Here is a 111,776-nt window from a genome sequence, read left to right on the forward strand (position 1 = left end):
CCGACCAGGGAAGCGCCACGGTGAAGGTGCTGCCGACGCCCACCCGGCTGGCCACCCGGACCTCGCCGCCCTCCAGCCGGGCCAACTCGTGCACCAGGGCCAGGCCGATGCCGGTGCCCTCGTGGCTGCGTGAGCGGGCGCCCCGCACCCGGTGGAAGCGTTCGAAGAGTTTCGGCAGGTCCTGGTCGCCGATGCCGATGCCGGTGTCGGCGACGGTGAGGCGTACCTCCTCGTCGTCGGTGTCCAGGGTGACCCGGATCCGGCCGATGAACGTGTATTTCAGAGCGTTGGAGAGCAGGTTGGTGACGATGCGTTCCCAGTTGACCGGGTCGATGGTGACCGGCCGTGGCAGCGGTGGGCAGGCCACCTCCAGGGTCAGCCCGGCCCGCTCGACGGCGGCCCGGAACACGCCGGCCAGCTCGGTGGTGAGCGCGGACAGGTCGACCGCGCGGGCCTCGCTGCGGGCCCGCCCGGCCTCCAGGCTGCTGAAGGTGAGGAGGCTGTTGACCAGCGTCAACAGTCGGGTGGCGTTGCGCCACGCGGTCTCCACCCGCTCCCGCTGCACGGGGGCCAGGGGCGCTGTGGCGTCGGTGAGGGCGTCGGCCAGTGGGCCGAGCATGAGGGTCAACGGGGTACGGAACTCGTGGCTGACGTTGGCGAAGAAGTCGGTCTTGACCCGGTCCAGTTCGGCCAACGCCTCGACCCGGCGCCGCTCCTCCTCGTACTCCTGGGCGTTGCGCAGCGCCACGGAGATCTGCTGCGCCAGCAGCTGGTTGAAGGACCGGTACGCCTCGTCGAGCCCTCGGCTGGGGCTGATCCCCGCCAGCAGGACACCGAGCGGCTGGTCCTCGTCGCCGGAGGGCAGTGGCAGCGCCAGCGCGGTGCGGACCAGGTCGCCCCACGGGCCGGCGGGCAGTGGCAGTCGGTCGGCCACGTCGGTCACCTGGGTCGGGCGGCCCTCGGCGGCGTCCGGCAGCCCCCAGGCGTACGCGACCGGGCCGGGGTCGGCCAGCCCGACGGTGTCCGGGAGTGCCCCCTCGTGTTTCTGGCCGCCGAGGGTGCAGGCGAGCCGCCGCAGCACCGTGCCGTCGCGCAGGTAGATGGCGGCGAACGGCACGTCCAGCGGGTGGCTGTCGATCGTGTCGATCAGCCGGGCGGCGGTGGCGTCCACGTCGACGGTGCGTCCGTCGCCGAAAACGGACAGGTCGCGCAGCAGGCGCAGCCGGCGTTCGCCGACCACCTGCTCGGTGACCTCGCTGCACACGGTGAACACCCCGACCGTGCGGCCCTCGTCGTCGCGGGCCGGCGCGTGCGAGACGCTGAAGTACGCCTCCTCGCGGTAGCCGGCCCGCTCCAGCAGCAGTTGCAGCGCGGGGACCCAGCTGGCCACCCCGGTCGCCATGGCCTGCTCGATCAGCGGGGCGAGCACGTCCCAGCCCTCGGCCAGTGTCACCCGCACGTCGTTGCCGAGCGCTGCGGGGTGTTTGTCGCCGATCAGGGTGGAGTACGCGTCGTTGTAGAGCTGGGAGAAGTCGTCGCCCCAGAGCAGCAGCATGGGGTAGCGGGAGGAGAGCACGAGCCGGACCGCGGCGCGCAGGCTCTGTGGCCATCCGCTGACCGGACCCAGTGGCGTACGGGCCCAGTCCAGCTCCGCCATCAGCCGACCGGTGTCACCGCCGCCGCTGAACAGGTCGATGCTGGGTCGTGTCACGCTCGACCCGGCCCCATCGCTAGCCCCCGTTCCGGGCCCGACGACCCCTGCTGGCGTTACCTACCCATCCTGGCACCTCTACTCACCTGTGCCGCCGCCGGTACCCACCGTCGAAGCGGCGGCGGTTCGGGACGAACGACCGATGCCCAATGGATCGACATCTGTAAGTGTCTCGGGTATCTCTCCAACCCCCGAGGAGCCCCCATGAGAGGCAGAACGCTGAGCGCGGGAATCGCGCTTGCCGTGTTCGCCGGAATGACGGTGACGCTGGCTGCCCAGCCGGTAGCCGCGTCGCCCATGACCACGATGACGGAGGCCCGGCCGATCGCCGCGACCGCCGCCGCGTTGGCAGCACCGGACATCTCCGTCAGCAACGTCCAGGCCCACCTCACCCAGTTCAACAGCATCGCCACCAGCAACGGCGGTAACCGCAGGGCCGGCTCGGCCGGCTACACCGCCTCGCTGGCGTACGTCAAGACCAAGCTCCAGTCGGCCGGCTACACCGTCAGCGAGCAGTACTGCTCCAGCTGCACGTACCCCTCGAACAACCTGATCGCCGAGTGGCCCGGCGGCCCGACGGACCAGGTGGTCATGTTCGGCGCCCACCTCGACGGCGTCTCGGCCGGCCCGGGCATCAACGACAACGCCACCGGCTCGTCCACCCTGCTGGAGAACGCCCTGGTCCTGGCCGCGCAGAACCCGACCATGACGAAGAAGGTCCGGTTCGCCTGGTGGACCGACGAGGAGCAGGGGCTCAACGGCTCCCGGTTCTACGTCAACTCGCTCAACACCACCCAGCGCGGCTACATCAAGGGCTACTACAACTTCGACATGGTCGGCTCGGTCAACGGCGGCTACTTCATCAACCGGGTCACCTCGACCACTGCGGCGCCGCTGAAGGCGTACTGGGACTCGTTGGGCCTTGCGCCGGAGGAGAACGTCGAGGGCCAGGGCCGCTCCGACGACTACTACTTCCAGCAGGCCGGCATCCCCACCTCGGGCTACGCCGCCGGGGCCAGCGCCCGCAAGACCAGCTCCCAGGCCGCCAAGTGGGGCGGCACCGCCAACTCGGCGTACGACCCCTGCTACCACCGTGCCTGTGACACCACCGCCAACGTCAGCGCGACGGTGCTGAACAGGGCGGCCGACGGTGTCGCGTACGCGCTGTGGCAGCTCGCCGTGGGCGGCGGCACCCCCACCAACGACTTCTCCGTCGCGGTGAGCCCCACGACGCGCACCGTCGCGCGGGGCGCCAGCACCACCGCCACGGTCTCCACCGCCACCACGGCCGGCTCGGCGCAGTCGGTCAGCCTTTCCGCCTCCGGCGCGCCCAGCGGGGTGAGCGTCTCGTTCAGCCCGTCCTCGGTGACCTCCGGCGGCTCGTCGACGATGACCCTCACCGCGTCGTCAAGCGCCGCGACCGGCACCTTCACAGTGACGGTCACCGGCACCGGCTCGGTCACCCGCAGCGCCACCCTCACTCTCACCGTGACCGGCACCGGCGGCTGCGCCGCCACCCAGGTGATCGGCAACGGCGGCTTCGAGAGCGGCGCCACGGTGTGGACGGCGTCCTCCGGCGTTATCACCAACTCCAGCAGCAAGCCGGCCCGGACCGGGTCATACAAGGCGTGGCTCAACGGGTACGGCAGCACCCGCACCGAGACCCTGTCCCAGTCGGTGACAGTGCCGGCCGGCTGCGCCAGCTACACGCTGTCGTTCTGGACTCGCATCGACACCGCCGAGACGACCACGTCCACGGCGTACGACAAGCTGACCGTGCGGATGGGCTCGACCACGCTGGCGACGTACTCGAACCTCAACGCCTCCACCAGCTACGTCCAGCGCACGCTCAACGTTGCCGCGTACGCCGGGCAGACGGTGACGCTCACGTTCACCGGCACCGAGGACTCGTCGTTGCAGACCAGCTTCGTGATCGACGACGTGACGTTGCAGGCGAGCTGACCGCGTACCCGCAGAAGCGAGCCGCCGCCGGGGTTTCCCGGCGGCGGCTCGTCGCGTTGGGGGTCAGGGGAGCTGCGGGTAGAGCGCGGCGACGCCGCCGGCCAGCCCGGCCTGCACCTGGCGGCTCAGGTCGTCGGCGAGGATCTCGTACGCGTCGGCCTCGATGCCGTCCACCCCGATCCGGGCGATCGTCGCCGGGTCCAGTTTCGGGCCGGTGACGTCGGCGGCCATGTCGGTGTCCAGGTAGCCGACGTGCAGGCCGGAGACCCGGATGCCCCGCTCGGCGAGCTGGACGCGCAGGACGTTGGTCATCGACCACTCGGCGGACTTGGCGGCGCTGTAGGCCCCGTGGATCGGCAAGCCGAACCAGGACAGCACGGAGAGCACGTTGAGGATCGTTCCGCCGCCGTTGCCGGCGATGACCGGCGCGAACGCCCGGACCGTCGAGAGGGTGCCGATGTAGTGGGTCTCCAGCTCCAGCCGGACGAGGTCCAGGTCGCCGTCGAGCAGATCGGTCCGGGTGTCGATGCCGGCGTTGTTGATCAGCAGGTTCACGTTCCCGGCCAGCTCGGCGGCTGCGGCCACCGAGGCGGGGTCGGTGATGTCGAGGCGGACCGGTGTCACGCCGGGCAGGTCGACGCTGTCGGGGTTGCGGGCGCCGGCGTAGACGGTGGCGCCCCGGGCGAGGAGTTCGGCGGTCAGGTGGCGGCCGAGGCCACGGTTGGCGCCGGTGACGAGTGCGGTGCTTCCAGCGATCTTCATGGCCGTCACGCTATCCGACCTGACTTGCGTTCACCAAAGTCAGCTACGTCACGACGGTGACCCCCCTGAATCGGGAATGCGACCCCGAGGCGGCCACAACCCTGCCGGTGACGGCTCGTATCCTTTCCGCGAACCTCCGCACGAGCCGAGATGGGAGACGGTGTGAGCAACCAGGCCGAAACGTTGGAATTCCAGGCCGAGGCGCGTCAGCTCCTCCAGTTGGTGGTCCACTCGATCTATTCGAACAAGGACGTCTTCCTGCGGGAACTCATCTCGAACGCGTCCGACGCCCTGGACAAGCTGCGACTGGCCACGCTTGTCGACAAGGACCTCGTCGCCGACACCGACGACCTGCACGTCGCCCTCGAGGTCGACCGGGACGCCCGCACCCTCGCCGTGCGGGACAACGGCATCGGGATGACCCGCGACGAGGTCGTCCAGCTGATCGGCACCATCGCCAAGTCGGGCACCGCAGAGCTGCTGCGCAAGCTGCGCGACTCCGCCGACGCCCACGCCTCGCAGGACCTGATCGGCCAGTTCGGCGTCGGCTTCTACGCCGCGTTCATGGTCGCCGACCGGGTCACCCTGCTGACCCGCAAGGCCGGCGAGACCGGCGGCACCCGCTGGGAGTCCACCGGCGAGGGCACCTACTCGATCGAGTCGGTCGACGAGGCGCCGCAGGGCACCACGGTGACCCTGCACCTCAAGCCGGTCGACACCGAGGACAACCTGCACGACTACACCGCCGAGTGGACCGTCCGGGAGATCGTCAAGCGATACTCCGACTTCATCGCCTGGCCGATCCGGATGAGCGTCGAGCGGCCCGGCGCCGACGGCGAGGCCGCCACCAGCGAGGTGCAGACCCTCAACTCGATGAAGGCACTCTGGGCTCGACCCCGCGACGAGGTCGACGCCGCCGAGTACAACGAGTTCTACAAGCACGTCAGCCACGACTGGGCCGACCCGCTCGAGGTCGTGCACATGAAGGGCGAGGGCACCTTCGAGTACGAGGCGCTGCTGTTCCTGCCCAGCCACGCCCCGCTCGACCTGTTCTCCCCGCAGGGCCGCCGCGGTGTCCAGCTCTACGTCAAGCGCGTCTTCATCATGGACGACTGCGAGGCGCTGGTCCCGACCTACCTGCGCTTCGTCAAGGGCGTGGTCGACGCGCACGACCTGTCGCTGAACATCTCCCGCGAGATCCTCCAGCAGGACCGGCAGATCCAGATCGTCCGCCGTCGCCTGGTGAAGAAGATCCTCGCCACGGTCAAGGACCTCAAGGCCAACCACGCCGAGAGGTACCGCACCTTCTGGACCGAGTTCGGCGCGGTGGTCAAGGAAGGGCTGATCGACGACACCGACAACCGCGACACCCTGCTGGACCTCCTGTCGGTCGCCTCCACCCACGACCCCGCCGAGCCCACCGACCTCGCCGGCTACGTCTCACGGATGAAGGACGGCCAGAGCGACATCTGGTACGCCACCGGCGAGTCCCGGGCCGCCATCGAGAACTCGCCGCACCTGGAGGCGTTCCGGGCCAAGGGCCACGAGGTGCTGCTGCTCACCGACCAGGTCGACGAGGTGTGGGTCGAGCGGGTCGGCGCGTACGACGGTCGGCCGCTGCGGTCCATCGCCAAGGGCGAGATCGACCTGGACACCGACGAGGAGAAGCAGCAGGCCGAGGCCGAGCGCGAGCAGCAGCGGCAGGAGTTCGCCGCCCTGCTCGACTGGCTGGGCACCACCCTGACCGACAGCGTCCGGGAGGTGCGTCTGTCGTCGCGACTGACCACCTCGCCGGCCTGCGTCGTCGGCGACGCCCACGACCTCACGCCGACCCTGGAGAAGATGTACCGGGCGATGGGGCACGAGGTTCCCCCGACCAAGCGGATCTTGGAGATCAACCCCGGTCACCCGCTGGTGTCCGGGCTGCGCAAGGCCCACGAGCAGGGCAGCGACCCCTCGGCCCTGACCGAGACCGCCGAGCTGCTCTACGGCCTGGCGGTGCTCGCCGAGGGCGGTGAGCTGACCGACCCGGCCCGCTTCACCCGGACGCTCGCCGACCGGCTGGCGCGCACCCTGTAGCTGGCGTACCCCCTCAAGCGGCGGGCTTCCCGGGTCACCGGGGGGCCCGCCGCCGGCGGTGGCCGGCTACCAGCGGTTCCAGTGGGCGAACCCGTCCGCGTCGGCCCGCGGACCGGGCTTGAAATCGGTGCCCAGGGTGTACGCCACCGGCGTGAGCGCCACCTGCACGACGGTGTCGTAGGGGATGCCGAGCAGGTCTGCCATCTCCCTTTCGTAGCTGAGATGGCTCGTGGTCCACGCGGTGCCGAGCCCGCGTTCCCGGGCGGCCAGCATGAAGCTCCAGAACGCCGGGATGACCGAACTCCAGGCCCCGGCCTGCCCGCGCACGCTGGCCAGCTCGGCGCGGGACTCGACCCGCAGGCAGGGGATGAGCAGCAGCGGCACCTCGTGCAGGTGATCCGCCAGGTGTTGCAGGCTGCCGGCGATCCGGCCCCACTGCTCGGAGGCGAAGTCCATCCGGCTGAAGGCCGGCCCGGTGCCGCCCGACGCGGGTGGCGGTGCCATCAGCCCGAGTCGCCACAGTCGGGCGACGGCGGCCCGGGTCTGCGGATCCTCGACGAAGATGAAGTCCCAGCGTTGCCTGTTGCGGCCGCTGGGGGCCTGAAGCGCGATGCGCAGGCAGTCCTCGATCACGTCGCGGGGGACCGGGCGTCCCAGGTCGAGACGCTTGCGGACGGCGCGGGTCGTGCTCAGGACCTCGTCGGCGGACAGGCCCAGTGTGCGCGGCCCGCTCGGCCGGGCCGGTCTGGTGTCGCTCATGCGGGAACTTCCACTCGTTCGGTCAGGTCGAGGTTGGCGATGACCGCGGGAAGGAGCCCGGGAAACCGGTCATTGATGTCGTCCGCACGCAATTCGTGTCTGCGGAAGCTGCCGTTGGGCGTGACGCGGAGGACGCCGGCTGCCCGCAGCACCTTCAGGTGATGCGACAGCGTGGACATGCTCACCTCGGACAACGCGTCGAACTTCCCGCAGACGACCCCACCGGCCTGCGCCAACTGTCGTACGACACTCAGGCGCACCGGGTCGGCGAGGGCGCCGAGCACGGTGGCGAGGTCGACGGAAGCGAGATCGGGATGATGCAGGGCTCTCATGGACGCCATGCTAGCTTTGGTTTAGTGATTTCGAAAATCGTCCAAATGAAGAGCGGAGCACGGTCATGCCGGTCGACACAGTGATCTTCAGCGGGGAGGGCCCGCACGCCGATCCCTGGCACCCGTTGGCCGAGACCAGCGCGGCGATCGCCCAGCTCGTCGGCGACGCGGGCCCGGTGGCGATCGTGACCACCGTCGACCAACTCGCGACCGCACTCGACGGCGCCCGCCTCCTGGTGGTGAACGCCAGCGCCGACCGCACGGCCCCAATCCCGCAGGACGAGGAGTTCGGCCGCGTTCTCGACGCCTTCCTGGCCCGTGGCGGCAGCCTGCTCGCCACGCACAGCGCGACGATCGCGTTTCCCCAGCTCGCGACCTGGCGGTCCACGGTCGGCGCCGCCTGGGACCACGGTCGGACCTTCCACCCGCCGATCGGAACCAGCCTCATCCGACGCACCGACATCGAGCACCCGATCACTACCGGTCTCGTGGACTTCGAGGTGCACGACGAGCGCTACACCGACCTGGAGTTGCTCGACGGCGTCGACGTCGAGACTCTCTACGTCCACGACGAGGGTGGCGACACCCAACCGCTCGTCTGGGCGCGCACGGCCGGGAGCAGCCGGATCGTCTACAACGCACTCGGTCACGACACCCGGTCGTACGAGTCGCCGGGACACGTCGAGCTGCTGCGGCGCATCGTGCTCTGGCTCCGTCACCGCATCTGATCCGCAACGGTCCACGGTGGTCACTGCACACTGACCACCCGCCCGCAACCGCTGCGAGTGACGCCCCGCGTACCCCGGTGAAGAACTTCACAGGGGTTGGGCGATCGTCACCGACCGTGCCTAACGTCGGTCGGGTTCGCCACTGCGGACACCACGGCCGGCAACGCCAAATCCTGCCCCCGGTCGGTGGAACCCAGTCACCCGGGCAGGAGCGGGGGACCCAAACGTTCCTCGGTGCACGTCACCTCGGGGTGAAGCCGCCATCGTGCGGCCGGGCTCCTCGGCCCGAACCCGACAGCTCACCTCGCCGGCGTGGAGGAAGTTCACATGACGTCTGTCTACACGCCCCGTCACCGACGGGTCACCACCCGCCGTCTCGCCGTCGGCACCCTGGCCGTCGGTGCGGTCACCGGTGCTGTCGCCCTCTTCGGCCCGGCCGCCCCCGCGCAGGCCGCGGTCAACTGGGACGCGATCGCCAAGTGCGAGTCCGGCGGTAACTGGAAGATCAACACCGGCAACGGCTACTACGGTGGCCTGCAGTTCTCCCAGAGCACCTGGGCCGGCTACGGCGGCAAGAAGTACGCCGCCCGTGCCGACCTGGCCAGCCGCGGCGAGCAGATCGCCATCGCCGAGAAGGTGCTCGACGGGCAGGGCATCGGCGCGTGGCCGACCTGCGGCAAGAAGGGCGGGTCGTCCGGCGGCTCCACCGCGAAGCCGTCGACGAAGTCCACCGCGAAGCCGTCGACGAAGTCCACGCAGAAGCCCACCGAGCAGCAGGAGCGGCCCTCGCGGCGGGAGCAGCCGGCGACCCGCAACCACGAGCGCACCGCGCCGACCACGGGCGGCCAGACGTACCTGGTCAAGCCGGGCGACACCCTGTCGGAGATCGCCGACAGCCACCGGGTGACCGGCGGTTGGCAGGCGCTCTACGAGCACAACCGGCAGCTGATCGGGGCCGACCCGGGCCTGATCTTCCCGGGTCAGCGGCTCAGCCTCTGACGGTCTTCCCGCGTCAGCGGCTCAGCCTCTGACGGATGACACACGAACGCTCGGCCGGGTCACCGGCCGAGCGTTCGTACGTGTGGTGCGATCAGCCCGAGCGCCCGTACCCCGGGGGGAAGCCGTCACGCCGCGGAGGCGGATGCCTTCGACCCTCGGTGCGACGTGACCGGGCCGGCGTTCCAGCCCCAGCGGGGCGCCGGTGCGCTGCCCTCCCCGGACCAGCCCGTGCCGCCCTCCTCGTTGTCGCCGCCGTCGACGGTCATCTCGACCGGGGCGGGTGTGCTGCGGGCCAGTCGCATCGACTGCTCCGCGCCGGCGCGGGCCGCGCACGGCCAGGACTGCCCGGCGCACTGAAGGTTGCGGCACTGACCCTCGTCGTCCGGCTCGTGGGCGCTCAGCACGTCGATCGCCAGTTGCCAGAGCAGCGGGTCGGTTACGTCGTGCGGCCGTTCGGCAGTGCGACTCGGCCGGTTGCTGGTGTCGTCGTCGGACATTGTGGGTCCCCCCTTGTCAGGCTGTACCCCACAAGGGTCACCCGTGAGCCGCTGGTTAAACCGCCGACCTGCTGTGATGTGTCTCCGGTCGCAGCGGTCGCCGGGACGCCGCACGCAGATCGGTCAATCCGGCAGCAGCGGCATCTCGACGCCCGGCTCCCGGCCGAGCAGGACCGCTCGGGTCAGCGCCGTTGAGCCGAACCGGTCACGGACCGCGTCCACCGCGGCGTCCAACTCAGCGCCCGGATTGCGGTGAAACGGCAGCTCCGGTTGCACGGGGTTGTCGTCCAGGTTGCCCACTGAGACACCGATCAGTGTGACACCGCGACGATCGATATCGGTCAGTGCGGCTCGCAGCAACGCGCGTGCGGCGGCGAGCAGCGGCGTCGTGTCGGCGGTCGCCTTGCCGATGGTGTGCGAGCGAGTGGCCCGGGTGTAGTCGCCGAAGCGCAGCCGCAACACCACGGTGCGACCGGACCGCCCCGCCGCCCGCATGCGGCGGCTGACCCGGTCGACCAGGCCGGCGAGGATGGCATCCAGCTCCGCCGGGGCATGCGGCGTGCGGCTCAGCGCATGCTGCGCGCCCATCGAGCCGCGCCGCCGGCCGACCTGCACCGAGCGAGGATCGCGGTTGTGCGCCAGGGCGTGCAGGTGCCTGCCGGCGCCCGACCCGAGCAGCGACACCAGGGCGGCCTCACCGAGCCGGGCCACCTCACCGACCGTACGGATCCGGCGTTCCCGCAGCTTCGCTGAGGTGACCGGCCCGACGCCCCACAACCGCTCGACCGGCAGCGGGTGCAGGAACGCCAACTCGGCGTCCGGTGCGACCACCAGCAGACCGTCCGGCTTCGCCACCCCACTGGCCACCTTCGCCAGGAACTTCGTGCGGGCCACACCCACCGTGATCGGCAGGTGGACCCGTTCACGAACCTCCCGGCGCAGCCGCTCGGCGATCTCGGCCGGCGACCCGACCAGCCGCCACAGGCCACCGACGTCCAGGAACGCCTCGTCGATGGAGAGCCCCTCGACCAGTGGCGTGGTCTGCCGGAAGATCTCGAAGACCGCCCGGCTCGCCGCCGTGTACGCCGACATCCGGGGCGGCACCACGATCGCGTCCGGACAGAGGCGGCGCGCCTGCTGACCACCCATCGCGCTGCGTACGCCTCGCGTCTTCGCCTCGTAACTGGCCGCGAGAACCACGCCGCCGCCGACGATCACCGGCCGCCCCCGCAGGCGCGGGTCGTCACGCTGCTCGACCGACGCGTAGAAGGCGTCCAGGTCGGCGTGCAGGATGCTGGCGCCGGGCGACACGTACACATGTTCGCATGGCAGGTGGCCATCTCTGCAATGAGCTGGGCGAACGCCCGATCAGTCGAGGCAGAACTCGTTGCCCTCCGGGTCGGCCATGACGAGGTGACCGGCACCCAGTGGGGGAGCGGGCTCGTGGCGACTGAGTCGGGTGGCGCCGTATGCGGCGAGTCGTTCCGCCTCCGCCTCCAGCGCCGCCATCCGCTCGTCACCCGTGAGCCCGGGAGCGGCCCGCACATCGAGGTGTACGCGATTCTTCACCCGCTTGGGCTCGGGCACCCGCTGGAAGAACAGGCGCGGTCGCACGCCCTCGGGGTCGACCACCGCCGAGGCGTCGTTGCGGTTCTCCGGCGGGACCCCCATCGCGTCCAGCGCCTGCTCCCACGACTCGAAGTTTCCGGGCGGTCCCTGCAACTGGTAGCCGAGGGCCTCCGCCCAGAACTCGGCCAACCCGGCGGGGTCGGCGCAGTCGAACGTGATCTGGACGTCGCGGGCCATGTCAGCTCCCTGTCTCGTGATCGGGTCGGTCATGATCCCAGCCTCTCGTGAATAGCGGACAGGGTCGTTCCGCGATCCGTGCGACGATCGGCGTGTGACCGTCGAGGCAACGACCGAGCGGGTGCTGCGGTTGCTGGCGCTGCTCCAGCGGCGACCATCCTGGACGGCCGCCGACCTCGCTGCCGAGCTGGGCGTCACCGACCGCTGCGTCCGCCGCGACGTGCAGCGACTGCGCACGCTCGGCTATCCCGTGCAGGCGGTGTCGGGCGTCGGCGGTGGCTACCAGCTTGGCGCGGGCACCCGGTTGCCGCCGTTGCTCCTCGACGACGAGGAGGCCATCGCGACGGCGGTTTCCCTGCGCCTCGCCTCGGGCGGCACGATCGCCGGAGCGGGCGAGGCGGCCCTGCGGGCGCTCGCGAAGCTCGACCAGGTGATGCCGTCGCGGTTGCGTGCCGAGGTGCGGGCGGTGCACGGCGCCACGGAGACGCTCCTGGGCCCGGTGGCCGAGATCGACGCGGAGCTGCTGGTGACACTGGCGCGGGCCTGTCGCGACGCGGTGCGGGTCCGCTTCACCTACGCCGGCCGCGACGGTGGGGACCGCGAACGGACGGTGGAACCGATCCGGATGGTCACCACAGGTCGCCGCTGGTATCTGATGGCCTGGGACGTCGACCGCGACGACTGGCGTACGTTCCGGCTCGACCGGATGGGCGCGGCGACCGCGACGACCTGGCGCTTCCGAGCGCGCGAACACCCGGATCCCGTCGCGTACGTGCAGCGGTCGGTGACCGAGGCGCCGTACCGGTATCTCGCCCGCGTGCGGGTGCACGCCCAGCCGGACCGGGTGCGGGCGTTGGTGCCACCGCAGGTCGGGCGGGTCGAGGACGACCGCGACGGATGGTGCGTGCTGGTCGTCGGCGGCGAGAGCCTGGACTGGCTCGCCGCGCATCTGGCACGCCTCGATCACGAGATGGAGGTGCTGGAGCCTCCCGAGTTGCGCGAGGCCGTCGGCCGCCTCGCCCGTCGCCTCGCCGTGCTGGCGGGTGGGCCATCGGAACCGGGCGGGTAGTGGCGCAGGGCGTAGTGCCGCAGCGACACCGGGCTGCCGTCCGTGGCGGTCCATGGTGCCGTGCTCGTCCCAACGTGCCGCCAGCCGGTGCGCTCGTAGAGCGCGGCGGCCGCGGCACCACCGGCGGCCAGCTCCAGCACCAGGTCCGTACCGCGTCTGCTCGCCCACTGGCGGGCACGGTCTAGCAGCGCGCTGCCCAGCGCCAACCCTCGGGCGGACGGCACCACGAAGAGGCGAGCCACCTCGGCTGTCGGCCGGGCCGGCGGCCCGCCCACCGGGTCGGGGATCCGATGCACCGCGACATGCCCCACGACGGCCCCGTCGGCGTCGACCGCCACCCAGGCGCGCGCCGGGTGCGGCTCGCGCAGCCAGCGGTGCGGGTCGGCGGGCCAGTTCAGCGGGTACCTGTCGACCCGGTGAACCTCGGCGAGCCCCGCGACGCAGCCGTCCAGGTCGGTGGCGCGCCGTCGGCGGATCCGGGGCTGGTTCACAGCTCGTCGAACGGGCCGGCGTAGCGGAACTCACCGCGGATCGACTCCCGCCACGCGGTCAGCGGCCGGGCCTGGAAATACTGCGGCCCCCACGGCTGCGGTGGGGTGACGCCCAGCTCGACGGCGGGCCGGAACCCGAAGCGCGGGTAGTAGTCAGGGTGCCCGAGCAGCACCACCAGCGGCTCGTCCCGCGCGTCGGCCGCGCCGAGCACCGCGTGCATCAATGCGTGGCCCACCCCGCGGCGCTGCCAGTCGGGCAGCACACCGAGCGGCCCCAGCCCGAGCGCCAGCGGCTCGCCGGCCACCCGGCCGCGCGTGGCCACCACGTGCCCCACCACCTGGCCGTCCGAATCGGTCGCCACCAGGGAGTACGCGGGCAGCCAACCCTCGTCGGCGCGGAGCGCGTCGACCAGGGTCGCCTCGACCGGTAGGCCAGCGCCGTCGGTCCTGGCGAAGGCGGCGGAGTGAACCGCCCGAATGGCGTCGGCGTCGGCGTCCGTCTCGCGTCTGATCAGCACCGCGCCACCATAGGCCCACCGTGTCGCCGGCTCCACGCCTTTATCACCTGCGCCGACGTCGACGGCGTCGCTGCGGCGTCGCTGCGGTGTCGTCGTGCCGACGGTCGTCGCTTCGGAGTTATGCCGGCGGGCACGCCCGGCGGGCATGACGCGAAAACGACTGATGACTGTGAGGCATAAATATGCCTCACAGTCATCAAGCTCATGGGCCCAAGGGCTCGGACCTGGGACCTCAGCCCACGGCGGTGGCCGAGGGTGGGGCGCTGCCGCCCTGGGGCACCTCCGGAGTCATCAGCCGGATGATCTCCGCCCGGTCGGCCGGCGAGGGCATACCCCATTCGGGCCGGTAGCCGTACACCTCATGCAGTGGGGTTGAGCAGGTGCGGCCGTTCAGGATCTCCACGGCGTCGGTGCCGATCAGGCCGGGGTGTTCGACGCCGCAGGCCTCGGCGACCTTGGTCAGGTCGCGGCGCAGCGTCTGCAGGTAGTTGGCCGCCCGGACCGACTTCAAAGTCGGGTCCAGGCCCCGGGTGAGCCACGTGTTCTGCGTCGCGACACCGGTGGGGCAGGTGTCGGTGTGGCACTTCTGTGCCTGGATGCAGCCGATCGACAGCATCGCCTCCCGGCCGACGTTGACCAGGTCGCAGCCGAGCGCGAAGGCCACGATGGCGTTGTCCGGCAGGCCGAGTTTGCCGCCGCCGATGAAAACCACCTGCTCGTGCAGGTCGTGCTCGGCGAACACCTTGTAGACCCGGGAGAAGCCCTGCTGGAACGGGAGCGACACCGAGTCGGTGAAGATCAGCGGCGCGGCGCCCGTCCCACCCTCTCCACCGTCGATGGTCACGAAGTCGACGCCTCGGCCGGTGTCGCGCATCAGGGTGGCCAGCTCCTGCCAGAAGCCCAGGTCACCGACCGCCGACTTGATGCCGACCGGCAGGCCCGTCTCGGCGGCCAGCAGCTCCACCCAGTCGAGCAGGCTGTCGCAGTCGGAGAACTCGGCGTGCCGGGACGGGCTGACGCAGTCCTGACCGGCCGGGATGCCCCGGGTGGCGGCGATCTCGGCGGACACCTTCGCCCCGGGCAGCAGCCCGCCGAGGCTCGGCTTGGCGCCCTGGCTCAGCTTGATCTCCAACGCCTTGACCGGTGCGCCGGCCACCAGGTCCTTCAGTCGGTCGAGGCTGAACCGGCCGTGTTCGTCGCGGCAACCGAAGTACGCCGTTCCGAGTTGGAAGACCAGGTCACCGCCGTTGCGGTGGTACGGCGACAGGCCACCCTCGCCGGTGTTCTGCAGGCATCCGGCGAGTGCGGCCCCCTTGTTCAACGCGGTGATGGCGTTGCCGGAGAGCGAGCCGAAGCTCATGCCGGAGATGTTGACCACCGACTCCGGGCGGAACGCGCGGGCCCGCCCCCGGGCCGCGCCGAGCACCTTCGCGGACGGCAACCGCACGTCGTGCCCGGCGGCGGGTGTCGACGGTGGCACGGCCCTGCCGAACGTGCGGTGCTTGATGATCGGGTAGCCGGGGGTGTACTCGATGTCGTTGTCAGTGCCGAAGCCGAAGTAGTTGTTCTCCTGCTTCGCCGACGCGTACACCCAGCGGCGTTGGTCGCGGGTGAACGGCCGTTCCTCGTTGTTGCCGGCGACGATGTACTGCCGCAACTCCGGGCCGATCGCCTCCAACAGGTAACGGGCGCGACCGAGCACCGGATAGTTGCGCAGCAACGCGTGGTCGCGCTGGATCAGGTCCCGCGCGGCGAGCGCCGCGACGGCGGCGGCGACAGCGGGTACGGCTCGACGGGCCCATTTCATGCCCGGCACTCTTTCCGCCCGCACCTCCGGCCAAACCGGCCCCGCCGATCCAATGCGCTGGTCAGGACCGGGGCGGGGACCAGGAGGCGCGCCCGGCGGCGGTGCGGGGCGTGCCCGCACCGCCGCCCCGAGGCTCAGCGGCGCCGGAAGGACTCGCGGACCGACCCGCCGACCACCGTGCACCACGTGCTCGTGCTCAGCTTGCCGTTGCGGGGCAGGCCGTGCAGCGCCTGGAGGTCCTGCACCGCGGCCCGGGTGGCGTGGTCGTAGGCCCCGGTGACGGTGACCGCGTACCCCTTGGTGGCGAGGATTTCCTGCACCGCCGTGACCGGCGCGCCGGTGGCGTGCTGGTTCAGCTCGGGGACCAGGGTCTCCCAGGTCGGCGTGGTCAGGGTGGCGTCCACGTCCACCGCGATGCCGTTGCGGGCCTGCCAGTCCTGCACGGCCGCCACTGTCGCGGCGTCGAACGTGCCGCTGACCGTGACCGCGTAGCCCCGGAACGCGAGCAGGTGCTGCACCACCCGGACCGAGGGGGAGTTGACGAACCGCCACAGGTCCGGCCAGCGGCGGGCCGGCACCTCGCCCAGCGTCGTGCCGAGGGCGGCGTGCACCCGCCGACGCAGCTCCGGGAACTGCCGGTAGAAGGCCGCGCCCGGGCACTCGGTGGTGCGGAAGTCCCAGTGGCCGAAGATGTCATGGGCGTGCAGCCCGTACTGCCGGCAGATCGCGACACAGAGCTTGACCAGCGAGTCGGTCAGCGCCTTCGGCGGCGTCTCGGTGACGTAGGTGCCCTCGTTCTCGATGCCGATGGCCCGGCCGTTCTCACCCGGGCAGTGCGCCGAGATCATCTGGCGGTCGCCGGCTTCGAGGCGCTCCAGGCTGCCCCGGCGACCCTCCAGCACGTAGCCGCCGCGGCTCACCGTGAAGTGCTGGCCGGTGTCCGACCAGCCGTTGCCGTCCATGTGCAGGTCCTGGCACTCGTGGGCCAGTTTGACCGCCTGCTCGCGGGAGTAGTCGGTGACGTTCGGAAACGCCATGTGGTGCACGATGATCTTGTTGGTGGCGATGGCGCTGACCGACAGCGGGTCCTTCGGCGGACGGGCGGCCCACTCGTCGCAGCTGATAATCCAGTCCAGGTCGGCGCCGGGGGCGGCGGCCTGCGCCGAGGTGGGGAAGGCCAGTTCGCTCCCGATGACGGCGACCGTGGCGGCGCCGAGACCGGCTCGCAGCAGTGTCCGGCGATCCACTTCGGAATGGTCGACGTGCATGACATCTCCTCCTGCGGCCGACGGCGGGGGATGAAAAGTAGCTCCAGTGGCCGCACGCACTCCGGAGAATATTGCCAAGACTCGGCGCGCGCCAGAGGTCCGCGCCACCTCATGATCACTTGGGTTTCCGCGACTCGGGTCGGGGGTAGGTCGGGGCTGACCATCCCGGCTGCCCGCATGAAGGAATGACCATATGAGTGACAACGTCAGCGACGCGGTGGGCGACGCCCTCCGATCGGTGATGCTCTTCCTGCCCAAGGCCGTCGCCTTCCTGGCGATCCTGGTGGCGGGATGGCTGATCGCCAAGGCCGTACTGAAGATCGTGGAAAAGGTCCTGGAACGGGTGGGCTTCGACCGCGCCGTCGAACGCGGCGGCATCCGCCGCGCGTTGAGTCGCTCCCGGTACGACGCCAGCGACATCGTCGCGAAGCTCGTCTACTACGGGTTGCTGCTGTTCACCCTGCAACTCGCCTTCGGCATCTGGGGGCCCAACCCGATCTCCGACCTGCTCGGCGCGGTGATCGCGTGGCTGCCGCGCGCGTTCGTCGCGATCGTCATCGTCGTGGTGGCCGCCGCGATCGCCAACGCGGTCAAGGACATCATCAGCGGCGCGCTCGGCGGCCTGTCGTACGGCCGGGTGCTGGCCACCATCGCCTCGGTGTTCATCCTCGGCCTCGGCGTCATCGCCGCGCTGAACCAGATCGGGGTGGCCACCGCGGTCACCACCCCTGTTCTGATCGCGGTGCTGGCCACGATCGGCGGCATCCTCGTCGTCGGGGTCGGCGGCGGCCTCATCCGTCCGATGCAGAATCGTTGGGAGGCGTGGCTGACCCGCGCCGAGCAGGAGTCGCAGCAGATCGCCGCGCACGCCCGCGCCTACCGCGAGGGACGCCGCGACGCCGAGGCCGAGCTGGCCCGGGCGTCCGCCGCCCCCGCCGAGCCGGCCCGGCCGCCGTTCGTCGCCGACGACCCGGAGCGCACCCAGATGCTGACGCGACCGACCGACACGGAGGCCACCCAGGTGGTGCGTGCACCCTCCGACCCGGAGGCCACCCAGGTGGTGACCCGCCCGGCCGACGCGGAGGCCACCCAGGTGGTCAGCCGGGGCGGCGACACGGACACGACCCAGGTGGTCGGCCGCGGTGATGGCGACTCGGACACGACCCAGGTGGTGAGCACCGGCACCGGTGGTGCGGTTCCCGGTCCGCGTACCAGCGACGACAGCGAGACCACCACTGTCATCCCGCCGGTGGACCGGCGCTGACCAGCAGTCGTTGAAGCGGGGCGGGACCGATATGGTCCCGCCCCGCTTCGCGTTGCTCGCCCCGCCGAAAGTGCTTTCCGGCGCGCCGGTGCGCGTCTAGCATCGCTGACATGACCTGGCGACATTGATCCAGCAGAGCAGGCCGATCCCGTGGGCCACCACCGGCACCGCACGTCCGGTGTCCGTCTCCACTCCCACGGGAAGGCCCCATGATTCACCTCGCCTCGCGCGTGCTCGACCCTGCGGTCCGTCGTCTGACGGCCACCCTCTACGGGTACGCGTTCCTCAGCGACCTCGTCCTGCTCTACCCGCTGTACGTGGTGTTCTTCGCCGACACCGGGTTGTCGGTGGGGCAGATCTCGTCGCTCTTCGTTATCTGGTCGGCCGCCGGCATCCTGTTCGAGGTGCCGTCCGGCGCGTGGGCCGACGTGGTGTCCCGTCGGCTGCTGTTGTGCCTTGCCCCGCTGGTGACCGCCGCCGGGTTCGCCCTCTGGGTCCTGCTGCCGTCGTACCCCGCGTTCGCGGTCGGGTTCCTCCTCTGGGGCGCCGGCGGAGCGCTCGTCTCCGGTGCCCTGGAGGCGCTGGTCTGGACCGAGTTGGAGCGGCTCGGCGCGGTCGGCCGATACGCCCGGGTGCTCGGGCGCGCGCGGACGGCCGGTGTGCTGGGCGTGGTGGTCTCCGGAGTGCTCGCCGGCCCGGTGCTCGCCGTCGGCGGGTACCCGGCGGTCGGCGCGGCCAGCGTGCTGGCCTGTCTGCTCGCCACGATCGTCGCCGCCCGGTTCCCGGAGCACCGCCCACCGGTCGACGCCCCGGTCGGCGCGCCCGTCCAAGCTGGCGTGCCCGTCCCGGCCAGCGGGCACGACCCGGCCGCTGCGGTACGGCCGGTGGCTGCGGCCATGCCCGGGGATCGCGAGCCGGACGGCTCCCCAGCGGACGACGAGGGCGACCTGGGTTGGTGGGACACACTGCGGGCCGGAGTGACGCAGGTGCGCACCCGCCCTCCGGTGCGGTCAGCCGTGCTGCTGGTCGCCGTGGTCGCCGCCGACTGGGGCGCCCTGGACGAGTACTCCCCGCTGCTGGCCCTGGACACCGGGGTGCGGGCGGAGGTCGTACCGCTGCTGCTCCTGCTGCTCTGGGCCGGGGTGACAGTCGGCGGGCTGCTCGCCGGAGTGGGGGAGCGGTTGGGCCGCCGCGGCTACGCCGCTCTCCTGGGCCTGGTCGGTGTCGGGTTGGCCGGTGGCGCGTTGACCGGGCGACCGGCCGGCTTCGTGCTGCTCGCGCTGGGGTTCGGTGCCGCGCAGTTGGCCACCGTGCTGGCCGACGCGCGGCTCCAGGCCAGGATCACCGGCAACAGCCGCGCCACCGTCACGTCGCTGGCCGGGATGGCCACCGACCTGCTGATCATCGGGACGTACGCCGGTTATGGCCTCCTGGCCACAGTGGTCGGCAACGCGGTGGCGTTCGCGGCGACAGCCGGCCCGTACCTCGTGCTGGGCCTGGTGCTGTTGACCCGCCGGCGCCCGACGGTCGTGCCCGCCAGCAGCGCGGCGGCTGCGGCGCACGGCCCGCGATGACCGGGGACCCGGCGGCGGCCGACGTGGCCGCCGCCGGCCCTCGCTCAGCTGGACAGGTGCAGGAAGGACCACTGGTGGCCGTCGAGGTCGCGGAAACCGCGCATGTACATCGGCCCGTTGGCCATGCCGGGCCCGAGCGACTGCCCGCCGGCGACAGCCGCCCGGTCGACCTGCTCGTCGACCTGCTCGCGGCTCTGCGCCGACAGCCCGACGACGACCTCCCGGCTGGTCTCCGTGTCGGTGGCGGCGACACCGGTGTACGACTCGAAGCCGGAGCGGAGGTGCAGCACCAGGCGGGTGCTGTCGGAGATGGTGAACACCATGGTGTCCCCGTCCAGGTCGGCCTGGTCACTGGTGAACCCGAGCGCCCGGTAGAACTCGGCGGCAGTGGTCAGGTCGCGCACCGGCAGGTTGATGAACGTCATGGTCATCGGTTGTCTCCGTTCGACTCGAGCAGTGCCTTCAACGCGGCGAGCCGCTCCCGCCAGTACGCCTTCAGCTCGGCGGCCTGCTCGGCTCCGGTCAGCTTCTCGTGCAGCACGCTGACCCGGGCCTTCGACTCGCCGACAGCGTCGAAGCCGACGACGATCCGGGTGGGACCACCGGCCCAGTCGCCCGGAAACTGCGGGGCGCGGTGGTGGTGCGGACGCGTACCTCGACGTCGGGCAGCCACCTGGCGCGTGCCGTCTCGTCGGCGAACGCCTCGTACAGTCGCGCCGCCGGCACCGCCACCGTCCGGCTGGCAGCGGCGGAGAAGCCCCCGTCGCGTTGCTGACCGGGCGCGCGCAGGCCACGCGCCTGCTCGTACCCGACGGTGATGGTCTGTGACCACCAGCCCGGCACGTCGTGCTCGGTGACCAGGTGGCGGGCGATCTGGGTGTGGGTCCGCTCGGTGGCCTTGTTGATCAGGTGTCGGCGGGCGGTGGTATAGCTCTCGCCGGTCTTCTCCATCCGGGCGCGGACCCGGGTCTTGAACGATCTCTGGTTGGTCATCACATGCTCCCGGTCAACGGCACGGTCACCGGGACCCACGCTCCCGCCGACCCCGCCGCAGTGGGGCATGTGGCACCACGTCCCGAGGGCTCAGGGCCCCCTTTGCCTCCGCGTTGCCGGCGGCGTGAGCGCCGGGAGGGAGGTGCGGCGCAGGACTACGCCAAGGAGATCCTACGCCAACTCGACCGTCAGGGCTGGTCACCGTCGAGGTAGACCCACCGGCCGTCCTCGCGGACGAACCGGCTGTGTTCGGTCAGGGTTCCGGGCCGTCCCGCGTCCCGGTAGTGGGCGTGGAACGTCACAGTGCCGGCGGCGTCGAGCAGGCCGCCCCGCTCGGTCTCGACGATCTCCAGTCGGGTCCACCGCTGCCCCGGGTCCAACTCCAGGGAGGCGGGCCGGGTCGAGGAGTGCCAGCTGCGCAGCAGGTAGCCGGTGTCGCCGAGGGCGAAGGCGCTGAACCGGGAGCGCATCAGCGCCTCGGCCGTCGCTGCCGGGCTGTCGCCGCTGTGCGCCGGGGCGCAGCAGTCCGCGTACGCCTGGCCGGAGCCGCACGGGCAGGCCCGTCCCGTCGTCGTGTTCGCCCGTCGGCGTCCTGCACCCTTACCCACGTCGTCATCCTGCCCCACCGCCGGGCGTCGATCGGCGACGACTCCCGCCGGTCGGGGCGGCCGGAGCGGTCAGAGCCAGCCGGAGCGGCGGAACAGCCGGTACAGGAAGAGGGCGGCCGCCGCCATCAGGGCGAGGGCACCGGCGTATCCGTAGCGCCAGGCCAGCTCCGGCATGTGGTCGAAGTTCATGCCGTAGATGCCGGCGATGCCGGTCTGGGTGGCCGCGATGGCCGCCCATGCCGCGATCTTGCGCATGTCGTTGTTCTGCTCCACGGCGAGCTGCGCCAGTCGCGACTGGACGATCGAGGTGAGCAGGTCGTCGTACGCGGCCACCCGGTCCACCGCCCTGCTCAACCGGCCGTCCACGTCCACGAACCAGCGGTGCAGGGCACGCGGCGGGCCGTCGGGGTCGAGCAGCGTACGCATCGGCGCCTGCAACGGCAGGACCGCCCGCTTGAACTCCACCACCTCCCGTTTGAGCTGGTAGATGTGCTGAATGTCGGCCCTGCGGTCGCGGGCGAACACCGCCTCCTCGACCCGTTCCAGGTCCCGTTCGACGTGCCCGGCCACCTCCAGGTAGGAGTCGACCATCCGGGCGCAGACCGCGTACGCCACCGCCCACGGGCCGGCAGCCAGCAGCGCGGGGCGGCCCTCGATGTCGGCGCGGACGGTGCGCAGCGCCCCGGCGGCGCCGTGCCGCACGGTGATGGCGAACCGGTCCCCGAGCAGCACCATCACGTCCCCGGTGTCGATCACCTCGGAGGTGTCGGTCAGCTCGGCGTGCTCCACGTACCCGGCGGTGCGCAGCACCAGCAGCGTGACCGACCCGTGGCGTTGCACTGTCGGGCGGTGCCCGTCGGCGAGCGCCTGTTCGACGGTCAGCTCGTCCAGGCCGAAGGTGCGGCCCACGGCGGCGAGCACGGCCGGGCCCGGGTCATGCAGTCCCAGCCACACGAAGGCGTCGCGACCGTGCCGCGCGCGGGCGTACGCGTCGTCGTAGTGCGGGCGGCCGGCCTCGCGCCGACCGTTGACGTAGACGGCGCAGTCGACCACGGCGTCCGGGTTGGACCGGCGGGGGCTGGGGGCGACGCTCTCGGGTCGGCCGAGCAGTCGACGGGCCAGCGCGCGTACGCCCTGACCGGCCCGGTCCCGTACCGGTCGCTGATCCACCACGTGCCTCCCGCCGCCCGCGCACCGCCCCGGTCACGGTGTGCTCGCGGGAGATGGTGCCACCGCATTCTGCCGAGCAGGGTCCGGCTCCCGACAGCGGGGCGGGTGGCTCAGGCCGTGCGGGTGGCGAAGACGACGATGTTGTCGACGTAGTTGCCGGTCGAGGCGTCGAACCGGCCGCCGCAGGTGATGAGGCGCAGCCCGGCCGCGTCCGCCGGGCCGTAGACCAGCGTGCTGGGAAAGCGGTCCTTGGAGTACGCCTGGACGTCGTCCACTGTGAATGTGGCGACCTGCGCGTCGGCGCGGGTGACCTGGATCTGCTCACCGGCGCGCAGTCGACCGAGGTCGAAGAAGACCGCCGGGCCGGCCGGTGAGTCGACGTGTCCCACCAGGACGGCGTTGCCGGTTTCGCCAGGGCTCACCCCGTGCCGGTACCAGCCGGCGAGGGTGGGCCTGTCCAGTGGCGGCACCTCCAGCACCCCGGAGGCGTCCGCGCCGATCGGGACGACCTCGGCGCGTACGCCGATGGCGGTGATCTGCACCCGGACCGGCGCGGCGCGTGACAGCGGCGCCAGGTCCGGTGCGGGATGGGTGCGTCGCGGCGCGTCGGCCGGCGGTCGTGGTGGCCGCGCCGGGTCGGCGGTGAGGCCGACGGTGATCAGCCCCAGCCCGGTCACGCCGAGCAGGGCCACCACGGCCGGTAGGGTCCGCCGCCACCACACGTGGTTACCTCCGCGCTGGATCGTCCGGGTGCCCGCGCCGGTGTCACCGGCGCGGGCACCCGTCCTCAGGGATGGAGCAGTCGCCGATCAGGCGACAGTGGACACCGGACGTCGCCGGCGGATCAGGATCACCGCGCCGGCCAGGGCGGTGCCGAGCAGCGTGCCGCCGGCGGCCAGGGTGCCGGTGTCGCGGCTGTCGCCGCCGGAACCGGCGGGTGCGCCGCCGATCGGGGTGACGGTGAACGTGGCCGTGCCGGCCGAGCTGCCGTCGCCGCAGGTCGCCGCGACCGTGTACGTGCCCAGGGTGAACCCGGCGGTGAAGAGTTCGGCGCTGAGCCCGCCGCCGGCCGCGGCCGTGGTGGATCGGACGTTCTGGTCGCGGTTGGGGCCGGTGACCCGGAAGAGGGCGTCACCCGACTTCGGGTTGCAGGTCGTCGCGGTGAGCACGACGGTCCCACCGACCGGGGTGGTGGCCGGTGACACCGTGGTGTCGGCCAGTGCGGCGCCTGGCAGCAGGAGCGTGCCGAGGCCCACGCCGAGCGCCGCCGAGCAGAGTGCTGTTGAGACCTTCATACGCGTCTTCCCTCACTTTTCGTCCGCTGACTGCGTGGGACGTCGTTCGGGTGGCCAACTCCGTGACTAGCACCGGTGTGCCCAACACTAGGTGGGTTGGGCCCACGATCAGGTGAAAATGAGAATTCCTCGTTGCCGTCACGTGTCCACCCGAAGGCGGGGAGAGCTGCGGAAAGGCCCGGACGGCCCGACCGGCACCGGTGCTCCGATCGATGTCCGCTCCGCCCGGGCTGTCGCCGCTGGGTCGATGGCGAGGTATGGCGTCGGCTGTCCAGGACCTGCTGGGCTGCCCACGGCTCGGCCGACCGGGCTTCTGCCGCTCGGATAAATCCGGGTGGAGCCGGGGGAGGCGCTGATAGGTTCGCTCGCCGTGACACAGGACAACACGACGGCCGGTCTGGGAACGGTGTTCGCCCGCCTCTGGGCGGCCAGCACCCTCTCGGCCCTGGGCAGCGGGCTGGCCACCGTCGCCGCACCGCTGTTCGTCGCCTCGCGTACCGACGATCCGCTCGTGGTGGCCGCGGCGTCCGCCGTGGCCTGGCTGCCGTGGTTGCTCTTCGCCCTGCCGGGCGGCGTGCTGGTGGACCGGATGGACCGACGCCGCCTGATGATCATCATCGACCTGGTCCGGGTGGTCGCGCTCGCCGTCCTGGCCACGGCGATCATGAGCGGTCGGGCCGGGGTGGTGCTGCTGTACGTGGTGCTGTTCGTGGTCAACACCGGTGAGATCGTGTTCCGCTCGGCCAGCCAGGCGATGTTGCCGACCGTGGTGCCCCGGCACCGCCTGGAGCGCGCCAACGGCTGGCTCGGCGGTGGCACCACCCTCATGAACGGGATGCTCGCCGGGCCGCTCGGCGGGTTCCTGTTCGCGCTCTCGGCGGGCAGCCCGTTCCTCGTCAACGCCGTCACGTACGCCCTCAGCGCGGTGCTGGTGGCGCTGATCGGCGGTGACTTCCGGGCCACCGCGACCGACACCCGCGTACGGTCGACCCGATCGATGCGCGCCGAGATCGTCGAAGGGCTGCGCTGGCTGGCCCACCAGCGGTTGTTGCGCACGATGGCCGTGCTGATCGGCCTGCTCAACGTGACCCTCACCGCAGCGCTCGCCGTGCTCGTGCTGCTCGCCGCCGAGCGGCTGCGACTCGGGTCCGTCGGTTACGGGCTGCTGTTCACCTGCATGGCCGTCGGCGGGGTGCTCGGCGCGCTCCTCGGCGACCGGCTCATCGCCTGGATCAGCCCCACCTGGACGATCCGGGCCGGTCTGCTGATCGAGGCGGGGTTGCACCTGGCGCTGGCCGCCTCACGCAGCACCATCGTGGTCGGGATCGCGCTATTCGCCTTCGGCGTGCACAGCGCACTGTGGAACATCGTGGCGAACTCCCTGCGCCAACGACTCACCCCACCGACACTGCAGGGACGGGTGGCCAGCACGACCCTCTTCGTGGCGGCGGGGGGCAACTGCGTCGGCGCACTGCTCGGCGGGCTGCTCGCCGCCCGGTTCGGCATCACCGCGCCGTACTGGGTCGGGTTGGTGGTGGCCATCGGCGTCTCCACGGCCACCTGGCGGGTCTTCGACCGCGCGACGGTGGCACGCGCCTACGCCGATCCGCCCCCGGTCGAGCAGCGGCCCACGCCGGTGCCCTGAGTGCTGTGCCGGGTGGCGGCGCGCGGCCGCCCGCGGCGGTGTGGCAGCGTGGTGCGGTGACCGATTCCGCGCCGCTCGATGTCGACCTCGCGCTGCTCGGCGGTGGCGGCGCGGCGTCGTTGCTGCTCGCCGCACTGGACCGGCGCGATGTGCGGGACCTGCGCATCGCCGTCGTCGATCCGGTCCGCCGGCGCGGTCAGGACCGCACCTGGGCGTTCTGGGGCCACCCGGGCACCGATCTGGACCCACTGCTCAGCGCGAGCTGGCAGCAGGTCGAGGTGGCGACGACGGCCCGGCGCCGCGTCCTGGACCTGACCCCACTGAGGTACGCCATGCTCCGCTCCGGCCCGGTCTACGACCGGGCTGCCGCAGCCGAGCGCCGGCTGGACGCCACCCGGATCGTCGCACCCGCCGAGACGGTGACCGACGACGGCACTCGGGTGCTGGTGCGCACCGGCGACGGGCGGACCCTACGGGCCGGCTGGGTGCTCGACTCCCGCCCCCGCCCGCCGGTGCGAGCCGGGCGGACCACCTGGTTGCAGCACTTCCGCGGCTGGTGGTTGGAGGCCGACCGGCCCGTCTTCGACCCGGCGCGCGCGGTGCTGATGGATTTCCGCACCCCGCAGCCGCCCCGGGGCGTCTCCTTCGGCTACGTGCTGCCGGTGAGCGACAGGTACGCCCTGGTCGAGTACACCGAGTTCTCGCCCGACCTGCTCACCGACGCCGGGTACGACGCGGCGCTGGCCGGCTACCGGGACCTGCTCGGCCTGGACCCTGCCGGGCTGCGCGTGCGCGAGGTGGAGAACGGGGTGATCCCGATGACCGACGCGCCCTTCCCGGCCCGGCCCTCACCCCGGGTGGTTCGGCTCGGTACGGCCGGAGGTGCGACCCGCCCCTCCACCGGCTTCACCTTCTCCGCAATGTACCGACAGGCCGACCAGGTGGCCCGTGCCCTCGCGGCGGGACGACCCCCGGTGCCGCAGGCGGCGTACCCGCGCCGGCACCGTTGGATGGACGCGGTGGCCCTGCGGGCGCTGGACCGGGGCGGGGTCGGCGGTCCGGACTTCTTCGACCGGCTCTTCGACCGCAACCCGGCCGAGCGGGTGCTGCGCTTCCTCGACGGCGTCACCACCCCGGCCGAGGAGGTCGCGATCATGAATTCGACCCGGCTGCTGCCGATGATCACCGCCACCGCTGGCGACGCGGCGCACCGCGTCCGCGACCGGCTGCGCCCGACCCGCCCGGCGCCGGCCGTCCCGCCCGCCGTGGTGGGCGACCCGTCGTCCTGACCTGACCGGCGTCGTCTCCTGCGCCGCCTGTCGAGCTGCCCCGGGAATGGGGCACCGTGCGCGGTGCCGCCGCCTCGACGCCGGCCCTGCGCGCTGGGCCTCCGTCTCGGCGCCGGCCCTGCGCGCTGGGCCTCCGTCTCGGCGCCGGCCCTGTGTGCGGGGCCTCCGTCTCGGCGCGCCGGCCCCCCGAGAGGGGAGGACGAGGTCACCGCCCGGTAGGTTGCCGGGCATGGTGGACGCGGCGGCCGGCAGGGGCGTGCAGATCTGGACCGACGGGGCGTGCAGTGGCAACCCCGGGCCGGGCGGTTGGGGCGCGCTGTTGCGCTACGGCGACCACGAGCGGGAGTTGTGCGGTGGCGAGGCCACGCCGACCACCAACAACCGGATGGAGCTGATGGCGGCCATCCAGGCGTTGGAGAGCCTGACCCGGCCGGTCACCGTCGAGCTGCACACCGACAGCACGTACGTGCGCAACGGCATCACCAGTTGGCTGGCGTCCTGGAAGCGCAACGGTTGGCTGACCGCCGCGAAGCAGCCGGTGAAGAACGCCGACCTGTGGCAGCGGCTGGAGGCGGCCTGCGAGCGGCACCAGGTCACCTGGCTGTGGGTCAAGGGGCACAACGGTCACCCGGAGAACGAGCGGGCCGACGGGCTGGCCAACAAGGGCATGACGGAGGCGCGAGCCGCACTGGCCAGCCGCTGAGCCGGGTCAGCGGGCCGCGTCGGGGTGCCCCGGCATGCTCGACCCGCCGCCGCTGCTGCCGGACGAGCCGCCGGTCATGCCCGCGCTGTTGTCCTCGGTGACGATGTCCGGCCGTACGTCGGTGTCTTCCGGCGCCGGGACCTCGGTGTCCGCCTCGACCTGCACCAACGGCACCTGGCCGGCCTCGTCCTCGCTGTGCTGCGGGTCGCCCGGCAACTCACCGTCGCGCTTTCGGTAGCCCACGCCGTGCCTCCCGTCGATGCCGGTCCGCGTCGGCGCTGGCTACCCGGCGTCGTCACGGCCGAAACCTCGCCCGCCAGGGGTGACCGCCGGTCCGAGAGTCTCGGCGGGCGGGGGAGCAGCCGGCAGCCGCAGCGTCCGGCGACGGCTGAGCGCCACGGTCAGCGCCACCGCCAGCGCGCCGCAGACCACCAGGAACGCCGGGAGTGTTACCGAGGTGGTCGTTGACCGCGCCGCTGGTCGCGGAGCCGGCGGCGATGCCGAGCTGACCCGCCGTCTGCAACCAAGGCCGCTATCGGCGCCGGCCGCGACGGGCCGTGGCCCGGGACGGCTGGCGGACCGGGGTGAGCGGCAGCGCCGTCCAGTGCGGTGGCCGGGTGCGGGTCGCCGGCAGGCCGGTGCGTGCGTCGCCCCGAGCGGCGTCCAGCTGGGACTGGTGCAGGAAGAGGGTGTTCCGCAGGTCGCTGCCCCGCAGGTCGGCACCGCGTAGGTCCGCGCCGGTGACGTCGGCGAGGCTCAGGTCGACGCCGCGCAGGTCGGCGCCGATCAACAGCGCCCCGCGCAGGTTGGCCCGGCGCAGGTCGACCCGGCGCAGGTCGGCGCCGGGCAGGTGTGCGCCCCGGTGATCGACGCCCCCGGGGGAGCGGGCCGTGTCGCTGGCCTGGGACAGCAGGGGGTTGACCCGGTCCCGGTGCGCGGCGACGTCCACCGTGCGCAGGCGTGCCGGGTCACCCTCGGTGAGTGCCGCCGTCTCGGCGCGGGCGCGGGCCAGCTCGTCGCGCAGGTCGGCCGGCGGGTGCAGCGTCAGCGCCTCGGTGACGTACCAGAGCAGTTCGTGCAGGGGCCGCAGCACGGCGAACGCCTCCGCCATGGCCGGCAGCGTCTCCGGCGCGCCCCGCCAGTCGCGCCCGCCGAAGGTGACCTGGGAGACCTGCTGGCCGGCACCGAAGCAGTCGAACACCGTGCAACCGGGGAACCCGCGTTGCCGCAGCTCGGTGTGGATGCCGCAGCGGTGGTCCGGGCCCAGGTTGGGGCATGCCTGCCCGGCCGGCTTGTCGATGGCGAAGTCCGCCGATCGGGCGAACGCGGGCACCACGCAGCAGAGGCCGAAGCAGCGTCCGCAGTCGGCGCGCAGCTGCGCCGATCGGGGAGGCGGTGCGGGGCTGGGCGACACGTGGCCGGTCCTCCTGGTGTCCGGGGCGAGGCCACCATTGTTTCGCGCGCCGAGCCGACCGGTCGGCTCGGGGTCACCGTCCGTGCGTGTCGCCGGCCGCCGCCGAGCGGGGAGCCGGGGTACGGGAGTGGCCCGGTGGCGGCACCAACCGGTAGATCGCCCGGTCCCCGTCGTCGTGCCCGTACTTCTGGTCGAAGTGCCGTTTCACTGCGTCGGCCGGCGTGTGGTCGCCGTCGGCGGGCTCGGCCAGCGCGAACACCGCGGGGGACGCCCCGGGCGCGCGGGGCGGCAGCATGGCCCGCACGGTCAGCGGCCCGGTCACCCGGAACCCGCGGCAGTCGACGTAGTGCTGCCCGTCCACCGTCACGTACGGCACGCGCACCTCGACCACGTCCGAGTCGTCGTGGCGCAGCGTGACCACGACCGACCAGTACCGCTCCAGGTTCAGGGTGGCCTGCTCGTGCTCCCACAACTCCTCGAAGCGGGCGTGCACGAACCCGCCCCACGGGCTGTCCATGTCCACCTCCAGCTGAGGCACGTTGAACGACAGCTTCCCGATCGGGAAGAACGAGATCAACGCCCGCCCGTCCCACTGGTAGAGCTGGATCGACGGGGACGCGTCGTAGAGCCGGACCTGCAGGCGCTGCCGTAGCCGGGAGTCGAGGGCGTCGCTGAAGGCGGCCAGGTGGCGCAGGTTGGTGCGGATCTGCCGGGGCACGTCCACCCGCTGCCGCTCCAACTCCTCGGAGCGCTGCTGGGCGGCGGTGCAGTCCGGGTCGAGCAGGAGCAACTGCACCTGGGCGCCGTTGCCGAGCGCCGCTCGTATCGCGGTCAGGGTCTCCTCGCGGTGCCGCTGCTCCAGCAGGATCGTCCAGGTGTCGAGGATGCGCACCCGGCGTCCGGAGCGGTTCAGCCGGCTCACGAACGCCTGCTGGTCGAAGCTCAGGTGCTCCTGCACCCGCGCCTTGCGGGCCTCCTCGAACAGCGGGTCGAAGATGACGTACGAGATGGCCGCGAGCACCACGCTGGCACCGAGGTTGAGCAGCAGGTCGCTGAGGAAGCCGGTGCTGCGCCAGGCGCCGACCAGCATGACGACGGCGACTCCGAGCAGTGCCCCACCGACGACGAAGGCGCGTCGTTGCCGCCCGCCCCGACCAGCCCACTCGGGCATCCGGTCCCCTTCCCTCGTCGGTCGGCCCACCGCCGCCCGCAAATCACCAGGATGCGGAGGATACGTGCCCGGTTTGCTGCTCGCTGTCCCGTTCGGGGCCAGCGGGTTCGTCGACCGGACCGTCACCACCGCTCATAGGGTGACGGTAACGGTGGCGCGCGACTACGCAGGGTGGGCTCTGATGAACGACAGTGAACGCGAACAGGCGCTGCTGACCGCCCTGACCACCGAGCACTTCGCGCTGGAGACCGCCCGCTCGGGCACCGTCGCCGAGTCCACCGGCCGGGCCACCATCTACCTGTCCGTCCTGTCGGCAGCCCTGATCGGGCTGGGCTTCGTGGCCAGCAACGACAAGCTGGTCCGGCCCTACCTGGGCGCGGTGCTGCCGACCCTGGTGGTCATCGGGCTGCTGACCTTCCTGCGGCTCGTCGAGACGACAGTCGAGAACTCGTTGGACCTGTGGAGGATCCAGCGCATCCGCGCGTACTACCACCACCGGTTCGCCGGCCAGCACGACTTCTTCGCCGACGCCGTGACCGACGAGGGCACGATGCGATCGGCCTGGTCCCTGGTGGGCGTCGAGCGCGGGCGTTGGGAGTTCCTGCTGACCACTGCCGCGCTGGTGGGCGCGGTCAACGCGTTGCTGGTCGGGCTCGGGGTCGCCCTGCTGGCCGGCCTGGCCGGAGTCGGGCACACGCTCGCGATCCCGGCCGGGGTGGTGGTCGCGCTGGCGGTGTTCGCCGCGCAGTTCCTCTACATCCTGCGCACGGCAGCGGCCGAGCGGAACTGACCGCCGCTCAGACCGAACGCCAGTCGTCGCTGGTCAACGAGTTGGCCTGCGGGCCCATCAGCAGCATCCCGCCGTCGACCGGCCAGGACGCCCCGGTGACGTAGCTGGCGGCGGGGGAGGCGAGCAACGCGACCACTGCGGCGACCTCGCGAGCGTCGCCCGGTCGCCCCACCGGCACGCCGGGCCGGTCCTGGGTGTACGGGTCGACGTCCTCCATGCCGGTCATCGGTGTGGCGATCTCACCCGGGGCGACCGCGTTGACGGTGATCCCCTCGGCGGCCAGCTCCTGTGCCATCACCCGGGTCAGCAGACCCAGCCCACCCTTGGCGGCGCAGTACGCGGCGGAGCCCACCCGGGGCGCGTGCTCGTGCACGCTGGTGATGTTGATGATCCGCCCGCCGGTGCCGGCGGCCCGCATCCGTCGCGCGGCCCGTTGTGCGCACAGGAACGGCGCGTCCAGGTCGACGGCGAGCACCTCGCGCCACTGCTCCCAAGCGGTGTCGACGAACGGCGTCGAGGCGCCGGTGCCGGCGTTGTTGACCAGCACTCCGATGCCGTCCAGTCGGTCGGCCAGCTCGTCCACGACCGCCGCCGCCTCCGGTAGCCGGGTCAGGTCCACCTCGGCGACCTCGCAGCGACGACCGGTGGCGCGGACCTCGGTCGCGGTCCGTTCGGCGCCGTCGGGGTCGCCGTACCAGGTGATGCCGATGTCGAAGCCGGCCTCGGCCAGCGCGACCGCGCAGGCCTTGCCGATGCCGGAGTCCGCACCGGTGACCACGGCGATCCTCGGGTAGTTCTCGTATCGCTGGGGCATGTGGTTCGCACTACCCCGAGCGGGCCGACCCAATCGCCACGCCCCGCCCGTGCACGGCGTACCGTCGCCGGATGCGGATCACCCGATTCACGCACGCCTGTGTCCGGGTCGAGCACGACGGCGGGGTGCTGGTCATCGACCCGGGCACGTGGAGCGAGCCGCGCGCCCTGGTCGGCGCGGACGCCGTCCTGGTCACCCACGAGCACACCGACCACGTGGACGTCCTGCGGCTCGCCGGCCTCGGCGTCCCGGTGTACGCCCCCGAGGGCGCCCGACTGCCGGATCTCGCGCCGCTGCCGGTGACCCGGGTCCGCGCCGGGCAACGCTTCACGGCGGCCGGCATCGAGGTCAGCGCCCACGGCGGCCGGCACGCCGCCATCCACGAGGGGCAACCGGACTGCCCCAACCTCGGCTACCTAATCGGTGCCGAGCTCTATCACCCCGGCGACTCACTGCACGTGCCGGACGAGCCGGTGCACACACTGCTCGTCCCGGCCCAGGGGTCGTGGCTGCGCCTCGACGAGGCGATCCGATTCGCCGCCGCCGTGGGCGCTGCGGCGGCGTACCCGATCCACGACGCGCAGCTCAACGAGCGCGGCCTGGCAAGCGTCGCCGGCTGGTTCACCGAGACGATCCCCGGCTACCGCCACCTCGTGCCCGGCGACACCGCCTGACTCCTGTCATTCGGGAGGGCGAGGGTCACGCCGAGCGTCTCAGCGTGGATCCGCCCGGCCTCAGCCCAGGAACAGTTGGACGAGCACCAGCACGGCGAGCAGCGCCGGCCCGCGTGAACCCTGTCGCATCAGGTCGACCGGGATCATCCCGAACGGGGTGTTGACCGTCGCGCCGCCGTAGTTGATCGGCGGGCGGGTGCCGGCCCGGAACGCGGCGAGCACCACCCCGACCGCCAGAGTCGGCGCGAGCCAGGCCGGCCCCGGGTCGACCGTCGGCAGGGTCAGCAACCACCACAGACCGGCGCCGATCGCCGGCACCACCACGTGGATCCCTCGCAGCAGGGTGTCGCTGCCACCGAGCGCCCGGCGGAGCCCGGGTGAGCGGCTGACCGACCGCAGACCACCCGTCAGCCGGTCGACGGCGAGGTAGGCGAACACCACCTGCGCGGCCCCGGCCAGCCCGGGCAGGGCGAGCGCGGCAGCATACTGCACCCCGATCAGGGCGGCCCAGATCAGCACGGCGCTCGGGTGGCGGCGCAACCGGCGTACGTCGGCCTGAAGCAACGCCCACCAGCCGGGGCCGGGCAGGAAGCGGCTGCTGCGAACCCGGCCGATCCGACGCCAACGCCGGCTCTCCACCAGGCCGGCGAGCAGGCTCGGGTCCAGCAGGATCATGGCCGTGGAGGCGGCGTTGGCGAACTGGGCGCCGGTGGTCAGCGTGGCCCGGTCGACCCGGGGCAACGCGCGTACCGCGAGGATGGTGCCCGCGCCCACGAGGGGCACCGCCGCGGCGAACAGCGCGACCGTCGGCATCGTCGCCGGCCGGGGCAGCCCGTCGCCGAAACGACCGACGAGCACCACCAGGGCGGTGATGGCCGCAGCGGCCACCATCGGCACCGCACCGACCAGTGTCGGCCACCGCCGACCCGCCCGGCTGCTCTGGGCGACGACGCTGAGCGCCAGCGCGGCCGCACCCCACCCCGCACCTGCCCCGGCCGCCCAACCCAGCGCCGCCAGGTCGGTGACACCGCCGAGCGCCGCCACCGCCACCCCGAGCGCCGCGGTGCCGGCCGCAGCACCCACCAGCAGCAGGGCGAAGCGCGGCGCCAGCCAGGCCCGCCGGTCCACCGGCGCACTGGTCGCCCAGCTCTGCGTGGCCGGGGTGACCAGCAGCGGCCCGAGCGCGCGCAGACCACGCCAGGCGAGCCCGGCGCCGGCCAGCAGCGCGGCGACCGCCAACCACCACCGCACGCCCGGCTCGGCCCGCCCCACCGTGGGCGAGTCCAGCAGGTCGCGGCTCGCGCTGATCGCGAACCAGCCGTACATGGCCCCGAACAGGACCATGACGTACGCGTCACCCAGCACGTCGCCGAGGGAGTGGTCGTGGTGTCGGCTGCGTGCCTTGCGCAGGTGTGTCCGCAGCTGCCGGGCGGTAGGCACCCCGGCCGGCGTGTCGGCGATCGTGGCCGGCGGGGCGGTCACCGGCCGATCTCGATGCGCTCGTCGACCACCGCGTCGATCAACTCCGGGTCGTGTGAGGCCAGCAGCACGGCAGTCCCGGCTGCGCGTTCCCGCAGCAGCCGCTCGGCGAGCCACTGCCGCCCGCGCACGTCCAACCGCTGCTCGGGCTCGTCCAGGATCAGCACCCGGCGCGGCCGAACGAAACACGAGGCCAACGCCAGCCGGCGGCGCTGCCCGCTGGACAGGGTCACAGGCAGCTGGTCGCGGGCCGGCTCCAGACCCAGCTCGGCGAGAACCTCCTCGACCGGCTCGGCGTCACCCCCGTGGGCGTACGCCACCAGCTCCAGGTGCTCGACCACGGACAGGTCGGGGAAGAAGTCGATGTCGTCCAGGGCCGCCGCCACCAGCGCCCGCACCTGCGGGTCGGTCTCGTCGGCCCGGCGGCCCTGCACCCGCACCTCGCCCGCATCCGGGCGGTCCGCGCCGACGACACAGCGCAGCAGGGTGGTCTTGCCGCTGCCGTTGGGGCCCAGCACCACCGCGATCCGGCCCGCCGCGAGCGTGAAGCTCACGTCGTCGAGCACGACCAGGTTGCCGAAGTTGCGACTGAGTCCCCGTACCGAGAGCGCGTCCACGATCACAGAGTCTCCCAGAGCCGTGCCACCGACCAACCTGAGCGACCTACGTCACGCGGTCCGTGGCGTCGGCCTCAAGTCGGGCGTCGGCCGCGGCCAGCCCCTGATCGTCGGAGACCTCCTCGGCGACCGCCGCCGCGTCCGCCCAGTGCCGCCGCGCGTCGGCATGGTCGCCCAGCGCGGCGGCAGCGTCACCCAGGTAGAGCAGGGTGCGCGCCAGCCCCGCCGTGGGCCGTGCCTCCTCGCGCAGACGCCGACTCTCGGCCAGCAGCTCGTACGCCGTGTGCGCCTGCCCCGGCGTGCTGCTCAGCAGCGTCGCCCCGGCGTTGAGCAGCGCCGTCGCCCGGCTGGTCGGGTCGTTGACCGACTCGTACTCGTGCAGCGCGGCCCGCCACGCCTGCGCGGCGTCCAGGTGCTCGCCGAGCGCCGCGTGCACCAGCACCAGGTTGGTCAGCGCCGCCGCGTAGCCGCGCGCGTCACCCACCGACCGGAACGTGTTGGCCGCCCGGACCAGGTGGTGGTGTGCGATGTCCAGCTCACCGCGGGCCAGCTGCGCCGCGCCCAGACCCAGGTCGGTGAGGGCGTGCCCGGCGCGGTCGGCCCCCGAGCGGTGCCGACGCGACATCTCCAGGTGCTCCACCGCGTCGTCGAGCTGCCCCAGGTCCAGCAGCGCCAGGCCCAGGTTCATCCGCGCCTGGGCGGTGCCCCGGCGCCCACGCTCGTTGACCGCGAGGGTGAGCGCGGCCGCCGCCCCGTGTGGGTCGTGGCGGCGACGGCGCAGCACACCGAGCTCGTTGTGCGCCCACCCGGCGATCTCCGGTCGGTCGTCGGCCGTCGGGGTGGCCAGCACGGTGCGGCAGACCTGCTCCCACTCGTCGAGCCGCTCGGCGTACGCCAGCCAGCCGCAGAGCGCCACGGCCAGCCGGAACCACCACCGGCGCACCCGGCGGGGCAGCGTCTCGGCCGCGCCGGCCGGCACCCGCACCACCGCCAGCAGCAACTCCTGGTGCAGGTCGAACCATCCGTACGGGTCGTCGTCCAGCGGCAACGACCACTCCCGGTCCGGTGGGGTGCCGAGCACCGCCAGGTTGGCCGCGTGCCGTTCCGCTCTGCGGGCCAGGTGTCGTGTCAGTCGGGCCTGCGCGGCGACCCGGGCCCGGGCCGGATCCGCGTCACGCAGGTGCAGCCGGGCGCTGGCGGCCAGCAGCGGGCGGATCTCGTACCGGTCGCCGGGCGCGCCGACCACGAACGCCGCGGCGGCCAACTGGTCGAGCAGCGCGGTCACCCGCTCGGGGTGCCGCCCGGCCAGCGCGGCGATGGTCGGCCGGTCCACCGGGGCGGGGGTCAGCGACATCACCCTGTACAACCGTCGGGCCCCGCGGGTCAACGCCCGGTACGCGGTGTCCCGTTCGGTGATCAGACGTGCGGCCGGCGAGACGGCGAGCCGCTGGTGTGGCGGTGTCTGCACGGCACGACGGAGCGCGTCCAGCAGGTCGGAGTGCCGCCAGCCGTGCTGCGCGGTGCGGTAACCGAGCGCACGGACGGTGCGCGGCTGACGGCCGCACAGGTCGACGATCTCGCGGACCTCCGGGTCGTTGCGGGGATCGGCACGGCGGACCCGGGCGGCGGGGGCGGCCCCACCGGCGGCGGCGAAAAGCTCGACCGCCTCGGAGGTGCCCGGCTCGGCGATCCAGTGTGCGACCACACCCTTGAGCCCCACCAGCGCCGGGCCGCCGGCGAGCAGCAGCCGGCAGGTGCGCGCGGTGGGTGGCAGCAGTGGCCACACCTGCTCGGGCCGGTCGACGTTGTCGAGCACCAGCAGGATCCTGCGGCCGTCGAGCTGACCGCGCAGGGCGTCGGCGGCGGCGACGAGCGCGTCCGGCCGGCCGGAGACCGGCGGGGCGGTGCCCAGGATCCGGGCCAACGCGGTGAGCACCTGCCGGGCCGAGTGAGCTCGACCGCGCTGCCGCAGGTCGAGGTAGTACTGCCCGTCGGGGAAGTCGTCCCGGCACAGGTTCGCGGCCTGCACCGCGCACGCGGAGGTGCCCACCGCGCGGCGGCCCAGCACGGCCACCGCGTGCTCGCGGGCGAGCAGCCCGAGCACCGCCTCGACATGGTCCTCGCGGCCGGTGAACTCGGCCGTGTAGGGCAGGGTGGGCGCGCCGGTGGACGGCGCGGTGAGCACATCCGTCGGTTCGGGGTCGACCTCCCGGTCGGCCCGGCGGCGACGCACCTCGTAGACCACGAAGCCGACGATGCCCCCGACGGCGAGGGCGATGCTCGTCGGCCCGAGCACGCTGGCCGCCAGCCCGGAGAGCAGGTCGCTGGCGAGGTTGCTGACCACGTTAGCGAGGACACCGCTGACCACCCCGCCGATCGCGATCAGCGCCGGCCAACGGGAGCTGCGGCGGCCACCGCCCGGCCGGGTCAGCGGACACCTCCAGAGACGAGCCCGGCGACCAGGTGTCGCCGTGACAGCACCACCAGCACCACCGGCAGCACCGAGGCGAGCACCGAACTGGCCGCCAGCGCGCCGCTGTTGCTCACGAAGCTGCGGGTCTGCTCGGCCAGGAACGGGCCGAGCGGCGACGCCCCCGGCCCGCTGAACAGCCGACCCACCACCAGGTCGTTCCAGACCTGGACGAACTCCAGCACGGAGACCGCCACCACCGCCGACAGGTTGTGCCGGGCCAACCGGCGCAGGGTGTGCCACCACCGACGCCCGCCCAGCCGGGCGTCGCGCACCTGCTCGACCGGCAGGTCAGCGAATGCGTTGCGCAGCACCAGCACCGCGAACGGCACACCCAGCGCGATGTGCACCAGGGCCAGGCCCTGGGCCGTGCCGGAGGAGAGCACCAGGCCCAGCACCTCATTGACCGGCCCGGCGATGACCTGGATCGGCACGACGCTGGCCGCCAGCAGCACCAGCCCGGTGGCCTGCGCGGCCGGTCCGGTCAACCAGGCCAACGGGTACGCGGCCAACAGCGCGACCACCAGCACCGTTGCGGTCACCGCGGAGGCCAGGAGCAGCGTGAAGCCCAGCGTGTGCCACAGCTCGGTGCCGGTGACCAGGTCGCGGTAGGACTCGCCGTTCGGCGGCGCCGACCACCAGCCCCGCGCGGCGGCGTCCACCCTGCCGTGTGCCGACGTGGCGACCAGCACCCCCAGCGGCACCAGCCAGGCGATCGCCGCGCCCGCCGCGAGCAGCCGGAACACCCGCCGGGGCGGGGCGACGGGGCCCGGCTCCGGGGCCGCCTCGGCGCGCGGCGGGGGCCAGGCCTGTCGGACGAAGAGCGCGGCCACCATGATCCCGCCGACGACAGCCACCAGCCACACCACTCCGAGCGCCGCGCCGTCGCCGGTCGTGGTGCCGCCCGACGTCTGCCAGATCCGCAGCGCGAGCACGGAGGCCTCGTCCCGGACCGAGCCGGGCGTCATCACCAGGATCAGGTCGAACGTGCGGCTGGTGCCGACCGCCACCAACGCGAACACCACAGCGGTCGTGCGCAGCAGCAGTGGCCGCCACTGCGCGTCCCACAGGACATGCCGACGCCCCCCGCCGTAGGCGCGGACCGCGTCGGCGAGACTCGACGGCACCGCGTCCAGCGCGGACCGGAAGACCAGCACGGCCAACCCCACCCAGGCCCAGACGAACGCCGACATCAGCGCCACGGTGACCAGCCCCGGCCCGAGCAGCTGCGGCGCGTCGTCGTACGAGCGGCCGGTCAGCCGGGCCGCGACCAGGGTGGCCAGCCCCCGGCGCGGGTCCGGGTCGTACATCAGCCGGAAGGTGACCCCGGTGACGACCAGCGGCAACGCCACCGGCACCAGGAGGATCAACCGGACCAGCCCGCCCTCCTGGGAGCGGCGGGAGGCGGCGGCGAGCAGATAGCCCAGTGCCGTCACCACCGCCGGCACCAGCAGTGCCCAGAGGACCGTCCGGCCGACCACCGCGCCGGTGCCCGGGGCGGCGAGCGCGGTGCGGAAGTGTTCCGCGCCGACCCAGCGGCCATCGGTGGTGACGCTGGCGTGCATGGTCCGCAGCACCGGCCAGAGCACGAGCCCACCGAGCAGCACCGCGGCCGGCAGCAACAGTGCGGAGGTCGCCCCCGCCGCCGGATAGGCCCGGCCGCGCCGGGGCGGCCCGACGTCGTCGAGCACCGCCAGCTCGCCGAGCACCCGCACCTGGCTCATCGGCCGCCACCCGCGCTGCGGGCCGCCAGAGCGAGCTGACCGGTGGCGCGGCGGATCGCCTCGTCGGCGCCGACGCCGTCGGTGACGTCGGCGAAGAAGCCCTGCATGATCCGCCAGATGCCGACCCCGTCCGAGCCGGTGAACGCGCCGCGCAGCTGGTCGGAGAGGTCGAAACGCAACGTGCCGGGCGCCTGCATCTCCCGGGCCAACTGCTGGCCGACCGGGTCGGTGTAGCTGCTGATCGGGACGTTGGTGTTGGGCGAGAGATAGCCGCCGGCGCGCAGCCACGGCCCGAACGAGCCGGCCCTGGTGAGCCACTCGACCAGCTCGACCCCGCCCTGGGCGCCGGTGAACGCCACCGCGGCGTCCCCGCCGACGATCAGTGGGCCGCCGCCCGGCTGGGCGCCCGGGAACGGGAACGTGGTCGGTGCCTCCGGGCCCCGCTGGAACGGGCCGACGACGTCGGCGGTGAAGTCGGCCCCGAAGAGCATCACCGCACGCCGGGTGTGCACCACCTGGATCACCGACTCCTCGTACTGGGTGAGCAGGGCCCGACGCCCGCCGCCGAGGAACGCGCCGTCGACGCTCCACAGCTCGGCGAGCCGACCAAGGGCGTCGCGCACCGGCCTGGCCTGCCAGTCGGCGTCCGGCCGGGCGAGGATGTTGTAGCTCTCGGGCGCCACGTCGGCCAGCACGTTCTCGAACCAGTCGGTCAGCACCCACCCGTCCGCCGCGCCGATGGCCAGGGGCGCCGGGCCGCCGTCGCGCCGGGCGGCCGCGCCGAGCCGGCGGGTGAGCGCGACCAGCTCGTCCCAGTTGGCCGGCTGCTCGGACAGCACGGACGGCAGGTGCCAGACGAGCGACTTGTGCGCCGCCTTCACCCAGACGCCGTAGCGCCGGCCCTCGGCGGTCAGCAGCTCGCCCAGCGCGTCGGGCACCGCGTACTCGGTGGACGGGCGCACCGGGCTCAGCCAGCCGCGCTGGGCGTACTCGGTGACCAGGCCGGGGCGCGGCAGGATCGCCACGTCCGGGCTGGTGCCGGCGAGGTGCCGGGCCCGCAGGAACGCGTCGATGTCGTTGCCGGCGCTGACCACCTGCACGTCGCCGGGGTAGTCGGCGACGACCTCGCGGAACCGGTCCAGCTCGCTGGTGCTCCAGACGACCGCGACCTGCACCGACCGGGTCCCGCCGGAGCAGCCTGCGGCCAGGGCCGCGGCACCCGCGGCGGCGGCCCGCAGCAGGGCACGGCGACCCAGTCGGACGGTCTGCGTCATGGGGTGGCCTCGCTCGGCTCGGTGACCAGCTCGTGGCGCACCGGGATCTCGGCGAGGGTGGCCGGGTCGGCGGTGCAGACCAGCACCGCCACCCCGGGGGAGGCCGGTGGCGAGAGTCGAGGCATCAGGTCACCGAGGGCGCTGTCGCCCGCAGACCCGGCCGGCAGGTCGATGACGAGCACCTCGGGCAGGCAGGCAGCCGCCCGGGCGAGCGCCACCCGGAACCGCTGGGCGGCGTTGATCTGGTGCGGCAGCAGGGTGAGTGAGAACGCCAGCTCGAGACGGTCGACCACGGTGGCCGTCCAGTCGTCGGCCACCTCGTGCACCCGTTCGCGTTTGCGCTGGCCGTACTCGATGTTGCGGCGCACGGTGAGCTGGGGGAGCAGCGCGCCACCGGCGGGCACGTAGCCGATCTGCCGGCGCGGCGGCGGCAGGGTGGTGACGTCCCGGTCGCCGACCATGATGCGACCGGTCACCGGGGCGGCGAGCCCGGCCAGCACCCGGGCGACCGCCGTGCCGAACCGGGGCGGCGCGACAAGGGCGGCGAGGGTGCCGGCGGGGACGTCGAGGGTCACCGGCCCGGTGCCGGGGACGGCGACCAGTGCACGTAGCCGTAACGTGGCCCTCACCTCCGGTGACCGCTGGGCGAACGTCCCCAGGGTGGCACATCGTGCCGACAATCGATGTCCTCACCATCTCCACTGTGGAGATGCGGAGCTTCTCAGCCGGGCCCGTAGAGCGCGGCGAGCCCGGCCGCCGTGGCGGCCAGACGCTCGCGGAGCGCCACCGGGGTCAGCACCTCGACGTCGGCGCCCAGGCGCAGCAGGTCACCGTGGGCATGGGTGAGCGACTCGATCGGCAGCACCGCGGTCACCCAGCCACGTGCGTCCGGCGGCCCGGCGCTGGCGTCCACCGCGGTCACCACCGGATCGCTGCCGATCTCCCGCAAGCGCTGGCGACCGGCGGGGGAGAGCCGGACGGTTGCCTCGTCGCGGTGCAGCTGGGCGCGGAACCGCACCACGTGCGCCCGCCACCAGGCCGGCAGGTCGAAGTCGGCGGGTCGGTCGAACTCCTGCGCCAGGGGGGTCAGCGCGAGGATCTGGTTGACCCGGTACGTCGCCGGCGAGCCCCGGCCGGGCTGGTCGGCCACCACATACCACCGGCCACCCTTGAGCACCAGGCCGTACGGCTCCAGCACCCGGGTCACCTCACCGTTCCAGCCGCGGTAGCGCACCTCGACGCGGTGCTGCCGCCAGACCGCCTCGGCCGTGCGGGCCAGCTCGGGGGAGGCGTCGCCGTCGGCGTACCAGCCGGGGGTGTCCAGGTGGAAGCGTTGCTGGAGCCGGGCGGCCCGGTCGCGCAGCGGCGCGGGGAGGGCGGCGTGCAACTTGAGTTGCAGCGCGGCGACCACGTCGCCGTAGCCCAGCTCGTCGGCGGGGCCGGGTAGCCCGGCCAGGAAGAGCCGGTCGGCCTCGTCGGCGGTCAGCCCGGTCAGGCGGGTCCGCCAGCCGTCGACCAGTTGGTAGCCGCCGGCGTGCCCGGCCTCTCCGTAGAGCGGGATGCCGGCGGCGTGCAGCGACTCCACGTCGCGGTAGATGGTGCGGGGGGACACGGCCAACCGGTCGGCGAGCTGCGCGGCGGTCAACCGACCGTGTGACTGGAGCAGCAGCAGGACGGAAAGGAGTCGACTGGCCCGCACTTCACTGACACTAGCTGTCAGGGGAGCGCTCGTACGGTCCCGGCATGGCTTTTCGCGACAAGGATCTGACAACACCGGGACCGATCACGGTGGACGGTCGACAACTGAAGCGCTACCACGTCGACCAGCCGGAGCGGCCGATCGAGCCGGAGGTGGAGAAGGCCGCGTACGACCTGCTGCCGGCGTTGCTGGCCGACGTCGTCGACGACGGCACCCCGGCCGCCGGGTGGGTGGTGCTGCACCGGGGCGCGGACACCGGCGCCTACCTGCTGGCGTACACCTGGGTGTGGGACAACGCGGTGGAGGTCCGTGTCGCCGCAGCCGGGCAGCCGGCGCTGGACTGTCCCGACGACGACCCGGCACACTTCGTCCACCTACGCCGCCCGGCGGTGGGCTGCGTCTGGGAGTTGGCGGTGCTGGAGCACGAGCGGGCCGCCTGGGTCCGGCACATGCTGACGCCGGAGAGCCCGAATCTGATCGGTTATCTGCGTGACACGCGAGCGGAAGGGCCGGTGGGCCGCTGATGGGCGACTTCGACTTCTATGTGGGCACCTGGAACGTGGTGAACCGGCGGCTTCGCGAGCGGCTGGTGGGCTCCGACGAGTGGGAGGAGTTTCCGGGGGTGTCGGTCGCGCACAGCTTCTTCGGGGGTGGCGGCAACTTCGACGAGATCACCTTCCCGACCAAGGGCTCCGCTGGCGCCACGGTCCGGATCTTCGACCCGGCCCGGCAGGAGTGGTCGATCTACTGGATGAGCAGCGTTGACGGCGTGCTGGGGCTGCCGCCGATGGTGGGCCGCTTCGTCGACGGGGTGGGCCGCTTCTACGCCGACGACCAGCACGAGGGCCGACCGGTGCGGTGCCGGTTCATCTGGTCGGACATCAGCGCGACCACGGCCCGCTGGGAGCAGGCGTTCTCCGTCGACGGCGAGCAGACCTGGGAGACCAACTGGATCATGACGTCCACCCGGGTGGGGGACTGACGCAGGACGATGGTGGGGCGGTGGTCGCGGTGTTAGTGTCCGTCCACCGCCCCGGATGGAGGAACGCCTTGGCCTCCGACCACGTCGACGTGCTGATCATCGGTGCCGGCCTGTCCGGCATCGGGGCCGCCTGCCACCTTCGTCGTGACTGCCCCGACAAGACGTACGCGGTGCTGGAGGCGCGCGACGCCGTCGGCGGCACCTGGGACCTGTTCCGCTATCCGGGCATCCGCTCGGACTCGGACATGTTCACCCTCGGTTACTCGTTCAAGCCGTGGACCGCCCCGAAGGCCATCGCCGACGGCACGACCATCCGGGAGTACGTGCGGGAGACCGCCCGGGAGTACGACGTGCAGCGGCACATCCGCTTCCGGCACCGGGTGCTGCGCGCCGACTGGGACAGCGCCGCCGCCCGCTGGACGGTGCACGCCCAGCGCACCGACACCGCCGAAACCGTGGTGCTGACCTGCTCGTTCCTGTTCGCGTGCACCGGCTACTACCGCTACGACGAGGGTTACACCCCGGCGCTGCCGGGTCTCGACGCGTACGCCGGGCAGGTGGTGCACCCACAGCACTGGCCCGACGATCTCGACCACGCCGGCAAGCGGGTGGTGGTGATCGGCAGCGGCGCGACGGCGGTGACCCTGGTGCCGGCCATGGCGGAGCGGGCCGCCCACGTGACGATGCTCCAGCGCTCACCCACGTACGTCATGGCGCTGCCCTCGCGTGACCGGCTGGCCGACGCGCTGCGGCGCCGGCTGCCGGCGAAGGCCGCGTATCCGGTGGTGCGGTGGAAGAACGTGCTGCTGTCCACCGTCAACTTCCAGCTCAGCCGGCGTGCGCCGGGGCTGGTGAAGCGGGTGCTGCGCCGGGCCGCGAGGGGCCGGCTCCCGGTCGGGTACGACGTCGACAGGCACTTCTCGCCCCGTTACGACCCGTGGGACCAGCGGCTCTGCGTGGCACCCGACGGCGACCTGTTCACGGCCGTCGCGCAGGGCAGGGCGTCGGTGGTCACCGACACCATCGACACCTTCACCGCGCACGGCGTGCGGCTGACCTCCGGCGACGAACTGCCCGCCGACATCGTGGTCACCGCGACCGGGCTCAACCTGCTGGCCCTCGGTGGTCTGACAGTGCGCGTGGACGGCGTCGACGTCGACCTGGCGAACAGCGTCGCCTACAAGGGCATGATGCTCTCCGGCGTGCCGAACTTCGCCCTGACCATCGGCTACACGAACGCGTCGTGGACGCTCAAGGCCGACCTGGTCGCCGGGTACGTCTGCCGGCTGCTGCGGCACCTGGACCGCACCGGCCAGCAGGTCGTCACCCCGCTCCCGCCGCCCGACGCGCGGCGGGTGCCGCTGATCGACCTGCGCTCCTCCTACGTGCTGCGCGCCGTCGACGCCCTGCCCAAGCAGGGTGCGGCCGCGCCGTGGCGGTTGCACCAGAACTACGCCCGTGACGTGCTGCTGATGCGGCACGGCCGGCTCACCGACGAGGGTGTGCGCTTCACCCGGGCCGGCGAGGTGGCCACACCCGCCGGCGACCGGCGCCCCGACCAGTCCGTCTGCTCGTAGGTAACCGCCCGGAGAGGAGCACCCATCGTGCAGAGGTTCGACTTCGCCGGCGCCACGGCCGTGGTCACCGGCGCCGCCAGTGGCATCGGCGCGGCGCTGGCGCACGCACTGGCTCGCCGGGGCAGTGATCTGGTCCTGCTGGACCGTGACGCCGAGCGGCTGGAGGCGGTCACCGCCGCGATCCGCCTCGACCACCCGGGCCGCCAGGTGCACACGTACCTGGTGGATCTCGCCGACGTGACGGCCATCGCCCAGGTGGCCGCGGAGATCGGTCAGCGGCACCCGCGCGTCCGACTGCTGGTGAACAATGCCGGCGTCGGCCTCGGCGGCCGGTTCGACCAGGTGACGTTCGACGAGTTCAGCTGGGTGATCGACGTCAACTTCCGGGCCGTGGTGCAGCTGACCCACGCGCTGCTGCCCACCCTCAAGGCGGAGCCGGGCGCGCACCTGGTCAACATCTCCAGCCTGTTCGGGCTGATCGCGCCGGCCGGGCAGACCGCATACTCGGCGAGCAAGTTCGCGGTGCGCGGTTTCACCGAGGCGCTGCGTCACGAGTTGGTCGACGACGGCATCGGGGTGACGTCGGTGCACCCCGGCGGGATCCGCACCCGCATCACCGAGAACGCCCGGATCGGCAGCGGCGTCTCACACGAGGAGTACGCGGCCGGCCGGGCGCAGTTCGAGAAGCTGCTCACCATCTCGCCAGAGCGGGCCGCCGAGGTGATCCTGCGCGGCGTCGAGCGGCGTCGGGGCCGGGTGCTGATCGGCTGGTCGGCGAAGCTGCCCGACCTGCTGGCCCGGGTCCTGCCGGCCTCGTACAACCGGCTTCTGGTCACCGGTCTGAACCGGGGCGTCGTCCGTCCGGCGCCGCCGACCCCCGGCGTACCCGCGCAACGCCCCGGCGACGCCACTGTCGACCCGGCCCGTGAGGTGGCGTGACCGGCGGCCCGGTCACGGGGGTGTGCTGCCCCGCTTCTCCTCCTGGGCCAGCACCGCCTCGCGGTGCTCCGGCTCGTCGCGGCGGGCCAGCTCGGCGGCGAGCCGCGGGTCGCCCACCAACCGACCCCGGTTGCGGTGCAGGAAACTCTCGAAACCCCCGGTGTACGGGCACGCCAGCTCGCCGAGCGCCTGCTCCGGTGCGTAGCGGCAGCCGGCGCAGTAGTCGCTGATCTCGTCGATGTCGGTGCCGTCCACCGCGTACGGGCGGGTGTCCAACCGGGCGAGGTCGGCGTACTGGCTCATGCCGATCACCGTCGCGTTCATCACCCAGTCGGTGCCGTCCACGAAGCAGCGCTGGAACCAGTCCGCCAGCTCGGTCGGCCGCCAGCCGCGCTGCAACGCGTAGTTGCCCAGCACCATCAGTCGGGGTGTGTGGTGGGTCCACGCCCGGTCCCGGACGCCGCCGAGGACGTCCGCCAGACAGCGGGCCTCCACGGCGTCGGCGTCCAACGCGGCGAACCACTCCGGCAGGGGCTCGGTCGCGGCCAGCCAGTTCGCCCCCCGGAAGCGCGGCTCGAAGTACCAGTACAGCTGCCACAGGAACTCCCGCCAGCCGAGCAACCCCCGAACGAAGGTGTCCACCGCCGTCCGCGGGGCCGTCCCGTCCCGCCACGCCTGCTCGGCGGCCCGCACTGCCGGCTCCGGGTGGAGCAACCCGAGGTTGAACGAGGACGACAGCACCGAGTGCGCGAACACCGGGTCGTCGCCGCTCATCACGTCGGCGTAGCGGCCGTACACCGGTAGCCGGTGGGTCAGGAAGTGCGCCAGCCGGGCCTGCGCCTCGGCATGGGTGGCCGGGTGCCGCCGGGGGCCGTCCCGGCCGACGAACCGCACGCCGTCGGCCGCCCAGCGGTCCAGGTCGCGGCGGACCTCGGCGTCGATGTCGTCCTCGACGATCGGTGGGGGCGGCGGCGACACCGCCGACGCGTCCCGCCCCTCGGCGCGGGCTCGACGCCCCGGCCCGGCCGCTGCGGCCGGCGCGGTCAGGATGTCGTGCCGCCGCTTCGCGTACCGGTAGAAGTCGGCCACCCGCAGCGGACCGCGCCGGGGGCGGTCCGCCCAGCCGGCGAAGTCGGCCCGGCTGGTGATGAACCCACGAGGTGGCAGCACTGTCAGCTCCGGCACCGACCGGGCGAAACGCAGGGCCGCCCGGGAGTGCGGATGACACACCTCCACCGGCTCGGCGACCTGCGCCAGCGCCTCACGGAACGTGCCGGTCCGCAGCAGCAGCGCCCGGTCGCCCAGCTCGGCCGCCCGGTGGCGCAGCGCGGACAGGATCAGATGAGCCTTCTGCCGGTGCATCGGCCGTCGGCGGAACAGCTCTCGGATCTCCACCAGCAGCACCGGCTGGTCGGGGTCGTCGAGGAAGTGTGGCCCGAGCTGGTCGGCCAGCAACCATCGGCGGCGATACATGCCGCAATTCTGCCCACTTTCCGGCCGCCGCAACCGACGCCGGTCCGGCAGTTCGGGCACCGGATTCCGCGCGGCGTCGGGTCAGGCCGGGTCGGACACCGTCGCTGCGGGTCCGAGGTCGCGGCCGCGCAGCAGCACGGTCAGCGTCACGAGGGCGACCAGCAGGGCCGCGAGCACGTACACCGGGGCCGGGCCGAGCGGCGCCAGCAGTGCGAGCAGCGCCACCACCGGGAAGGCGACGACCACCGCGCCGTGCTGCTGCCGGCGCACGTGCAGCACCCAGATCGTGAGCAGGAAGACCGCGACCGGGATGGCCACCGCGTACCCGGCGGTGGTCTCGGAGATGTGCGCGAGGTGCCGCTCGACGTCCACCGTCGCGCCCAGGCCGGCGCCGACCGCGGCGACCGCGCCGAAGACCAGGTAGTGGCCATAACCCCAGATCAAGGAGTACGGCAGCCGGTCGGGCGCCTCGATCGGCCGGTCGAAGTAGAGCCACCAGAGCGCGAACACGATGACGGCGCCGGCCGCCGCGAGCGACCACAGGTCGTGCTCGCCGGCGTCCAGCCCGGTCTGGATCGCCATCGAGATGGCCAGGACCGCCTCACCGAGCACGATGAGGGTGAACAACCCGTACCGCTCGGTGATGTGCCGGGGGTGCCACGGGGTCATCCCGGGGCGTTCGGCCACCGCCGGCACCAGCAGGTCGGCCAGCACCAGCAGCACGAACGACGCGATGCCCCACTCTGCGGGCAGCAACAGCCGCAGCAGCCACCCGAGCTGCACCACGCTCACGCCGATCGCGTAGCGACGCGCCGCCGCGCGGTGCCGGGGGTCGCCGGCCGCCGCGCGGGTCCAGTGCACGACGGCGGCCAGCCGCATCACCACGTACCCGTAGGTGATGACGGTGAAGTTGCCGCCGGCGAAGGCGGGCGGCACCCCGGCCGCCAGGATCAGCGCTCCGCAGATCTGCACCAGGGTGGTGATCCGGTAGACGTCGTCGTCGGTGTCGTAGGCCGAGGCGAACCAGGTGAAGTTCACCCACGACCACCAGATCGCGAAGAACACCATGAGGTAGCTGGTCACCGCATGGCGGAGGTGCCCCTCGGCGACGTCGTGGTGCAGGCTGCTGGCGGCCTGTGCCACCGCCACCACGAAACACAGGTCGAAGAAGAGTTCCAGCGGCGTGGCCGCGCGGTGCGGCTCGTCGCGGCGACGAGGTCGCATCGGCCGGTAGAACGGCCGCACCGAACGGGAGACGGTCAACGCCGCTCCTCAGGCCGGGCTCAGCGGTGCCACCGACGGCGGTGGGTCAGCCCCTCCAGCACCAGGGTCAGCCCCGCGCCGACCAGCCAGATGTCCTTGGCGAGCCCCGAGCCCTGCTGGGTCGGGCGTACGCTGCCGGGCTCCCGCATCCCCGGCGTCTTCAGGTACAGCTGCACCAGGCCCGCGCCGAACGCGGTCAGGCCGAGCCCGGCCAGCGGCGCCGGGACGAACGGCGCGAGCAGCGCGGCCCCCAGCGCGATCTCCGAGTACGACAGCAGCTTGGCGAAGCGCGCCGGCTCGAACTGGCCGAGCTGGGGCATGGCGGCGACCGCCATCCCGTGCATGCCCTCCGCGGCGGCGCCCTCCAGGTTGCGCTTGCCCAGACCCGAGTTGAGAAAGTACGTGCCGATGCTGACCCGCAACGGCAGGTGTGCGAGCTTCATGGTCACTCCCGATGGCCGTGGTCGAATGCGGCCCGCGTACCCCGGACCGCCAGCGATAACCGCCGGGCCGGCTGGGCTGACCGTGGTGGTCGCGGTAGGTTCGCCGGGGGGCCCACCGCCGAGCCCGTGGCACACCCGCCCACCCGGCGCCCGGCCCTGCCGCAGACCACCAGCAGGAGGCGAAGTGAGCCAGGAAGTCCGGGGAGTCATCTCCCGCAGCAAGGGAGCACCGGTCGAGGTCACCACCATCGTGGTGCCCGATCCCGGCCCCGGTGAGGCCGTTGTCCGGATCCAGTCCTGCGGCGTCTGCCACACCGACCTGCACTACCGCGAGGGTGGCATCAACGACGACTACCCGTTCCTGCTCGGCCACGAGGCGGCGGGCATCGTCGAGCAGGTGGGCGAGGGCGTCACCGACGTCGCCCCGGGTGACTTCGTGATCCTCAACTGGCGCGCGGTCTGCGGGGTCTGCCGTGCCTGCCGCCGGGGTCGCCCCTGGTACTGCTTCAACACCCACAACGCCACCCAGCGGATGACCCTCACCGACGGCACCGAACTCGCACCGGCGCTGGGCATCGGGGCGTTCGCCGAGAAGACCCTGGTGCACGCCGGGCAGTGCACGAAGGTCAACCCGGCCGCCCGGCCGGCCGCCGTGGGCCTGCTCGGCTGCGGTGTGATGGCCGGGCTGGGCGCGGCCATGAACACCGGCAACGTCACCCGCGGCGACTCGGTCGCGGTGATCGGCTGCGGCGGTGTCGGAGACGCAGCGGTCGTCGGTGCGGTTCTCGCCGGCGCCACCACGATCGTCGCGGTGGACACCGACAGCCGCAAGCTGGACTGGGCCCGCCAGTTCGGTGCCACGCACACAGTGAACGCCTCGGAGACCGACCCGGTCGAGGCGATCCAGGCCGCCACCGGCGGCTTCGGCGCCGACGTGGTGATCGACGCGGTGGGTCGGCCGGAGACGTGGAAGCAGGCGTTCTACGCCCGGGACCTGGCCGGCACCGTGGTGCTGGTCGGCGTACCGACCCCGCAGATGCAGATCGAGCTGCCGTTGCTGGACGTCTTCGGGCGCGGCGGTGCGCTGAAGTCCAGCTGGTACGGCGACTGCCTGCCCAGCCGGGACTTCCCGATGCTCACCGATCTGTACCTGCAGGGCCGCCTCGACCTGGACGCGTTCGTCACCGAGGAGATCGCGCTCGACCAGGTCGAGAACGCGTTCGAGCGGATGCACCACGGCGACGTCCTGCGCTCGGTGGTGGTGTTCCCGTGACGGCCCGGATCGACCGCGCGGTCACCTCGGGCACCTTCTCCCTGGACGGGCAGACGTTCGACGTCGACAACAACGTCTGGGTGATCGGTGACGACCGCGAGTGCGTCGTCCTGGACGCGCCGCACGACGTGGCCGCGATCCTCGCCCTGGTGGGTGATCGCCAGGTCCGGGCGATCCTGGCGACGCACGCCCACGACGATCACGTCCGGGTGGCACCCGAGTTGGCCGAGGCCACCGGTGCGCCGGTGCTGCTGCACGCCGCCGACCGGGTGCTGTGGGACATGGTCCACCCGCACCTGCCGCCGCACGGCGAGTTGCACGACGGGCAGGACATCGAGGTGGGCGGCACGACGCTGCGGGTGCTGCACACCCCCGGGCACAGCCCCGGCGCATGCAGCTTCCACGCCCCCGACTTGGGCGTGGTGTTCACCGGCGACACGCTCTTCGCCGGAGGGCCGGGTGCGACCGGGCGCTCGTACAGCGACTTCGACACCATCGTCCGGTCGATCCGCACCCGCCTGCTCACCCTTCCGTCGGAGACGGTCGTGCACACCGGTCACGGCGACGACACCACGATCGGCGCGGAGGCGCCGCACCTGCAGGAGTGGCTGGACCGCGGCCACTGAGCCCAGCACACCGGCCTGCTGGCGCGCGGTCGACGGCTCAGCGTTCGTCGACCGCGCCCAGCACCGGCTTGACGTCCAGGACCGGGGTCCCGTCGAGGGCCTCCAGATCTGCCACCTGGACACGCAGGCCGTCCACCGCCAGGACCCGCACCCGGTGCAGCCCGATCGGGTTGGGCCGGTGCGGGGAGCGGGTGCTGAACACGCCGGTCTCCGGCCGGCTCTCGTCGCCGCGCGGGTGCACCGCCAACACGTCCCGCCGGGCGCGGTCCAACCAGGTCAGCACCAGCAGCTCCGCGCCGACGTGCAGGTCGCCCAGGGCCCGTTCGACACGCGCGTCGAAGATCAGCCACGCGGTTGGCGCGCCCTCGTCGCCCTGACGCGGTGCGCTCGCCGCATCGGACAGCGGGGAGACGACCCGCCCGACCGGTCGCAGCAGGTACGTGTCATCGCTCGCCGCCTCGACCACTGTTGCTCCCCTCTGGACGGTCCCAACCTAACCTCGCCGCGGCGCTAGGATCTTGAACATGGCCGCCGACTCGCCCGCCCCCGTTGTCCGTCAGCTGCGACTCGTGGTGGAGGCCGCCGACCACGACGCCGCCGTCGCGTTCTTCCGCGACGCACTCGGCATGCCGGAGGAGGCGGCGTTCAGCGGCGACGGCGACGCCCGGGTGGTGATCCTGGACGCCGGCCGGGCCACCCTGGAGATCGCCAACCCGGCGCAGAAGCGCATGATCGACGAGGTTGAGGTGGGTCGGCAGGTCGCGCCCCGCATCCGGGTTGCCTTCGAGGTGGACGACGCCGAGGCGACCACCGCCCGATTGGTCGCCGCCGGGGCCAGCGAGGTCGCCCCGCCCACCCGCACGCCGTGGCAGTCGCTCAACTCCCGCCTCGACGCCCCGGCCGACCTGCACATCACCATCTTCCAGGAGCTGGGCACCGGGGTGGACGACGATGACCCCGGACATGACGGCGACGTCTGAGCGGCGCGTCGCCGCTCTCACCCCGGCGCAGACGGCTGCCGTCGCGTACGTGCGGTCGTTGGCCGTGGTCGAACGTCCTGCCGCGCTGGCCACCATCGCCCGGCAACTCACCACCGCCGACGTCGGCCACCGCCCGGAGCATCTGCTCGGGGCCATCGGGTCCGGGCGGCTGACCGTCAACTTCCACCCCGACCGGTTGTGTGCCGACGGTCGGACCGTCGCCGACGCCCTGGCCGAGGACGGGGTCTACCGCAGCCAGTTCGTCACCGGGATCTCCAACGGTGGGCTCACCGCGTACCCCGGTGGTGACCGGGACCGCTGGGAGCACCGGATGTTCGGCGGCGCGTACCAGCGGCCCGGCGTGACGCCGGCGCAGCGGCCCACGTACGGCGGCCTGAACCTGCTCGACCACGCGGACGGCGCCTGCCCCGCTTCGGTTCCTGCCACCTGCGGCTGCGCCCGGCGGTGCTCAGCCGGGCGACGTTCTGCCTCGGCGACAGCCACCTCAGCCCGGAGGTGGTGGGCACGGCAGACGCGTTCGAGGCGGTCCTCGCCGGGCTCCTGGCCGGCGTCGCCGCCACCGGCGAATGCCTGGGCCGTGCCGGGACGGGCGTCGCCGCGCTGGCGCGGACGTTGCTGGACCAGCCGAACGCGACAAGTGAGCCGGGCGTGCGAGCCCCGCAGTCGCGAGTCAAGGGGGTGCCGAATACCCCGGGCGCGGTCGGTCGCGCGCTCGACGACTACGTGGAGGCCCAGGTCCACGGCACGCTCGACCTCGCGTACGACGTCGAGGAGTTGGTGGTCGACCCGTCCTTCGCCGGCACCCCGACCGGCGCGACCCTGGAATCGATCGCGGAGCGGTTCGGTTTCCCGTTGCGATGGCACCCCGGCTTCGCGCTGGCCGTCGACCAGGTCGACGCGGAGTTCCGAGGGTCGGCGATTCCCGTGCTGGCAGCCCGGGTGCACCGGGAGTTCGCCCGGTCGGGTGACCCGGTGGACGCGGCGCTGATCGGTCGGGCGGCGGCCTCGGTGGTCGCCGAACCGCACCGCTGGGCGGATCGCGGCCCGATCGCGGACACCCTTCAGCACCTCAAGCAGCTCTGGCACGTGCTGGTCCGCTTCGGCACGCCGTACGGCACCTGATCTGCCGACTCGTCAACCCTGCGCCGATCGTCCGTTTCCCGCCGGTCTTTCGCCGGTGTGGTCGGCCGTCCCGTTTCCCCAGGTGACCGGGACCGCACCTCACCCCGGCACCGGCATTTCCGGAATGACCGACACGTGAACATGGTTGTGTCCCCCGTACCGCCGGAGCCCAAACCCTTTTCCGCGGTCATCTCCCGAGGAGTGTTCACCCCGGAGCGCTCCGCACGATCGAAAGGGCAACCATCGTGAAGGTCGACTTCACTCGATGGCTCCCCGCCATCGCTAAGGACTCGTACCGCAAGACCGCGCTGAGCGTGGCGGGTGTGGCCGCTCTCGGTGGTCTGGCCCTCGCGCCGACCGCGGTCGCCGCACCGGTCACCTCCGGACCGCACCAGGGCGCCGTCGCCGCCATCGACCGCGCCACCGGCAAGGCAGCCACCCAGGCCCGCCAGGACGACCAGCCCGTCGAGTCGGGCCTCACCACCGGCTCCGCCACCGGCAAGCCGCCGGCGGGCAAGCCCAGCCGCGACCAACTGATCCCGCACGGCATCGAGGGCGCCCAGTCGCGGGTACCGCTCGACGACGCACAACTGGCCAACGCCCGGGCGATCGTCGACGCCGCCAAGAAGACCGGCGTCGGTGACCGGGGCGCGGTGATCGGCGTCGCCACCTCGCTGCAGGAGTCGAAGCTGTACAACCTCGGCCACCTCGGCGCCTACAACGACCACGACTCGCAGGGACTGTTCCAGCAGCGCCCGTCGTCCGGTTGGGGCACGCCCGACCAGATCACCGACCCGGAGTACTCCGCCACGGCGTTCTTCACCGCGCTCAAGAACGTCGGCGGCTGGCAGGACCTGCCGCTGACCACCGCCGCGCAGACCGTCCAGGTCTCGGCCTTCCCCTACGCGTACGCGCAGTGGGAGGAGCAGGCGGCGGACATCGTCCAGCAGATGTGGTGACACCCGTACACAAAACCGGCCGGCTCCCCTTCACGGGAGCCGGCCGGTTTTGTGCTGCTCGGTTGTGCTGCTCGGTGTCGTGCTGGCTTGTGTCGTGCTGTTTTCGTGCTGGTCGACTGCTCAGCAGGCTGCGTAGAGGCGCCGGGTGCCGACGCCCGCGGCGTACGCGTCCCGGTCGCTGAACCGGCAGCCGTAGTCCGGCCGGGCCACCACCGCCGGGTCGGTCACGGTGTCGCCGGCCGGGCGCTTGCCGGTGCGTACCCAGGACGTCAGGTCGTCCCAGGCGGCGCCGGCCTCCGCCGGGCTGAACTCGCAGTGCTGCGTGGCCCGGATGGCCCGCTGGACCACCAGCTTGCTGCGACCGTTGCGTGCCACGTCACTGGCGTACGCCTGCTCCATGCTGAACGGGACGAACATGTCACCGAGGCCGTGCAGGCTGAGCACCGGCGCGGTGGGCCGACCAGCGATTCGCGGCACCTCGGTCAGCGTCGGCAGAAGCCGCTGCACGACGTTCTCCGGGGCGACCCGCTGCACTGTGGCGTTGACGTTCACCGGGCTGTTCGGGGCGTACCGGGTGAGCAGGTTGGTGGACAGCTGACCGGGCCGCTGGGCGGGGGAGTTGCCGCTGCCGGTGGGCACGCTGATCGAGAAGAGGAAGTCCTTCCACACCGCGAACGCGGCGTCGGCTCCCGGACGCGGCCCGCCCGAACGGTTCACCGTGATCGCCCGCAGTTGCCTGCCCCGCTCGGTGGTGGTGTCCGGCCCGGTGGGAGTCAACCCGGCCAGACCGAGTGCCACCTGGATGCGGGGCACCGCGTTGGTCAGGTAGTCGGCCGGGGTGGGATAGGCCGGCACCTCGGCGAGCGCCTGCGCGACCAGGTTGTAGTCCAGGTAGAAGTCCAGCAGCGTCTGATCGCCGAGCACCCCGCACATCGGCAGCGCCCCGTCGTAGTAGCCGGGATACTGCTCCAGCGAGCGCCCGATGACGTATCCGCCCATGGACACCCCGGCGATGTAGGTGTGCTGCGGCCGGCGGACCGTCCGCCCGAAGTGGTCGGCGAGATCCTTGGTGCCCAGCACCCCCGACCGGATGTTGAAGCCGTTGCTGTCGTACGACGACGACGCCCACGCGTACCCCTGCTCCAGCAGTCGCTGGCGCAGCCCGAAGCCCGGCTGCTCCGGCGACAGCACCGTGCCCTGGCCCCGGTAGCCGTGCGCCCACAGAACCAGGTCACCGTTCCACCGGGCGGGGACCTCGATGATGTACCCGGCGTGGCGGTGCACGCCCTGACGTACCGTCGTCGGCTTGCCGCCCACGACCAGCGGAGCCAGCGGCGGATTCTCGATGGTGTACCCGGGTAGCGGCTCGCCGCCTTTCGGGTCGCGACCGGTGGCGCTGGCCGGCGCGGCGCCGGCCAGCCCGACCGCGAGGGTCAGCGTCGCGGTGGCGGCGAGTAGCCGGCGAAGGGTACGAACGGGTGTGGACAGCATCGATGCTCCCCATCGGGCGGACGTCGCCCGGGGGCGACCAGGCGGGACGGTTGCCTACCGGCCGGTAGCGTCCTGAACCTAGGACGGCCGTCGAACAGTGTCAATGGCTACGCTGATCGGCCGGTCAAGCACGACTGTCCGGCCGATCAGCCCGGGGCGCTCCCCGTGCCGGCGCCCTCGTCGGCGTCCGCCCTCGTGTTCCGCCTCGTCGTGCCTGGGCGGCGCTCCTGTCGGCGTCCGCCCTCGTGTTCCGGGCGGCGATCCCTTCTTTGGTCAGGCGTCTGTCGTTCGCCGTACCCGGTCGCGCGGGTCGGGGAGTCGGTCGGGTTGACTGGTCGCCGTGGACGAGTCGATCTGGGAGGCGGCCCGCGCGTCGCGTAGCTGGTTGGACGCGGCGAACGGGGCCGGGCAAACCGAACTGACCTGCCGCATCCTCAAGCTGACCGAGGAGGCGGGGGAGGCGTCGGCCGCCTGGATCGGTCTGCTCGGGCAGAATCCGCGCAAAGGTGTCACCCACACGCGCGACGATGTCGCGGCAGAGTTGGCCGACGTCGCCTTCACGGCGTTGGTGGCCATCGAGAGCCTGGGGCTGGACGCGCAGACGGTCCTGGACGCCTGCGCCGCGAAGGTGCGCTCCCGCCTCTCGGGCTGAGTGGCACTCGTTCGTGCAAGCCGTCGCGATCTGACCCAGCCGGCCTTCCCGATCCTGTCCGGCTGGCTTTCGTAGTCCTGATCAGCCTTGGCCCGGCCGGTCGGCTCGCACGACTCTGCCGTATTTGCCTGGATTGCCACGCGCTGATCCGTCCGATGAGTTGGTGATCGACTCGGCTTTCACGAAGTCGGGGTGTCATGCCGTCCCGGATGCCCCGATATTCAGAAAGCCGAGTGGATCAAGGTCAATCGGGTGGACCCTGGGGTCCAGTCATGTTCGATGCGTAGGGGCGCCTGTCCGTTATAGGTATTTGTGTCGGGTGCGCCAATGGTCAAGGCGCGAGGTTCGGGGGCCTTCGGGGGCCTTTGGCCTGTGACCGGGTGCACCGGTGGGTCGGAATGATGGCCGGGGCGGGGTGGTTACACACTCTGACGATCGCAGGACCACCGGCTCACCGCCCCGCCCACCGGGGTCGGAACAGCTGGTAGCGGGGTTGGAATGCCGACCCGGGCCGCATCGTTGAAGCCTCCCCAGCACCCCGCCCCATCGGGTGCCACGGAATGACCCGGCCCCCGGAATGACCCCGGACCCCCGGTCGTTACACATGGACCCGGCGCCCGAGCCCCGCTCGCAGGCCGCCGACCCGGCCCCCGCAAGCCCCCGGCTTGACGGTGCCGATCTCCTAAGACTTGTTTGATGCAGCGCCGGACGAGGTGCTCACACCCTGCGCCACCGTCTCCCCCGAGCGGTGTGTGGGTGTTCCTACCCCCGAAGGAGCTACCCCCATGAACACGATCTTCCGTAAGAGCATGTTGTCTGTTGCTGGTCTCGCGTTCGCCGGTGGTGTCTTCGCCGGCCCGATCGCCGCCCACGCTGCCAACCCCGTCGACGTCAAGCCGGTCGCGGTGGCGGTGCAGTCGACCGCCCCGAAGCCGCAGGGCGAGCAGTCCCACATCACCCTCAACGACGAGCAGACCGCGAACGTCAAGGCGATCATCGCCGCGACGAAGAAGGCCGGCCTGCCCGAGCGCGCCGCGGTGATCTCCATCGCCACGAGCCTGCAGGAATCCAAGCTGGAGAACCTGGGCCACCTCGGCGACGCCAATGACCATGACTCGCTGGGCCTGTTCCAGCAGCGCCCGAGCTCGGGTTGGGGCACGCCGGAGCAGATCACCGACCCCGCCTACTCCACGACCGCGTTCCTCAAGGGCCTCCGCCAGGTCGACGGCTGGCAGGACATGGCGCTGACCGACGCCGCGCAGACCGTCCAGGTCTCCGCCTACCCCGACGCCTACGCCCAGTGGGAGCAGCAGGCCACCGACCTCGTCGCCCAGCACTGGAACAGCTGACCCACCAACACACACAACGGCACAGCTGGCCGGCACCCCCAACCCGGGTGCCGGCCAGCGGCATATCCCGCACAACCACAAGAACAACGACAACCAGGCCCGGCAGACCTTGGACACTTTCCGTTAGCCGCTAACGGAAACTGTCCAAGATCTCGCGTTGGCGACCCGCCGGAGTGCCGTGATCGGCGCGGAGTGATCCGATCGGCGGACGGGTACGTACCTCCCGACGGGGACCGGCGGAGGGGCAGAGGTATGGCCGCGGTGGGGTACGGCACGGATCGCGAACCGCAGTCACCGCCGGAACCTGCCGGCGACGCCACACCAGGGCGCTGGTCCACCGGGGTTCGCCTGTTGGTGGCTGCCGCAGCCGTCGTGCTTGTCCTTGGCGCGGCCGCCGTGGCTGTGATCGTCGCCGACCCTGACCGCCTCGGCATGACCTACTCCGGCGCACCCGACGGCACCCGAGCAGACGGCACGCGACCGGACGGCGCCCGACCGGACGGCACCTGGCCCGGTGACGCCGGCCGTCCCGGAGGTGCCGACCCGGACTCGGCTGACGGCCGACCGGGTGCGGCTGGCGGGGAGTTGCTGACCGCGCCGCTGGCGGGCCGCCAGAAGGGCACCTTCGTGCTCGCGGACGGGCTGTCCTCGTTCGAGCTGGGGGTGGCTGATCTGGGGGATGACCTGTACCGGATCAGCAGCCCGGCAGGTTCGGGTGTGCTGGGTCGACCGACTGTGGTCGGCGAGACCGTCCGGCTTGAGGTCGTGAAGTCAGGGGCTTCCGCGACGCGCAGCCTGCGGGTGGCGCTCAACGAGCGGGTCGCCTGGCGTCTTCAGCTCGTCGGCGGGGTGAGCAGTCAGGTGCTGGAGCTGACCCGAGCCCGGCTGCTGGGAGTGGAACTCGCCGGCGGGTCGTCGCGCACCGAGATCCTGCTGCCACCGATCACCGCCACCAACACCGGCAACGCGAGCGACCCGAGCATCATGACCGTACGACTCATCGGTGGGACCAGCCAGCTCGACATCCGGGCCGCCGGGGAGACGCCGGTGCGGGTCCGCGTGGGAGCTGGCGCCGGCTCGGTTGTGGTACGCGATGACCGCTGGGATGGGGTGGCGGCGGGTGCGGTGTTGAGTACGCCGGGCTGGGACCGCTCGGCCGCGCGGTTGTTCCTGGATCTGGTCGCGGGCGCCAACACCGTGACCGTGTCCGCCAACCGGTAAGCCCAGCAACGGCTGAGGACAGCGACCCCCACCCGCCCTGCTGGAAGCGCCGCGGTCGTGGGCGGGCGTGAGCGTACAGTCGGGCGGTGGAGCGTACTGAATCGATGCTGGCGCAGACCCGACCACCTGGTGTGGCCGACGTTGATCCCGGCAGCGTGCTGCTGCCCGGCCACGACGTGCCGTTGGGTCGGTACACCACGGTGCGGCGACTGCTGCCGCAGCGTCCCCGCCGGATGGTTGGCGCGTGGTGTTTCGTCGACCATTTCGGCCCGGACGATGTGGAGCAGCGGCCTGGCATGGAGGTGCCGCCGCACCCGCACACCGGTCTGCAGACGGTGACCTGGTTGCTGGAAGGGGAGATCCTGCACCGGGACAGCCTCGGCAACGTGCAGCCGATCCGGCCCGGTCAGCTCAACGTGATGACTTCCGGTAACGGGATCGCCCACTCGGAGCGGTCGCCGGCCGTCCACCCGCCGGTGATGCACGGCGTGCAGCTCTGGGTGGCTCTGCCGGACCCCGCGCGGGCCGGGGCAGCGGACTTCGCGCACCACGCGGACCTGCCGCGCTGGCGCGACGGCGATCTGGACTGCACCCTGCTGGTCGGCGAGTTCGGCGGGCATCGGTCGCCGGCGGTGGTGCACACCCCGCTGGTGGGTGTGCAGGTCGAGCTGGGTGGCGGGGCGCCGACGACGCTGTCGCTGCGGCCCGATTTCGAGTACGCGTTGCTGGCGATGTCCGGGTCGGCGGAGGCCGCCGGGGTCGGGTTCGAGCCGGGGGCGTTGCTCTATCTGGGCTCGAGCCGCCGCGAGCTGACGGTGCGTGGTGGGGCCGGGGCTCGGTTGTTGCTGCTGGGCGGTACGCCGTTCGAGGAGCCGCTGGTGATGTGGTGGAACTTCGTGGGCCGCTCCCACGAGGAGATCGCCGCCGCACGGGAGGACTGGATGGCGGGGGACCGACGATTCGGGGTGGTGGCCGACGACTCGGCGCCTCCGCTGCCGGCGCCCGCCCTGCCCACGACCCGTCTCAAGGCCCGCGACCGCACCGGCGGCCTGCACGGCTGACCCCTACGCCGGGGCGCCCACGCCAGGGCCACACGCAGGCCCGAGGCCTGCACGGGCGCCAGCACATCGCGGCCCGTGTGACCCACTGTCGCGCGGGTAGTCGTCGACATGCCGACCACTCTGATCACCCCGGTCGAGGACCGGAAGCGCCTGGCGCGCCGGCTCGCCGGCAGCGGGCGGGGCTTCGCCGAGCAGTACGGCTTTCGGGTGACCAACAACCCGGCGAGCCTGTTCCAGGTGCTCTATCTTGCGGTGCTGCTGGCCCGTCGGGGTGACTTCCGCCGGGCGTTGGACGGGGCCCGGGCGTTGCGTGACGAGGGGTGGGACAGCGCCGCGAGGCTGGCCCGGTCGTTGCACGAGGACCGGGTGCGGGTGCTGCGCGCCAGCGGTCAGCGCGGTGACGTGGACGCGTTGGCCAGCGCGCTCGGTGACCTGGGCCGCACTGTGGTCGAGCGGTACCGGGGCGATCTGCGCCGGTTGCGGGCGGTGGCGCACCACGATCCGGTCCGGGAGCGGGCGCTCCTCGCCGAGCTTCCCGGCGTGGACGATCAGGTCGTCGACCTGTTTCTGCGTGAGGCGCAGGCACTGTGGCGGGAGGTGGCCCCGGTCGCGGACCGGCGGGCGTTGGCCGCCGCCCGTCGTCTCGGGCTGGGCAGGTCGGCGAATGACCTGGCCGGTCTGGCCAGCGGCGAGTCGGAGCAACTGGCCTGGTTGGTGGGGGCGCTGGCGCGGGTCGACCTTGAGCACCGGTACGCGGAGGTCACCGGCAGGCCGTGACGTGCCCTGGCCCACACTTCGCCAAATTCTGACCAAACGGAGGATGTTCTGTCGTATGGTTAGACCCGGCAGTGCTGGCCGCTCGGTTCGAGCGGGCATCCACCGCCTGGTGACCGCGACCGGTTCGGAAGCGGCTCACCGCCTGGGCAGGTTTGCGTGGCGCCCTAGGTCGCGGTTCGTGACCAGGGGCGCCCGCCTGTCCCGGCGATTCAGGCGAGCCCCCACCCCGTGACGTCCCCGGGGTCGCCAGGCCGCCCAGCCAGCCGACAGAGCCATTCCAACGGCCCAGCCTCAGCGTGCCAGGCCCGCCAGCAGGTTCACGGTCACGGCGATGATGAACGCGCCGAACAGGTACGACACCATCGAGTGCCGCAGCACCGTACGACGCATCTCGTTGCTGGTCAGGTTGGTGTCGGAGACCTGGAACGTCGCCCCGATGGTGAACGCCACGTACGCGAAGTCGGAGTAGCGCGGCGGGTCGTGCTGGTTGAAGTTCACCCCGCCGTCCGGGCCGGTGTAGTAGATCCGGGCGTAACGGGCGGCGAAGACGGTGTGCACCACGAACCAGGAGAGCACCACACTCAGGACGCCCAGGCCGCTGTGCAGTTCCCGGGCCATGCCGGGTGGCGCGCTCTGCGCGCTGGCAACGACCAACCCCACGGCCAGCAGGCTGGCCAGGCAGGCGACGAGCAGCAGCGCGTCCCGGATCGCCCGGTTCGGGTCCTCGTGTACGGCCAGTTCGGCGGTGCGCTCGGCGTCCATCGGCCAGATTTTGTGCCAGACCAGCACGAGCCAGCTCAGTGCGCCCACGTCCCAGCCGGCCAGCGCGGCGAGCGGCACTGGCAGCATCAGCGTGAAGACGCCGCCGGCGATGACGCCGACCACTGCCACCACGGCCAGCTGCTTCGCAGCAGCCGGGAAACGTACGTCCGCTGGGCGGTCGGGGCCGGTCTGGGTCATCCGGGACGCTCCCGGGTCGGGGTGGTGGGCGCCACCGCCGGGTCAGATGCCGCGCAGATGCTGCGAGACCCGGTTGTGCTTCTTGTCCCGGGCCTGCTCGGCCCGCTGGGCGGGGCTCACCTCGGGCGCGGCCTCGATCCCGGCCGACCGGGCAACCTCGGTCCCGTTGGCGTAGTCCACCGGCGGGAGGGCGCGCAGCGCCTTCAGCACGTCCGGCGGGGCGCCTTCCCGTTCGGCCTCGCGGACCACGTCGTTCTTCTCGGCCGGGTAGTCCAGGCTCGACAGGTACTGCAGGACGTCGGCGTAGCTCGCCATGGCATGGGCTCCCTCGGGCATCGATGTGGTGACGACCGGCGGCGGTTACCCGCCCGCCGGCCGGTCACGCCCACCCGGCGCAGGAAACAGGCGCCGTTTCCGCCGGGCCGTCGCGGGTACCCGCAGGCGCCGACGCGAGCCAAGGGAGTACGCGATGAACTACGACACCTTCATCGACCAGGTTTCCCAGCGCACCGCGACGTCCTCCGAGCGGGCGGTCGAGTTGACCCGGGCCGTGCTGGAGACGTTTGCGGAGCGGTTGACCGGCGGTGAGAACCTGGATCTGGCCGCCCAGCTGCCCCAGCCGTTGCAACTGGTGCTCAAGCCGAGCCCGAGCACCGAGCAGGCCGACCGGTTCGGTGCTGCCGAGTTCGTCGCCCGGGTCGCGTTGCGCGCCGGGGTGGAGGAGTCGGCGGCCCGGGACGCCAGCCGGGCGGTCTTCACCACCCTGCGTGAGGCGATCACCGGTGGTGAGTTCGACGACGTGGCGACTCAGCTGCCGCGTGACTACCGGGGTCTGGTCGAGCAGGCGATGGCTCCCGGGGCGACGCTGCGTCGTGGCTGACGGGCACGACGCACAGCGGTCGTCCCGGGCACGCACAGCGGTTTACCAGGGCAACCATCGATGTCCCGCTTGGCATGGCGATTCAGCCTGGCCTAACCTTGTCGTGGCGAGGGGAGTACTTCCCACGAACCATTCCGGTCAGTACGGCGCGCCCGGCGCGCCTCGGGTGGTTGCCCATCAGGTGGTGGGTGAAGGAGACCTCGAACATGACGGTGTTCGAGGAGACCCCACATGAGCGAAGTGTCATATCTGTCTGCCGCCAGTGACCTGTCGTCGGTGGGCACGCCCACGCTGTGGGCGGTCACCATCATCGGCGTTCTCCTGCTGCTGGTGCTTGACTTCCTGGTCACGCGTCGCCCGCACGAGGTGTCGATGCGGGAGGCCATCGGCTGGTCGGCGTTCTACATCGCGCTGCCGCTGGCGTTCGGCGCCTGGATCTGGTCGCGTTACGGCTCCCAGCAGGGCGTGGAATACCTCACCGGTTACCTGGTGGAGAAGTCGCTCTCGGTCGACAATCTGTTCGTCTTCATGCTGCTGCTGGCCGCGTTCGCGGTGCCGGCGGTGCTCGCCCAGCGGGTGCTGCTCTACGGCATCGCCGGCGCGCTGGTGCTGCGGGCCGTCTTCATCGCCCTCGGCGCGGCGGCGCTGCAGACCCTCGACTTCGCCTTCCTGCTCTTCGCGATCATCCTCCTCGCCACGGCGGTGAAGCTGCTGCGCGACGCCATGTCCGGGCATCAGCAGGAAGTCGACATCAACAAGATGCGCTCGGTGAAGCTGCTGCGCAGGGTCATGCCGGTGGTCGACGAATACCACGGCACCAGGATGACCGTCCGGCAGGGCGCGAAGCGGGCACTCACCCCGTTCGCCCTGGTGGTGGTCGCGGTGCTGGCCACCGACATCGTGTTCGCTGTCGACTCGGTGCCGGCGGTCTACGGCATCACCGAGGACCCGTACCTGGTCTTCGCCACCAACGCGTTCGCCCTGCTCGGCCTGCGGGCGCTCTACTTCGTCCTGCACGCGGCGCTGAGCCGGCTGGTGCACCTCAGCTACGGCCTGGCCGTCATCCTGGCGTTCATCGGCCTCAAGCTGGGTCTGCACTGGGCGCACGGCATCTGGGACAGCGTGCCGGAGATCCCCACCCTGGCCTCGCTCGGCGTGATCATCGGTGTGCTGGTGGTGGTCACCCTGACCAGCCTGCGTGCCACCCGCGGCGGCGACGTGCCAGAGGAGCGCCAGGTGGTCACGGAGCGGCACTGACCGCGCCCCGCCGGGGCGACGAGGAGGTACGCGGGAAAGCTCCCGCCCCGGCCGGCGCGGGTGGTACGACTGTGCAATGGGAATCGTGTCACCGGGCTTTCAGGGTCGGCCCCGAACGCAGGAGCCGGCCCTGCCACCCGGTCAGTACCTGACCGAGGACTTCCCGGTACTCTCGGCCGGCCCGACGCCCCGGGTCTCCCTGGACACCTGGGAGTTCGTCATCGCCGCCGAGAACGGCAGCGAACACCGGTGGTCGTGGCAGGAGTTGATGGCCCTGCCACAGGAGACGCCGATGGTGGACATCCACTGCGTCACCCGCTGGTCCAAGCTCGGCACCAACTGGCAGGGCGTCTCCCTGGACACGCTCCTCGCCGACGTGGACACGGCTGCGCACTTCGCGCTCGCGCACTCCTACGGCGGGTACACCACCAACCTGCCGCTGGACGACCTGCGCGGCGGCCGTGCCTGGGTGGTGCACACCTTCGACGGCGCGCCGCTGCCCGCCGAGCACGGTGGGCCGGCGCGGTTGCTGGTGCCGCACCTGTACTTCTGGAAGTCCGCGAAGTGGGTGCGCGGCATCCGGCTCAAGACGATGGACGAGCCGGGGTTCTGGGAGACCGCCGGCTACCACGACTACGGCGACCCGTGGCGCGAACAGCGGTACCAGGGTGACTGAGCGCGCCGTGGCCACGAGCAGACCACGGACGGCCAACCGGTGGCAGGTGGGCCGGCTGGTGGAGCGCCGGGTGGAAACCCCGACCGCGCAGACCCTGGTGCTGGAGGTCCCGGACTGGCCGGGGCACCTGCCCGGGCAGCACGTCGACCTGCGACTGACCGCCCCGGACGGCTACCAGGCGGCCCGGTCGTACTCCATCGCCGGGCCCGTCGTGAACGGGCCGGGCGGGCCGCGCGTCGAGGTGACCGTCCAACGTGTGCACGACGGCGAGGTGTCCCCGTACCTCATCGATGTCTTTTCCGACGGCGACCCGGTGGAGGTCCGCGGACCGCTCGGTGGTTGGTTCATCTGGCGGCCGGAGGAGACCGCGCCGGTGCAGCTCGTCGCCGGTGGCTCGGGCATCGTGCCGTTGATGGCGATGATCCGGGCCCGCCGGGCGGCTGGCAACAAGGCGCCGTTCCGGCTGATCTACTCGGTGCGCACCCCCGGGGACGTGATCTACGCCGACGAGCTGCGCCGCCGGGTCCGCGACGACTTCGGCCTGGACATCGCGTACGTCTACACCCGGGAGGCACCCGAGGGTTGGCGCGGCGAACCGCACCGCATCGGGCTGGCCGACGTCAACACGCACGGCTGGCCACCGGACCTGCAACCGCTCACCTACGTCTGCGGCCCGACCGCGTTCGTGGAAACCGTGGCCGATCTGCTGGTGGGGCTCGGCCACCCGTCACGGCAGGTCAAGACCGAACGTTTCGGTCCCACCGGCTGACCGCTCGCCCCCGCAACGTCGAGGAGATCCGATGACCGAGATGTCGTACCTGGACGGCAACATGCTCGACGGCCCGATGCGCGAGCTGTTCACCGTGGACCTGAGCAGCGCGACGGGCCGCTGCGAAAGCTGCGGGATGACCGGCTCGATGGCCAGCCTGCACGTCTACTCGCACGCCCCGGGCCTCGTCGCCCGCTGCCCGTCCTGTGAGCAGGTGATGCTGCGGCTGGTCCGCGGGCCCGACCGGGCCTGGCTGGACATGCGCGGCACCACGTTCCTCCAGGTGCCGATGCCGATGGAGCAGCCCTTCCCCGGGCCCCTCTGACCGACCCCGGTCAGCTTTGCCCGGCGGAGGCAGAATGGCCGGATGAGCGCCGGCCGATGGGGTTCCACACCGCCGGCGGCCCTGCCGTGGCGCACGATACGCACAACTTCAGCGATGTTGCTGCCTGCAAAGCACGCGAGGCAGCAACATCGCTGAAGTTGCGCAGATCTTGACCGTGTCCCCGAGCGCGGGTCGGCGTGGCAGAGCGGCGGGCGTCCTCATTCTCGGCCGGCGGCGACGAATGGCACTTCCTACCGTGCCGCTCCGGCGAGCAGCCACCGCCGGACGGGGATCTCCAGCAGCACTCGCTCGCTGCCCGGGCCGACCTGTCGGCTGACGTCCCAACCGTCGTACTTGCTCGCGAACGCCTCGACGACCGTGCTCGGGAACCCGTCGCGGTGCACGCGCGCGGCGCCCTCGGCCACGACCGGGGCGTCGCCCCCCTCAAGGGCCAGGGACACCCGTGGGTCGGCCAGGACGTTGCGGACCTTGACGCTGCGGCCGTCGGTGCCGATCCACCAGGTCCCGGCGATGTGGACGAACCAGACCGGCGTCAGGTGGGGGGAGCCGTCGCGCCGCACCGTACACAGCCAGACGTTCCGCTCCCGACCGAGTCGCACCTCGACGTCGGCCGGCAGGACTGAGGGGGATGGGCTCATCGGGCCAGTGGATCACAGCGCCGCGCGGCCGGCCGAATACTCGGGTGCGGGCGGCCCGGCTTCCTCCCTAGGCTTGCCGCCTCACGGTCCGCACGGCGTGCGGCCGGATCGGAGATGAGCGAAGCGATGACGTCCCACCTGTTCGCGATCAGCTACGACGCAGCCGACCCCGTCCGTCTCGGGAGGTTCTGGGCCGGGCTCCTGGGTCGGGAGATGGTGGATGACCCACGGGACGGCGTCCTGGTCCTGCCTCACGCTGACACCGAGCTTCGACTCCGCTTCGTGCCGCACCAGCAGCCGAAGACCGTGCAGAACCGGATGCACCTCGATCTGACCAGCGGCTCCCTGGAGGAGCAGCAGCGGACGGTGGCCAGGGCGTTGGAGCTCGGCGGACGGCACACCGACGTCGGTCAGCTCCCGGAGGAGAGGCACGTGGTGCTCGCCGACCCCGAGGGCAACGAGTTCTGCGTGATCGAGCCGGGTAACAACTTCCTCGCCGGCTGCGGGTTCATGGGCGCGCTCGCCTGCGACGGTTCGCAGGCGGTCGGATATTTCTGGAGCGAGGCGCTGGGATGGCCGCTGGTCTGGGACCAGGACGAGGAGACCGCGATCCAGTCGCCCCTCGGCGGCACGAAGATCACCTGGGGTGGGCCGCCGATGGCGCCCAACGGCGGCAGGGACCGACTGCACTTCGACGTGGCCCCGCCTGCCGACGGCGACCAGCAGGCCGAGGTCGACCGGCTGCTCTCGCTCGGGGCGACGCTCCTGAACGAGGGCCGGAGCGACACGGGCCGAGTGCTGATGGCCGATCCCGACGGCACCGCGTTCTGCCTGCTCACGTCCGGACAGTCGGGGTCTACCGCGTGAAGTAGGCGGCGCTCTGCGCGTCTGCCGGGTAGTAGGACTCGATGGCGATCTCGTCGATCGTGACGTCCATCGGGGTGCCGAACGTGGTGATGGTGGAAAACAGGCGCAGCTCCCGTCCGTCGATCCGGAGAATCATCGGGATCACCACGTCGGCGTCGACCCGTTGGCCCACCGTGTCCTCGGGCACCTGGTGCAGCAGTTCTTCATAGAGCGCGGTGAGCTCCGCGTCGGGGGCGATGGCGAGCTGGCGCGAGATCCGGCTGCGGAACACCGCCCGTACGTCTGCCAGGTTGACGACCAGGGAAGCGAGCCCGCGCGGGTCCAGGCCCAGCCGCACCAGGTTCACCGGTGGTCGCAGCAGATCGGGCGCGACGCGCGCGAAGAACGGGTCCACCGCGCGGTTGGTCAGCACGATGTTCCACCGGCGGTCGAACGCCAGCGCCGGATACGGCTCGTGCGCCTGGAGCACCCGGCGGACCGCGTCGAGGGCAGCCGACAGAGCGGTGTCGTCGAGCGGACGCTCGGCGTACCGGGGTGCGAAGCCGGCGGCGAGCAGCAGCCGATTGCGATCCCGCAGCGGGACGTGGAGCTGGTCGGCGAGCCGCAGGATCATGTCCGCGCTCGGTGTGGACCTCCCGGTCTCGACCAGGCTGACGTGACGAGCCGAGACGTCCGCGGCGATCGCCAGGTCGAGCTGGCTGAGCCCGCGGCGCTGCCGCCACTGCCGCAGGAGTGCCCCGACCGTGTACACGAGCAGGAGCGTACTCATCGTCGCGCCGTACGCCATGAAGTGCGATTTCATCGACAATCCCCGCGGCCGTGGAAACACTGGGCCCCATGACCACTGAGAAACAAGGGCATCGTCCAACGGGCGCTGGCGGGGCTGATCGAGACGGGCGACGTGGACACCCTCGCCTCGTTCCTCAGCGACGACTTCCTGCACCACCGGTCGGATTCGACCACCTCGACCAAGGTGGAATGGCTCGCCGCTGTCCAGGCCGCGCTCGGCCCGACCGCCGGCATGCAGGTCGAGATCCTTCACCTGCTGGCCGACACCGATCACGTCGTGGTGCACTCGCGACGCCGGCTACCCGACGCGGGACCGGAGATCGTGGTCGTCGACGTCCTGCGGGTCGCCGACGGGCTGATCGCCGAGGGATGGGAAATCATCGAACCCGTGGCCCAGGCCGCCGCCAACGGGACGTGGTGGGAACCAGCGCTCCTCTAGACCAGCGGCGCACGGACGGCGTACGCCCGCTTCATCTTGATGTAGTTGCCGCACCCGGCCATCGAGCACCACCGACGCCACGCCTCGGTGACCGGGGCGACGGCCGGTAACCGGTTGGACAACGGCGGCGTCGGTCGGTCAGAGTGGTCCGCCGTGAGGTACCTGCGTACCGGTGGTCCCGCCGCGATCCGGCGGCCCCGGCCCACCGACTCCGACGAGTTCATCGCCGCCGTGCGGCGCAGCCACGACCTGCACCACCCGTGGTTGGTCGCGCCTGGCAGTCCCGAGGAGTACGACAGCTACCTGCGCCGAATCCGCCGCCGGGACAGCGCCGGCTACCTGATCTGCGACCGGGCCAGTGGCGAGATCGCCGGCTACGTGAACATCAGCGGGATCGTGCTGGGCGCACTGCGCGGCGGGTTCCTGGGGTACGCGGCGTTCCGGCCGTACAGCGGGACCGGGCACGCGTCGGCGGGCGTCGCCCTGGTGATCGACCACGCGTTCACCACGGTCGGGTTGCACCGGCTGGAGGCGAACATCCAGCCGGGCAACGAGCCGTCCCGGCGGGTGGCCCGCAAGCTCGGCTTCCGGCTGGAGGGGTTCTCCCCGGACTACCTGTTCATCGACGGCGCCTGGCGCGACCACGAGCGCTGGGCGATCACCGCGCCAACCCCCGCCTGACCGTCGGCGCGGCTGCGCCGGCCCAAGATCCGCGCAAGATCGGGGAAAGTGCTGCCTCACGAGCTGCTGAGACAGCAGGATCCCTGATGTTGCCCGGATCTTGGGGCCGGCCCGGCGGCGGGTGCCACCGGCGGAGGGGCGCAGCGTCGCGTCGGACGTTTGTCGAGGGCTTCGACGGGAAACGGCCCGCAATGACGAAACCTCGTGTGGTGATCGTGGGGGCCGGGTTCGCCGGTTACCACGCGGCGAAGACGTTGAGCCGGATCGCCCGGGATCGGGCCGAGATCGTGCTGCTGAACTCCACCGACTACTTCCTCTACCTGCCGTTGCTGCCCGAGGTGGCTGCCGGGGTGGTCGAGCCCAAGCGGATCGCGGTGCCGCTGACCGGGACACTCAAGGGCGTACGCGTGGTGATCGGCGAGGCGGACCACGTCGACCTGCAGAACCGCTGGGTCGGCTTCACCCAGGCCGAGGGGGAGAAGAACCGGCTGGCGTACGACCGGTTGGTGCTCGCCGTGGGCAGCGTCAACAAGCTGCTGCCCATCCCGGGGGTCACCGAGTACGCGCACGGCTTCCGCGGTCTGCCGGAGGCCGTCTACCTGCACGACCACATCGTTCGTCAGATCGAGCTGGCCGAGCAGGCCGAGGACCCGGCCGAGCAGCGGGCCCGCTCCACGTTCGTGGTGGTCGGCGCGGGCTACACCGGCACCGAGGTGGCCGCGCACGGGCAGCTGTTCACCGACGCGCTGCACGCCCAGCGGCCCCGGCTCACCCTCCGCCCCCGCTGGATGCTGCTCGACGTCGCGTCGCGGGTGCTGCCGGAGCTGGACAAGCGGATGTCGGACACCTCGCACAAGGTGCTCAACCGGCGTGGGGTGGACGTGCGGATGGGCACCTCGGTGGCCGAGGCGACCTGCGACGGGGTGAAGCTCACCGACGGCGAGTACGTGCCGACCTGCACGCTGGTGTGGTGTGTGGGGGTGCGCCCCGACCCGTTCGTCAACGAGTTGGGTCTGCGGACCGACCGGGGTCGACTGGTCACCGACGAGTTCCTCAACGTGCCCGGCTATCCGGAGGTGTACGCCTGCGGCGACGCCGCCGCGGTGCCCGACCTGGTCAACCCGGGCAAGGTCTGCGGGATGACCGCCCAGCACGCGCAGCGGCAGGGCAAGCGCGCGGCGTACAACATCGCCGCGTCCTACGGTTTCGGCAAGCGCAAGCCGTACAAGCACCACGACCTGGGCTGGGTCGTCGACCTGGGTGGCAAGGACGCTGCGGCGAACCCGTTGCAGGTCAACCTGGCCGGGTTGCCGGCCAAGGCGGTCACCCGGGCGTACCACCTGATGGCGATGCCGGGAAACCGCACGCGGGTCACCGCCGACTGGGCGCTGGACGCCGCGCTGACCCGGTCGGCGGTCCAGCTGGGGTTGGTGCCGGCCAACGCGGTGCCGTTGGAGAGCACCTCACCCGAGGTCGCGACGCGGGCCCGCTGAAGCACGCACCACCCGGCCGGTCAGCCCTGCGGGGCGGGACCGGCCGGTCGGCGTGACCGCGTTTCCGGACCGGCCGGTGGGGCGGGCCGGAGTCGGCGTGGCCCGTACTCGCGCAGCAGCGTCTGCACGATGCCGGCGGCGGGGATGGCCAGCAGCGCGCCGAGCAGGCCGGCCAGCTCCGCGGCGAGCAGCACGCTGACCAGCACGGTCAGCGGGTTGAGCCGGACCGCCCGGGACAGGATGAGCGGTTGGAGCAGGTGGTTCTCGACCTGCTGGTAGACCACGAAGAAGACGAGCACGACGATCCCGGCCGTGGGGGAGTGCAGGAAGCCGGCCCCGGCCGCGATCACCGCGCCCAACGTCGCACCAACCAGCGGTATCAGGTCGGTCACCGCCACCAACAGGGCGATCACGGCCGCGAACGGCACCCCGGTGAGGGCCAGCACCACGTAGGTCAACAGCCCGCAGATCACGCTGATCAGCAGGTTGCCGGTGAGGTAACCGGTGACGGTGCGCGACACCTCCCGGCCGACCCGGCGCAGCCGGTCGCCCTGACCGTCCCCGGCCGCCGCGAGCAGGCCGCGGGTGATCCGCGGCGCCTCCAACACCATGAGGTACGCCAACACGACGACCGTGACCAGCCCGGCGACCGTCTCGACGACGCCGCGCAGCACGCCCACCGCGGGTTGACGCAGTCGGGTGCCCAGGTCGCGGAGCTGGTCGGAGTGTTCGCTGACGTACCGGCGCGCGCCGGTGCGCTCCAGCAGCTGCCCCAGCGGACCCCGGCCGGCGCGGGCGTCGTGCAGCAGCTCGGGCGCCCGGTCGGCGAACCGGCCCAGCTCCCTGGACAACGGCACCAGGATGAGCGCGCCCAGGAGCGCCACCAGCACGAAAGCAGCGAGGAACACCAGCAGCGTGGCCAGGGCCCGACGCCGGACGAGACGCCGTTGCAGCCGGTCCACGAGGGGCTTGAGCGCCACGGCGAAGAACGCGGCGACCACGACCCAGACCAGCACCCGGCGGGTCGCGTACACGAACGCCAGCGCGAACGCGGTCGCCAGGACCAGACCGATCACGATCAGGGTGTGGCGGGCGGTCACCCGATCGTCGGCGTTGCTCATCCGCCGCGCCTTCCCCGCGCTCGCCGTCGGAAACCCGGCACTGCGGGCGCGACGGTGTGTTCTGGTCCAGACGCGAGCCGACAGGGCGTAGGTGCTCAGCGGTCGTCGTCGGTGACGGGGTGGGCGCCGGCGACGAAGGTGTCGAGCGCGGCGGCGTGCAGCAGACCGCCGGGCACCGGGTCACGCAGGGCCGCCACCGCCAGCCGCCCGACCGGCAGGCCGCCGGGGCGCGACGTCGCGGCCAGCACCAGGTTTCCGTACCGCCGGCCGCGCAGCATCCGCCGGTCACCGAGGATGCACACGTCGGCGAAGACCGCCCGCAACGCGGCCACCTGCGCCCGGGTGCCGACCAGTGGCGGCAGGTCCGTGACGTTGACCAGGTATGTCCCGTCCGGGCGCAGGGTGCGGGCCACCTCGGCGGCGAACTCGACGGTGCGCACGTGCCGGGGCATCTGGGCCGCCCGGTAGATGTCGGCGATCACCAGGTCGTAGGAACCGGCCGGGGTGGCGGTGAGCGCGTCCCGGGCGTCGGCGACGTCCACCCGCACCTGCGGCGGCAGCGGCGGCAACTCCCGGGCGACCAGCTCCACCACGGCGGGGTCCCGCTCGACGACCCGTTGCGGGGAGCCGGGCCGGGTGGCGGCCAACCATCGGGGCAGCGTCAACGCGCCGCCACCCAGGTGCAGAACGCTCAACGGGACGCCGGCCGGGGCCGCCACCTCCACCGCCGAGGCGATCCGTCGGACGTACTCGAAGTGCAGGTGCAGGGGATCGGAGACATCCACGTACGACTGCTCGACCCCTGCGGACAGCAGTGTCCGCCCGGTCCGGCGGACCGGGTCGGCGACCAGCTCCAGCCGGTCGGCGGCGCGGTTCATGACCGGCACGCTAGCCGAGCCCACGGTCCACGACGCCGGTGGCCCGGCACGGCCGACGGGCCGGCGGAGCGGGGATGACCCCCCGTCCGCCGGCCCGCCCGGGTCAGGACTGCCGGTCAGCCGCCGGCCATCCCGGCCCCCACCTCGTCGATCGCGTCGTCGATCTGGTGTGCGAGGTCCACGTCGAGCGCGGTCACCCCGTCGGCCTGACTGGTCCGTACGGTCAACACGGCGGCGGTGCCGCCGGGGCGTCCGATGCTCGGGCCGCGGCCGTTGTCCTGGCGCAGCCGGTCGAGCCGGGCGAGCACCCGGTCCAGGTTGTCCGGTGGCAGCGCGACCACCCGGTAGAGGCCCTGGCTGTCGCCGGCCCAGTACGGCAGGTCGTCCAGTGCCGCACTGATCTCGTCCGCGTCCAGGGTGGGCGTGGTGGTGGAGGCGCCCACGAGGCCACCACCGGCCTCCGGTGGGTTCAGTAGGTCACGCAGACCGTCGGGTACGTGCAACGACTCGACCAGGTCGCCGTCCTGCTCGGCGAGCGCGGCGATCGTCGCCTCGGCCTGGTAGCGGGCCTGCTCCGGGGTGTTGCCGCTGATCCGGCCCACCTCGGCCAGGAAGCCGGGCAGGTCCTGGTGCCGCTCGATGCCGTCGACCGGCAGCACGTCGTGCAGGGACGCGGGCACGGCCGCGAGCAGCCGCTGCCGCTCGGCCGCCTCCAGCGCGAACGCGAGGACCAGCACTGTCGCCTCGGTGCCCACCTTGGCCGTCTTGAAGTCGACCCCGGCCCGACGCCGGACCTCGTCGACGAGGTCGTGGTAGCCCATGGTGCTCACGCCGGCCGCGCCGCTGGGCGGGGACGGCTGTGGCCTCGGGTTGTCGGCCGTGCCGAGTGGCGGCGGTGCCGGCCCGCCACGCGTGCTGTCCGGTTTGTGCAGCCCGGCGGCCGGTGGGCCGGCCCGCTTGCCCGAATCGAGGCTCTTGAGCTGCTTGGTGGCGCTCAGGCTGGCGCCGATCTCGCTGGGCTGGCGATTCTGTTCCCGGGCCTGCCGGGCCAGTGCCCGGCGCCTCTGGTTGTCGCCTTCCATCTGCTTGCGCATGCTGGCATCCCTTCCGCTGGGGATCGTGGCTGCTCCGGTCGCGTTCCCGCCGTCCCCGAGAAGGAAACGGAGGCCGCCGGCCGGGTCGGACCGGCCTTCTCCACGCTTCATCCGGCCGGGGTGAGGGGTGCTCACCCGCTCGGCCCGCACGATCAGCTCAGGACCGGAGTTCTTCCGAGGTACGCGGAAGGAAGGTCGTCATGAAGCAGATCGTCGAGATCGTCCCCGCTCGACCGGGCTGGTACGCGCGCTGGCAACTCACGCCCGATCTCACCAGGTGTTACCCGGTGAGCCTGTGGGCGCTGCTGGAGGAGGCCGACGGGACGGGCCGCGAGGTGGTCGGCATGGACTGCATCGGTCAGTGGCCCGGCGCGGACGACAACGAGGCGGGTGGGCAGTTCGTCCGCTACCTGTATCAGACGCCCGATTCGGGACAGCCCGAGGACGTCGAACCGCCCTCGACCGGCGAGCTGCGCGAGAGCGGTCCCCGGCTCCAGCCGGTGACGGCACCCTAGACATTCCTCCGGCCCCCGACCCCAGGTCCCAGGGTCGGGGGCCACCCCGTCCCGGGGTGGCCGGAGATCAGCCGGTGGCGCGCAGGTCGTCGGCGTGCTCGACGGCCAGCAACTCGGTCAGGCCGGTGCGGTCGAGCATCCGCTGCAACTGCGGGCTGACCCCGGTCAACCGGATCGCCCGGGCGATCCGCTGCACCACCAGCAGCGCGCTGAGCCCGGAGGAGTCGCAGAGACTCACGCGGGTCAGGTCGATCAGCACCTCGTCGTCGCCACTGAGGTCGGCCACCACGGCGGTCAGCTCGGGCGCGGTGTCGTAATCGAGCTCGCCCGTCAGCTGAAGGAGGACGTGCCCGGCGTCGAGCCGGGTCGTCTCGATGGTCAGCAGCTGATCGGACATCCCACCATGTTCGCAGCCCTGCGGAAGAACGCAAAGCCGGGGGCGACATCCGCGCGTCCAAATCGACCGTCCGGCACCGTTCAGGCCGTGGTGGCGACGCCCGGCTACGGCTCTGAGGTGCCGCTTTCCGCGTGCCGGCGTAGGGTGGTCGGAAGACTTTTGACCGTGGACGCCGGTTCCGGCACGGGTTCGGGTGGACGACAAGGAGTGAGGCTCAGCTGGTGACTGCTACCGACGTCAGGGACTGGGACCCGGGCGACGGACGGCTTCCCACGCCGAGTACGACACGGTCCCCGGCGTGGTCCGCCGACGTCACGCCCCGGTCCACCGCCGCGCTGCCGCCGCTCGCCCCCGACCGGGATCCGGCCGCCCCCGACTGGTCCGAGGTCGTCGAGCACTTCCGGGAGGGGCTTGTCGTCTGCGACGCCGACGGCGTCGTACGACACGTCAGTCCGGTGGCCGAACGACTGCTGCCCGAGGTGACGCCCGGCGAGCTGCTCAGCGCGGCGGGTGTGCCCGGGCTGAGCGACGGCGACGCCGGTGGCTTCACCCATCACGGGCGTCGGCTCACCGCCCGCCAGGTGCCCCTCTCCGGTGCCCGCTGCTGCTGGTACGTCGAGGACGTCACCGACAGCGTCAGCCGCGCCGACGCGCTGCTCGCCGAGCGGGCCCGCTCGGCGTTCCTGGCCGTGGTCGGTGACAAGCTCGGCAACCCACTGCACCCCGACCGGGCCGCTGCCGCGGTCGTCCGCCTCGCCGTGCCGACCCTGGCCGAGGTGGCCGTGCTCGTGCTCGCCCCCCGTGGCGGTCGTGCCCGCTGGTGGCGGGCCTCGCGCTCCGACGACGAGGCCCCGACGGTGGACAGCGGCGTGCTGGCCGGCGGGGACCTGCCGACCGCCATCGCCGACGGGCTGACCGGGGTCGAGCCGCACGCGGTCGACTGGTTGGTCGAGCAGGCGGTCGACGCCGGCTGGCTGCCCGGGCTCGCCGGCACCGACAGCGCTGCCCGGGTCGTTCCGTTGCCCGGCCGCGACGCGCCCGTCGGCGTGCTGCTGGTGGCCCGCCGCTCCACCCGCTGGTACGACGAGGCCGACGTCGAGCTGGCTCGCGCGTTCGCGGCCCGTGCCGGCGCGGCGCTGACCACCGCCCTGCTCTACCGCGACCAGGCGGAGGTGGCCGACACCCTCCAGGCCAGCCTGCTGCCGGTCGAGCCGGCCGAGGCCGCTGGGGTGCAGTGGGGCACCGCGTACCGGCCCGCCCAGGCGGGGCTGCGCATCGGCGGCGACTTCTACGGCTCGCACCGGCTCGCCGACGGGGGCTCGGTGTTCTTCCTCGGCGACGTGTCGGGCAAGGGCGTCGAAGCGGCCGTCTTCACCGGCCAGTTGCGTCAGTGCCTACAGGCGTTGCACCGGTTGGAGTCGCACCCCGGGCGGTTGCTGCGGCTGCTCAACGACGCGCTGCTGGAAACCACCCAGGCGCACGGCCAGGGCCGCTTCGCCACGATGGTGCTCGGCGTGGCCCGCCCACAGCGCGACGGCGGCCTGACCCTCACCATGGCCGGCGGTGGGCACATGCCGCCGCTGGTGCTGCGCAACACCGGTGAGGTGGAGTCGGTGCCGCTGAGCGGCATGCTGATCGGTGTGGTGCCCGACCCCCGCGTCGGTGAGGTGACCGTACGGCTCGCGCCGGGGGAGACCTGCCTGCTCTACAGCGACGGGGTGACCGAGGCCCGGGGTGGCCGCCGCGGCGACGAGCAGTTCGGCACGGAACGACTGGTCGCCGCCGTGACCCGCTGCCAACGGATGCCCGCGCCGGCCCTGGCCGAGCGGGTCGAGCAGGTCACCTGCGACTGGTTGGCGCACGGCGACCACGACGACATCGCGGTGCTGGCGCTGCGGGCGACCGGTCCGGGTGGTCGCGGGTCGCGGCACCTGCACTCGGTGCCCGCGCAGGCCGGCGCCGACCGACAGAGGGAGACCGACGCGTGACCGCTGCCACGACGGCCGCCGATCCGACCGAGGCGTACGCCGGCTATCTGGACTGCCTGGCCGACGCCGACGAGTACGCAGCGATCGACATGGCGATCGGCCTCCTCGACGCGGGCGTGCCGGCGGAGCGGGTGCTGCTCGACCTGGTCGCGCCCGCGCAGTCCGAGGTGGGCGAGCGCTGGGCGCGCAACGAGTGGAGCGTCGCCCAGGAGCACGCCGCCACGCACATCAGCGAGCAGGTGGTGGCGGCGGTCGCCGCGCATGCCAACCCGCGCCCGACCGGCGGGCGGGTGGTGGTCGCCTGCATGGACGGCGAGTGGCACGCGCTGCCGCCCCGGCTGGTGGCCGAGGTGCTGCGGCTGCGTGGCTGGCAGGTGACCTTCCTGGGCGCCAGTGTCCCGGCAGCGCACCTCGTGTCGTACCTGCACCGCTACGACGCCCACGCGGTCGCGTTGGCGTGCGCGTTGCCGATGCGGCTGCCGTACGCCCACCGGATGATCGAGGCCTGCCGTCGTTCCGACGTGCCGGTGGTGGTCGGTGGGCGTGGGTTCGGTGCGGACGGTCGGTGGGCGCGCCGACTCGGTGTGGCCTGGGCGCCGAACGCGCCCGCGGCGGCCGAGCTGATCGCCGACGAGCGGGCGCTGCGCGGGGTGCCGCCGGCGCGGCTGGCCCACCTGGCCGACGACGAGTACGCCAGCCTGGTGCGGCGCCGTGGCGAGCTGATCGACAGCGCGTTGGCCGACCTGCGGGAGCGGGTGCCGGCGACACGGGCCTACAGCCCCACCCAGTTGGACGCGACGGTGAGCGACCTGGGTCACATAGTGGATTTCCTGGCCGCGGCGGTCTACGTCGACGACGCCTCGTTGTTCACCGAGTTCGTGGAGTGGCTGTCGGAGATCCTGCTGAGCCGTGGGGTGCCCGCCGGCGCCGTCGCCCAGCCTCTGGATCACTACGGCGTCGCGTTGCGTGACTTCCCCCGGGCGGTGCGTGTGCTGGCCCTGGGGCGCGCCGTGCTGCCCGCCGCCGACCGCTGACGGACCCGTCGCCGGCTACCAGGGCCGGTCGGCGGACGAGCCGACACTGCGTATACTTGCCGCACTGCAAACGTCCCACCCCAGGGTGGAGCGAGGGGGAGAACGGTGACGTTCAGCGTCCGCCACGTCGAGCGCGACGGCGGTGTTGCCTGTCTGCGCCTCACGGGCGAGCTGGACCTGAGCACCGCTCCCGAGCTGAGTGCCGCGATCGACCGGCTCTCCGCCGCTGGCGAGACCCGGGTGCTGCTCGACCTCACCGACCTCACGTTCTGCGACTCCACCGGGATGGCCGTGTTCGTCCGCGGCGACAACCGGGCGGCGGCCGAAGGCGGTTGGCTGCGGCTCACCGGCGCCAGTGGCCGGGTCGAGCGGGTGCTGCGGGTCACCGGCCTGGCCGACGTGCTGCGGTACGAACCGGAGGCGGTCGACCCCGCGTCGCGCAGTGCCTCCTGATGGGCTACATTTCCCCGCCAGCGCGGTGACCGTCCGGTCCCGTTCCGCCGACCCGAAGCAGGTAGTGATGGGCGCAGACAGCGCGCAGCCGGTACGCATCCTGGTGGTCGACGACGACCCGGGCGACGTGCTGATGATCGAGGAGGCGTTGGCGGATTCCGACGTCGACAAGGTCATCGACGTGGTCAGCGACGGCGAGGAGGCGATGGAGTTTCTCCGCGCCGAGGGCCGGCACGAGCACGCCCGCCGCCCGGACGTGATCCTGCTCGACCTGAACATGCCGCGGATGGACGGTCGGCAGGTGCTGGGCGCGGTGAAGCAGGACGAGGATCTGCGGACCATCCCGATCGTCGTGCTGACGACCTCCAACGCCGACACCGACATCGTTGGCAGCTACACGCTGCAGGCCAACGCGTACGTCACCAAGCCGATCGACCTGGACGACTTCAACGACGTGGTCCGCCGCATCGACGAGTTCTTCGGCCGGGTTGTGGTGCTGCCCAAGCGCGTCTGACGCGGGCCCCGCCGCGCACGCATGCTGAACATTTTTCCCGAACTCCCTCGGCCGTCGCCCTCTGGGCCGAGGATCCAGGTGGGGAAGTAACGGCAGCTGCCTGGGGGCGACAGTATGAGGTTCTCCGTCGTTGAGACCGGCTACGACCAGCGGCAGGTGGATTCCTGCCTGGACGAACTGGGGATCCGGTTGTCCCGGCTGGCGGCGCGGGCGCAGGGTGCCGCCGGAGCGACCCGGGAGTGGGACGAGATCCGCGAGGAGGCCGCCTGGCTCAGCGGGCTCCTGCAGAGGTTGGACCTCGGTGACACCTCCGGCGGCCGGCACGACGGCGCCCGGCGCGAGGCAGCCGACCTCCGGGCCCAGGCCCGTGCCGAGCTGGCCGAGGCCCGCGAGGAGGCACGGCAGGTGCGGGAGCGGGCGTACGCCGACGCCGTGCAGGCCCGACGGGACTTCGAGGCGGCGCTGTACGTCCGCCGGCGACGTGAGGCTCGGGTGGACGAGATCCTCAGCCAGGTGACGGAGGACCAGGTGCCCGCCGACACCCCGACCGCGGCTGCCGGCGTGCCGGGAAGTCGGGTGGGAGTCGGCGGGCAGGACGCGGGCGCGGAGCGGCCGCCCGGCCGTCGCTGACGCCGGAAGGCCGTTGCGTGGGTGCCCGGCTCAGGCGGTGAGCGCCGCCACGACGGTGGTCGCCCGGTCCTCGTGCTGTGCGTACGCGTCGGGGTAGGCGGAGATCTGCACGGACTGGGCGGCGTAGGTGATGCTCATGTCCTGCCAGCCGGGGATCTCGTTGAGCGCGGTGTAGAAGGCCCGTGCGGCGTACGACGGGCGCATCAGCTCGGCCACCGTGCCCCAGCCGCTGCTGGGTCGCTGCTGGAACAGCCCGACCGAGTCGTGGTCGGAGCCACTGCCCTGGTTCGGGTAGTTCGCCGACTCCGGCAGGACGTCGCTGGCCAGGTTGTAGAGGTTGCTCTCCTGCATCGCGGTGGCCAGTGCCACCACCAGGGCGCGGCGCGGCATCTTCATGTCCAGGCCGACGTCCACGATGATCTTCGCGTTGTCCATCTGTGCCTGGTCGAGGCCGGCGACCGGTCGGGGTCGGCGGGGCTTGACCGGCTTCTTGGGCGCCTTGCGGACGACGGTGGGGCGCGGGGTGGGCGACGCCGCCGTCGGGCTGGGCAGGACCCGCGCGGGGGCGAGGTCGCGGTCCAGCGACCGGGAGGCGCGCTCGTCGGCGATGGCGGCACGGTCGGCCACGGCCTCGGCGAGCGGCTCCACAGTGCGGGGCGCGTCGTCGCTCCCCCGGGCGGTGGCCACCGCGACGAGGCCGAGACAGCAGGTGACACCGGTGGCCAGGGCCACCCGCACCGGGGTTGAGCCCAGCAGGGTGCGCCGGGGTGGTTCGGGGACGCGGTGACGGCCGATTGTCCGTTCGGTTGATGCGGCGTCGCCCGGTTGGGTGGTCGGGCGCGCGTCGGTCAGCTTCTGGTCGGAGGGGTCGTCGGGATGCACCTGACGAGGCTAAAGACCCAATTGCTCGATATCGCCTGCCCGTACAGTGGCCTGCGCCACAGTTTGCCCCGATCTTGGGGATTTCAGAGGGCGAAGGTGCCGCAAGAACGATCAACCTCGCGGAACGGGCCAGACGGGTATTACCGATTTGTCGGGCCAATGCGACCGCGTCACCGCGCTTGACGTCCCGCATGAGGCCGCGCGACAGGCTCGGCCGAACGGCCGGTGCCAGCTCCCTCGAACGGTCCGCAGCGCCTCGCCCGCCTGCCCATCGGGAGCCGTCGTCACCCGGATCTCAGTGTCGACCGTTCTCTGCCGGCGTGACGGTCAGCCGGTGCCTGCTGGTGTCGCCGCTGGAGAACGGCCAGAGTCGGTCGGCGTACTCGACAAGGTCGGCCAGTTGATCCCGACTCAGACCGGCGGACGAGATCTCCGCGTGCACGTCGGCCCGGTACCGGCCGTCGTCGTCGCGCCCCAGCTTCGCCTCCGCCCGGACCTGGACGGTGTGCGCCTCGTCGGTGATCTCCCCGGCCACCTCCACCGCCGCGTGGTGCAGGCAGGAGGCGAAGGCCGCGGCCAGCAACTGTTCCGGGGTCAACCCGGTGCAGTGCGGCGCCAGCGGCGAAGCCAGCGCGGTGGAGAGCCCGCCATCGTCGGTGCGTACGTGACCGCCCTCGGCGGTCGCTGTGGCCTCACGCAGCCAGGAACTCTTTTCCGGCATCGCGTTTCTCCCGTCGCTCACCGGCTCGGCTACCCGGCCACCTCCCGGCGAAACGCCGGAGGGCGTACCGGCATCAGCGCCCGGCGCTGCGGTAGGACTCGTCGAACACCGCCACCGCCTCGGTGGGCTCCGCTGCGGCCCGTTCGGTCCACGGTGAGGTCGGAGCCGCGTGGCGGGCCGTCGGGATCATCATCGGCACGTACACCCGGGCGTCCACCGCCTCGGCCAGCAGCAACGCCGCGACCAGGCTGGTGGGACGCTGCCCGGGCTCGTCGGCAAGACAGGCGTGGCACAACTCCACCACCTCAGGCGGGAGCCCGTCGATCTCGGGCAGCGGCTCCGGTGGCTGACGTCGGCGTACGCCGAGCAGTTCGCTGGCGGTGACCGCGTCGTACGGCAGGCGGGCGGTGAGGCTGTAGTAGAGCAGCACTCCGAGGGCGTACATGTCGGCTGCCGGGGTGGCCGGCTCCCCGTCCAGCTGCTCGGGCGCCAGGTACGCCGGGGTGCCCAGCACGACCCCGGTCGGCAGCGGGTCCGGTGCGCCGGCCGGGATGGCGATGCCGAAGTCGAGCACCTTCACCCCCGCAGGGGTGAGCATGACGTTGGCCGGTTTGACGTCGCGGTGCACGATGCCCTCCGCGTGCGCGGCGGCCAGCGCCGCGGCGACCTCCGCGCAGACCCGCACCGAGATCCGCCAGTCCAGCGGCCCGGACCGCAGGTGCGCGGCGAGCGTCTCACCCTCGGCCAGCTCCATCACGATGTAGGGCACCGGCCGGCCGGGCCAGGTCGACGAGGTGCCGAAGTCGTGCACGCTCGCCACGTTGGGGTGCACCAGGCGGGCGGCCGACCGGGCCTCCGCGCGGATCCGGTCCACCGGGCCGTCCTGGTCGCCCGGGCCGGGCAGGATGAGCTTCACCGCGACCGACCGGTCGAGCACCTGGTCGTGTGCCCGCCACACCTCGGACATCCCACCCACGCCGATGCGCTCCTCGAGCTGATACCGCCCGTCCAGCGTGCGCATCGATCACTCCTCGTCCCCGCCCCGCCGACGACGGGTGCACCGGACGCGGTACCCGGGCTCCGAGCTGGGCAAACCGCAGCGGCATTCGGGGCGACCCCCGCGCGCAGCGCGCTGCGCCGACAGCGGCGGGTGCGGTAGCTTGCGAGCCAGAGCCGGTGTCACCGATTGTGCCGGCACGGTCACCCGAGAGGGCGCTGCGATGAGCGAGGTCACCGTACGCTTCGTCGGCGGGCCCGCAGACGGTCTGGTCCGGTTGCTGCCGGCCGGGTCGGACGGCGCCCCACCACCGCGTTGGATCATGCGGCACCCGGACGGCACCGGTCCGGTCCAGCCCGGCCCCGACCACCTCTACGAACGCGACCGGCCCGACGACGCGGGTGGCTGGAGCATGCGCTTCGTGCGCACCGACGCGTACGGGGTGTCCGAGTGACCACGAGGCGGGGCTGACCGGTGGCGACGCCGGCGTCCCGTCGGCCCGGCCGCACAGCTGGGGCACAGCCTCCACAGGGGCGCGGCACAGGCGTCGCGGCCACGATGGCGGACATGGTCATGAACGGGCAGGGCGCGCCGAGCCGGATCGAGCTGCGCCGCCCCGACGGTGAACCCGTCCGGGTGCTGGTGGTCGACGACGAACCCACCCTCACCGACCTGCTGTCGATGGCGCTGCGCTACGAGGGCTGGCAGGTCCGCAGCGCCGGCAACGGCATGGCGGCGTTGAGCGCCGCCCGGCAGTTCCAGCCGGACGCCGTGGTGCTCGACGTGATGCTGCCCGACCTGGACGGCTTCCAGGTGCTGCGCCGGCTGCGCGAGCACGCCCCCACCGTGCCGGTGCTCTTCCTGACCGCCCGCGACGCGGTGGAGGAACGCATCGCCGGGTTGACCGTCGGCGGCGACGACTACGTCACCAAGCCGTTCAGCCTGGAGGAGGTGATCGCCCGGCTGCGCGCGCTGCTGCGCCGCTCCGGCTTCGCGGTCGCCACGCGGGAGGACGCCGTTCTCACCGTCGGCGACCTCAGCCTGGACGAGGACAGCCACGAGGTGCGCCGGGACGGCCAACTGATCACCCTCACCGCGACGGAGTTCGAGCTGCTGCGCTATCTGATGCGCAACCCCCGCCGGGTGCTCAGCAAGGCGCAGATCCTCGACCGGGTGTGGAACTACGACTTCGGCGGCCAGGCCAACGTGGTGGAGCTGTACATCTCGTACCTCCGCAAGAAGATCGACGCCGGCCGGGCACCGATGATCCACACCCTGCGCGGCGCGGGCTATGTCCTCAAACCCGCCGAGTAGACGCCGCCCGCTGCGCGCCGCCCGCCGCTGGCTGGCCGGCCGCTCGCTGCGTACTCGACTGGTGTTTGCCCTTCTCGCGCTGCTGGCGGTGGTCAGCGTCGCCATCGGTGGGCTCACCACAGTGGCGCTGCGGCACTTCCTGATCGAGCGGCTCGACGCCCAACTGGCCCCCGCGACGGTCATGCGGGGTGACCGTCCGGGGCGGCCGGCGTTTCCAGGCACCGGGCCGGCCATCCCGCCCGGCTTGCCGTCCGGCACTGTGGTCGCCGAGGTCACCGGCGGCCGGGTGGCCAGCGCGCGGACCCTGACCAACAGCCCGTCCAGTGACGACCCGTTCCCCGACGAGCAGTCCGTTCCGGTCGACGAGGTCGCCACCCTGGCCGACGTGCCGGTCGGCACCGAACCACGCACCGTCGACCTCGGCGCCCGCGGCGACTACCGGGCGGTCGGCCGGCAGTACTGGGACGGCAGGGTCCGCGTCGTCGCGATCCCCCTCTCGGGCGTCCAGGAGATCGTCTGGCGGATGGTCACCGCGCAGGCTGCGGTGGCGGCCATCGGGCTGGTCATCGCCGGGGCGGCCGGCGCGCTGATCGTCCGGGCCACGCTGCGCCCGCTCAACCGGGTGGCCGCCACCGCCACCCGGGTCACCGAGCTGCCCCTGGACCGCGGTGAGGTGGCCCTCGCCGTCCGCGTCCCGGCCGCGGACACCGACCCGCGCACCGAGGTCGGTCAGGTCGGCGCGGCGCTGAACCGGATGCTGGGCCACGTCGCCGATGCGCTCTCCGCCCGGCAGGCCAGCGAGACGCGGGTACGCCAGTTCGTCGCCGACGCCAGCCACGAGTTGCGCACACCCCTGGCCGCGATCCGCGGCTACGCCGAGGTGGCCCGGCGTGGCCGCGACGAGGTTCCTCCCGACGTGGCACACGCGTTGCGCCGGGTGGAGTCCGAGAGCACCCGGATGACCAGCCTCGTCGACGACCTGCTGCTGCTGGCCCGCCTCGACACCGGCCGGCCGCTCGCGGTCGACCCGGTCGACCTGACCGCCCTGGTGGTGGACGCGGTCAGCGACGCGCACGTCGCCGGCCCCGAACACCACTGGCAGCTCGGCCTGCCCGAGGTCGCGATCCGGGTTCCCGGTGACGCCGCCCGGCTGCACCAGGTGGTGGCGAACCTGCTGGCCAACGCCCGGGTGCACACCCCACCCGGCAGCACCGTCACCACCACACTGGCCGTCGACGCGGGCAGCGCCGTGCTCACCGTCGCCGACGATGGGCCCGGGATACCGGCGGAGTTGCAACCGGAGATGTTCGAGCGGTTCGCGCGCGGCGACAGCTCCCGGTCCCGGGCGCACGGCAGCACCGGCCTCGGTCTGGCGATCGTGGCGGCCGTCGTGGAGGCCCACCACGGCACTGTCGACGTGGACAGCCGCCCGGGGCGGACCGTGTTCACCGTCCGGTTGCCGAATCCCACAGCTGACGCATAGTCGGGGCGGCTGAGGCATCCAGTCGGCGCGGCTGAGGCGCCGCCGGTCAGCCGTCGGCGGAGCCCAGCACCTCGGCGAGGACCTCGACGACGCGTCGGGTGTGACGCCCGTCGGGGTCCTCGTCGGTGTTCAGGTCGGTGACGCTCATCCCGAGCAGCCGGTCGGCGTGGGCCAGTGGCGTGACCAGCGCGATCAGATCCGCCCAGCGGGGGCCGTCCGGCTCGGGGTAGGTCACCGCCGGCAGGTCCCGCGGGTCCACCACGTCCAGGTCGAGGTGCAGCCAGGCCGGGCCGTCCCCGCCGGTGGCCAGGCCCGCCCCGACCGTGCCCGCACCCCGGCGGAGCAGCTCGGCGGCGGGCACCTGGTGGATGGCCGGGTCGATCCGGGCGGCCTCGGCGCGGCTGCTGTCGTCGGTGGCCGGGCGGTGCCCGAGCAGGTGGACCCGACCGGGGTCGAGCAGCGGGCCGTCGCAGCCGATGGCGGCGACCGGGCCGTGCCCGGTGACGATCGAGAGGTCCATGTCGGCGGCCTCGCCGGTCGGCGACGTCACGCCGTCGAGGAAGTCCGGGTGGGCGTCCACGAACCACAGCTCGGTCGTCGGCGGCAGGGCACGGCAGATGCCGGGCAGGATGGCGCAGTCGCCGCCGAGCACCAGGGGCCGCCGGCCGTCGGCGATCAGCGCCACGACCCTGGCGGTGATGGCCGCGCCGGCCCGGACCAGGCCGGCGGCGCCGATCACCCCGCTCGCCGGGTCGCGGACAGCGTCGCGCAGGCACGCCTCGTCCACCCGGCCACCGTCGTCGGCGGCCAGGGCGTCCAGCAGGCCGGCGTCGCGCAGCGCGGCGGGGGCCCGTTCCTCACCGCGCCCAGCGCCGGACGAGTCCAGCGGCGCGTCCACGACCGTCCAGCGCACGTCCGCAGCGTACCGGCGAGGTCCGGCCTCCCGGCCACATTCTGTGGCGAGGCTGGGAGTACGCCGATGTGCCCGCGACGGCGATGACCACCGGCGTACGGTGAGGGACAAGTCCGGCTTTCTGGGTCAAAAGCCTCACCGGTGTACGCCCGGGACGCCGGTATCGAGACGGCGAGGGCAAGGAGCGATCGGTGAGACATCTGGCCTACCTGGACGCGGGATCCGGCAGCCTGATCGTGCAGGCGGTCGTCGGCGGGGTGGCCGGCGCCGCGGTCGCCGCCAAGCTCTACTGGCGACGGCTGGTCGACCGGTTCCGCCGGCAACCCACCGACCAGCGGTGAGCGGGCCGGTCCCCACGATGGCGATCTCACCCACCGAGGTACGGCCCGAACCGGCCTCCTTCCGCGACCCGGCCAACCGGGTCTTCCACGTCGGCGACGAGGTTCTGCGCGGGCTGGACACCCGGGCCGCCGAGCACTGGCGGGCGCTGACCGGCAGCAGGTTCTTCCCGGCGCTCGTCGCCGCGGGCAAGGTCTGCGCCACCGAGGACGCCCCGTCGACACTGGTGCCCGCCGCGACCGGGGCGCCGTGGGCCGCCGTGCTGCGCCACGAGCGCATCCCGTTCGTCTCCCACCCGTACGAGTGGTCGTTCAGCATGCTGCGCGACGCCGCGCTGCTGCACGTGGAGATCCTGCGGGCCGCGCTCGGCGAGGGTTTCACCACCAAGGACGGCTCGGCGTACAACCTCCAGTGGCACGGCACCGAGCCGGTCTTCATCGACATCGGCTCCTTCGAACCGGTCCGCGACGGCGAAGCGTGGGCCGGCTACCGGCAGTTCTGCCAGACCATGCTCTACCCGCTGATGCTCACCGCCCACCTGGGCGTCGACTTCCAACCGTGGCTGCGCGCCCGCGTCGACGGCATTGAGGCCGACGAGCTGCGCCCGCTCTTCGGCGGGGCCCGCCGGTTGCGCCCCGGCGTGCTGACCCACCTGCACCTGCACGGTGCCATGCAGCAGCGCAACGCCGCCGCCAGCACCAGCGACGTCCGCGACCAACTGCGGGCCGCCGGCTTCTCCCGGGAGTTGCTGCTGGCCACCGTACGCGGCATCGAGAAACTGGTCCGCAAACTGGACCACCGCCCGGCCGGGACCCACTGGTCGGACTACCAGCGCACCTGCGGCTACTCGGCACGCGACCGGGTGGCGAAGGAGCAGTTCGTCGCCTCCTCGGTGGCCGCCGGCGCCCGACCCCGCCTGGTGCTCGACCTCGGCGCCAACGACGGCCGGTACTCCCGGCTGGCGGCCGGGCACGCCGACTACGTGGTCGCCGTCGAGCAGGACCCGGCCGTGGTCGACGAGCTGTACCGCAAGCTGCGCTCCGAGGGGCAGCGCCGGATCCTGCCACTGGTGCTGGACCTCGCCGACCCGTCACCGGGTGGCGGCTGGCGGGGCGTCGAGCGGGCCGGCTTCGCCGAACGGGCGTCCGCCGACGTGGTGCTCGCCCTGGCCGTGGTGCACCACCTGGCGATCGGGCGCAACGTGCCGCTGCCGGAGGTCATCGACTGGCTGGCCGGGCTGACCGCGCCGGGTGGCGCGGTGGTGGTGGAGTTCGTCCACCCGGACGACCCGATGGCAAGTCGGCTGCTGGCCAACAAGCCCGCCGGCCTCTTCCCGGACTACCGGCGCGACACCTTCGAGACGCTGCTGGCCGCCCGGGGTCGGATCACCGAGCGCCTGGAACTGCCCTCGGGCACCCGCACGCTCTACCGGACGGTGATGGGTGGCTGAACCCCCCGCCGCCGACCCGCCAGCGGCCTCCACGCGGTGGTACGAGGGCTGGCGCAGCGAGCTGGGCCGGCTGCTGGAGGTGACGGCCCTGGTCGGCCTGGTGGTCACCCAGCCACTGCTGGACGTGCTCGGCCGCAGCCCCGACTTCTTCCTGTTCCACCGCGCCGACCCGGCCCAGATCCTGCTGCTGGTCGCCCTGGTGGCGGTGCTGCCAACGATCGCGGTGGCGCTGCTCGGAGCGCTCAGCCGACTGGCCGGCCGGACCGCCCGCGCGCTCACCCACACCGGGCTGGTCGGCCTGCTGCTGGCCGCCCTCGCCGTGCAGGTGGGCCGACACGTGACGCCGCTTCGGGGCGTACCCCTGCTGCTGGTGGCCGTGCTGGCCGGGGCCGCCGGCGCGGCCGCGCACCGACGGTGGCGGGCGCCGGGCCGGGTGCTGCGACTGGCCGCCGCCGGGCCGGTGGCCTTCCTGGCGCTCTTCCTGCTCGCCTCGCCCACCTCGGCGGTGGTGCTGCCCCGCAGCGACGGCGGCGCGGCCGGCACCGCGCAGGGCACCGGCGTGCACCCGCCGGTGGTCATGCTGATCCTCGACGAGCTGCCGTTGGTCAGCCTGCTCGGCGCCGACGGGCGGATCGACGCGACCCGGTACCCGCACTTCGCAGAGCTGGCTGGCGGCTCGACCTGGTATCGCAACGCCACCGGCGTCAGCGGGTGGACGCCCAACGCGCTGCCGGCGATGCTCACCGGCCGCTACCCGGCCAAGCCCGTCGCCCCGCACTACTCGCAGTACCCGGACAACATCTTCACCGCCTTCGGCGGCCTGTACGACATCCGCGCCGAGGAGAGCATCACCCGCCTCTGCCCGCCCAGCCGTTGCGAACAGCCGGTCACCCCCGAGCAGGGGCTCGGCGTGCTGGTCCGGGAGACCAGCAAGCTGCTCGGCCGCATCGCCGGGCCCACGGAGAGCGCCGTCGACCCGGAGGACTCCTACCGGGAGCAGACCCGCGCCGAGGCCGGCCTGGACGCCGCCGAGCCGGTGCCCGCCGACCCGAAGTTCCGCTGGGACAGCCTCGACGACAACCAGCCTGCCCGCTTCACCAGCTTCCTGGCCGGGCTGAAGCCCACGCCCCGGCCCACCCTGCACTTCCTGCACCTGCTGATGCCGCACTCACCGTGGGCGTACCTGCCGTCCGGGGCGCGCTACGACGCTCCCGAGGACCTGCCCAACGACGGCGCCGGCTGGGTCGACCTGGCCCGGCAACGGCACCTCGCCCAACTCGGCTACACCGACCGGCTCATCGGCGAGACCCTGCGGACGCTGCGCGCCAGCGGCCTCTACGACCAGGCGCTCGTCGTGGTGACCGCCGACCACGGCGTCAGCTTCCGCCCCGGCGCGCAGGGCCGGGGCATGGACGCGATCAAGGCCGCCGCCGGCGAGGTCGCCTGGGTGCCGATGTTCGTCAAGGAACCCCGGCAGCAGACCGGCCGGGTGGACGACCGCAACTGGGAACACGTCGACCTGCTGCCGACAGTGGCCGACGAGGCCAACATCCGGCTGCCCTGGCGCGTCGACGGCCGCTCGGCCCGGCAGGCGCCGCGCACCGACGGCACGAAACACTTCTACGACCGCCCAGGCGAACCGGTCACCTTCCCCGGCGGGGTGCCCACCCCGCCGCCGCTGCCCACACCGCACCCCCTCGTCGGCACCGAGGTGCGCGCCGGCCCGCCCGCCGGCAGCGCCCGGGTTGCCGACCTGGCCGCGTTCACGGCCATGGACCCGGACACCGGCACCCTTCCGGCGCTCGTCTGGGGAGACGTCCCGGACCGGATCCCGAACGGCACCCTGCTCGCGGTGGCCGTCAACGGCCGGATCGGGGCCGTCGTCCCGGTCGCGCCGGCCGACCCCGGCGGACGCAGGTTCGCCGCGCTGCTCACCGACGACAGGCTGTTTCGCGCCGGAACCAACCAGCTCGACGTCTACGAGATCGCGACGGACGGTACGCTGCGACGCCTTGCCCTCTCGTGACCTACTCAGTCAGGGGTGTCGTCCGTGGCTCCCGGCTCCGTGTCGTCCGTGTCCCGCCCAACGGGACACCGGGTTTCCCGGCGGCCCGGTCGGGAATCGGGTGACGCATGCCTCACCGCCGAACCACGGCGGGCGTTGTCCCCCGAACCGCAATTACGGTAGAAGCGAAGGCAATTCAACGTAGATCTGCCGGCGAAGCGAGGAACCACATGACGGAAGTCAAGCTCGATCACCCCGGTGGGCAGCTGTCGATGCCGGTACATCCCGCGGTCGAGGGCCCCGCCGGTATCGGGGTGAGCAAGCTGCTGAAGGAAACCGGGATGACCACGTACGACCCCGGTTTCGTCAACACCGCGGCTGCCTCATCCGCGATCACCTACATCGACGGCGACGCGGGGATCCTGCGTTACCGGGGATACCCGATCGAGCAGCTGGCCGAGAAGTCCTCCTTCCTGGAGGTCTCGTACCTGCTCATCTACGGTGAGCTGCCGAGCGAGCAGCAGCTGACCGAGTTCACCGAGTGGATTCGGCGGCACTCGCTGCTGCACGAGGAGATGCGCCGCTTCTTCGACGGCTTCCCCCGGGACGCCCACCCGATGGCCGTGCTGTCCTCCGCGGTGAGCGCCCTGTCCACCTTCTACCAGGACAGCCTGGACCCGTTCGACTCCGAGCACGTGGAGATCTCGACGGTCCGGCTCATGGCGAAGGTGCCCACCATCGCCTCGTACGCGTACAAGAAGTCCATCGGGCAGCCGCTGCTCTACCCGGACAACTCGCTCGGGTACGTCGACAACCTGCTGCGGATGACGTTCGGCGTGCCGGCGGAGCCGTACGAGGTCGACCCGGTGATGTCGAAGGTGCTGGACATGCTCTTCGTCCTGCACGCCGACCACGAGCAGAACTGCTCCACCTCGACCGTCCGCCTGGTCGGCTCCAGCAACGCCAACCTGTTCGCCTCGGTCTCCGCCGGCGTGAACGCGCTGTTCGGCCCGCTGCACGGCGGCGCCAACCAGGCGGTGCTGGAGATGCTCCAGCAGATCCACGCCGGCGACGACGACGTCCGGTCCTTCGTCCGCAAGGTCAAGGACAAGGAGGACGGCGTCAAGCTGATGGGCTTCGGCCACCGGGTCTACAAGAACTACGACCCGCGGGCGGCGATCGTCAAGAAGGCCGCGCAGGACGTGCTGGGCCGGATGGCCAAGCCCGACCCGCTGCTGGACATCGCCATGGAGCTGGAGGAGATCGCGCTCGCCGACGACTTCTTCGTCTCCCGGCGGCTCTACCCGAACGTGGACTTCTACACCGGCCTGATCTACAAGGCCATGGGCTTCCCGACCAAGATGTTCACGGTGCTCTTCGCGCTCGGCCGGCTCCCCGGCTGGATCGCCCAGTGGCGCGAGATGATCAGCGACCCGGAGACGAAGATCGGCCGTCCGCGGCAGGTCTACGTCGGCTCCGCCGAGCGGGACTACGTCCCCTTCGCCGACCGCTGACGTCCGTCTTTCCCGCTTTCCGCAACACCGGCAGGCCGTCGACCGATCCAGGTCGACGGCCTTCCGCATTCCCGCGCGCGGCGTGGCGGCTTAGCGCAGGCCCGCTGCGGCGAGCAGGTTGCCTTCGGGGAGCGCCGGGAGGGCGCGGCCCTGGGACATGCGCTGCTCGGCGCGTTCGGCCGTGAACGTGGCGTCCGAGGTGATGGCGGCTGCGTAGCTGGCGGCGGTGCGCTGGGCAATGGCCGACCAGCCGTACTGGTCGTGGACCATCCGGCGTGCGCGACGGGCCATGACGCGGGCGCGGTCGGAGTCGGACAGCAAGGCGTCCACGGCGTCGGTGAGCCCGTCCGGGTCGTGCGGGCGGAAGGTCATGCCGGTGACGCCCGGCTCGACGATCTCGGCGAGGCCACCGGTGGCGGCGACCGCGAGTGGCGCGCCGGCCGCGGCGCCTTCCAGGGCGACCATGCCGAACGGCTCGTAGATGCTCGGCACGGCGAAGCAGTCGGACGCGGCCATCAGCGCCGGCAGGTCGGTGCCGCCGAGGAAGCCCGGCATGCTGACCATGCCGCCGAGGCCGCGGCGGTGCACCTCGGCCTCCAGCTCGGCGCGGTACGGGCCGTCACCGGCGATCACGGCACGCAGCCCGGGGTGCCGCTCGCGCAGCCGGGGCAGCGCGGCGATCAGGTGCTGCACACCCTTCTCGTAAACCAGGCGGCCGGCGAAGGTGACCAGCGGGCCGTCCCCGGCGAAGCGGGCGCGGGCGGCGGCGACCGCGCGGGCGGGCACCCGCCAGCGGTGCGGCTCGACGCCGTTGGCGACCACGTCGACCCGGCCGGCCGGTACGCCGAAGAGCGCGTTCACCTCGTCGCGCATGTAGCCGGAGCAGACGATCAGCCGGTTGGACTCACTGGTGAGCCACTGCTCGACGCCGTGGATGGTGCGGTTCATCTCCTCCGGGAGCCAGCCCTGGTGTCGGCCGGCCTCGGTGGCGTGGATGGTGCTGACCAGCGGGATGTCCAGGTGGTCGCGCAACGTCATCGCGGTGTGCGCGACGAGCCAGTCGTGGGCGTGGATGACGTCGTACGAGCCGGCCTGGGTGGCGCGCAGGGCGGTGCGGGTGAGGGTGTGGTTGAAGGCCATCGTCCAGGCCAGCAGGGAGCCGGTGGCGAGGGGGAAGGTCACCGGGTCCTCGGGGGCGCGCAGGATACGCACGCCGTCGGCGTACTCCTCCAGGGGTGCGCCTTCGCTGTGGCGGGTGACGACGGTGACCTCGTGGCCGGCGGCGGCGAGGGCGACGGAGAGCGCGTGCACGTGTCGGCCGAGACCGCCGACGAGCACCGGCGGGTATTCCCAGGACAGCATGAGGATGCGACGGGTCTGCGGGGGCACCCCGGAGCCGGACTGCGTCGGCACGGGTGTGCCGGGCTGCGCGGAGAGGCCGGGCTGCGCGGGAAGCTGGGGCCGGGAGGTCACTGTGGGCCGGTGGGCCCGGTCCTTGGTGGCAGCGAGCTGCTCGTCGACCCGCACTGTCACATCAATCTCCGTCCATGCATGGTGATACGCGCCGGCGTCAGTGGCGGCGGAGTGGGAGGTGTAAGGGGTGGCCGAGGGCCTGGCGGGCACGCGCGAACGCTTGTCCCCGGTCAAGGAAAGTGCATCGGGCCCAAGAACGCACCTCGAAAACGGTCATCGTGACGGAGGACACCTGATCGGTGTAGTGCGCATCAGACAGGTGGTTTTCGGCCATCGCCTGAAAGGATGGATTGGCGCGACCGGGCCGGGGGCACTACCTGCGTGCGCGCGGGCGATCTCGGCCGGTGCGCACATAACCATGGTCTAAGGAGCGACATGCAGGTCTGGCCGGGCGAGAGGTATCCCCTGGGCGCCACCTACGACGGGATGGGCACCAACTTCGCCATCTTCTCCGAGGTGGCCGAGCGGATCGAGCTGTGCCTCTTCGACGAGTGGGACACCGGCGCGGAGCGCCGCGTCGAGCTGCGCGAGGTGGACGCCTACGTGTGGCACGCGTACCTGCCGGGCATCGAGCCGGGTCAGCGCTACGGCTACCGGGTGCACGGCCCGTACGACCCGGCGAACGGGCTGCGCTGCAACCCGCACAAACTGCTGCTCGACCCGTACGCCAAGGCCATCGACGGTGACATCCAGTGGGACCCGGCGGTCTACGACTACGACATGTCGGAGCCGGAGCGGATGAACGAGGCGGACTCGGCGCCGTTCATGCCGAAGTCGGTGGTGGTCAACCCGTACTTCGACTGGGGCAACGACAAGCCGCCGCGCACCCCTTACCACCACTCGGTGATCTACGAGGCGCACGTACGCGGGCTGACCATGCGCCACCCGGACATCCCGGAGGAGCTGCGCGGCACCTACGCGGGCATCGCCTCCCCGCCGATGATCGACTATCTGACCCGGCTCGGGATCACGGCGATCGAGTTGATGCCGGTGCACGAGTTCGTGCACGACCACCGTCTCGTGGACCTGGGGCTGCGTAACTACTGGGGTTACAACACGATCGGCTTCTTCGCCCCGCACCACGGCTACTCCGCGCTGGGCCGCCTCGGTCAGCAGGTGCAGGAGTTCCGGGGGATGGTCAAGGCGCTGCACGCGGCCGGCATCGAGGTCATCCTCGACGTGGTCTACAACCACACCGCCGAGGGCAACCACCTCGGGCCGACGTTGAGCTTCAAGGGCGTGGACGCCCCGAGCTACTACCGGCTCAGCGAGGAAGATCGCCGCTACTTCGTCGACTACACGGGCACCGGCAACAGCCTCAACGTGCGCAGCCCGCACTCGCTGCAACTGATCATGGATTCGCTGCGGTACTGGGTGACCGAGATGCACGTCGACGGCTTCCGCTTCGACCTGGCCGCCACCCTGGCCCGCGAGTTCTACGAGGTGGATCGGCTGTCCACCTTCTTCGAGGTGGTGCAGCAGGACCCGGTGGTCAGCCAGGTGAAGCTGATCGCCGAACCGTGGGACGTCGGCCCGGGCGGCTACCAGGTGGGCAACTTCCCGCCGTTGTGGACGGAGTGGAACGGAAAATACCGCGACACGGTCCGCGACTTCTGGCGCGGCGAGCCGGCCACCCTCGCCGAGTTCGCGTCGCGGATCTCCGGTTCCGCCGACCTCTACCAGGACGACGGGCGCCGCCCGTTCCACAGCATCAACTTCGTCACCGTCCACGACGGGTTCACGCTGAACGACCTGGTGTCGTACAACGACAAGCACAACGAGGCCAACGGCGAGGAGAACCGGGACGGCGAGAGCCACAACCGTTCCTGGAACTGCGGGGTCGAGGGCGACACCGACGACGAGGCGGTGCTCGCGCTGCGGGCCAAGCAGCGGCGCAACTTCCTGGCCACGCTGATGCTGTCGCAGGGCGTGCCGATGATCGGCCACGGCGACGAGCTGGGTCGCACCCAGCACGGCAACAACAACGCCTACTGCCAGGACAGCGAGCTGGCCTGGGTCGACTGGGACAACGTCGACGAGCAGCTGCTGGAGTTCGTCCAGACGTTGACCGCGTTCCGCAAACGGCACCAGGTGTTCCGCCGCCGCCGGTTCTTCACCGGCCTGCCCGTGGGTGGGCGCGGCAGCGACGAGCCGCTGCCCGACCTTGCCTGGCACACCCCGGACGGGCGGGAGATGACCGGCGACGACTGGGGCAACGACTTCGGCCGCTCGGTGGCGCTGTTCGTCAACGGTGAGGGCATCCGCGAGCGCGGCCAGTACGGCCAGAAACACCACGACGCCTCGTTCCTGCTCTGCTTCAACGCCCACGACGCGCCGCTGGACTTCACCATGCCCGGCAGCGAGTACGGCCAGAAGTGGGAACGGGTGATCAGCACGGCCGAGCCCGAGCCGGGCGACGCCACGGTGATCAGCGCGGGCGGCACCATCCGGGTGCCGGACCGGTCCCTCGTCGTGCTGGAGAGGACTATCTGACATGCCGGCCACCCCTCCCAAGGCCACCTACCGCGTCCAGGTCCGCCCCGGCTTCGACCTGGACGCCACCGCCGCCATCCTCGACTACCTCGCCGATCTCGGCGTCAGCCACCTTTACAGCGCCCCGCTGCTGGCCGCCACCCCCGGCTCTCAGCACGGCTACGACGTGGTCGACCACCGGGAGGTCAACCCGGAGGTGGGCGGCGAGGCCGGTCGGCAGCGGCTGCTGCGCGCGCTGCGCGACAAGCAGCTCGGGCTCGTCGTCGACATCGTGCCCAACCACGCCGGGGTCGCCGTCCCCGCGGCCAACCCCGCCTGGTGGGACGTGCTGCGCCGGGGGCGCGACTCGGCGTACGCCGACTGGTTCGACATCGACTGGGACCGGGGCCGGCTGCTGCTGCCCGTGCTGGCCGACGACCCGGCCGCCCTGGACGACCTCAAGGTGGTCGACAACGAGCTGCGCTACCACGAGCACCGCTTCCCGATCGCCGACGGCACCGGCGACGGCAGCGCGGGCGAGGTGCACGACCGGCAGCACTACGAGCTGGTCTCCTGGCGTCGGGGCGACGCCGAGCTGACGTACCGCCGATTCTTCGCCATCGCGGGCCTGGCGGGTCTGCGCGTGGAGGACCCGGCGGTGTTCGCCGCCACCCACGACCTCATCCTGCGCTGGGCCGCCGCCGGGGAGGTCGACGGCATACGCGTCGACCACCCGGACGGCCTACGCGACCCGGTCGGCTACCTGGCCAGGCTGCGGGCCGCCGCGCCGCAGGCCTGGCTCGTGGTGGAGAAGATCCTGGAGTACGGCGAGGAGCTGCCGGACTGGCCGGTGGACGGCACGACCGGCTACGACGCCCTGGCAGCGGTCGGCGGGCTCTTCATCGACACCGACGCCGAGGGTGACTTCACCGCCCTGGACACCCGCCTGACCGGGCAGCACACCTCCTGGGAGGACCTGACCCACGCCACCAAGCTGGCCGCCGCCACCCGGCTGCTCGCCGCCGAGCTGACCCGGCTGGCCGCCCTCGCCCCCGAGGTGCCCACCGAGCAGGCCCGCGCGGCGCTCGCCGAGCTGGCCGCCGCGTTCCCGGTCTACCGCGGTTACCCGCCGCACGGCGCCCGGCATCTCGCCGCCGCCCGCTCCGAGGCCGGCCGCCGCCGCCCCGACCTGGCCGCCGCCCTGGACGCGATCACCCGCCGGCTGCGCAACCCCGACGACGAGCTGGGCCAACGGTTCCCGCAGCTCACCGGCGCGGTGATGGCCAAGGGCGTGGAGGACACCGCGTTCTACCGGTGGAGCCGGTTCGTGGCGCTCAACGAGGTCGGCGACAGCCCCGCCTACTTCGGGGTGTCGCCGGCGGAGTTCCACCGCTTCGCCGGCGCCCGCCAGGTCCGCTGGCCCGCCAGCATGACCACCCTCTCCACCCACGACACCAAACGCGGCGAGGACGTCCGCGCCCGCCTCGCCGTGCTCAGCGAGCTGCCGGGCCGCTGGGCCGAGCAGGTCAAGGCCTGGATGGAGTACGCCCCGCTGCCCGACCCGTCGTTCGCCCACCTGCTGTGGCAGACCGCCGTCGGCGCTTGGCCGATTGAGCGGGAGCGACTGCACGCGTACGTCGAGAAGGCCGCCCGGGAGGCCGGGGCCTCGACCAGTTGGGCGGACCCCGACCCGGCCTTCGAGCAGGCCCTGCACGCCGTGGTCGACCTGATGTACGACGACCCGAGCCTGCACGACGAGCTGACCGAACTCGCCGCAGCGATCACCCCGGCCGGCTGGTGCAACTCCCTCGGGCAGAAGCTCGTGCAACTCACCATGCCCGGTGTGCCGGACACCTACCAGGGCACCGAGCTGTGGGACAACTCCCTCGTCGACCCGGACAACCGCCGCCCGGTCGACTTCGACGTACGCCGAGAGTTGCTGGCACGGATCGACGGCGGCTGGCGTCCCCCGATCGACACCGACGGCGCAGCGAAGCTGCTCGTCGTGTCGCGGACCCTGCGGTTGCGGCGGGCGCACCCGGAGCTGTTCACCGGCTACCGGCCGGTGCCGGCGCACGGCCCGGTGGGCCGGCACGCGGTGGCGTTCGACCGGGGTGGCGTGATCGCCGTGGCGACCCGGCTGCCGCTGGGCCTGGCCCGCGCCGGCGGCTGGTGTGACACCGCCCTGTCGCTTCCCGTTAACGAGGTTACCGACCTGTTCACTGGCCGGGTCTACAGTGGCGGTGAGACGCCCCTGGACGACCTCCTGGCCGATTATCCCGTCGCACTGCTGGCTCCTCCCACCGCTTCCGTGGAGGCTGCTTCATGACCGAATTCTCCGTGTGGGCACCGGACGCCACCCGCGTCAGGCTGCGCCTGGCCGGCGACTCCGACCACGAGATGCGCGCCGCCGCCGACGGGTGGTGGCGGGTCGACGTCCCCGACGCCGGCGTCGACTACTCCTTTCTGCTGAACGACGACGAAACGCCGCTGCCCGACCCCCGGTCACCGTGGCAGCCTGCGGGGGTGCACGGGCCGAGCCGACGCTACGACCACGCGGCCTTCGCGTGGTCCGACAGCTCGTGGACCGGCCGGCAACTGCCCGGCAGCATCCTCTACGAGCTGCACATCGGCACCTTCACCCCGGACGGCACCTTCGACGCGGCCATCGACCGCCTCGACCACCTGGTGTCGCTGGGGGTCGACCTGATCGAGCTGCTCCCGGTCAACGCCTTCAACGGCGAACACAACTGGGGGTACGACGGCGTCTGCTGGTATGCCCCGCACGAGCCCTACGGCGGCCCCGACGGCCTGAAACGGTTCGTCGACGCCGCCCACGCTCGCGGGTTGGGGGTGATCCTCGACGTCGTCTACAACCATTTCGGGCCCTCCGGGGCCTACGCGCCACAGTTCGGGCCCTACCTCGCCGAGCAGAGCAACAGTTGGGGCCGCTCGGTCAACCTGGACGGCCCGCACTCCGACGAGGTACGCCGCTACATCATCGACAGCGTGCTCATGTGGCTGCGCGACTACCACGTCGACGGGCTACGCCTGGATGCCGTACACGCCCTGCCGGACACCCGCGCGGTGCCGCTGCTTGAAGAGTTGGCTATTGAGGTCGAGGCGCTGTCGACGCACCTGGGCCGGCCGCTGTCGCTCATCGCCGAGTCCGACCTCAACGACCCGCGGCTCATCACCCCTCGCGAGGCGGGCGGGTTCGGGCTGCACGCGCAGTGGAACGACGACGCGCACCACGCGCTGCACACGTTGCTGACGGGGGAGCGGCAGGGCTACTACGGGGACTTCGGCTCCCTGGAGACGCTGTCTGACGTGCTGACGGGTGGGTTCTTCCACGCGGGGACCTGGTCGAGCTTCCGTAACCGGCACCATGGGCGGCCTGTCGATCCTCGGGTGCCGGGGCACCGGTTCGTGGCCTACCTGCAGAACCATGACCAGATCGGGAACCGGGCTACCGGGGATCGGATCTCGGCTTCTCTCTCGCCTTCGCTGCTGCGGGTCGGGGCCACGTTGCTGTTGACGGCGCCGTTCACTCCCATGCTGTTCATGGGGGAGGAGTGGGCGGCTTCTACGCCGTGGCAGTTCTTCACGTCGCATCCCGAGCCGGAGTTGGCCTCTGCGGTGCGGACCGGGCGGCGGCGGGAGTTCGCCTCGCACGGGTGGCCCGAGGGGGACGTGCCTGATCCGCAGGACCCGCAGACGTTCGTACGGTCGCGGTTGGACTGGGCGGAACTGGACAAGCCTGAGCATGCTTCGATGCTGTCGTTCTACCAGCGGTTGATCGCACTGCGGCGGTCGCTTCCTGACCTCTCGGATCCTCGGTTGAACGCGGTTTCTGTGCAGCATGGGGACCAGTTCCTGGTGATGCGGCGGGGGGACACGCTTGTGGTGGCGAACCTGGCTGGGCGGGGGCAGGGGGTGTCGTTGCCTGGGGTGGCGCGGCGGGTGTTGTTGGCCACGGGGGAGGGGGTCACGGTTATGCGGGACCGGATCGAGCTGCCGGCGGAGACTGCGGCGATCGTGGCGCTGTGAGGCATGCCCTGCAACATTACATAGGTAAGTAACGGTCGCCGGCTGCCTCCAAGGCGCGGCGCGTATTGTCGCGACCCGGTCTGGACTCGACGCCGAGGAACCTGCGTCCGTCTCACTGTCTACCTACCCCTTGGCGCTTTCGCGCGCCGGCCCGCTGTCTGTGTTGGCACCTCAAGACCCGGAAGCTGACCTTGCTTAGCAAGCATATCGAAGTGTTGAAATAAAACGGAAAGTCGCCTATCTTCGCCAACGTCTCGGCCGCCGACGCGGAATGCTTTGTCGACAACCTTATCCAAATCTGCATGCGCCGCCCGGAGACTTGGCTCCATGACGGATGAATTGTAATGTTCAGCCAAGGTTCGGTCGGGGTAGGCGGCACGCGCCTCTTGTACGGACTTTCCCGCATCAATGATCATGTCTCGTAGCTTCGACTGAAGAGGCGGGACTGGGAAATTGTTCCAGACGAGCGTATTGCTAAAGCGTATATCTGATTTGATGCGGCCGCCGACGGCTTTTTGCCATGCCATGAACATTGCCGACGAAACGAGACCGAACACGAGCCCATCTGCGTCTTCGGCCGTAAAATTCGCGTTGCTTGAAATTACGTCGGGTGTCAAGCGTGAAACCGTAGCATATCTCCGCTCTGAACTCACATGACCGGGGATGCATAGATAGGGCACCCGAGGCTGGCTGTCAAAATCAAATAAATGTGCTCTATCTGCCCATGCGCGGGTTGAGGGCCGCTCGCTGTCCAGCCGATGCTGCCGACACCGTTCGATACGTTCCCGCAGCAGCCCACTCCGAGCCGCGTCCTCTGGAGTCAGGTCAACCATCCACAAGACCCATCGGCGTTCATCGTGCAACAGCTCACGTGCGCCAACGAAACGGCGCACGTACTTTCGAGCAATCGGGTCGGCCAGAAAGGAATCATAATCGGCCTCATTGATTGTGAGTGCACCGCCATCATTCGGTCGGCTCCCATAGCGGACTTTAGTGATGACTGGCGAAAGCGGCTTAGACCGTGTCGTTACAAGCACATTGGGTCCGTCGATCAGGTAAGCGTTGATGTTAGTTGCTGGACGTTCAGATGGCGTACCTCGCAACGAGACATAGTGAAACATTCGCGGTCGGACAACAGGGCGGGAAAATCCAACGATGACGCAATGGACAGAAGCGGCACCTGGCGCCTCAGACGTCCAGGCAAAGGTCCGGTGGGCGAATAGTATTCGCCAATTAGCGGCGAAGGCCCTGCCGAAAACCAGAGCGACGGGCTGTCCTTGGGTAACTGAGTTGGTGGAAACAAACGCCCAACGTCCGTTGATGTTTGTCCCGAAGTACTCTAGTGTCTTGGCGTACCAGCCGGTTACGTAATCAATCCGTCCAATATCGTTGCCCCAGAGTGCTCTTAGCTCGGTCGCTTGCGCCGGTGTCCGGCTGTCGTGGCCGAGGAAGGGTGGATTGCCCAGCACTATTACGCTGTCGGAGGGCTCTAGGAACAGCTTCCAATCCGTGGTAAGCGCATTCGCGTGCGCAATCGCTGGCTTCGTTGTAAGCGGTAGCCTGTTTGGAGCCCAGCCTAGCCGGCTAGCCATCTTTTGATTGGCGAGATGGTCCACAAGGAACATCGCAACTTCGGCGATCCTCGCTGGCCACCACTCTATTTCGATGCCGAAGAACTGGTCCATATTTACAGCGAGCTGTTCCGCAAAAATGAACTCGTCTTGAGCGACGCCGGAAAGTGTACGAATGCGTACACGTATATCCAGCTCTAGCTCGCGAAGCTCGCGGTATGCCACCACGAGAAAGTTGCCACAGCCGCAGGCTGGGTCTAGTAAGCGGAGTTCAGAGAGGTCATTGAGGAGCCTCTGCAAGCCGGGGGCGTAGTTCATATTCCGGTCGAAACGGGTTCGAAGTTCGTCAAGAAAGAGCGGCTTGATAGTTTTTAGAATATTTGTTTCAGTGGTGTAGTGTTCGCCAAGCTCGCGCCGAGCCTGCCTGCTCTTCACTGCTTGAAACATTGAGCCAAAGACTGCAGGGCTAATAGACCCCCAGTTGAATGAGCAGCATCGCAACAGCACGTCACGCGTGACCGTGTCGAAGTAGGGGATCTGCAATGGCTTCGAGAAAAGGTCACCATTCACGTACGGAAAGCGCGAAGCGACCGAATCAACTCGCGAAGGCCTGCCTCCTACAGGTGTATTTAGGACCTGAAACAAGGAAGACAGTTGCGCACCGAGATCCGACCCATCCTCTGCCGTTCGAGTACGCACATATTCTTGGAAGAGGTGGGGCTCCCAAAGGGCGGTATCGTCGCCAAACATCAAGAACAATATTCGAGTAAGAAATACGGAGGTTGACTCGTCGTCATACTGATCGAGCCTGAGTTGTTCGTATAACCCCGCCATGAGTCGAGCAGCCTCAACGGATGCGGCTTCTTCTTCCGCACTCCCAAACTCAGTCCGGTTGTACCCGGCGAAGAAGCCGAAGCGATCCAGGTTCGAGGGCAGCGCGAGCTCGGCTAAATCGAATTCGAACTCCTCGCCAGTGGCAAGCACATGACCTTTAAATCGACGGAAGTCGCACATCACTAGCAGCTTGGGAAGTTCGTGATCCTTCAACCCGGGTAGGTAGTCGAAGGCTTGGAACCTGGCTTGGTCTAGGTCTTTTCCGGCGCCTTTCTGCTCAACGAGCAGCATCCCGGGCCAGAATAGATCGATGAAACCACGCGCCTGCGTGGAGAATCGTTGAACTGTGTGCTCGAAGGTTGCTACACGCTCCGCACGCACCCCGAAGCAATCCAAAAAGCGAACCCAAAAGGTCTGTGATTGACTGCGTTCGTTCCCCGCAGCGCCTTCCCACTCATGCGAGAAGACTGCGGCCCGCTGAGTGATCTCCGGCCATGACAGTGCTTTAGCACGGTTCGCTGGTCGCTGCATGTGAGTCCTTCAAAGGCGGAGCGTGGGGGGACGGTGCGATTGTAGTGATAGGGCGGCCCGGGGGTGCACGGAGGCGCGTACCCTCTATCTCAGTCCTCGCCTGGGAGAAGGCGCCTCGGATGTGCGAGTGCGGCAAGTGCTTGCCACCTGCACCTCATGGCTGCGCTGGCCTCGACCGTCGATGGCCATCCGTAGGTAGCCCGCGACCACCTCGCGGCGGCGGCTACCCGTGAGGCGGCGAGTTTGGGAGATCCGGCTGACGGCTGTCCCCCGGACGTTACGGCCACAGGTGCTGGTGGCATCAGGCGCCAGTTGTCCTACTGGCTCGACACCGGTCGCGCCTTGGCCGACAGTGAGCCGTTCCGCGCAACGGGTCGATCACTGAAAGTTGTCACGCGATTGTGAGGACTTCAATCCTTCCGCCGAATCGCGGTCGCGGTTCGCGTCTGGGGGTTCGGCGGTTGGATGTCTGCTAGAAGGCCCCACTCGAAGCGGGTCCGCAGGCGGTCATCCAGGGTGTACAGCTGGCGCGGGGAGCGGTCGGAGCTGATGACGATCCGCTTGTTGTCGTTGTGCAGGGCGTTGAAGGTTTGGAGGAACTCCTCCTGTGCCCGGTCGCTGTTCTCGAGAAACTGGATGTCGTCGATCAGCAGGACGTCGACGTGGCGGTGGCGGCGTTGGAAGTCATGCGTCTTGTCGTGGCGCAGGGACTTGATGATGTTGGTGAGTTGCTGGGACGAAACGTACTGGATGAACTGTGCGTTGCGGAGGATGGTGGCGCGCTGTCCGATGGCGTGCAACAGGTGGGTCTTGCCCAGCCCGGAGCCGCCGTAGATGAACAGCGGGTTGTACGCCGTCACCGGTGCTTCGGCGACGGCGACCGCCGCCGCGTGCGCGAATCGGTTGGACGAGCTGACGACAAACGTGTCGAAGGTGTGCTCGGGTTGGCGCCAGTCCTCTTCCATGGGGGGCACGTTAGGCCCGGACCCGCGCACCACGCAACGCGCGTCGGAGGCCGGCCGTGGCACGCCGAACCCGTGGCGGTGCAACGTAAAGACGCAAAACTTCGGTAAGGTGGTCCTCTCACAGATCAACTTCGTAGGGGTCCTGCGTCGGGAAAGTCACATACGTCGCCACGTTGAGCGTGCGTGAGGAGACCGTGCTGTTCGTCTCAAGTCGGCTACACGCCGAACGCCAGCGACGCGGGACTCGCACCGGCACCCGCGCTCTCGGCTGCTTCAAACAGGCGATCCTGGTCATCCGCTGGTTTTTGGACGGCACCCGGGTCGCCCAGCTGGCGGTCGACAACGCGATCGGCAGGTCCACTACCTATGACTACCTCCACGAAGGTATCGACGCGCTGGCCGCTGCGGCGCCGAGTCTGCACGCGGCGCTGCTCGCCGCGAAGATGGCCGGCTACGACCACATCAACATCGACGGCACGCTGATTGAGGCCGACCGCTGCCGCGCCCCGGGCCCCACCCCGGGCGTGGACCTGTGGTGGTCGGGGAAACACGACAACCACGGCGGGAACATCCAGGTCATCACCGCACCGGACGGCTGGCCTCTGTGGACCTCCGAGGTTCGCCCCGGCCGCGAGCACGACACCACCGCCCTGCGCGAACACACCGAGATACTGCCCCTGCTCGCCGCCTGGAGCGAAGACCAACTCCGGGTCCTGGGCGACCTGGGCTACGAAGGCGAAGCCAACACGATTACCGTCGCGTTCAAGAAACCCAAGGGCGGGCAACTCACCGACGCCGAACAGACCTACAACAAGGTCCACAACGGCATCCGGGCCATCGGCGAACGTGGCAACTCGCTGCTGAAGACCACGTTCAAAGCACTGCGCAACGTCAGCCTCTGCCCCTGGAAGATCGGCAAGATCGCCAGAGCCGCACTCGTCCTGCTGCATGTCGAACACCGTCGCACCACGTGATCACCTAACGCCACGGGGCGTTGCGCGGAAAGGCTCAGTGGGTCGCCGAGATGCTGACGCGCTTGCCGCGTTCGTGCAGGCTGGGTAGACCGCGCCAGTGCCGTTCGCCCTGACCCCCTTCGCCTCCGATGGCGTAGGGGGCATGTGCAGCGTCGAGGCGTCCCTGACGAACTGCGCCTACTCGCCGGCCGGATCTGGCAGGGCAGACCGCCACAGCGTCGAATAGGTCTTGAGATTGTAGACCTGCCGGCAAGGGAAGCGTTTAGTCCTTTTGCCTCGCGCCTCCATCGCCGAGCGGATTCTCCGAGCGTCGGTGTCGGGCAGGCGCGGGGCGGCTTCGTCCGCTGAGCAGAGGCGGCGTCCTCCAACCCCCGTATCCGCACACTGAAACCGTCGTGCCCCGCCACGGTCCGCTTCGAACGGAGGCTGGTGATCGCGTGGAACCGCTGCCCGGCGGGCGGTACCCGGTCCACGAAGAGCAAGTCGCCAACCACCACCGTGACCCCCAACTCATCTTGGATCTGGCGGGCACAGGCTTCATGCGGGCGCTCACCCTCGTCCAAATAGTCGTTCGAAAAGGCCCAGTGGTCGTGAAAGGTTGGCTTTAAACAGAACGTCGCCAACCTGGGTCAGTGATGACGGCCGCTGCCGCTGCGTGGATTGCAGCTAGGCTGGCGTGCCAGGCAGCGCGCTGCTTCCGTCCCGGCCATACCAGCGACGTTAGCCAAAGCTGGCGCAGCGGCGCGTGCTGGGAAGGCGTTGGGATGGCGCGTCACAGAGGCTCAGCGTCGCGGTTAGGACGCTCTCCCGGGGTAGCGTCGAAGAATGCGGAAGTAGTGGCCCGAGGCCGCTACCCCAGTTCTCTCGGAGCGGGTGAAGGCATGGTGAAGAAGGCGGACACCATCGGTGCCAGGATCAGGTACTGGCGGATGCGCCGTGGCGGGATGACCCAGGCCGTCCTCGCCGGGCTTGCTGGCGTCACTCAGTCGTACGTCTCGCAGATCGAGTCGGGTCGGAAGACCATCGACCGTCGCTCCACTCTGGTCGCTCTCGCGGCCGCACTCCAGGTCACGGTGGCTGACCTACTCGGCCAGGGTACCGAGTCCGGCGATCCGGCCCGCGAGAGCGCCGCTGAGTGCGTACCAGCGATCTGGTCAGCCCTGATCGAGATCGAGGACGGCGAGCGCCGCCCGTCGACCTACACGACAGATCGCCTGGCGGCCGAGATCGCCCGCGCCGAACAGCTCCGCACCTCGTGCAACTACCAGGCAATGGCCCGTCTGCTCCCACATCTCCTGCTGGAATCCGCCGCCGTAGGTGGCACCGTGCTCGTCCAGGTCGCCTACCAAGCCGCCACCTGCCTGCGGAACCTCGGCTACCGCCACTTGGCCCTCAATGCCGCCCGGCTCGCTGGGGCGGTCGCAGAGGACACCGAGGACCCGGCATGGATCGCGGCCTCCCGCTTCGCCTACGCGCAAAGCCTGCCGATTGAGTCCGCACCGATCGCGGCCCGTGCCGCCGACCGGTCACTGACCGAGCTGCAAGCTGACGCCGCCGACGAGCGGGTGCGACAGATGCTCGGACAGCTCCATCTGTCGGCCGCGTTGACTTCGACAGTCTGCGGTCGATTGGACGTAGCGCGCGATCACCTTGCCGAGGCAGCGCGCGAGGCGGCAACGCTGGGGGATCCGGTCGACGGCGCGGGCTTCAACGGCTGTGGGTTCGGCCCAACCAATGTCGGGCTATGGGAGATGTCCATTGCGGCCGAGCAGGGTGAGTCCGGCCGGGTTATTGAGCTGTCTCGGACGGTCCGACCGCAGGTGCTCGCGGCGTCGATCCGCCAGCAGTCCTACTGGCTCGACCTCGGTCGCGCCCTTGCGGACGGCGGCCGTCGGGATGCCGAAGCCCTCGCCGCGTTCGTGCAGGCCGAGCGGGCAGCACCAATCCCGTTCGCTATCAACCCCCTCGCCCGCGATGCCGTAGTGACCCTGGCCCAGCGCGCCCAGCGTCGAGCCATCCCCGACGAGCTTCGGCTGCTGGCCGGCCGCATCGGCATCAACCTAGCCGCATAACCGCCAGTAATCGAGCCATCACCAATCGGCCCTATCGTCCGGTTTGGGACGCAAGCACGTCCCGTGGCCTGGTGCGGCGGTGATCGATCCCGAGCATCACCGCTGGGCCTCTACGGAGGAGGCGGGCATGAGCAGTCAGGACGACAAGGCTCCGGATAACACGGGTGAGGCGGCCGAGCGGGAGGCTGCCAAACAGCGCCTCCTCGCCCAGGCCGAGGCGGAGCGCGTACCCATAGACGACACGACCCGCGCGGTCCCGGACCGGCGGTGGCGGCGTGACCAGCGATGACCTCCCGATCGGCCGCCGGGTGGCCCGCTGGCGGGTGCGGCGGTCGATGACGCAGCAGATGCTTGCCGATCGACTGCGCAGGTCGAAGAGTTGGGTGGACAAGGTGGAGCGGGGCGTGCGGGCCCTGGACCGGTACTCGGTGATCCAGGAACTGGCCGACGTCCTGCGGGTCGACCCGGAGGTGCTGCTCGGCGAGCAGCGGCCGACGCCTGCCGGCCCTCCGGACGGGGTGGACGACATCCGGGCTCGCCCGCTACGACATCCCGCAGGCCCCGGCCCAGACGATTGAGGAAGTCAGGAGGCAGGTCGGGTATGCCTGGTTGACCTACCAGCATGCGCACTACGGGCAGTTGATGCGGGTGTTGCCGGGTCTGCTCGACGCCGCCCAGGGCGCGCGGTCGGCGGAGGTGCTGGTGCAGGCGTACCGGATCACCTCGTCGCTGCTGGTGAAGCTCGGCGAGGCCGACCTCGGGTGGCTGGCCGCCGACCGGGCGATGGCCGCCGCTGGCGACGACCCGATCCTGGCGGCAACGGCGGCCATCTCGGTAGCCCAAGCGCTGCGCGCGTCAAACCGCGACCGCCTGGCCCTGGCCGCGACCCTCGCCGCCGCGAACCGCATCCTCCCGCCCACCACCGACCCGACCCCCTCCCGCTTCGGTGATCATGGGGTTGACGGGCCGGATGGAGATCGAACCACCCGCCAACCCCATGATCGCGGGGGCGAGGGCCGGGGGTGGTCGGCGGGGGAGCGGGGCGTGGGCGGGACGCTGCTGGTGCAGGCCGCACTGGCCGCCGCCGGCTGCGGCGACGCCCGCCGTGCCGACGAGCTGACCGACCGGGCCGCGGGCGTCGCCGCCAACCTTCGGGGGCACGACGACACGCACCGCACCAGCTTCGGGTCGATCGCCGTGGACCTGGCGCGGGTGCTGTCAGCGGCGCAACGGGGTGACGCCGACGAGGCGCTGCAACGGCACGTGAACGTGGTGCGGCGGGAGGCGTTCCGGCGGTTGCCGGCCGAGTATCGGGGCGCGTACCTGGTTGATGTCGCGCGGGCGTACCTCCAGGTGGGTGACCTGCGCGGCGCTGCCCGCGCCCTGGTGGACGCGGACAGTGTCGCGCCGGCTGAAGTTCGGTGCCGGCCGTTGGCGCGTACCGTGATCGCCGAGGTTGCTCGCGCGCAACCGGCGCCGGCCGGCGTGGCGCGACTCGCCACGCTGGTCGGGCTCACGAGGTGAAACCTCGCCGTCCTGCTATGCGCGGCCGACCCAGGTGGCGACGCACGCCTCGTTGCCCTCGGCGTCGGCCACGTCACCAACCTGTTTAGGCTCGCCGCTCGACGAGCACTGGACCGGGCGGTAGAGGCAGGCGTTGCGCTCGCGATCCTTGTCGACGGCAGCCCAACCTGCGGCAGTAGCGTGATCTATGACGGCTCATTCACCGGCCGTACCGTGCCCGGACGGGGAGTAGCCGCAGAGGAACTGCTACGTCACGGCATACCGGTGTTCCACGAAGGGCAGCTTGCGCAAGCCGCAGCGATGCTCGCTGACCTGGAGAAGTCAGAGCGCTGCACCGGGTAGCGAGCCCAGCGCCGTCAGCGGTCGGCAAGTCGGCCACAGGTCCGGAAGATGTCTCTCATCTTTCACGACCACCGTGCACATTCGACCTCGAGGCGTGGGTCGGTACGCACCCAGACTTCGCCCCCGACGGCCCCGGCCGGGGCGTCGACCCGTTCGAGCCCGAGGAACTCGATCAACTGGAGAAGTTCGGCTCGATCGGCTCGGTCATCGTCGACATCATGCGAGTCGAAGAAGACGTAATGCTTGTCGCTCGGGTCGACGACGCCGGAATCTGCCCAGATCCGGCCGACTTCTTCGATTGCCGCTGCTTCCGTCGTGAACGTGGCGGCGCGGGCGGCACCGCGGGTCTCCGGCGACGCGTCGAGGTCGGAGAGGTCGGAGAACCACTGGCCGAAGTGGTCGAGGCCGGCATATCCGTTCTCGAAGAACAGCATCGCGCTCGGAAGGTAGCGGTTGGCCCTGTCGACCCGTAGGTGTTCCGACCGAGGTTGGTCCGCATCCTTGATCCGGGAGATCACACCCAGACGGGGCATGAGTACCAGACTCTGCCTTGCCGCTTCGTCAGTGATGGTGTAGGTGTCAAACTCTCGACCCCGGAAGAACGCGGAGAACGCCACGTAGGCCTCTTGAGGGTCGCCCACGGAGACGTGTTGATCGTTGCCATCACCGACGGCGAAGACGAACTGCTTCGGTCCGGGACTGTAGGGGCGGGCCATGTGCGTCCTTCGGTCACGTGGGATAGATCCAGCAGCGTAGTGGATCGAGGGGACATGTCCGCGGCCCTGATCAGAGGCGTGCTGTGCGCGCTTACCCTGCGCCAGCGACCAGCTGCCCGCAAGCCCTGAACCAGACCACGATCGAGCGAGGGTTTCCCCGAACGTGAGATTCGGGCATGTACCTGGGCACTGCTGGAGGGGAGATTCGGCAATGCTGGTAACTGGCTATCTCGGCGCGGTGCTCATCGGTGCGCTCGTCGGTCTGCTCGGCCGACTCATCCTGCCGGGGAGGCAGCGGATCGGTTTCTTCGCCACGTTCGTCATCGGCGTCGGCTCGGCGGTGCTGGGCACCGTGGTTGCCCGGGCGCTCGATATCGACGACGGAGCCGGCGTGAAGGTGTGGGTGCTGCGCTGGGACTGGGTCGTGCTCGCGATCCAGGTCGGCGTCGCGATCATCGCCGTGGCGCTGGCGAACATGCTCACCTTCACCCGGCTTGCCAGCGGCGACGAGAAGCCCCGTCGGCGGGTCCGCCGCAGCCAGGCCAAGGGCTGAACGGGCGAGCCACCCCGGGTGGCCGCGACGTGCGCCGCCCCTGTCGTCGGCTGTCCCAGCCGACCCGTCCGGGATGCCAGCGGAGAGACCACCCGTCCGAGTGGTCCCTCCGCTGGTTTGCTGGTGAGTGGCTAAACTTCAGATCGGCAGTTCACCTGTGCTCTGCTGCGGCGGGGCCTGCTGTGCGGTGATCTCACCGCGGCGCAGCCTGTCGATGATGTCGGCCCGCGACGGCGCCGGGTCGGTCTCGACGAAGTCGAGCATCTGCGTGATCCGGTTGAGTCGTGACTTGATCGTCGGGTAGCTCACCCCGAAGATGCGTTCCATCTCCTTGATCGAACCGTGGCAGCGCACGAACGCCGTGACGAAGACCTGATCCTCGATGTTGAGCTGAGCCAGTTGGGGTGGCTCGAACTCGCCCTCGATCGCGACGCCGTTGCTCGCCAGGCGCACCCGCTCGACGACGAACGGCTGCCCTCGCGTCAGGCTGGTGAGTTCCTGCCAGTCCATCGCCTGCTCTGTCATACACAATTTGTAGCGCTGAAATTCTTAACTTACAAGAGTTTGATCTTAACTTTCTTAAGATGACGCCGCTCGGGGTGGTGAAGGTGAGCGACGGGAACCGCATCCTCCCACCCCTGCCCGGCCTTGGTGATCAAGAGATTTGCGGGACTGTTGGAGATCAAACTGCCCGCAAACCTCTTGATCACGGGAGCGAGGGCGGTCACCGTGGTCGGGGTGATCGCCGGGAGTCGGCTGTGGGTGCAGGCCGTTGGCAGCCATCGGCTGCGGCGACGCCCGCCGCGCCGACGAGCTGGCCGACCGGGCCGGGCGTGGCGCGACTGGCCACGCTCGTCGGCCTCACCCGTTGACGGTCTGCGGCTTGGTGGGGGAGGGGCCGACCAGTTCGGTGGGGGCATACTCGGTATGCTCTGCGGCCATGCGACCTGGCGATCGGGCGGTGGCGCTCGCCTCCGTGGTGGGCGGATTCCTGCTCGGCTTTCTCGACTTCTGCTGGATCAAGTGGCTGCCGTATCCCTTCGCGGAACTCGGCAACTCCACAGCGACCTGGGCGGTCGCTGCCTTCTTCTTCGGCTACTGGGCGCGGTCCGGGTGGCTGCGTTCGGCACTCGGTGCCGCCGTCCTGCTCGTCGTCGCGGTGCCCAGCTACTACCTGGCGGCGGCGCTCCTGCAGGGCGACGACCTCGCTGTGCTCTGGGCACCGTCGTCGCTGGTCTGGATGGTTTTCGGCGTGCTCGCCGGAGTGGTCTTCGGCACCGGCGGGACGTGGGCGCGTGGTGAGGGGTGGCGGCAGGTCGTCGGGGTCGCGCTGCCGGCCGCCGTGTTCTTCGAGGAGGCGGCGCGGTTCGCCGGCAAGGCGACCGACCCCGACCATGGCGCCGACGTGTGGTGGAACGTGGCCATCGATGTTGCGCTGGGTCTGCTGATCGTGGTGCTGACCGGCGGGTCACATCGACGGCGGGCCCTCGCCGTCGCGGTGGCCGTGCCGCTGGCCGGCGCGATCCTGGTGAGCTTCGCGGTGGCCGGCGGGACCGTCTCGTCCGCTGGTGTCTCAGTGCGGCAGGTCGATGCCCTGGCTGCGGGCGAACTCGCGGTGGGCGGTGACGACCGTATCGATGAAGTAGGCGGCCATCTCGTCGGCGCGCAGCACCCGGGTCGTCTCGACAGTGAAGTTCTCGTCGCAGTAGTGCTCGGCTGAGCTGACGCCCGGCTGCGCCACGAGCGCGTCCCGGAGGAAGTCCACGGGCTCGTCCCCGGGGTCGACGATGAACTTCACGCCGTCGCCGAAGCTCAACTCCCAGTGCAGCCCGTCGTCGCTGCCGACCCAGAGCTGCCGGCAGAGCGCGCCGCGGCTCTGGGCGAAAGCCTCCCGCATCGCGCTGTCGTCCGAGCAGATCGCCGGCAGGACGCTCGGGGTGCGGCCGATGGCGGCGGCGACCGGGGGAAGCCGGCGAGTCGGTCGACTCGGTAGAAGAAGTAGCCCGGGGTGTTGGTGGGGTCCTCGGACTCGACGCCCGGCACCGCGTACGCGGGTGATTCAGAGGTCATGCGTTCATGGTCCATCCTGGATCTCGGCGTCCGCCAGCAGGCGCAACCGCCGCAGGTTCGGCGCCGGCTAGCCTGGCGCGGCTGGCGACCCTCGTCGGGCGCACCCGCTCACGCTCGCCGGCCTCTAACGGGGGTGCCGCAGCCACGGCCGTGCACGACTTCCGTGTTTCGCGCTGCGGTTCCGTGGTGACGACCCGGGACAGAAGTCCGACGCTACGTGTCCGCCCGGTCACGAAGGGTTCAATCTAGAACCCGGCTCGCCGTACGGGCGGTCCGTGCACAAAGGACAGTGGAGGTTCGGATGCTGAACATCGCCGAGGAACGGGACACCTATCCACCGGGCGGTCAGATCCCCAACCTGGAAACCGACGAGAAGGCGTGCGCCGACATCCTGACCAGGATCGCGCCGCTCCTGCCCCTTGAGCTGCGACAGGAGGTGGTCAGCGCGATGGTGAACTGGTCGGCGAGCGCGCTGCGGCCCTCCCAGAACTTCGGAACGTGGGCCGAAGCCATCACCGCCGCGACGAGCTACGCCCGGCGCGAGATCGCGCGTGCCACCGACACCAGTCAACGGCATCGTGACCAGGCCGTCGGTAACGACGATCTGGCGAAGCTCGGCGTAGCGGTGGCGAGCACGGGACGGACCGACGACCGGCAGATCAAGTTGCGCGACGAGAGCCGCAGGTGGGCCAACTGCGGCATGGCCGCGTTCCAAATTCGGGAGCAGTTGCACAGCAAGGGCGGCGATCCCCAGCGCGTGTCGAACCGGACCTACGGGGCGGGGGAGGGCGACGCGCTCAGGCAGGCGCTGCTCGTCCGGCCGGCCAGCGCGGCAACCGTCCTGCTGCTCGACTGCCAGTTCCCGCAGGTGCACAACTTCGTCATCGAGGTGCACCACGGCGGGGCGCGCTACCTCGCCCAGGGCTACCAGGGCACCTACTTCGCCCACTGGTGGCTCGGGGTGAACGACAGCTACTCCGGAGAGCCCACCGGCCAAATTCTCGCCCTGCGCGAGCGGTACGGGATGGGCCGCGCGATCAGTGCGCAAGACTATGAGCGCATGCTCGACGGTCTGGTCGCGGCCATCTCGTCGGGCTGGCAGGAGACCGCGAACCAGTGGAAGACGTTGCCGTTCAACCCGGACCGGCAGGAGATCGACGGGATCCGCCACCGGTCCGGATCGCCGACGATCCTCGTGGAGGGGTTCGAGCTGCGCAGACCGGCGGTGGCTCGTGCGGCGCTCGGCGGTAACGGCGCAGCGTCGCTCAGCGAGCTGGCGACCCGAGGACTGACGGCCGGCTGACGGGACGTTCCGGTCGGCGCAACGCCGGCCTGGTCGGGGTGCCGCCTCCCGCGCCGGGCACGATCCACTCGCCTTATGGAAGTCGGGGTGTTCCGGGTCCTCGGACACCCCGACTTCATGGAACCCGAGTTGATGTCGCCACCGACCCGAGCCGTCCGTTGGCCTCCAGGCGGGGCCACATGCTTCCGAAAGGCTTCTTGCGAAAGCATGTCGATGGAGCGTATAAACGAAAGGAGTCTTTCGTTTAGGAGTGCTCATGGAGCTGAACGAGCCGGAACGCCGGCTGCGCGTCCGGGACGCGACCAAGCTGCGTGCACTTGCGCACCCGTTGCGCCTGCGGCTGCTGCGCTATCTGCTGGCCGCCGGCCCGAGGACCGCTGCGCAGTGCGCCGAGGCCCTGAACGACACCGGATCGAACTGCAGCTACCACCTGCATCAACTGGCCCGCCACGGCCTCATCGAGCGGGACCACTCCGACGGGACCAACCGCCGTGACCGGCCGTGGCGTGCCGCCGCCACCGGGCTCGAATTCCTCCCGGATCCCGATGATGCCGAGGGGCGGCAGCTCAACGAGGCGCTGACCGCCCTGGAATTCGACGAGGTGTTCCGATCGCTGCAGCGCTAC

108 protein-coding genes, 3 pseudogenes and 1 riboswitch (2 of these 112 cut by a window edge) are annotated in these 111,776 nt (G+C 71.4%); of the genes and pseudogenes, 60 read left to right on the plus strand and 51 right to left on the minus strand.

Annotated features, from left to right (window positions below; genetic code table 11):
* Nucleotides 1–1,711, minus strand: the 5' portion of a protein-coding gene (locus AC3CF1_RS01075; RefSeq protein WP_488449311.1) for an ATP-binding protein. 1,073 nt of this gene lie to the left of the window's left edge; the window shows 1,711 of its 2,784 coding nt (coding positions 1–1,711); the start codon lies at nt 1,709–1,711; its stop codon lies beyond the left edge, outside the window.
* A 204-nt stretch (nt 1,712–1,915) separates the two neighbouring features.
* Here AC3CF1_RS01075 and AC3CF1_RS01080 point away from each other — a divergent pair, with 204 nt between their 5' ends.
* Nucleotides 1,916–3,673: a M28 family metallopeptidase gene (locus AC3CF1_RS01080; protein WP_488449312.1), complete on the plus strand. Its 1,758-nt coding sequence runs from the start codon at nt 1,916–1,918 to the stop codon at nt 3,671–3,673.
* A 63-nt stretch (nt 3,674–3,736) separates the two neighbouring features.
* Here AC3CF1_RS01080 and AC3CF1_RS01085 read toward each other — a convergent pair whose 3' ends face one another.
* Nucleotides 3,737–4,435, minus strand: coding sequence for an SDR family oxidoreductase (locus tag AC3CF1_RS01085; protein ID WP_488449313.1), 699 nt, complete (start codon nt 4,433–4,435; stop codon nt 3,737–3,739).
* A gap of 150 nt (nt 4,436–4,585) precedes the next feature.
* On the opposite strand from AC3CF1_RS01085, the gene htpG reads away from it, so the two are divergent.
* Entirely contained in the window at nt 4,586–6,514 is a 1,929-nt protein-coding gene (htpG, locus tag AC3CF1_RS01090; RefSeq protein ID WP_488449314.1) for a molecular chaperone HtpG, read from the plus strand.
* A 66-nt stretch (nt 6,515–6,580) separates the two neighbouring features.
* On the opposite strand, the gene AC3CF1_RS01095 is transcribed toward htpG, so the two are convergent.
* Nucleotides 6,581–7,273, minus strand: a complete 693-nt coding sequence (locus AC3CF1_RS01095; RefSeq protein ID WP_488449315.1) for a nitroreductase family protein — start codon at nt 7,271–7,273, stop codon at nt 6,581–6,583.
* Nucleotides 7,270–7,605, minus strand: a complete 336-nt coding sequence (locus tag AC3CF1_RS01100; RefSeq protein WP_488449316.1) for an ArsR/SmtB family transcription factor — start codon at nt 7,603–7,605, stop codon at nt 7,270–7,272. The genes AC3CF1_RS01095 and AC3CF1_RS01100 overlap by 4 nt, the downstream gene beginning before the upstream one ends.
* 65 nt (nt 7,606–7,670) lie before the next feature.
* Between AC3CF1_RS01100 and AC3CF1_RS01105 the strand changes: the two genes are divergently transcribed.
* Both AC3CF1_RS01105 and AC3CF1_RS01110 read left to right on the plus strand, forming a co-directional pair.
* Nucleotides 7,671–8,333, plus strand: a complete 663-nt coding sequence (locus AC3CF1_RS01105; protein ID WP_488449317.1) for a ThuA domain-containing protein — start codon at nt 7,671–7,673, stop codon at nt 8,331–8,333.
* A 154-nt stretch (nt 8,334–8,487) separates the two neighbouring features.
* Nucleotides 8,488–8,660, plus strand: a riboswitch (cyclic di-AMP (ydaO/yuaA leader).
* Nucleotides 8,661–9,332, plus strand: a complete 672-nt coding sequence (locus AC3CF1_RS01110; protein WP_488449318.1) for a transglycosylase family protein — start codon at nt 8,661–8,663, stop codon at nt 9,330–9,332.
* Nucleotides 9,333–9,457: 125 nt separating this feature from the next.
* Here the strand turns inward: AC3CF1_RS01110 and AC3CF1_RS01115 are convergent, their stop codons facing one another.
* The 3 genes from AC3CF1_RS01115 to AC3CF1_RS01125 all read right to left on the minus strand — a co-directional run bounded on the left by AC3CF1_RS01115 (nt 9,458) and on the right by AC3CF1_RS01125 (nt 11,635).
* Complete coding sequence (locus AC3CF1_RS01115; protein WP_354981549.1) at nt 9,458–9,829, minus strand: hypothetical protein; 372 nt, start codon at nt 9,827–9,829, stop codon at nt 9,458–9,460.
* 123 nt (nt 9,830–9,952) lie between these two features.
* Nucleotides 9,953–11,140, minus strand: a complete 1,188-nt coding sequence (dinB, locus tag AC3CF1_RS01120) for a DNA polymerase IV (protein ID WP_488449319.1) — start codon at nt 11,138–11,140, stop codon at nt 9,953–9,955.
* 57 nt (nt 11,141–11,197) lie between these two features.
* Entirely contained in the window at nt 11,198–11,635 is a 438-nt protein-coding gene (locus AC3CF1_RS01125) for a VOC family protein (RefSeq protein ID WP_327643989.1), read from the minus strand.
* Between the two features lie 94 nt (nt 11,636–11,729).
* On the opposite strand from AC3CF1_RS01125, the gene AC3CF1_RS01130 reads away from it, so the two are divergent.
* On the plus strand, nt 11,730–12,704 hold the full coding sequence (locus AC3CF1_RS01130; RefSeq protein ID WP_088947897.1) for a helix-turn-helix transcriptional regulator: 975 nt from the start codon (nt 11,730–11,732) through the stop codon (nt 12,702–12,704).
* Here AC3CF1_RS01130 and AC3CF1_RS01135 read toward each other — a convergent pair.
* From AC3CF1_RS01135 to AC3CF1_RS01150, 4 genes are all read right to left on the minus strand, one after another.
* Nucleotides 12,599–13,195 carry a GNAT family N-acetyltransferase gene (locus AC3CF1_RS01135; protein WP_488449320.1) on the minus strand — a complete coding sequence of 199 codons (597 nt, stop codon included), beginning with the start codon at nt 13,193–13,195 and terminating at the stop codon, nt 12,599–12,601. The two genes, AC3CF1_RS01130 and AC3CF1_RS01135, sit on opposite strands and share 106 nt — an antisense overlap.
* Nucleotides 13,192–13,713, minus strand: coding sequence for a GNAT family N-acetyltransferase (locus tag AC3CF1_RS01140; protein ID WP_488449321.1), 522 nt, complete (start codon nt 13,711–13,713; stop codon nt 13,192–13,194). The genes AC3CF1_RS01135 and AC3CF1_RS01140 overlap by 4 nt, the downstream gene beginning before the upstream one ends.
* Before the next feature lie 232 nt (nt 13,714–13,945).
* A complete protein-coding gene (locus AC3CF1_RS01145; protein WP_088947899.1) occupies nt 13,946–15,520 on the minus strand; it encodes an FMN-binding glutamate synthase family protein in 1,575 nt (524 codons plus the stop codon).
* Nucleotides 15,521–15,654: 134 nt separating this feature from the next.
* Complete coding sequence (locus AC3CF1_RS01150; protein ID WP_488449322.1) at nt 15,655–16,788, minus strand: peptidoglycan recognition protein family protein; 1,134 nt, start codon at nt 16,786–16,788, stop codon at nt 15,655–15,657.
* Between the two features lie 193 nt (nt 16,789–16,981).
* On the opposite strand from AC3CF1_RS01150, the gene AC3CF1_RS01155 reads away from it, so the two are divergent.
* Complete coding sequence (locus tag AC3CF1_RS01155) at nt 16,982–18,052, plus strand: mechanosensitive ion channel family protein (RefSeq protein WP_488449323.1); 1,071 nt, start codon at nt 16,982–16,984, stop codon at nt 18,050–18,052.
* Nucleotides 18,053–18,261: 209 nt separating this feature from the next.
* Nucleotides 18,262–19,626, plus strand: a complete 1,365-nt coding sequence (locus AC3CF1_RS01160; RefSeq protein WP_488449324.1) for an MFS transporter — start codon at nt 18,262–18,264, stop codon at nt 19,624–19,626.
* Nucleotides 19,627–19,670: 44 nt separating this feature from the next.
* Here AC3CF1_RS01160 and AC3CF1_RS01165 read toward each other — a convergent pair whose 3' ends face one another.
* From AC3CF1_RS01165 to AC3CF1_RS01190, 6 genes are all read right to left on the minus strand, one after another.
* Nucleotides 19,671–20,057 carry a VOC family protein gene (locus AC3CF1_RS01165; RefSeq protein WP_210792921.1) on the minus strand — a complete coding sequence of 129 codons (387 nt, stop codon included), beginning with the start codon at nt 20,055–20,057 and terminating at the stop codon, nt 19,671–19,673.
* A 91-nt stretch (nt 20,058–20,148) separates the two neighbouring features.
* Nucleotides 20,149–20,619 (minus strand): hypothetical protein, encoded by a 471-nt coding sequence (locus AC3CF1_RS01170; RefSeq protein ID WP_488449325.1) that lies wholly within the window; start codon nt 20,617–20,619, stop codon nt 20,149–20,151.
* A gap of 188 nt (nt 20,620–20,807) precedes the next feature.
* Entirely contained in the window at nt 20,808–21,227 is a 420-nt protein-coding gene (locus AC3CF1_RS01175) for a YchJ family protein (RefSeq protein ID WP_354981543.1), read from the minus strand.
* Nucleotides 21,228–21,296: 69 nt separating this feature from the next.
* Nucleotides 21,297–22,397, minus strand: a complete 1,101-nt coding sequence (locus tag AC3CF1_RS01180; protein WP_354981542.1) for a magnesium and cobalt transport protein CorA — start codon at nt 22,395–22,397, stop codon at nt 21,297–21,299.
* A 110-nt stretch (nt 22,398–22,507) separates the two neighbouring features.
* Entirely contained in the window at nt 22,508–23,119 is a 612-nt protein-coding gene (locus AC3CF1_RS01185) for a class F sortase (RefSeq protein ID WP_435794751.1), read from the minus strand.
* An 87-nt stretch (nt 23,120–23,206) separates the two neighbouring features.
* Nucleotides 23,207–23,692 (minus strand): hypothetical protein, encoded by a 486-nt coding sequence (locus AC3CF1_RS01190; protein ID WP_099852881.1) that lies wholly within the window; start codon nt 23,690–23,692, stop codon nt 23,207–23,209.
* Nucleotides 23,693–24,062: 370 nt separating this feature from the next.
* Here AC3CF1_RS01190 and AC3CF1_RS01195 point away from each other — a divergent pair, with 370 nt between their 5' ends.
* From AC3CF1_RS01195 to rnhA, 3 genes are all read left to right on the plus strand, one after another.
* On the plus strand, nt 24,063–25,337 hold the full coding sequence (locus tag AC3CF1_RS01195) for an MFS transporter (RefSeq protein WP_354981540.1): 1,275 nt from the start codon (nt 24,063–24,065) through the stop codon (nt 25,335–25,337).
* Between the two features lie 56 nt (nt 25,338–25,393).
* Nucleotides 25,394–26,626 carry a lycopene cyclase family protein gene (locus tag AC3CF1_RS01200; RefSeq protein WP_488449326.1) on the plus strand — a complete coding sequence of 411 codons (1,233 nt, stop codon included), beginning with the start codon at nt 25,394–25,396 and terminating at the stop codon, nt 26,624–26,626.
* A gap of 229 nt (nt 26,627–26,855) precedes the next feature.
* Nucleotides 26,856–27,329 (plus strand): ribonuclease HI, encoded by a 474-nt coding sequence (gene rnhA / locus AC3CF1_RS01205; protein ID WP_488449327.1) that lies wholly within the window; start codon nt 26,856–26,858, stop codon nt 27,327–27,329.
* Between the two features lie 6 nt (nt 27,330–27,335).
* On the opposite strand, the gene AC3CF1_RS01210 is transcribed toward rnhA, so the two are convergent.
* The 3 genes from AC3CF1_RS01210 to AC3CF1_RS01220 form a co-directional block, all read right to left on the minus strand.
* Nucleotides 27,336–27,572, minus strand: coding sequence for a preprotein translocase YidC (locus AC3CF1_RS01210; protein ID WP_088947909.1), 237 nt, complete (start codon nt 27,570–27,572; stop codon nt 27,336–27,338).
* Between the two features lie 289 nt (nt 27,573–27,861).
* Nucleotides 27,862–28,743, minus strand: coding sequence for a pentapeptide repeat-containing protein (locus tag AC3CF1_RS01215; protein ID WP_488449328.1), 882 nt, complete (start codon nt 28,741–28,743; stop codon nt 27,862–27,864).
* 73 nt (nt 28,744–28,816) lie between these two features.
* Nucleotides 28,817–29,914: a DUF5919 domain-containing protein gene (locus tag AC3CF1_RS01220; protein ID WP_099852902.1), complete on the minus strand. Its 1,098-nt coding sequence runs from the start codon at nt 29,912–29,914 to the stop codon at nt 28,817–28,819.
* Nucleotides 29,915–30,095: 181 nt separating this feature from the next.
* Here AC3CF1_RS01220 and AC3CF1_RS01225 point away from each other — a divergent pair, with 181 nt between their 5' ends.
* On the plus strand, nt 30,096–30,704 hold the full coding sequence (locus tag AC3CF1_RS01225) for a hypothetical protein (protein ID WP_488449329.1): 609 nt from the start codon (nt 30,096–30,098) through the stop codon (nt 30,702–30,704).
* Nucleotides 30,705–30,711: 7 nt separating this feature from the next.
* Here the strand turns inward: AC3CF1_RS01225 and AC3CF1_RS01230 are convergent, their stop codons facing one another.
* Complete coding sequence (locus AC3CF1_RS01230) at nt 30,712–31,518, minus strand: SDR family oxidoreductase (RefSeq protein WP_210792929.1); 807 nt, start codon at nt 31,516–31,518, stop codon at nt 30,712–30,714.
* Between the two features lie 71 nt (nt 31,519–31,589).
* Between AC3CF1_RS01230 and AC3CF1_RS01235 the strand changes: the two genes are divergently transcribed.
* Nucleotides 31,590–32,192 (plus strand): MBL fold metallo-hydrolase, encoded by a 603-nt coding sequence (locus AC3CF1_RS01235; RefSeq protein ID WP_488449330.1) that lies wholly within the window; start codon nt 31,590–31,592, stop codon nt 32,190–32,192.
* Nucleotides 32,193–32,252: 60 nt separating this feature from the next.
* Here the strand turns inward: AC3CF1_RS01235 and AC3CF1_RS01240 are convergent, their stop codons facing one another.
* The 7 genes from AC3CF1_RS01240 to AC3CF1_RS01270 form a co-directional block, all read right to left on the minus strand.
* Nucleotides 32,253–33,674, minus strand: a complete 1,422-nt coding sequence (locus AC3CF1_RS01240) for a DUF6297 family protein (RefSeq protein WP_088947915.1) — start codon at nt 33,672–33,674, stop codon at nt 32,253–32,255.
* Nucleotides 33,671–34,294, minus strand: a complete 624-nt coding sequence (locus AC3CF1_RS01245) for an ABC transporter ATP-binding protein (protein WP_088947916.1) — start codon at nt 34,292–34,294, stop codon at nt 33,671–33,673. Before AC3CF1_RS01245 ends, AC3CF1_RS01240 begins: the two co-directional genes overlap by 4 nt.
* 40 nt (nt 34,295–34,334) lie before the next feature.
* On the minus strand, nt 34,335–36,632 hold the full coding sequence (locus AC3CF1_RS01250; RefSeq protein WP_488449331.1) for a tetratricopeptide repeat protein: 2,298 nt from the start codon (nt 36,630–36,632) through the stop codon (nt 34,335–34,337).
* A gap of 83 nt (nt 36,633–36,715) precedes the next feature.
* On the minus strand, nt 36,716–38,482 hold the full coding sequence (locus AC3CF1_RS01255) for an ABC transporter permease (RefSeq protein ID WP_088947918.1): 1,767 nt from the start codon (nt 38,480–38,482) through the stop codon (nt 36,716–36,718).
* Nucleotides 38,479–39,756, minus strand: coding sequence for an extracellular solute-binding protein (locus AC3CF1_RS01260; RefSeq protein ID WP_488449332.1), 1,278 nt, complete (start codon nt 39,754–39,756; stop codon nt 38,479–38,481). Before AC3CF1_RS01260 ends, AC3CF1_RS01255 begins: the two co-directional genes overlap by 4 nt.
* Nucleotides 39,753–40,385, minus strand: a complete 633-nt coding sequence (locus AC3CF1_RS01265) for an ATP-binding cassette domain-containing protein (protein WP_185755283.1) — start codon at nt 40,383–40,385, stop codon at nt 39,753–39,755. Before AC3CF1_RS01265 ends, AC3CF1_RS01260 begins: the two co-directional genes overlap by 4 nt.
* A gap of 92 nt (nt 40,386–40,477) precedes the next feature.
* On the minus strand, nt 40,478–41,455 hold the full coding sequence (locus tag AC3CF1_RS01270) for a helix-turn-helix transcriptional regulator (protein WP_088947921.1): 978 nt from the start codon (nt 41,453–41,455) through the stop codon (nt 40,478–40,480).
* Nucleotides 41,456–41,499: 44 nt separating this feature from the next.
* On the opposite strand from AC3CF1_RS01270, the gene AC3CF1_RS01275 reads away from it, so the two are divergent.
* The 4 genes from AC3CF1_RS01275 to AC3CF1_RS01290 all read left to right on the plus strand — a co-directional run bounded on the left by AC3CF1_RS01275 (nt 41,500) and on the right by AC3CF1_RS01290 (nt 44,953).
* Nucleotides 41,500–41,979 carry a hypothetical protein gene (locus tag AC3CF1_RS01275; protein WP_088947922.1) on the plus strand — a complete coding sequence of 160 codons (480 nt, stop codon included), beginning with the start codon at nt 41,500–41,502 and terminating at the stop codon, nt 41,977–41,979.
* On the plus strand, nt 41,979–42,437 hold the full coding sequence (locus AC3CF1_RS01280; protein WP_210792935.1) for a hypothetical protein: 459 nt from the start codon (nt 41,979–41,981) through the stop codon (nt 42,435–42,437). The genes AC3CF1_RS01275 and AC3CF1_RS01280 overlap by 1 nt, the downstream gene beginning before the upstream one ends.
* Before the next feature lie 68 nt (nt 42,438–42,505).
* Complete coding sequence (locus tag AC3CF1_RS01285; protein ID WP_488449333.1) at nt 42,506–44,014, plus strand: flavin-containing monooxygenase; 1,509 nt, start codon at nt 42,506–42,508, stop codon at nt 44,012–44,014.
* A gap of 27 nt (nt 44,015–44,041) precedes the next feature.
* Nucleotides 44,042–44,953 carry an SDR family NAD(P)-dependent oxidoreductase gene (locus tag AC3CF1_RS01290; protein WP_488449334.1) on the plus strand — a complete coding sequence of 304 codons (912 nt, stop codon included), beginning with the start codon at nt 44,042–44,044 and terminating at the stop codon, nt 44,951–44,953.
* Nucleotides 44,954–44,965: 12 nt separating this feature from the next.
* Here AC3CF1_RS01290 and AC3CF1_RS01295 read toward each other — a convergent pair whose 3' ends face one another.
* The 3 genes from AC3CF1_RS01295 to AC3CF1_RS01305 form a co-directional block, all read right to left on the minus strand.
* The gene (locus AC3CF1_RS01295; RefSeq protein WP_354981528.1) at nt 44,966–46,426 is read right to left on the minus strand and encodes a cryptochrome/photolyase family protein; all 1,461 of its coding nucleotides are present in this window, start codon (nt 46,424–46,426) and stop codon (nt 44,966–44,968) included.
* A gap of 81 nt (nt 46,427–46,507) precedes the next feature.
* Entirely contained in the window at nt 46,508–47,689 is a 1,182-nt protein-coding gene (locus AC3CF1_RS01300; RefSeq protein WP_354981527.1) for a low temperature requirement protein A, read from the minus strand.
* A gap of 20 nt (nt 47,690–47,709) precedes the next feature.
* Nucleotides 47,710–48,132, minus strand: a complete 423-nt coding sequence (locus AC3CF1_RS01305) for a hypothetical protein (protein WP_354981526.1) — start codon at nt 48,130–48,132, stop codon at nt 47,710–47,712.
* Nucleotides 48,133–48,316: 184 nt separating this feature from the next.
* Here AC3CF1_RS01305 and AC3CF1_RS01310 point away from each other — a divergent pair, with 184 nt between their 5' ends.
* A complete protein-coding gene (locus AC3CF1_RS01310; RefSeq protein ID WP_210792940.1) occupies nt 48,317–49,405 on the plus strand; it encodes an S-(hydroxymethyl)mycothiol dehydrogenase in 1,089 nt (362 codons plus the stop codon).
* Entirely contained in the window at nt 49,402–50,031 is a 630-nt protein-coding gene (locus AC3CF1_RS01315) for an MBL fold metallo-hydrolase (protein WP_488449335.1), read from the plus strand. Before AC3CF1_RS01310 ends, AC3CF1_RS01315 begins: the two co-directional genes overlap by 4 nt.
* A 37-nt stretch (nt 50,032–50,068) precedes the next feature.
* Here AC3CF1_RS01315 and tsaA read toward each other — a convergent pair whose 3' ends face one another.
* A complete protein-coding gene (tsaA, locus tag AC3CF1_RS01320; protein ID WP_488449336.1) occupies nt 50,069–50,497 on the minus strand; it encodes a tRNA (N6-threonylcarbamoyladenosine(37)-N6)-methyltransferase TrmO in 429 nt (142 codons plus the stop codon).
* Nucleotides 50,498–50,555: 58 nt separating this feature from the next.
* Between tsaA and AC3CF1_RS01325 the strand changes: the two genes are divergently transcribed.
* The 3 genes and pseudogenes from AC3CF1_RS01325 (at nt 50,556) to AC3CF1_RS01335 (ending at nt 53,113) form a co-directional block, all read left to right on the plus strand.
* Nucleotides 50,556–51,011 carry a VOC family protein gene (locus AC3CF1_RS01325; protein WP_488449337.1) on the plus strand — a complete coding sequence of 152 codons (456 nt, stop codon included), beginning with the start codon at nt 50,556–50,558 and terminating at the stop codon, nt 51,009–51,011.
* A pseudogene (locus tag AC3CF1_RS01330) lies at nt 50,995–52,154 on the plus strand (DUF3626 domain-containing protein). The gene AC3CF1_RS01325 and the pseudogene AC3CF1_RS01330 overlap by 17 nt, the downstream one beginning before the upstream one ends.
* A gap of 245 nt (nt 52,155–52,399) precedes the next feature.
* Entirely contained in the window at nt 52,400–53,113 is a 714-nt protein-coding gene (locus AC3CF1_RS01335) for a hypothetical protein (RefSeq protein ID WP_088947933.1), read from the plus strand.
* A 120-nt stretch (nt 53,114–53,233) separates the two neighbouring features.
* Here the strand turns inward: AC3CF1_RS01335 and AC3CF1_RS01340 are convergent, their stop codons facing one another.
* The gene (locus AC3CF1_RS01340) at nt 53,234–54,604 is read right to left on the minus strand and encodes an alpha/beta hydrolase (RefSeq protein WP_488449338.1); all 1,371 of its coding nucleotides are present in this window, start codon (nt 54,602–54,604) and stop codon (nt 53,234–53,236) included.
* Between the two features lie 340 nt (nt 54,605–54,944).
* On the opposite strand from AC3CF1_RS01340, the gene AC3CF1_RS01345 reads away from it, so the two are divergent.
* The 5 genes from AC3CF1_RS01345 to AC3CF1_RS01365 all read left to right on the plus strand — a co-directional run bounded on the left by AC3CF1_RS01345 (nt 54,945) and on the right by AC3CF1_RS01365 (nt 59,664).
* Nucleotides 54,945–55,256 carry a MazG-like family protein gene (locus AC3CF1_RS01345; protein ID WP_141909202.1) on the plus strand — a complete coding sequence of 104 codons (312 nt, stop codon included), beginning with the start codon at nt 54,945–54,947 and terminating at the stop codon, nt 55,254–55,256.
* A 785-nt stretch (nt 55,257–56,041) separates the two neighbouring features.
* Nucleotides 56,042–56,605, plus strand: coding sequence for a hypothetical protein (locus tag AC3CF1_RS01350; protein WP_488449339.1), 564 nt, complete (start codon nt 56,042–56,044; stop codon nt 56,603–56,605).
* A 252-nt stretch (nt 56,606–56,857) separates the two neighbouring features.
* Complete coding sequence (locus tag AC3CF1_RS01355) at nt 56,858–57,826, plus strand: hypothetical protein (RefSeq protein WP_488449340.1); 969 nt, start codon at nt 56,858–56,860, stop codon at nt 57,824–57,826.
* Between the two features lie 86 nt (nt 57,827–57,912).
* Nucleotides 57,913–58,887, plus strand: coding sequence for a pirin family protein (locus tag AC3CF1_RS01360; protein ID WP_210925917.1), 975 nt, complete (start codon nt 57,913–57,915; stop codon nt 58,885–58,887).
* A gap of 108 nt (nt 58,888–58,995) precedes the next feature.
* Nucleotides 58,996–59,664, plus strand: a complete 669-nt coding sequence (locus AC3CF1_RS01365; RefSeq protein ID WP_088947938.1) for a hypothetical protein — start codon at nt 58,996–58,998, stop codon at nt 59,662–59,664.
* Between the two features lie 291 nt (nt 59,665–59,955).
* Here the strand turns inward: AC3CF1_RS01365 and AC3CF1_RS01370 are convergent, their stop codons facing one another.
* Together AC3CF1_RS01370 and AC3CF1_RS01375 are read right to left on the minus strand one after the other, a co-directional pair.
* Entirely contained in the window at nt 59,956–60,624 is a 669-nt protein-coding gene (locus tag AC3CF1_RS01370) for a DUF1345 domain-containing protein (RefSeq protein ID WP_088947939.1), read from the minus strand.
* A gap of 42 nt (nt 60,625–60,666) precedes the next feature.
* On the minus strand, nt 60,667–60,939 hold the full coding sequence (locus tag AC3CF1_RS01375; RefSeq protein ID WP_088947940.1) for a DUF2795 domain-containing protein: 273 nt from the start codon (nt 60,937–60,939) through the stop codon (nt 60,667–60,669).
* A gap of 154 nt (nt 60,940–61,093) precedes the next feature.
* On the opposite strand from AC3CF1_RS01375, the gene AC3CF1_RS01380 reads away from it, so the two are divergent.
* The 5 genes from AC3CF1_RS01380 (at nt 61,094) to AC3CF1_RS01400 (ending at nt 64,531) form a co-directional block, all read left to right on the plus strand.
* A complete protein-coding gene (locus AC3CF1_RS01380) occupies nt 61,094–61,504 on the plus strand; it encodes a DUF2267 domain-containing protein (protein WP_088947941.1) in 411 nt (136 codons plus the stop codon).
* A 231-nt stretch (nt 61,505–61,735) separates the two neighbouring features.
* Nucleotides 61,736–62,761, plus strand: coding sequence for a TerC/Alx family metal homeostasis membrane protein (locus AC3CF1_RS01385; RefSeq protein ID WP_355162110.1), 1,026 nt, complete (start codon nt 61,736–61,738; stop codon nt 62,759–62,761).
* A 76-nt stretch (nt 62,762–62,837) separates the two neighbouring features.
* Nucleotides 62,838–63,437, plus strand: coding sequence for a sulfite oxidase-like oxidoreductase (locus AC3CF1_RS01390; RefSeq protein WP_088947943.1), 600 nt, complete (start codon nt 62,838–62,840; stop codon nt 63,435–63,437).
* A gap of 7 nt (nt 63,438–63,444) precedes the next feature.
* Entirely contained in the window at nt 63,445–64,206 is a 762-nt protein-coding gene (locus tag AC3CF1_RS01395) for a ferredoxin reductase (protein ID WP_488452026.1), read from the plus strand.
* A gap of 31 nt (nt 64,207–64,237) precedes the next feature.
* Nucleotides 64,238–64,531, plus strand: coding sequence for a DUF6510 family protein (locus AC3CF1_RS01400; RefSeq protein WP_088947944.1), 294 nt, complete (start codon nt 64,238–64,240; stop codon nt 64,529–64,531).
* Nucleotides 64,532–64,782: 251 nt separating this feature from the next.
* On the opposite strand, the gene AC3CF1_RS01405 is transcribed toward AC3CF1_RS01400, so the two are convergent.
* On the minus strand, nt 64,783–65,190 hold the full coding sequence (locus AC3CF1_RS01405) for a pyridoxamine 5'-phosphate oxidase family protein (RefSeq protein ID WP_488449341.1): 408 nt from the start codon (nt 65,188–65,190) through the stop codon (nt 64,783–64,785).
* Between the two features lie 114 nt (nt 65,191–65,304).
* On the opposite strand from AC3CF1_RS01405, the gene AC3CF1_RS01410 reads away from it, so the two are divergent.
* Entirely contained in the window at nt 65,305–66,057 is a 753-nt protein-coding gene (locus tag AC3CF1_RS01410; RefSeq protein ID WP_488449342.1) for a VOC family protein, read from the plus strand.
* Here AC3CF1_RS01410 and AC3CF1_RS01415 read toward each other — a convergent pair.
* Nucleotides 66,047–66,859, minus strand: a complete 813-nt coding sequence (locus tag AC3CF1_RS01415) for a helix-turn-helix domain-containing protein (protein WP_488449343.1) — start codon at nt 66,857–66,859, stop codon at nt 66,047–66,049. The genes AC3CF1_RS01410 and AC3CF1_RS01415 overlap by 11 nt on opposite strands.
* 99 nt (nt 66,860–66,958) lie before the next feature.
* Here AC3CF1_RS01415 and AC3CF1_RS01420 point away from each other — a divergent pair, with 99 nt between their 5' ends.
* Entirely contained in the window at nt 66,959–67,285 is a 327-nt protein-coding gene (locus tag AC3CF1_RS01420; protein WP_488449344.1) for a nuclear transport factor 2 family protein, read from the plus strand.
* Here AC3CF1_RS01420 and AC3CF1_RS01425 read toward each other — a convergent pair.
* Entirely contained in the window at nt 67,282–67,407 is a 126-nt protein-coding gene (locus tag AC3CF1_RS01425; protein WP_354981512.1) for a CGNR zinc finger domain-containing protein, read from the minus strand. The two genes, AC3CF1_RS01420 and AC3CF1_RS01425, sit on opposite strands and share 4 nt — an antisense overlap.
* 31 nt (nt 67,408–67,438) lie before the next feature.
* Here AC3CF1_RS01425 and AC3CF1_RS01430 point away from each other — a divergent pair, with 31 nt between their 5' ends.
* Both AC3CF1_RS01430 and AC3CF1_RS01435 read left to right on the plus strand, forming a co-directional pair.
* Complete coding sequence (locus tag AC3CF1_RS01430) at nt 67,439–67,966, plus strand: GNAT family N-acetyltransferase (RefSeq protein ID WP_307871423.1); 528 nt, start codon at nt 67,439–67,441, stop codon at nt 67,964–67,966.
* 191 nt (nt 67,967–68,157) lie between these two features.
* Nucleotides 68,158–69,459, plus strand: a complete 1,302-nt coding sequence (locus AC3CF1_RS01435; RefSeq protein WP_141909214.1) for an NAD(P)/FAD-dependent oxidoreductase — start codon at nt 68,158–68,160, stop codon at nt 69,457–69,459.
* A 20-nt stretch (nt 69,460–69,479) separates the two neighbouring features.
* Here the strand turns inward: AC3CF1_RS01435 and AC3CF1_RS01440 are convergent, their stop codons facing one another.
* The 3 genes from AC3CF1_RS01440 to AC3CF1_RS01450 all read right to left on the minus strand — a co-directional run bounded on the left by AC3CF1_RS01440 (nt 69,480) and on the right by AC3CF1_RS01450 (nt 72,552).
* Nucleotides 69,480–70,580: an AI-2E family transporter gene (locus AC3CF1_RS01440; RefSeq protein ID WP_488449345.1), complete on the minus strand. Its 1,101-nt coding sequence runs from the start codon at nt 70,578–70,580 to the stop codon at nt 69,480–69,482.
* Nucleotides 70,581–70,675: 95 nt separating this feature from the next.
* A complete protein-coding gene (locus AC3CF1_RS01445) occupies nt 70,676–71,458 on the minus strand; it encodes a spermidine synthase (protein ID WP_488449346.1) in 783 nt (260 codons plus the stop codon).
* 116 nt (nt 71,459–71,574) lie between these two features.
* Nucleotides 71,575–72,552, minus strand: coding sequence for a DUF2267 domain-containing protein (locus AC3CF1_RS01450; protein WP_088947951.1), 978 nt, complete (start codon nt 72,550–72,552; stop codon nt 71,575–71,577).
* A 200-nt stretch (nt 72,553–72,752) separates the two neighbouring features.
* Here AC3CF1_RS01450 and AC3CF1_RS01455 point away from each other — a divergent pair, with 200 nt between their 5' ends.
* The gene (locus tag AC3CF1_RS01455) at nt 72,753–73,067 is read left to right on the plus strand and encodes a hypothetical protein (protein ID WP_099852997.1); all 315 of its coding nucleotides are present in this window, start codon (nt 72,753–72,755) and stop codon (nt 73,065–73,067) included.
* Nucleotides 73,068–73,134: 67 nt separating this feature from the next.
* Here the strand turns inward: AC3CF1_RS01455 and AC3CF1_RS01460 are convergent, their stop codons facing one another.
* Nucleotides 73,135–73,464: an STAS domain-containing protein gene (locus AC3CF1_RS01460; protein ID WP_488449347.1), complete on the minus strand. Its 330-nt coding sequence runs from the start codon at nt 73,462–73,464 to the stop codon at nt 73,135–73,137.
* Nucleotides 73,465–73,685: 221 nt separating this feature from the next.
* On the opposite strand from AC3CF1_RS01460, the gene AC3CF1_RS01465 reads away from it, so the two are divergent.
* The 5 genes from AC3CF1_RS01465 (at nt 73,686) to AC3CF1_RS01485 (ending at nt 78,083) form a co-directional block, all read left to right on the plus strand.
* Nucleotides 73,686–75,452 (plus strand): PP2C family protein-serine/threonine phosphatase, encoded by a 1,767-nt coding sequence (locus tag AC3CF1_RS01465; protein ID WP_488449348.1) that lies wholly within the window; start codon nt 73,686–73,688, stop codon nt 75,450–75,452.
* The gene (locus tag AC3CF1_RS01470) at nt 75,449–76,486 is read left to right on the plus strand and encodes a cobalamin B12-binding domain-containing protein (RefSeq protein ID WP_354981504.1); all 1,038 of its coding nucleotides are present in this window, start codon (nt 75,449–75,451) and stop codon (nt 76,484–76,486) included. The genes AC3CF1_RS01465 and AC3CF1_RS01470 overlap by 4 nt, the downstream gene beginning before the upstream one ends.
* Before the next feature lie 105 nt (nt 76,487–76,591).
* Nucleotides 76,592–76,939, plus strand: coding sequence for an STAS domain-containing protein (locus AC3CF1_RS01475; protein ID WP_088947956.1), 348 nt, complete (start codon nt 76,592–76,594; stop codon nt 76,937–76,939).
* Between the two features lie 67 nt (nt 76,940–77,006).
* Nucleotides 77,007–77,453, plus strand: coding sequence for a response regulator (locus tag AC3CF1_RS01480; RefSeq protein ID WP_088951715.1), 447 nt, complete (start codon nt 77,007–77,009; stop codon nt 77,451–77,453).
* Nucleotides 77,454–77,567: 114 nt separating this feature from the next.
* A complete protein-coding gene (locus AC3CF1_RS01485; RefSeq protein ID WP_354981503.1) occupies nt 77,568–78,083 on the plus strand; it encodes an ATPase in 516 nt (171 codons plus the stop codon).
* A 30-nt stretch (nt 78,084–78,113) separates the two neighbouring features.
* Here AC3CF1_RS01485 and AC3CF1_RS01490 read toward each other — a convergent pair whose 3' ends face one another.
* The 3 genes from AC3CF1_RS01490 to AC3CF1_RS01500 all read right to left on the minus strand — a co-directional run bounded on the left by AC3CF1_RS01490 (nt 78,114) and on the right by AC3CF1_RS01500 (nt 80,707).
* Entirely contained in the window at nt 78,114–78,965 is an 852-nt protein-coding gene (locus tag AC3CF1_RS01490) for a hypothetical protein (protein WP_172862024.1), read from the minus strand.
* A gap of 295 nt (nt 78,966–79,260) precedes the next feature.
* Entirely contained in the window at nt 79,261–79,686 is a 426-nt protein-coding gene (locus AC3CF1_RS01495) for an OsmC family protein (RefSeq protein WP_088947958.1), read from the minus strand.
* Nucleotides 79,687–79,759: 73 nt separating this feature from the next.
* Entirely contained in the window at nt 79,760–80,707 is a 948-nt protein-coding gene (locus tag AC3CF1_RS01500; RefSeq protein WP_354981502.1) for a serine/threonine-protein kinase, read from the minus strand.
* Between the two features lie 199 nt (nt 80,708–80,906).
* Here AC3CF1_RS01500 and AC3CF1_RS01505 point away from each other — a divergent pair, with 199 nt between their 5' ends.
* The 3 genes from AC3CF1_RS01505 (at nt 80,907) to AC3CF1_RS01515 (ending at nt 83,480) form a co-directional block, all read left to right on the plus strand.
* Nucleotides 80,907–81,137, plus strand: a complete 231-nt coding sequence (locus AC3CF1_RS01505; RefSeq protein ID WP_088947960.1) for a hypothetical protein — start codon at nt 80,907–80,909, stop codon at nt 81,135–81,137.
* Between the two features lie 119 nt (nt 81,138–81,256).
* Complete coding sequence (locus AC3CF1_RS01510) at nt 81,257–81,997, plus strand: response regulator transcription factor (RefSeq protein ID WP_370453086.1); 741 nt, start codon at nt 81,257–81,259, stop codon at nt 81,995–81,997.
* The gene (locus AC3CF1_RS01515) at nt 81,975–83,480 is read left to right on the plus strand and encodes a sensor histidine kinase (protein WP_354981501.1); all 1,506 of its coding nucleotides are present in this window, start codon (nt 81,975–81,977) and stop codon (nt 83,478–83,480) included. Before AC3CF1_RS01510 ends, AC3CF1_RS01515 begins: the two co-directional genes overlap by 23 nt.
* A gap of 46 nt (nt 83,481–83,526) precedes the next feature.
* Here the strand turns inward: AC3CF1_RS01515 and AC3CF1_RS01520 are convergent, their stop codons facing one another.
* The gene (locus AC3CF1_RS01520) at nt 83,527–84,393 is read right to left on the minus strand and encodes an arginase family protein (RefSeq protein ID WP_354981500.1); all 867 of its coding nucleotides are present in this window, start codon (nt 84,391–84,393) and stop codon (nt 83,527–83,529) included.
* Nucleotides 84,394–84,584: 191 nt separating this feature from the next.
* On the opposite strand from AC3CF1_RS01520, the gene AC3CF1_RS01525 reads away from it, so the two are divergent.
* The 4 genes from AC3CF1_RS01525 (at nt 84,585) to AC3CF1_RS01540 (ending at nt 89,701) form a co-directional block, all read left to right on the plus strand.
* On the plus strand, nt 84,585–84,734 hold the full coding sequence (locus AC3CF1_RS01525) for a hypothetical protein (RefSeq protein ID WP_179778832.1): 150 nt from the start codon (nt 84,585–84,587) through the stop codon (nt 84,732–84,734).
* Nucleotides 84,735–84,751: 17 nt separating this feature from the next.
* Nucleotides 84,752–86,182 carry a class I SAM-dependent methyltransferase gene (locus AC3CF1_RS01530; RefSeq protein WP_328534979.1) on the plus strand — a complete coding sequence of 477 codons (1,431 nt, stop codon included), beginning with the start codon at nt 84,752–84,754 and terminating at the stop codon, nt 86,180–86,182.
* On the plus strand, nt 86,175–88,208 hold the full coding sequence (locus tag AC3CF1_RS01535; protein ID WP_488449349.1) for a sulfatase-like hydrolase/transferase: 2,034 nt from the start codon (nt 86,175–86,177) through the stop codon (nt 88,206–88,208). The genes AC3CF1_RS01530 and AC3CF1_RS01535 overlap by 8 nt, the downstream gene beginning before the upstream one ends.
* Before the next feature lie 209 nt (nt 88,209–88,417).
* On the plus strand, nt 88,418–89,701 hold the full coding sequence (locus tag AC3CF1_RS01540) for a citrate synthase (protein WP_088947970.1): 1,284 nt from the start codon (nt 88,418–88,420) through the stop codon (nt 89,699–89,701).
* Between the two features lie 90 nt (nt 89,702–89,791).
* Here the strand turns inward: AC3CF1_RS01540 and AC3CF1_RS01545 are convergent, their stop codons facing one another.
* The gene (locus AC3CF1_RS01545; RefSeq protein ID WP_425887836.1) at nt 89,792–91,063 is read right to left on the minus strand and encodes a glycosyltransferase family 4 protein; all 1,272 of its coding nucleotides are present in this window, start codon (nt 91,061–91,063) and stop codon (nt 89,792–89,794) included.
* A gap of 486 nt (nt 91,064–91,549) precedes the next feature.
* On the opposite strand from AC3CF1_RS01545, the gene glgX reads away from it, so the two are divergent.
* The 3 genes from glgX to treZ are packed head-to-tail and all read left to right on the plus strand — an operon-like array spanning nt 91,550 to nt 97,696.
* Nucleotides 91,550–93,667 (plus strand): glycogen debranching protein GlgX, encoded by a 2,118-nt coding sequence (gene glgX / locus AC3CF1_RS01550; protein WP_488449350.1) that lies wholly within the window; start codon nt 91,550–91,552, stop codon nt 93,665–93,667.
* Nucleotide 93,668: 1 nt separating this feature from the next.
* Entirely contained in the window at nt 93,669–95,975 is a 2,307-nt protein-coding gene (gene treY / locus AC3CF1_RS01555) for a malto-oligosyltrehalose synthase (RefSeq protein WP_488449351.1), read from the plus strand.
* Complete coding sequence (gene treZ / locus AC3CF1_RS01560; RefSeq protein WP_488449352.1) at nt 95,972–97,696, plus strand: malto-oligosyltrehalose trehalohydrolase; 1,725 nt, start codon at nt 95,972–95,974, stop codon at nt 97,694–97,696. The genes treY and treZ overlap by 4 nt, the downstream gene beginning before the upstream one ends.
* Nucleotides 97,697–97,815: 119 nt before the next feature.
* Here treZ and AC3CF1_RS01565 read toward each other — a convergent pair whose 3' ends face one another.
* On the minus strand, nt 97,816–100,632 hold the full coding sequence (locus tag AC3CF1_RS01565) for a DNA methyltransferase (RefSeq protein WP_488449353.1): 2,817 nt from the start codon (nt 100,630–100,632) through the stop codon (nt 97,816–97,818).
* 434 nt (nt 100,633–101,066) lie between these two features.
* Nucleotides 101,067–101,576, minus strand: a pseudogene (locus AC3CF1_RS01570) (DnaA ATPase domain-containing protein); the annotation flags it as partial.
* A 194-nt stretch (nt 101,577–101,770) separates the two neighbouring features.
* On the opposite strand from AC3CF1_RS01570, the gene AC3CF1_RS01575 reads away from it, so the two are divergent.
* From AC3CF1_RS01575 to AC3CF1_RS01595, 5 genes and pseudogenes are all read left to right on the plus strand, one after another.
* On the plus strand, nt 101,771–102,571 hold the full coding sequence (locus tag AC3CF1_RS01575; RefSeq protein WP_488449354.1) for an HARBI1 family protein: 801 nt from the start codon (nt 101,771–101,773) through the stop codon (nt 102,569–102,571).
* An 881-nt stretch (nt 102,572–103,452) separates the two neighbouring features.
* Complete coding sequence (locus tag AC3CF1_RS01580; protein ID WP_488449355.1) at nt 103,453–104,643, plus strand: helix-turn-helix domain-containing protein; 1,191 nt, start codon at nt 103,453–103,455, stop codon at nt 104,641–104,643.
* Nucleotides 104,644–104,770: 127 nt separating this feature from the next.
* Nucleotides 104,771–104,932 carry a hypothetical protein gene (locus AC3CF1_RS01585; RefSeq protein ID WP_488449356.1) on the plus strand — a complete coding sequence of 54 codons (162 nt, stop codon included), beginning with the start codon at nt 104,771–104,773 and terminating at the stop codon, nt 104,930–104,932.
* A gap of 46 nt (nt 104,933–104,978) precedes the next feature.
* Nucleotides 104,979–106,167: pseudogene (locus AC3CF1_RS01590) on the plus strand (helix-turn-helix domain-containing protein).
* 81 nt (nt 106,168–106,248) lie between these two features.
* Nucleotides 106,249–106,509, plus strand: a complete 261-nt coding sequence (locus tag AC3CF1_RS01595; RefSeq protein ID WP_488452027.1) for a 2-thiouracil desulfurase family protein — start codon at nt 106,249–106,251, stop codon at nt 106,507–106,509.
* A gap of 62 nt (nt 106,510–106,571) precedes the next feature.
* Here AC3CF1_RS01595 and AC3CF1_RS01600 read toward each other — a convergent pair whose 3' ends face one another.
* Nucleotides 106,572–107,225, minus strand: a complete 654-nt coding sequence (locus tag AC3CF1_RS01600; RefSeq protein WP_488449357.1) for a hypothetical protein — start codon at nt 107,223–107,225, stop codon at nt 106,572–106,574.
* Nucleotides 107,226–107,436: 211 nt separating this feature from the next.
* Here AC3CF1_RS01600 and AC3CF1_RS01605 point away from each other — a divergent pair, with 211 nt between their 5' ends.
* Complete coding sequence (locus AC3CF1_RS01605) at nt 107,437–107,778, plus strand: GlsB/YeaQ/YmgE family stress response membrane protein (protein ID WP_488449358.1); 342 nt, start codon at nt 107,437–107,439, stop codon at nt 107,776–107,778.
* A gap of 138 nt (nt 107,779–107,916) precedes the next feature.
* On the opposite strand, the gene AC3CF1_RS01610 is transcribed toward AC3CF1_RS01605, so the two are convergent.
* Nucleotides 107,917–108,303 (minus strand): DUF2089 domain-containing protein, encoded by a 387-nt coding sequence (locus AC3CF1_RS01610; protein WP_488449359.1) that lies wholly within the window; start codon nt 108,301–108,303, stop codon nt 107,917–107,919.
* Between the two features lie 415 nt (nt 108,304–108,718).
* On the opposite strand from AC3CF1_RS01610, the gene AC3CF1_RS01615 reads away from it, so the two are divergent.
* From AC3CF1_RS01615 to AC3CF1_RS01625, 3 genes are all read left to right on the plus strand, one after another.
* Nucleotides 108,719–109,498, plus strand: a complete 780-nt coding sequence (locus AC3CF1_RS01615) for a DUF6518 family protein (RefSeq protein WP_488449360.1) — start codon at nt 108,719–108,721, stop codon at nt 109,496–109,498.
* 651 nt (nt 109,499–110,149) lie between these two features.
* The gene (locus AC3CF1_RS01620) at nt 110,150–111,151 is read left to right on the plus strand and encodes a hypothetical protein (RefSeq protein ID WP_488449361.1); all 1,002 of its coding nucleotides are present in this window, start codon (nt 110,150–110,152) and stop codon (nt 111,149–111,151) included.
* 256 nt (nt 111,152–111,407) lie between these two features.
* On the plus strand, nt 111,408–111,776 hold the 5' portion of the coding sequence (locus AC3CF1_RS01625; protein ID WP_488449362.1) for a winged helix-turn-helix domain-containing protein. 216 nt of this gene lie beyond the right edge of the window; 369 of the gene's 585 nt are visible here — the first part of the coding sequence; its start codon is at nt 111,408–111,410; its stop codon lies off the right edge, out of view.

The organism is Micromonospora sp. MGP-C2 (assembly GCF_057766525.1).

What these genes read in the sequence shown, in the direction of transcription:
- AC3CF1_RS01080 (WP_488449312.1), top strand. Translation starts at nt 1,916, where the DNA reads ATGAGAGGCAGAACGCTGAGCGCGGGAATCGCGCTTGCCGTGTTCGCC.
- AC3CF1_RS01085 (WP_488449313.1), bottom strand. Translation starts at nt 4,435, where the DNA reads ATGAAGATCGCTGGAAGCACCGCACTCGTCACCGGCGCCAACCGTGGC.
- htpG (WP_488449314.1), top strand. Translation starts at nt 4,586, where the DNA reads ATGGGAGACGGTGTGAGCAACCAGGCCGAAACGTTGGAATTCCAGGCC.
- AC3CF1_RS01095 (WP_488449315.1), bottom strand. Translation starts at nt 7,273, where the DNA reads ATGAGCGACACCAGACCGGCCCGGCCGAGCGGGCCGCGCACACTGGGC.
- AC3CF1_RS01100 (WP_488449316.1), bottom strand. Translation starts at nt 7,605, where the DNA reads ATGAGAGCCCTGCATCATCCCGATCTCGCTTCCGTCGACCTCGCCACC.
- AC3CF1_RS01105 (WP_488449317.1), top strand. Translation starts at nt 7,671, where the DNA reads ATGCCGGTCGACACAGTGATCTTCAGCGGGGAGGGCCCGCACGCCGAT.
- AC3CF1_RS01110 (WP_488449318.1), top strand. Translation starts at nt 8,661, where the DNA reads ATGACGTCTGTCTACACGCCCCGTCACCGACGGGTCACCACCCGCCGT.
- AC3CF1_RS01115 (WP_354981549.1), bottom strand. Translation starts at nt 9,829, where the DNA reads ATGTCCGACGACGACACCAGCAACCGGCCGAGTCGCACTGCCGAACGG.
- AC3CF1_RS01125 (WP_327643989.1), bottom strand. Translation starts at nt 11,635, where the DNA reads ATGGCCCGCGACGTCCAGATCACGTTCGACTGCGCCGACCCCGCCGGG.
- AC3CF1_RS01145 (WP_088947899.1), bottom strand. Translation starts at nt 15,520, where the DNA reads ATGAAATGGGCCCGTCGAGCCGTACCCGCTGTCGCCGCCGCCGTCGCG.
- AC3CF1_RS01150 (WP_488449322.1), bottom strand. Translation starts at nt 16,788, where the DNA reads ATGCACGTCGACCATTCCGAAGTGGATCGCCGGACACTGCTGCGAGCC.
- AC3CF1_RS01155 (WP_488449323.1), top strand. Translation starts at nt 16,982, where the DNA reads ATGAGTGACAACGTCAGCGACGCGGTGGGCGACGCCCTCCGATCGGTG.
- AC3CF1_RS01160 (WP_488449324.1), top strand. Translation starts at nt 18,262, where the DNA reads ATGATTCACCTCGCCTCGCGCGTGCTCGACCCTGCGGTCCGTCGTCTG.
- AC3CF1_RS01165 (WP_210792921.1), bottom strand. Translation starts at nt 20,057, where the DNA reads ATGACCATGACGTTCATCAACCTGCCGGTGCGCGACCTGACCACTGCC.
- AC3CF1_RS01170 (WP_488449325.1), bottom strand. Translation starts at nt 20,619, where the DNA reads ATGACCAACCAGAGATCGTTCAAGACCCGGGTCCGCGCCCGGATGGAG.
- AC3CF1_RS01190 (WP_099852881.1), bottom strand. Translation starts at nt 23,692, where the DNA reads ATGAAGGTCTCAACAGCACTCTGCTCGGCGGCGCTCGGCGTGGGCCTC.
- rnhA (WP_488449327.1), top strand. Translation starts at nt 26,856, where the DNA reads ATGGTGGACGCGGCGGCCGGCAGGGGCGTGCAGATCTGGACCGACGGG.
- AC3CF1_RS01220 (WP_099852902.1), bottom strand. Translation starts at nt 29,914, where the DNA reads ATGCCCGAGTGGGCTGGTCGGGGCGGGCGGCAACGACGCGCCTTCGTC.
- AC3CF1_RS01225 (WP_488449329.1), top strand. Translation starts at nt 30,096, where the DNA reads ATGAACGACAGTGAACGCGAACAGGCGCTGCTGACCGCCCTGACCACC.
- AC3CF1_RS01230 (WP_210792929.1), bottom strand. Translation starts at nt 31,518, where the DNA reads ATGCCCCAGCGATACGAGAACTACCCGAGGATCGCCGTGGTCACCGGT.
- AC3CF1_RS01235 (WP_488449330.1), top strand. Translation starts at nt 31,590, where the DNA reads ATGCGGATCACCCGATTCACGCACGCCTGTGTCCGGGTCGAGCACGAC.
- AC3CF1_RS01255 (WP_088947918.1), bottom strand. Translation starts at nt 38,482, where the DNA reads ATGAGCCAGGTGCGGGTGCTCGGCGAGCTGGCGGTGCTCGACGACGTC.
- AC3CF1_RS01260 (WP_488449332.1), bottom strand. Translation starts at nt 39,756, where the DNA reads ATGACGCAGACCGTCCGACTGGGTCGCCGTGCCCTGCTGCGGGCCGCC.
- AC3CF1_RS01275 (WP_088947922.1), top strand. Translation starts at nt 41,500, where the DNA reads ATGGCTTTTCGCGACAAGGATCTGACAACACCGGGACCGATCACGGTG.
- AC3CF1_RS01280 (WP_210792935.1), top strand. Translation starts at nt 41,979, where the DNA reads ATGGGCGACTTCGACTTCTATGTGGGCACCTGGAACGTGGTGAACCGG.
- AC3CF1_RS01295 (WP_354981528.1), bottom strand. Translation starts at nt 46,426, where the DNA reads ATGTATCGCCGCCGATGGTTGCTGGCCGACCAGCTCGGGCCACACTTC.
- AC3CF1_RS01305 (WP_354981526.1), bottom strand. Translation starts at nt 48,132, where the DNA reads ATGAAGCTCGCACACCTGCCGTTGCGGGTCAGCATCGGCACGTACTTT.
- AC3CF1_RS01325 (WP_488449337.1), top strand. Translation starts at nt 50,556, where the DNA reads ATGGCCGCCGACTCGCCCGCCCCCGTTGTCCGTCAGCTGCGACTCGTG.
- AC3CF1_RS01340 (WP_488449338.1), bottom strand. Translation starts at nt 54,604, where the DNA reads ATGCTGTCCACACCCGTTCGTACCCTTCGCCGGCTACTCGCCGCCACC.
- AC3CF1_RS01350 (WP_488449339.1), top strand. Translation starts at nt 56,042, where the DNA reads ATGAACACGATCTTCCGTAAGAGCATGTTGTCTGTTGCTGGTCTCGCG.
- AC3CF1_RS01355 (WP_488449340.1), top strand. Translation starts at nt 56,858, where the DNA reads ATGGCCGCGGTGGGGTACGGCACGGATCGCGAACCGCAGTCACCGCCG.
- AC3CF1_RS01365 (WP_088947938.1), top strand. Translation starts at nt 58,996, where the DNA reads ATGCCGACCACTCTGATCACCCCGGTCGAGGACCGGAAGCGCCTGGCG.
- AC3CF1_RS01370 (WP_088947939.1), bottom strand. Translation starts at nt 60,624, where the DNA reads ATGACCCAGACCGGCCCCGACCGCCCAGCGGACGTACGTTTCCCGGCT.
- AC3CF1_RS01375 (WP_088947940.1), bottom strand. Translation starts at nt 60,939, where the DNA reads ATGGCGAGCTACGCCGACGTCCTGCAGTACCTGTCGAGCCTGGACTAC.
- AC3CF1_RS01380 (WP_088947941.1), top strand. Translation starts at nt 61,094, where the DNA reads ATGAACTACGACACCTTCATCGACCAGGTTTCCCAGCGCACCGCGACG.
- AC3CF1_RS01385 (WP_355162110.1), top strand. Translation starts at nt 61,736, where the DNA reads ATGAGCGAAGTGTCATATCTGTCTGCCGCCAGTGACCTGTCGTCGGTG.
- AC3CF1_RS01390 (WP_088947943.1), top strand. Translation starts at nt 62,838, where the DNA reads ATGGGAATCGTGTCACCGGGCTTTCAGGGTCGGCCCCGAACGCAGGAG.
- AC3CF1_RS01400 (WP_088947944.1), top strand. Translation starts at nt 64,238, where the DNA reads ATGACCGAGATGTCGTACCTGGACGGCAACATGCTCGACGGCCCGATG.
- AC3CF1_RS01405 (WP_488449341.1), bottom strand. Translation starts at nt 65,190, where the DNA reads ATGAGCCCATCCCCCTCAGTCCTGCCGGCCGACGTCGAGGTGCGACTC.
- AC3CF1_RS01410 (WP_488449342.1), top strand. Translation starts at nt 65,305, where the DNA reads ATGAGCGAAGCGATGACGTCCCACCTGTTCGCGATCAGCTACGACGCA.
- AC3CF1_RS01415 (WP_488449343.1), bottom strand. Translation starts at nt 66,859, where the DNA reads ATGAAATCGCACTTCATGGCGTACGGCGCGACGATGAGTACGCTCCTG.
- AC3CF1_RS01435 (WP_141909214.1), top strand. Translation starts at nt 68,158, where the DNA reads ATGACGAAACCTCGTGTGGTGATCGTGGGGGCCGGGTTCGCCGGTTAC.
- AC3CF1_RS01440 (WP_488449345.1), bottom strand. Translation starts at nt 70,580, where the DNA reads ATGAGCAACGCCGACGATCGGGTGACCGCCCGCCACACCCTGATCGTG.
- AC3CF1_RS01445 (WP_488449346.1), bottom strand. Translation starts at nt 71,458, where the DNA reads ATGAACCGCGCCGCCGACCGGCTGGAGCTGGTCGCCGACCCGGTCCGC.
- AC3CF1_RS01450 (WP_088947951.1), bottom strand. Translation starts at nt 72,552, where the DNA reads ATGCGCAAGCAGATGGAAGGCGACAACCAGAGGCGCCGGGCACTGGCC.
- AC3CF1_RS01455 (WP_099852997.1), top strand. Translation starts at nt 72,753, where the DNA reads ATGAAGCAGATCGTCGAGATCGTCCCCGCTCGACCGGGCTGGTACGCG.
- AC3CF1_RS01460 (WP_488449347.1), bottom strand. Translation starts at nt 73,464, where the DNA reads ATGTCCGATCAGCTGCTGACCATCGAGACGACCCGGCTCGACGCCGGG.
- AC3CF1_RS01480 (WP_088951715.1), top strand. Translation starts at nt 77,007, where the DNA reads ATGGGCGCAGACAGCGCGCAGCCGGTACGCATCCTGGTGGTCGACGAC.
- AC3CF1_RS01485 (WP_354981503.1), top strand. Translation starts at nt 77,568, where the DNA reads ATGAGGTTCTCCGTCGTTGAGACCGGCTACGACCAGCGGCAGGTGGAT.
- AC3CF1_RS01495 (WP_088947958.1), bottom strand. Translation starts at nt 79,686, where the DNA reads ATGCCGGAAAAGAGTTCCTGGCTGCGTGAGGCCACAGCGACCGCCGAG.
- AC3CF1_RS01500 (WP_354981502.1), bottom strand. Translation starts at nt 80,707, where the DNA reads ATGCGCACGCTGGACGGGCGGTATCAGCTCGAGGAGCGCATCGGCGTG.
- AC3CF1_RS01505 (WP_088947960.1), top strand. Translation starts at nt 80,907, where the DNA reads ATGAGCGAGGTCACCGTACGCTTCGTCGGCGGGCCCGCAGACGGTCTG.
- AC3CF1_RS01510 (WP_370453086.1), top strand. Translation starts at nt 81,257, where the DNA reads ATGAACGGGCAGGGCGCGCCGAGCCGGATCGAGCTGCGCCGCCCCGAC.
- AC3CF1_RS01515 (WP_354981501.1), top strand. Translation starts at nt 81,975, where the DNA reads ATGTCCTCAAACCCGCCGAGTAGACGCCGCCCGCTGCGCGCCGCCCGC.
- AC3CF1_RS01530 (WP_328534979.1), top strand. Translation starts at nt 84,752, where the DNA reads ATGGCGATCTCACCCACCGAGGTACGGCCCGAACCGGCCTCCTTCCGC.
- AC3CF1_RS01540 (WP_088947970.1), top strand. Translation starts at nt 88,418, where the DNA reads ATGACGGAAGTCAAGCTCGATCACCCCGGTGGGCAGCTGTCGATGCCG.
- AC3CF1_RS01545 (WP_425887836.1), bottom strand. Translation starts at nt 91,063, where the DNA reads ATGCTGTCCTGGGAATACCCGCCGGTGCTCGTCGGCGGTCTCGGCCGA.
- glgX (WP_488449350.1), top strand. Translation starts at nt 91,550, where the DNA reads ATGCAGGTCTGGCCGGGCGAGAGGTATCCCCTGGGCGCCACCTACGAC.
- treY (WP_488449351.1), top strand. Translation starts at nt 93,669, where the DNA reads ATGCCGGCCACCCCTCCCAAGGCCACCTACCGCGTCCAGGTCCGCCCC.
- treZ (WP_488449352.1), top strand. Translation starts at nt 95,972, where the DNA reads ATGACCGAATTCTCCGTGTGGGCACCGGACGCCACCCGCGTCAGGCTG.
- AC3CF1_RS01565 (WP_488449353.1), bottom strand. Translation starts at nt 100,632, where the DNA reads ATGCAGCGACCAGCGAACCGTGCTAAAGCACTGTCATGGCCGGAGATC.
- AC3CF1_RS01580 (WP_488449355.1), top strand. Translation starts at nt 103,453, where the DNA reads ATGGTGAAGAAGGCGGACACCATCGGTGCCAGGATCAGGTACTGGCGG.
- AC3CF1_RS01585 (WP_488449356.1), top strand. Translation starts at nt 104,771, where the DNA reads ATGAGCAGTCAGGACGACAAGGCTCCGGATAACACGGGTGAGGCGGCC.
- AC3CF1_RS01600 (WP_488449357.1), bottom strand. Translation starts at nt 107,225, where the DNA reads ATGGCCCGCCCCTACAGTCCCGGACCGAAGCAGTTCGTCTTCGCCGTC.
- AC3CF1_RS01605 (WP_488449358.1), top strand. Translation starts at nt 107,437, where the DNA reads ATGCTGGTAACTGGCTATCTCGGCGCGGTGCTCATCGGTGCGCTCGTC.
- AC3CF1_RS01610 (WP_488449359.1), bottom strand. Translation starts at nt 108,303, where the DNA reads ATGACAGAGCAGGCGATGGACTGGCAGGAACTCACCAGCCTGACGCGA.
- AC3CF1_RS01615 (WP_488449360.1), top strand. Translation starts at nt 108,719, where the DNA reads ATGCGACCTGGCGATCGGGCGGTGGCGCTCGCCTCCGTGGTGGGCGGA.
- AC3CF1_RS01620 (WP_488449361.1), top strand. Translation starts at nt 110,150, where the DNA reads ATGCTGAACATCGCCGAGGAACGGGACACCTATCCACCGGGCGGTCAG.